Below are 115,343 nucleotides of genomic sequence, written 5' to 3' on the forward strand. Positions count from 1 at the left end.
AGCCGGCGGAATTGGCTGTAAGCACTGGAATGCGATTCTCTTTGCACTGTCCCGGAGTTATCTAAACATGAAAAAAACCCTCATCGCAGCAGGCCTCATGGGCGCGTTCGCCATCACCGCTCACGCACAAAGCAGTGTCACGTTGTACGGCACGCTGGACGCCGGTCTCGTCTACTCGAACAACCAGGGCGGCCACAGCAACTGGCAACAAGGTAGCGGTTCGGTATCGAACACCTACTTCGGCCTGCGTGGCAGCGAAGACCTTGGTGGCGGTCTGCATGCCATCTTCACGTTGGAAAACGGCTTCAATCTGAACAACGGCCAGGACTCGGAAAACGGCACGATGTTCAATCGTCAGGCGTTCGTCGGCCTGAAGAGCGATCAGTACGGCGCGCTAACGCTCGGCCGTCAATATGACTCCGTGGTCGATTACCTGGCGCCGCTGTCCGAAGCGGGCGCGGGCTACGGCAATAACCTCGCCGCTCACCCGTTCGACAACGACAATCTGGACAACTCGTTCTCGATCAAGAACGCCGTGAAGTACACGAGCGCGAACTACGCCGGCCTCAAATTCGGGGGCCTGTACGGTTTCAGCAATTCGGCCGGTCAGTTCTCGAACAACCGCGCATGGAGCGCGGGTGCCTCGTACGACAACGGCCCGTTGAGCGTTGCCGCCGCCTACCTGCAACTGAACAACTCGGGCAGCTCCAACCTGAGCGGCGCGGTTTCGCAAGGCGACGGCACCGCCGCTGTTGCGGCGAACCTGCAACGCACGTTTGGTGCGGGCATCAACTACACGTACGGTCCGGCAACGGCCGGCTTCGTGTACACGCATACGCAACTGGACGGCATTACGGGCGTGGACGTCGGCGGCGTCACGCTGCCTGGCGTGGCGGGCACGAACCTGCATCTGGACAACTACGAGTTGAACGGCAAATACGCACTGACGCCGGCCCTGAGCCTCGCGGCTTCGTACACGTTCACCGACGGCAAGATGTCGGGTTCGAACGGCTCGGGCGATCCGAAGTGGCACACCGTGTCGCTGCAAGGCGACTACTCGCTGAGCAAGCGTACCGACGTGTATGTGGAAGGCGTGTACCAGCACGCATCGGGCGAACTCGGCAATTTCGGTGCGAACGTGGCGTCGATCAACACGCTGGCGCCGTCGTCGACCGGCAACCAGGTTGCTGCGGCTGTCGGCCTGCGTCACCGCTTCTAAGTTCTTCCGATGGCAAGCGCAGAGCGGCGTATCGGTCCGCTCTGCAGCCGAACCCGCGCGTGACACGATCACACGCGGGGTTTTTTCATGGGGCTTACGTTCTTACGCTTCGCCGTAGTCATCGTGACGGCGCAAGCGCGCGATGGGTATACTGGGGCCGGCTGCCTTCCTTGCCGCAACCTCGTTGCGATTGAACGGCAGCTTCGTCGCGAAGCATGACGTTGCGTTCAATCGCGTCGCGCTTCGCCCGCGCCCCAAGTTCCCGTGTACGACCGGGGACGCCGACGATCGGACCATGAAAAGACTTCTCCTGCTTGCTCCTGCTGCTGCCGTCACCGCTTTTCTCGCTGCCTGCGGTTCTTCCAGCGGCCCCGCCCGCGATGCGTCCCAGCCGATGATCTACGTGTCTTCGGCGCGCACCCCCGCCGATATCTCCGATTGCCTCCAAAGCAAGCTGTCTCGCGTGCGGATGTCGCGCGTAGGTGCCGCGACTGAGATCGCCGTCGGCTCGGATTCGAACAACTCATATTTCGTCACACTGACGCCGTCCAACGCCGGCTCGGTCATCAAGGTGATGCATCCCGCGAATGCACCGGACGATCCACCGGAACCGGAAATGCGCTTCGATATTGCGCGCTGCGCGACCTGAGTTCCGGGTCACACGGCTGCGTTGCTGGAGGCCACGCCGATGCGCGAATTTTTATGTCGCGTGTCGGCTATTTTTTTATCCGCTCATCTGCGAACATAGCCGCCCTTTGGCTTTTTTTGCGGCGCGCTGCGTTGTGAATTTCGATGGCATCTAATAAAGCACATCACGCGACCGGGTTTGCGGCAGGTGTTATCGCGGCGGCGGTGGTCGCTCGCATCGGCGGCGGCGGTTCGTTTCATATCGGCGTGTTGTTGAGTTTTATCGCCGGGGTGGCGGGGAGTACGGCGCCGGATTGGCTGGAAGTGGCGTGGTGGTCACGCGCGCGAAGGTTGTGGATTACGCATCGCACGTTGACGCACTGGGGTGTGGGGTGGCTCGCTTTGCTCGCAGGGTCTTATCATTGGCTTGGGCATTCTGTTTATGCTGCGCCGGTGTTTGGGTTTGCTTGTGGTGGGTTGATGCATTTGCTGGCCGATTGGCCGAATCCTTTAGGGGTGCCCTGGGTTGCCGGGCGGCATTCTTTGAATCTCTGGAATAGTGGGCATTGTGATTTGATTGTTGTTGGGGCTTCGTGGGTCGCTGCTTGGTTTGTTGGTGTGCATGTGTGGTTGCACGGGGTGCATGGGGTTTCGGTTTTGCGGTTTTTGAGGATGGGATAGGGGTTGGCTTTTTTTTTGCCTGCGCGGTGATTGTTTGTCTGTGTTCTTATGGTGTTGGCCTTTCCTTGAATTCTTATTGGTTTATTGGCGTCGCCCCTGTGCGGGGCAGGCACCTACTTTTCTTTGCCTGCCGCAAAGAAAAGCAACCGTATTGGAAGTCAAGCAACAGGCTGTTCCTGGGTGCTGGATTCTCAGGGTGGTTCGCCAGTCCGTACAGGCGAGCGCAGACCACGCGAGTGATCGCGTTCAGGCACAGCATCCGGGCAAAGCTATACCGCCGGTCAATTCATCGATGCGTTCCAGTGTGTGGCGTTATGGACCATGGCGTTAAGCGTAACGATGAGCTTGCGAATGCATGCGGTCATGGCCACCTTGAACGGTTTGCCAGCTTTGCGCAGACGGTCGTAGAAGGCTCTGATCACCGGATTGAAGCGCAACGCAGGTATGCAGGCCATGTAAAGAGCGCGACGCACGATGGCGCGACCGCCCTGAATGCGACGCTTGCCGATGTGCTTGCCGCTGTCGCAATTGAACGGCGCGACACCGGTGAGTGCGGCAATTTCGCGGCGGTTCAGCGAGCCGAGCTGGGGCATGAATGCAATCAGCGTGGCCGCGGCACCGGGGCCGATCCCGGGCACGGAGCGCAGCAGATCCTCCTTCTGGCGCCAGGCGGGCGAAGAGCGCATGAACGAATCAATGTCCTTATCAGCGACGGTGAGCTGCTGTTTGAGCCATTTGATATGGTCATTCAGGCTTTCCTTAGCTGCGGCGTGGGCGCGCTCCAGGCGGGCTTTTTCCGCCACCAGCATGTCGATAAGCTGGGCACGGCGCAGCAGCAGGGCCTGCAACTGCTCGGTCTGCACATCGTTGAGCGGGCGCACGACAGGTTTGATGACGGCGCCGAAATGGGCAATGGCGAAGGCATCGATACGGTCGGTCTTGGCGCGTCGCCCCGTAGCGCGCGCGAAGTCACGCACCTGTCGGGGATTGACTGCGACAGCGGGCAGACCGGCTTCACAGAGTGCCCTGAGCACGGCGAGTTCGAGCTTGCCGGTGGCCTCCATGACGATCAGTGTGGGGCTCAGCGCAATCAGACGCTGGACCAGCTGGTCGATGGCGGCGGTTTCATTGTCGACACTGAAATGTTCGGTAGTGTCGTGGATGGCAACGTCGAGGGTGCTACCACTGACGTCGATGCCGATATAAACGGAAGAGGAAGTCTGGTTCATCACGGTACCCATACTTGCAGGAAAATACGAGCTCGAGGCTCAGTCAACTGTTCGGGTTACGAGGATAAAAAGGACAGTCGCTCAGGCTTTTCTGCGGGCTCGAGGCACTGTAGGCAGACGAGCTGACTGTCCGTGTGGCGACAACTGATCGGGTCGACGCCACAGGAGGGAATATACAAGTAGGCAAAAGAAAGCAGCTCAAACCGCTAGCTTATAAGCGGGTCTCTCGCACAGTTGCGGTAGTGGTACATCTGGAATCCGTGTTCCCGCACATTCGGCGTGAGTGACAAGGGCGTCATACTTCCCGCCTCGCACTTCGTGCTCGCCGGAACGGGTCATCGGGGATGACTGGTCTCGCGGCTTTGCTCTGACTCGTGTAAGCCATCGACTTCTGCTCGAAAGCCGTCATGCTTCCGGCGGCGCTGCGTGCGCCGAAGGGGACTTCGGTAGTACGCTGCTCGACTATGAGCGGGTCGCAAACGCGTAGTTAGCCGGTGTGATCCCCTGCAATCGCACGAACGCTCGCGTCATATGACTCTGGTCGGCAAACCCCGCTGCGGCCGCGGCGTCTGCGAGTGTCGCGCCATGCGCGATAAACTGCCTCGCAAGTGCTACCCGGCGCTGCATCCTGTATGCGTGCGGCGGTAACCCCATCTCGTGTGCGAAGCCTCGTAGCAGCTGGAAGCGGCTCATGCCGGTGTCGGCAGCAAGATCGGTCAGGGTGAGCGGTGACGAAGGATCGTCGTCGATGCGAGCCCTCGCTCGCGCAATTGGACCCAATGGCCGATCCATCCGGGAACAGGCGTGTGTGGTCGCGTGAGCTCGAACCAGATGCCCGAGCAACTCGAGCATCGCCTCCTCGCGCACCAGATCGTCCGGCACGGTTTGCGCTTCCACCGATACCGCGAACAGGCGCTCGAATAGCACCTTCAGCAACGGATCATGTACCACCGGTTGCGTCAGTTCGATCTCAGGTGTGGTCACGCCATTCAACTCGATGGCGATATCGGTCAGCATCGACGGCTCGAAATACAACATGCGCCAGGCACGTCCGCGCTCGTCGAGCGGGCTGCCGTCGTGTACTTCACCTGGATTCACCATGATCGCATCGCCCGCCCGAGCTTCAACCACGCCGCGCCCACTCGACGAGCGATGCCCGCCAGTCACGATCACGCCGACCCCGAACCGGTCATGCGAATGGCGGGGAAATGAATGCGCCGTTTCAGCCACCGTTGCTTCAACGCCGGTAATCGCGCAACGAGGCATGTGGACGCGGCCGCGCGACATGGTTCGCATCCTCAGAAGCTAAAGAGCGTTCCGCGCGGCGCAACTTGCGCGAACGTGCGCTGCAAGTTGCATTGCGGCATGCACGGCAAAACAGAAAGCGAGGTGCACGGTGAAACGCTCCACGAATTGCACAGCGAACCGCATGCGGAACGCGAGAGCGCCCCGCGCGCCAATCTACGCGGCAAAGCGCGGGAGGACGCGCGAGCGAGCCTCATCAACCTCCTCCTTCGTCCGTGCCCGCGCGCTCACCCTCGCGGATCTTGCCTTGTGACACGCTGCTGCCCGGCGGCACGCTATGCGTGAGCCACACATTGCCGCCGATCACCGAGCCGCGCCCGATGGTCACGCGGCCGAGAATCGTCGCACCGGCATAAATCACGACGTCGTCTTCAACGATTGGATGGCGCGCGTTGCCCTTGACCAGCGTGCCGTCAAGGTCCGCGGCGAAGCTCTTCGCACCAAGCGTCACAGCCTGATAGACGCGCACGCGCTCGCCAATGATCGCGGTCTCGCCAATCACGACACCCGTGCCGTGGTCGATAAAGAAGCTCGGGCCAATGGTCGCGCCCGGGTGAATGTCGATGCCGGTCGCCGAGTGCGCAATCTCGTTGATGAAGCGCGCGAGCAAAGGCACGCCGAGGCGATGCAGCGCGTGCGCAAGACGATGGTGCGTCATCGCCCACACGCCCGGATAGCACAGCAGAATTTCAGTGATGTGCTGCGCGGCCGGATCGCCTGTGAAAGCGGCCTGAATATCGCTGACCAGCAGCGCGCGAATAGCGGGCAACTGCGTGCCGAATTCGCGCGCGATGTTGAACGCGCGCTCCTTCAGATCCGCATCGGGCGTTTCGCCGAACTCGGGCAGAAAGCGCAAGGCACGGCGAATCTGTTCGGCAAGCAATCGCAACGTGCTTTCAAGCGTATGGCCGACGTAGTAGTCGACCGTTTCGTCGGTTAGATCGGGGGCGCCGTAGTGCGTGGGAAAGAGCGCCGCGCGTAAGCCAGTGACAATGTTAATTACCGCTTCGCGCGACGGCAGTTCGCGAATGCCAAGCGGATGCCGCGTGCGATGCAATTCTTCACGCGACGCGCGCAAATCCGCGACGATCTGTTCGAGACCCCAGTTATGGGAAGGCACGTTAGGCATAAAAGGACAGCGCCATGCGAAAGGCACGGTTCAGAGTGATTGTCCCAAGAGATTACCGCGTTTTGCCGCGGCTCGCGCAGTTGCCCGGTATGCCGGCCCGCGCATGGCGGATGCGCGTCAGATGGTCACGCTGCTCGCATCGATCCAGCGCACCGCCCAGTCGCGTGCGTGCGCGATGGCCGTGGCCTCGTCAGGAAAATGCAAGTCGGAGGGGAAAAAGCGGTTGGCGACCAGTTCGCCGTCGCTCGAGCGGGAGATAACCACATAAGGTTGCCAAGTACCATCGCACGCGCGCGCCGGCGCGCAATTCAGCAAGTAGCCGCGATGTGTGAATGCAGCATCGAAGTGCATGTGTCACCCGCCCTGACGGCCCCGTAAGATGTTTTGAGTAGTGCGCGTCTGTTCGTTGTCGGCCATGTAAAAACAGCCGGACGCATGGCGTCAATTTAACCGCGCTTCGCTCGTCGGAGTAAGATCATACTCTGTAGAAAATGGGCGTCCATTAAAAAAAACGAAAAAAATTCCGGACGCAATCGCCAGGTGAAATGCCTGCATACGTCACTGTGCATAACTGCGAGAGCAACTGCGACGCAAACGCAGTAAAACGCACGCGCATGAAGACGGTGTACCGGCGTTGTGCCAGGCGGAACGGGTTTTGCTGCACTTCAACCATGTCCTCTTCAACGGAGAACGCATGATGAACAGCGATATCAACAAGCCAGCAGACGCTAGCAGGCTGCCGGGCGCCACCGGCCCGATCACGACGGAATTGCACAACGACCGCACCCACGACAGCACGGTCGACACCGACGGCAAAAATCTCGAGGCCGCCCGCATCGCCGGCCACAGCCCGATCTCGCCCGACGAGATCACAACAAGCAACGCGAGCCTCGGTAACAGCGTGCCGGAGGCGCACGACGGCATGGCCGGCTTCGACAGCCGGGTTGGCGGCAATCATCTGCTGCTGGCGCTCGAACCGGGCTATACGGTCATCGACAAAGGCATGGTCGCGCCACAGGGTGTCGACTCAGCGGACGATCCGTTCGACGACCCGCGCTCGATCCGCAGCCGCCGCGAACGCGGCCGCATTCACTACGCCCTTAATCATCTGCGGCCCACTCGCGTGATCGAACTGCACCGGGCAAAATAAATACTCGCGCTACACGTATTCGTTTGAATTACGCCGCCCGCGCCGAATAATCAATCCATTTAAAAGTGCGCGCCGTTTGAATGACGGCGCGCATCTCGTCACGGATTAGAAACTCAGGGTTGCAGGACCTGCAAGCCGAACAGGCTTTTTCCGTTTGCCGAACGCCGGCACAATCGACCGCATCCAATACCAAACGGAGCAACAGATGAAAAAGATCGTCGTGATAGGCGCAACCGGAACGGTCGGCCAGGGCGTGAGCAAGGCGTTGAAAGCACGCCATGAAGTGATCGAGGTGGGCGCGACGCGCGGCCAGTATCGTGTCGACAGCACCGACCCGGCCAGCATCGAACGCCTCTTTAGCGAGATCGGCAAGGTCGACGGCATCGTTACCACCACCGGCAAGCTGCATTTCGGCCCGCTGCCGGAGATGAGCGTCGAGCAGTTCTGGGTCGGCCTGCGCGACAAGCTGATGGGTCAGATCAACGTGGTGCTGGGCGCCCAACAGTATGTGAATGATGGCGGCTCGTTCACGCTGACAAGCGGCATTGTCGGCGACGAACCGATTCGCGAAGGCGCGAATGCAACCACCGTCAATCTGGCCCTGGAAGGTTTCGTGCGCGGCGCCGCGATCGAATTGCCGCGCGGCATTCGCATCAACGTGGTGAGCCCGACGGTATTGACCGAAGCGCTCGACGCTTTTGGCCCCTACTTCCGCGGCTTCGAACCGGTGAGCGCCGAACGTACTGCACAGGCCTACCTGCGCAGCGTGGAAGGGGCGCAAACGGGCCGCGTGTATCGCGTGGGGTATTGAGGTTACGCAGCAAATAAGGTCACGCGATGCGGTCCAGCCGCATCGCGTCCCCCTCCCTTGCGTGTTGCCACTCTCAGGCAGCTTCACGACTCTCTCAACGGCCCTCAGAAAACTCTGTGAATCTCCGGCTCGCCGGTTGCATCCGTTGGCGGGCCAGCATACCCGGGGCGTCCGCGGGCCTCGCATGTTGCCTCAGTGCTTCTGCTCCTTCACGCGCGACACGATCTGCGTCGGGCTCACGAATTGCAGTGCAATCAGCACCCAGATCAGCGTGATCGCCATGTAGATCATCGCCATCGCGTCGATCGATTGCGGCGCGCGCACGCCGGTCGAAAATACAGCGTAGTACAAGGCGACCACGAGCGTTTGCGTCGCGGGCCCTGCTGTAAAGAATGTCAGTTCGAACATGCCGATGGTGCGCACCAGCACCAGCAGCCCGGCCGCCAGCATGCCGGGCACCAGCAAGGGCAGCAGCACGTAACGGAAATAGCGAAACGTGTTCGCGCCGAAAATGCGCGCTGCCGCTTCGAGATTGGGATCGATCTGCTCGATGAACGGCGTCATCACCAGGATCACGAACGGCAGCGCCGGCACGAGGTTCGCAAGAATCACGCCGCCGAGCGTGCCGGCGAGACCGACCTTGTACATCACGGTCGCCATCGGAATGCCGTACGTCACGGGCGGCACCATCAAGGGCAACAGGAAAATCAGCATCGCCATGCGCTTGCCGGGAAACTGCACGCGGGCGAGCGCATACGCCGCGGGCACGCCGAGCACGATCGACAACACCACCACCGCGCCGACCACTTCGAGGGTGACCCACAACACGCTGGCCAACTGGAAATCGCTCCACGCCTGCGCATACCAATGCAGCGTAAAGCCTTGCGGCAGCAAGGTGCCGAACCAGCGCGTCGCCACCGAATTCACCGCGACGGTCGCGATCAGCAACACCACGTTGACGAGGAAGAACACCATCGCGCCCCACACCAGCACGTGCCAGATGCGGCCCGGCACACTGGCGCGTTGCTTCACGCGCTTGCCGGGTTGCGGCGCACCGTCGTGGTTTTCGTTCGATGCTGACGCGGACCAATGCGTGACGTGGCGATCGCTAGCCATCAGCCTTTGCCTCCCGTCACCGGACCGCTGTAGAAGAAGCGGCGCGCGCCCAACATGGCGGCAACCACCAGCAGTTGCACGAAGCCCATCACCATCGCGATCGCCGAAGCAAGCGAATAATCGTAGCTTTCGAATGCAGCTTCGGCCGCTGCGATCGACATCACGCGGGTCGGGCCTGCGGGCGCGCCGAGCAGCACCGCGGATGGAAACACTGAGAATGCCTGCACGAAAGATAAACACGCGGCCATCGTCAGACCGGGCACCAGCAGCGGCAAATAGATGCGGCGAAACTGCTGCCACGGGCTCGCGCCGAGCGTGGCGGCAGCACTTGCAAGCGTCGGATCGATGCCGGTCACATAGGACAACGTCAGCAGAAACGCGAACGGAAAACCCGACACGATCAGCGAAATCAGCACGCCCCAGAAATTATGCGTCAGACGCACTTCATCGGTGTAGAGATGCAATCCTTGCAACGCCTGCGGAAACCACCCGTTCGGGCCGAAGTACGTGAGCATGCCGTCGGCAATCAGCACCGTGCCGAGCGTGACGGGAATCACCAGCAGCGTCGTGATGAGTTTCTGATAGGGCGAATTGCGGCGCAGCGCGAACGCCACTGGAACCGACACGCCCACATTGATCAGCGTTGCCGGCACGGCGAGCTTGAGGGTGACGAGAATGGTCGGCCACATCGACCTGTCGGTGAAGAACGTCAGATAGTTGGCCCACAGGCTGCCACCGTTCATCGGCTGAAACGACAGCACTAGGCCGTACGCAAACGGATAGATGAACAACGCCACAATGAAGATCAACGCCGGTGCGACCAGCCACGCTTTGGCGTCGCGCGGCGCGAATGGTACGGGTGGCGGCGACAGCGTGGGCGTGTTCATGCCGCCTCGGCGTCATAGACGAGCGTGCGTGACGGCAGCACGCGCAGACTGATGCGCTCGCCCTCTTCGAATTCACCCCCGATGCGTGCCCACAAGTCGCCGAATGCGGTCTTTACCCGCAACAATGAGTCGTGGCCGCCGTATTCGACTGTTGTCACCAAGGCGTCGAAGGCGTTTTCCGTGCCAGGTGCCGCGCGCTCCATATCCTCGGGGCGCAGCGCGACGCTCACGCGTTTGCTGTAGAAACTGGCCATCGGCACGCCGATCAGACGCACGCCGTTCGCGCTCACCGCGACGCCATCGCCCTGCGCGCCTTCGAGCGTGAATTCGGCGACGTTTCGATAGCCCATGAAGCGTGCGACATGCAAATTCTGTGGCCGCGTGTAGACCTCTTTCGGTGTGCCGACCTGCTGCACCACACCTTCTTTCATCACGACGATGCGATCGGCCATGGAAAGCGCTTCGTCCTGATCGTGCGTCACGTAGAGCGTCGCGCGTTCGAGCTGACTATGGATGCGGCGAATTTCGGCACGCATCTCGATGCGCAATTTCGTATCGAGATTCGACAGGGGTTCGTCCATCAGAATCAGCGGCGGTTCGATCACGATGGCCCGTGCTATCGCCACGCGCTGCTGCTGACCGCCGGAAAGCTGTCCGGGCAGCTTGCGCTCATGACCGACCAGTTGCACGAGCTGCAATGCCTCACGCGCCCGGCGCATCGCCTCGCTCCTACCGACGCCACGCATCTTCAAGCCAAAGCCGACGTTATCAAGCACGCTCATATGCGGAAATAGCGCGTAGTTCTGGAACACCATGCCAAAACCACGCTTTTCCGGCGGCAACACGTCGATGCGTTTATCGTCGAGCCAGATGCCGCCACCACTCAACGGCTGCAAGCCGGCGATGCAATTGAGCGCCGTCGATTTGCCGCAACCCGAAGGTCCCAGCAATGCAATGAACTCGCCGCGCCGGATATTCAAATCGAGCCCTTGCAGCGCCGCGACCGCCTGGCCTTCCGCATTCGTGAAACTGCGGCTCACCGAATCGAGCCGCAGCTGTTCAAAGTGATGCTTCATGACGGTTTCCTGATACGCGTGACGCGCAGACCGCGAAGGCCCAATCGAACGGATGCGCGTGATGCTTCATGGTAGCTTTCTGCGTGCATGACACGCGAATCCCGGCGGACCAGCCGCACGAGCGGGTGTCGGAACTCATGCAACGGCTATTTGGTCTTCTGCGCGCCGACCTCGCTGTCCCACTTTCTGAACGCCGCGACCATCGCGGTCGCATTCAGCGGCAAAGCATGCGGACGCTCGGCCAGCAGCTTCGCGTACTCCGGCCGGCCGTACTTCTTCAGCACATCCTGGCTGTGCGCGGGCGCCTGCTCGATGCTCACGCCCTTGATCGCGGGACCGGGATAGAAATAGCCGTCGTCATAGGTCATGGCCTGCTGCGCCGGTTCGAGCATAAAGTTCATCAGCTTGTAGAGCACGTCGAGTTTTTCCTTCGGCACGCCCTTCGGAATCACCATGTAGTGCGCGTCGTTCACCCACGTCATGTTGTCGAATGCCTGCACGCGGAATTCGGCCGGCACGATGCCGAGCGCGCGCGGATTGATGTCCCAGCCGGTCACAGTCACAGTCATGTCGCGCGTGCCCTCGCCAAGCTCTTTCATCACCGCCGACGTGCCGCCAGGATAGTAAGGAATGCAATCGTTCAACTGCTTGAGGAAGGCCCACGTCTTGTCCCAACCGTGAATCGGATCTTGCGGATCTTTATCGCCGAGCACGTAAGGCAAACCCATCAGAAATGTGCGGCCCGGACCGGAGTTCGCCGGCCGCGCGTAGATCAGTTTGTCTGGATGCGCCTTGCACCATTGCAAAAGTTGTTCGGGCGTTTTCGGCGGATTGCTGACTTTGGCGGGGTTGTATTCGAGCAGTGGACCCGCCGGCATATAAGCGACTTCAAGACCGAAGCCTTGTGCGAGGTCCTGCATCTTGCGCGGGCCGGGCGCATATTTGTCCAGCACACCCGGGAAAGCCGCCGCATTGTCCGGCAACAGCTTCATCCAGAGATTCTGTTCGATGCCAGCGGCCAGCGCGTCGGTGCCGGTCAGAACGAGATCGATATCGGAGCGGCCCGCGGCCTGCATCGCCTTGATCTTGCCGGGCAACTGCGGGGCGGGCGCGTTGGTAAACGTGAGATTGGCGACGAGATTGGGATACTTCGCCTTGAAGGCCTCGAAACCCTTCTGCGTGAGTTGAAGATCGCCAGCTACGTCGACGATATTGAGCGTTACCGGATCGGCCGCGTGCGCCGCGGATGCACATGCGGCGCTTGCTATGAGACATACGGACACCAGCCTGAGCGCCAACCTGCCTGAAACAGTCATTGCGTCTCCTCGCTTCTTGGTATGGAAGTCCGCCGGTCAGATGCGCTGCTGGCGGTGTCTCTCAACCAATGCAACATAGCGAAGCGGAACTGCTGATGTCAAGCAAATACTCGCCACGGCGCTTTGCCCAGGAAATGGGGGAATACAGCCGGCAATCCTTGTGGCTCAACGATTTGCGCGCTTTGTTCGAGGGCAAACCCGGAGCCGGTGAGCAGATGCAGCAACGCGTTGTCAGGCAGCCTGTACAGACGATGCAGGTTCACGCTGCGCGCACTTACCCGCCCTGGACGCCCTGCGCATTCACATACAGCGAATACAACCCGTGGCTTGCCGCCATGAACAACCGGTTGCGATGGCGCCCGCCGAAGCACACGTTCGCGCAGCGCTCCGGTAATGCGATATGGCCGATCGGCTCGCCTTGCGGCGTGAAGACACGCACGCCGTCGAGTTCGTCGGTGCCCATGCCCCAGCCGCACCAGAGATTGCCGTGCGTATCGACGCGAAAGCCATCCGGCGTGCCCGGTCCGGCGTCGATCAGTACGCGGTTGTTCGACAGCGCGGCGCCATCGTTGTTAATGTCGACGTCGAATGCACGAATCTTGCGCGGCACGCCACGCGACTCGACGATGTACAGCACCGACTCGTCCGGTGAAAACGCGAGGCCGTTCGGGCCCAGCACGTTGTCGGCGACCGTCGTCACCTCGCCGGATTGGCCATCGATGCGGTACACGCACGCGGGCAGTTCCGACTCCTGCCGCTCGCCCTCATAAAAACTGTCGATGCCGAAGGTCGGATCGCTGAACCAGATCGAACCGTCCGACTTCACAATCACATCATTCGGTGAATTGAAGCGCTTGCCGCGATAACGGTCGGCGAGCACGGTAATCGAACCGTCATACTCCGTGCGCGTGACGCGCCGCGTCAGGTGTTCGCAGCTAACGAGGCGGCCCTGGCGGTCGCGCGTATGGCCGTTTGCATTGTTCGACGACTGGCGGAACGTGCTCACCGCACCGCTGGTTTCGTCCCAGCGCAGGATGCGGTCGTTGGGAATGTCGCTCCATAGCAGATAGCGGCCGTCGCCGAACCAGACCGGCCCTTCCGACCAGCGCGCGCCCTGATACAGACACTCGACGGACGCGGACGCGAGGATCAGCGACTTGAAGCGCGGATCGAGCACGCGAATAGAGGGATCGGGATAGCGGCGGCTGGTGTCGGTCATGCGTATGCTTTGAGTGAGGGAAGTTGATGGGGAAAGCAGGCCGAAGCGCGTTGCGTCCTGCATGCCGGCGCGCGGCGTGCAAGCGGCGGCACGGTCATCACCGATGTGACGAATTCACTATCGGGAATCGGTGACACTTTGATGATGCCTCAGAAGCACGTGGACTTGGCGTTCAAGTTAGCATCGGGTTCGCAAAGTTGTCAAACAACGTGGTCGCGAGTGGCGCCATACGACCTGGCATCGAAACCGATACGAAAAAGGCGAAGTTGGCAAAGTCTTGTGGGGCGCTTTTATAGGGTAATAGAGCACGGCAGGCGAGTGATCGTGAATGGCTGAGGGGCTAAACGGAATTGCCAATCGGGTAATTAAAGTCGCTTCGCCCGGAATTTCGACACGCCCGGTCATTCAGAGTGGCTTGACAATAATGTTGTCAATCAGAAGCATCAAAAACACTACCCCGAGAAAATTACCCACTTTATCGACCTGTGAATGTTAATCAAGTCGAAGAAATCCGATATAAAGAGCAATTCGTTCGCTTCTTTGCAGAACGAGCGCTGGGTCGTTTCTTTAGAAATCGCCCTCGACTTGCGAAATAATTTTTAGTGATAGATTGTGAAGATAAAAAAAGCCGGGCGGATCTCCGTACCGCAATTAACCGCAACGGGATGTTTGCGAGTCTACGAGAGCTAAATTGTCGCTACATTTTATCGAGGAGATGGCGCCGCTACTGAACGCCGCAGATGAAGCGGAATGGTTCGGTGCGATCGCGGGCCTGGCCGACACGTGGGGCTTCGACAGGCTTTTGATCGCCATGCTGCCACGCCCGACCATTCGCCTTGAAGACGCCTATGTACGGAGCACCTACGCGCCGGCATGGCGGCGCACCTACGACGAGCAGGGGCTCGTGCACATCGACCCGACTGTCTCGCATTGCGCGACGCGCGCTACGCCCCTGATCTGGTCGCCCGACATTTTTACGACCGCACCGCAGCAATCCATGTACGAGGAAGCCCGCGCGCATGGCCTGCGCGCCGGTGTGACGTTGCCGATTCATGGACCAAACCAGGAAGCCGGCATGATGTGCTTCGTCAACGACAACAACCCGACCGAAGCATTCTGGCGTCATGTCAATGTTGCACTGCCAAATCTGGTGTTATTGCGCGATCTGGTAATCGATACCAGTCAGCGCCATTTGAATACGCACACACAGACTTTATTGCCCAAGCTCACGCCGCGCGAACGCGAGTGTCTGAAATGGACCGCGCGCGGCAAATCCACCTGGGAAATTTCCCATATCCTGAGCTGTTCGGAAGCCGTGGTGAACTTCCACATGAAGAACATCAGGACGAAATTCGGTGTGAATTCGCGACGCGCGGCGGCCGTGATCGCCGCGCAGTTAGGGCTTATTGACCCGGGTTGAGCAAGGCGGCGGCGTCGCGGCTGTACAGCACCCGCTCGGCCCGGCCCAGATCGGCGTCGGAAACGGTTTTGGTGAAATAGAGACCCAGCAGGATCGACACCGGCGCCGGAATCTCGGCACCCGATTCAAACCGGCTGCCACGCGACTGCGTCACGCCAAAGCGTGCCCAGAAGCGGCGCTGGCTCTCCTTCTTCTTCTTGCGGTAGCCAATGATCAGAACACGATCCACCGCCGATGACGGCTCTGCCGGGCGGATTTGGACCGAGGGTTGCGCTTGCCAGTGGTTTTCGAGAAGTTCCATTTTTGTGTCCCGTCGGTTGAGGGCTGAAGCTTGTCTCGAATTCTGCGTTATCCGATAAGCATGCACACCTATCCAGGTAGGTAGGTGGCAGAAAGATTCAAAATGCATAAGTTTTCTTGCGTATTGGGTACCCCAACACGTTCAGGAGAACGTCATGCAAACAGCGATCCGGATTGGAATGCGGCAGGAATTTGACAATGCAGACATCAACGAGATGTACCGCCTGCGGGCGCGGGTGTTTCACGGGCGGCTCGGATGGGACATCCCGACCATCGCGGGCATGGAGATCGACGGCTATGACGCCCTCGGGCCGCACTACATGCTGATCCAGAGCGACGACCGGCACGTCCGGGGCTGCTGGCGTCTGATGCCCACGGAGGGGCCGAACATGCTGAAGGACACTTTCCCGCAATTGCTGCATGGCGCGGATGCGCCGGTCGGGCGGCATATCTGGGAGCTAAGCCGGTTCGCGATCGAAACAGGCGGCGAGGAGCAGTCGTTCGGCTTTGCCGACCTGACGATGCAGGCGATTCACGAACTCGTGACGTTCGCCGACCGGATGGGCATCACGCGTTACGTCACGGTGACCACCACGCCGATCGAGCGGCTGCTGCGCAAGACCGGGATCGACATTAGCCGGCTCGGGTCGCCTCTGCAGATCGGCGTGGAACGTGCAGTGGCGCTGGATATCGCAGTCAGCCCGAAGACCCGCACCGCCCTGTTCGGGCCGATGGCTGCTGCCGCCTGACGTCCGGAAGCGAGATTGGGGCCGGGCCGTGGTTGCGGTTGCCCGGTTGCCAATTTCCCGGTCGCGGCGGGCCCGCTGCTGCGGACGGGCCACAGTCGCCCGATCGCGGCGAACGGGCCGCGGCGACCTGATGATTGCAACCCTCTGGAGCACGCGCGGAATATCAGGAACCGAACATCCGCTCGAGCGCGTTCTCAAGATGCACGCGCATCGCCCTCCTTGCAGCGGGGCCGTCCTTGCAACAGATCGCCTCGAGCACGGCCAGATGTTCGGCCTGCACGAGCCGTTGCCGCTCGACCGTCTTCACGAGCGACAGATTACGCGACAGGTTCATGCTGAACAGAATCTGTTCTTCGATGAACGACATGACCGTGATGAAAAACGGGTTCTTCGAGGCGCGCGCCACCGCCAGGTGAAACATGAAATCGTCCTGCGCGCCAATGCCTCGGGTTTCGATGATGCATTCCAACTGATCCCACGCGTGCTGGATCGCGGTGATGTCGTCGGCGTCGGCCTTGAGCGCCGCCTGCTCCGCCGCGCCGGCTTCAGTGACGATGCGAAATTCGTAGCAGCGACGGATGTCGGACAACGTTTCGAGCGGCGCGAAACGGCGCACATCGGGGTCCGGCCGCCGCGCGACTGTGGTACCCGAACCGTGCCGCGTCATGATGATGCCGTCCGCGCGCAGACGCGCCAGGGCTTCGCGCACGGTCGGCCGCGACGTCGCAAAACGTTCGGCGAGCGCATGCTCGGTAGGCAGACGCTCGCCTTCCTTGTACTCGCCTTCAAGAATGCGATTGAGGATGTCGCCGTAAATCTTGTCGGGCAAACCCGTTGTTTTGCGCTCGTTCATCAGCGGTGCTGAAGCAGCTTGTCTGAGTAGATTTTGATTGTAAGGCAAACCTGACCCTATCTTGATTTGATATATGCCCTTTGGCTTGACAGGAATGCCGCAAACGCTTGCTGTACGGCGCCTGCCGGGTAAAGCACCGTCATCACAAAATTTGACAAGTGTTTGATTTACATCCTGCCTGGATGCACTGTTTTCAGCGATCATTTAAGCTCGCATCGGTAATAAATCGTCAATGAGCCCGGCCGGGTGCGACGGCCGCGGTATCCGAATCCTTCAGACGCGGAGTCGATATGTACACACGCATCCTTGTAGCGGTCGATGGCAGCAACACCTCGCGCCGTGCATTCGAAGCAGCGCTCGCGCTCGCGAAATCCACCGGCGCTGTCATGCAGCCGCTCTACGTCGTCGAAAACACGCCGATGTATTTCGAAGCACCCGGCTACGACCCATCCATTCTGCGCACCCGCCTGATCGAAGAGGGCAAGGAGCTCGGCGCGGAATTCGCCCTGGCCATGGCGGCGCAAGGCGTCAAAGGGGAGCTCGCCGTGGGCGAAGCCTCCTCGCTCGACGACGTTTCGGTGGTGGTGCTAAAAGCTGCCGCCGACTTCAACGCCGATCTGCTGGTGATGGGTACGCATGGCCGGCGTGGTTTTCAGCGCCTGATTCTCGGCAGTGTCGCAGAGCGCTGTGTGCGTCAGGCGAGCTTGCCCGTACTGCTGATCCCGTCCGCGGCGGGCAAGGCAAGCGAAGACGCCTGAACGCTGGGTGACGCGTGTTGCAACTGCGTGTGCCTGCCGCATTGAGGCGGCACGCGCAGAGCCCTATCTCCAAAATGTGAGCCACGCACGTTCCATACGATGCATCACAGTCCATAACCACAAGCAGAAACGGCAGGGTGACATTGCTCAAGATGCCTGACTGCGCGAACGCGTCATTTTGTCGCTAAACAGGGAACATGGGCGGTGGGACAATCAGTTGTTACCCTGACAAATGGCTGCAGAACATGCTTACTCCTACCGCAGTGACTCACTCCGCCGGCGCCGCCGATTCCACTCCGAATTCGTCACTGGCGCGTGGCGGCCGTCGTGCCGCGCCGGTGAGAGCAACCGCGCGCACTGCGGCTCGCTGTTCGAGCTGTTCGATGCGGGCGCTCTGCATGCCACAAGGTCTGTCGCCTGACGAACTAACCAAACTCGAAGCGCTCATTTGCAGCGCGCGCTCGGTGCAGCGCGGCGAAGCGCTGTATCGCAGCGGCGACCGCTTCGACAATATTTACGCTGTGCGTTCCGGCTCCCTGAAAACCGTCATGGCGCACCGTGACGGACGCGAGCAGGTCACCGGGCTGCGCCTCGCCGGTGAAGCACTCGGACTCGACGGCATCAGTGAAGACGTGCATGCATGCAGCGCTGTCGCCCTTGAAGACAGTACCGTTTGTATCGTCCCCTACCCCGCTCTCAAGTCCCTGTGCCGCGAAATCAGTTCGATGCAGGACCGTCTGCACAAACTGCTGGGCGAGCAGATCGTCCGCGAAGCTGAGCAAATGATGGTGCTCGGCTCACTTTCAGCGGACGAACGCGTGGCGGCATTTCTGCTCGACGTGTCGGAGCGCAACGCGCAACGCGGCTATTCATCGGCGGAATTCAACCTGCGCATGACACGCGAGGATATGGGCAGTTACCTCGGCATGACGCTCGAAACCGTGAGCCGCACCCTGTCAAGATTTCAAAAGCGCGGCCTGATCGACACACAGGGCAAACATATCCGGATCGTCGATCTGGAAGGCTTGCAGAAGGTCTAAGCCACACGCGCCGGACCTGGCCCGCGCAGCCACGTCCCCGTCCAGCTGTTTTTTAGCGCGCATCCGCCTTGGCATGGCTCCTGCGAGCGGGTACAGTCTTTAGTCCGTCCCCCGCAAGGAGACCCGGCGAAATGAATCGCGACCCCGCCCCGCATCACCCGCTCGTCCAGCGTCTGATCGACGCGCGTCAAGTAACCGACGCCCTGTTTTCCATTGTCAAACCCGAGTTTCTGTATGAACGGCCGATCCGTGAGCGCCACCGGATCGTGTTTTACGTCGGCCATCTGGAAGCTTTCGATCGTAATCTTTTCGATCAACGCCTGTGCGATCTGCCGGCATTCGATCCACACCTCGACGAGCTCTTTGCTTTCGGTATCGATCCCGTCGACGGCGGTTTTCCGACCGATCAACCCTATGACTGGCCGTCGCTCGACGCCGTGCGCGGCTACGCGCGGCGCGCCCGCGAGCAAATCGACCGCGAGCTCGACGCGCTGAGCGACGCGGCGCGTGTCGGCCGCGAGGGTGCCCAGGCTGACGCGTCCGAGCAGTTGCTGAACGTCGCGATCGAGCATCGGCTAATGCATGCGGAAACGCTCGCGTACATGCTGCATCAGTTGCCGCTTGCGCAGAAAGTCAGCGAGTTGCGGGAGCCGGTGCTCACCCGTCCTGAACGAGCCGCGTCGTTGTCAACGATGGTCAGCGTGCCGGCGGGTGCAACGGTGCTCGGCATGTCGCGCGAAGGTGGCCGGTTCGGTTGGGACAACGAGTTCGGCGAAATGCGCGTCGACGTACCGGCGTTCGAGATCGACCGCCACATGGTGACGAACGGCGAATTTCGCACGTTCGTCGAGGCAGCCGGCTATCGCGAACCGAAGTGGTGGACGGCCAGGGATTGGGCCTGGAAGGAAGCCGAACATATCGCGCACCCCGCCTGCTGGTCGCAGCAGAACGGAAGCGATCAGGTCAGCGCATGGACGCTGCGCACGATGTTCGACGAAGTGCCACTACCGCTCGACTGGCCGGCGTATGTGAGTCACGCCGAAGCCAGCGCCTACGCGCGCTGGGCCGGCAAAACGCTCCCCAGCGAAGCACAATGGCAGCGCGCGGCGCACGGCGCACCGCACGCAATGTCAGGCAATTTCGATTTTCGCAACTGGGATCCGCAACCGGTCGACGTGCATCCGGACAACGTCAGCGTGTTCGGCGTGGAAGGTCAATTCGGCAATGGCTGGGAGTGGACCTCCACGGTGTTCGACGCGCTGCCGGGGTTTGAAGCGTTTCCGTTTTATCCCGGCTACTCCGCCAACTTTTTCGACGGGCAGCATTATGTGATCAAAGGTGGCTCGGCGCGCACCGCGCAATGCATGCTGCGGCCGGCTTTCCGGAACTGGTTTCAGCCGCATTATCAGTATGTGTATGCGGGGTTCCGGTGTGTGCGGGCGTGACTAATAAAGCATAAGTTGACGCGGAAAGTCGCCTTAAGGTTTATCGAAAATAATTTCAACATATGCTTTCTGAGCTTGCCCCCGAAAAACGAATCCCTTGCAGAGCAGGTAAACTCAAGCAAGGAGAAGAACAATGACAGGCAAGGCGAAGCGGGCGCAGTACACGCTCGAATTCAAGCTGGAAGCAGTGCGACTGGTCAAGGCCGGGCAAAGCATGGCGGCCGTGGCGGCGACACTGGGCGTGGTTGAACAGACGCTGTACAACTGGGTAAAGGCTGCATGAGCAACGATGCCCTGCTCGCGCACATCAAGGTGATTCACGCACAGGTCAAAGGCGAATATGGCTGGCCGCGCATGTGGAAGGAACTGCTCGCGCGTGGCGTGCGCGTGGGCAAGGAGCGGGTTCGCAAGCTGATGGCGCAGCATGGCATTCGTGCACGGCACAAGCGCAAGTACATCGCGACGACGAACTCGAATCACAACCTGCCGGTTGCACCGAATCTACTGGAGCGCGACTTCACGGCGTCGGCCCCGAACCAGGTCTGGACGAGCGATATTACCTATCTGGCGACAGCCGAAGGCTGGGTGTACCTCGCGGTCATCATCGACCTGTTCAGGCAGGTGGTGGGCTGGTCGATGCAGCCGCACATGAAAGCGGAACTGGTCACAGACGCGCTACGCATGGCGTGGTTCCGGCGTCGCCCCGAGGCTGGTGTAATCGTGCATAGCGACCGGGGCAGCCAGTATTGCGGAGGCCTGTTCCGGGACACGCTGAAGGCCTACGGCATGCGCTCGTCGATGAGCCGACGCGGCGATTGCTGGGACACTCAGTCTAAGATCGCTTCTGAATGTCGGACCGATCTGACCCGTGCTGGGATTGGCCAAGCTGCCTTTGCGTTGACCTGTCGATCGGATTCCGGCGTTCCCCGAGCGTTGCCGGGCTCACCGTCTGTGACCTGATAGGAGCTTTGTTCTGCACCGTGAGTGTCCTGTCCTGCGAGTGGGGTTGGCGATGCGCCCACTACAACGGATATACGCATGGAACAAAACGAAGTGATTCTGGGTGTTGACACGCATCTGGATAAGCATGTCGGGGCTGTGATCAGCGATACAGGCAGGCTTCTCGGAACGCTATCGGTATCGACCGACACAGCAGGCTATTTCGAGCTGCTGACCTGGGCAAATTCGTTCGGCCAACTACGGCGCGCCGGCGTTGAAGGGACTGGAACCTACGGAGCGGGATTGACCCGCGTGCTTCGCGATCATGAGATTGAGGTGTTTGAAGTCAATCGTCCCGATCGCGCGATGCGCCGATCTAAAGGGAAGTCCGATCCAACCGATGCCGAGAACGCGGCGCGCGCAGTCCTCGCCGGAAAGGCTACGGCTATCCCGAAGGAGCAATCCGGCGCCGCGGAGGCAATGCGCGCCGTCTCCGTTGCGAGACGCAGTGCAGTCAAGGCAAAGACGCAGGCTATCAATCAGTTACGGGCCTTGCTCGTGAGCGCTCCCCAGGAAATCCGTGAGCGTCTTCTGAAAGCGAAGACTGCAGAGTGCGTTGAAGGTTGCGCCCGTCTTCGCTCGTTGGGCAAAACGCCAATGTTGCAAACGCTCACGACCACACTGCGTTTGCTGGCGAAGCGTTGGCTGACGCTGGCAGAGGAGATCAAAGCACTCGACACCATGCTTGACAGCCTGACCAGCCAGCATGCCAGGCGACTTCGCGAACGATTCGGCGTCGGCCCGCAGACCGCTGCAGTATTGGGTTGCTGTGGCGGGCGACAATCCCGAACGCTTGAAAAGTGAAGCGGCGCTGGCGGCACTCTGTGGCACAAGTCCATTGCAGGCGTCGTCCGGCAAGACGGTCCGGCATCGTTTGAACAGGGGCGGTGACCGGTCTGCGAACAACGCCCTATGGACCATTGCGATGGTTCGGATGCGCAGTGATCCACGTACCCGGACCTACGTCGATCGTCGGACAAAGGAAGGCATGTCGCACAAGGAAATCCACCGCTGCCTGAAACGCTATATCGTCCGGGAGCTGTACCCGCTCATTCTGGCTGATCTGGCCGATTCGACGCCTGTTGCTTGACATAGGAGCGTCAATGCGCCGACGGAAAGCCTGTGGGGTTCGCTGAAGGTAGCACGTATGCATGGACGACACTTCACCACGCGGCGTGCTGCAATGGATGAGGTGATTGACTGGCTGGGCTTTTACAATGCACGCCGGTTGCACTCGACACTCGACTACGTCAGTCCCATGACGTTCGAGAAAAACTGGTTCGCGGCTCAGCAGGGACGAGCCGCATAATTCCCTCGGTTATGGGATTCGCGGAACGGGGGCAAGGTCAGCTTACGAGAACCACTCGCAACGTGACCCTTACGGATGCCGGTCAGGCCTATGTCGAGCAGGTTCGTCAAGTGCTTTCGGACCTTAACAACGCGGACAATGACGTCATTGACCGAGGGACCGAGTTGACCGGCCATCTGCGGGTCTGCGTTTCCGCAACGTATGGCCGCCTTCATTTGGCACCTCATATCCCCACTTTTCTTCGAGATTACCCGAAGGTCACCATGGACCTCGTGGTATCCGACACACATCTCGATCTCGTCAGCGAACGGCTTGACGTCGCGGTGCGCGTCGGCGTGCCGGATGTGGATGAAAAACTCGTCGTGAAACCGCTGTCGAAAAGCGAGCGGCTTCTTGTGGCCAGTCCAGATTATCTGCAACGCAGCGGGGAACCCACGCCCCCTGCAGACCTTGCGAAGCATCAATGCGTACAATTCGCGTATAGACCGGGACGCCGGCAAAGGTGGAAGTTTAGAACCGGCGACGCTACGGAATCAGTCATCGTGACGGGCCAGCTCATCACGAATAATCTGGACATGATCGCTAGCGCTGCAATAGGAGGTCAGGGCGTCGCGCTTCTGCCCAGGTGGCTTGTCGCTCAACCTGTTCGCGATGGCCGGCTCGTTCGCCTGTTCGAAGACGCAGAGATTACCGCCGACGCAGGCGAAGCATTCATCTATGCGACTTATCTGCCCAATCGAAGGCACTCGCGCAAAGTGCGCGCGTTCGTCTCATTCGTTGAAGCGCTTTCGTAAGACCACACATCACAACTGGTACTTCAGATGGCGGCTACAAACAGCACCTTGGCAGTCAACTGCCCCAAACCTCGCGCGCATAGCGGATAAAGTTCTGACCGAATATCTTCTCGATCCGGCCCGCGAGATCCCTGAACCGACCCGGTCCGGTCCGGTCCGGTCGACAGCAAACGGCAAAAATCCGCACTTTCCCCTCGCGCGGAAACCCCCTTCTGGCGTTGCTCCTCAACTCGTTTCCATATGCCCGCCTTGAACGCGCCCAAATTGTCGATCGTCGTCGACACTCGTCCGTACCGATGCCCACGCCATCCCATGTCAGAGTTCTGAAATCCGTAGATCAATCCGTTCTTGTTCGCCTTCTTCGCACAAAGAATGTCGCCGCTGGAGAATACCTTGACGATATCCGCATCATTCGCCTTGACGATAGCGTCCCATTGCTCCACCTCCCTGAGCGTCATCACGTAAGGACCGAGGTCGCCGAAAACGTAGCCCAAGGTCGTGTGGACAGCAGTCAGACCGGAGGCGCGAGCGTGGTCGATGGCCCGCTTCGGAACCGACGGAAATGTTCTTCCGTCGCCTGAATTGACGCCTGCCCCATTGGAGTCGGCAAGGAAACCGAGGGTATCGAAGACAAACATGTCCCGGAGCGGGTCGTGCGCTGCATCCTCTGAAGCGGAAAACCGAAAGAAGGCTATTGATTGGCACCTTGACCCAGGCCGGCCTTTTTCTCAGCATTCTGCAAATCGGTCGGATAGTTGGGGTCGTTGCTAGCCGGTTTATAACCGGCATCTTCAAGTTTCTTCAGTTCCACATTCTTCTTTGCACGGGCCTTTTTCCGAGCTGCTTTGCGCTCAGCCTTTGATGGTTTTGCGCTCGACGCAGCATCGGGTTTAACCACAGCGGTCGCATTGACTGCCGCAGTTCCGCCTGCGTCTTGAGCCATGGCAGGCACGAGCGACCCGGCAGTCATGGCGGTGATCGCAAGCCCGACGATGCTCTTTCGTACAGCAAATAGCTTCATTTCTGAAATTTCCTCTGAATAGTTGGCGACGTCCTTGCCGCCTGCAATGAAATATTCACGGACGCACCGCGGTTCTGCGCCGACTACCGTATCGCGACAACGGATGATGAAGAAAGATTTCGCGCCACCAAATACCGGTCTGTATGCTGGCCCGATGCAATCAGCGCGACAGATTCAATCAACCACCGCTAGCGGCTAGCCACGGGATGCATCAATTGCAGGCCCACACTAAACAATGTTCAGCCCCATCCGTAGCGCGTCAAAAAATCTCGCAGAGCGGGATTGACCGCGTCAGGATGCGTCAGGTTCGGTGTGTGTCCCGCACCGTCGACACAGATGAAATCCCGACACGCCGGAAGCCCTTGGGCAAGCGCCTTGCCGAAAGCCGGGTCGATCGCGATATCCGCTCCGCCATGGAACACGATCGCGTCGAGCGTGATCTCCGGCAGCCGGGACGTGATGTCGTCGCGATGGACTAGCGCATCCACCGGGTGCTCGAAATGCGGGATACCGATCCTGTGCCACTTGGCCACCCAGTCCGCCGCGTCATAGCCTTCGCCCAGCAACAGACGGGATAACGGCCAAGCAACGTTCGCCGCGCCGCCCGATGCCCATTCCTCTTTGAGTCTTTCGAACGACGCCTTAACCTGCTCGTCATCGGGCGCGCTACGCGTCGAGATAAGCGCAATCGCCCGAAATCGCTCGGGCGCGAGCAGGGCTGCGCGCATCGAGATGAAGCCGCCCTGCGACATACCGACGAGCGACGCCGACGTCACCTCCAGATGATTCAGCAACGCAATCAGATCCCGCGCGGAATCCCAGTAGCTGAACGCGTTAGCAACCGCGCCGGTTTCGCCGAAACCTCGCTGATCCCACGTAATGCACCGGAATGTGTCGCGCAGCGCCGCCACGTTCGGAGAAAACATCTCGTGATCCATCAGGAAACCATGACTGAACACTACCGCGGGCCCATCAGGGACGCCCTCTTCGTGATAAGCGATACGGATGCCATCATGCGTGAAGCTTTTCATGCGTCTCTCCCCGTTTCTTGTACTCCGCACCCGCTCTGCATCTTCAGGCATCGGCCATCACCGGATGTCCCGCCCACATCCCAGCCGATATCCCTGTCAACGCGGGGCCAGCGCCTGGGAAGACTGCCTGCGGGCAAACGTACGTCCTGCTAACCCCAGTGCGCCCAGCGTCACGATGGCAGCCGCCGCCGGCAAGGTAGCCGTCAGCACAATGTCCCGCGCCGGCCAGCCCATCGAGAGCAGCGCACCGCTGATCGACGGGCCGACAAAGGACCCGATCCGCCCGATGGCATGCCCCCAGCCCACGCCGGTGGCACGCATGTCGGTGGGATAGAACGCGACGGCCAGCGCGGTCAGGCCCATGATGCAATTGATCAGGCCTGCACCGATCACGCCGATCATCAGCAACACGGCCGGCCCGCTCAACTGCACCCGACCGAGCACGAAAACGCCGACCATGACCAGGACGATACCGATCGTCAGCGCCGACTTTAAGCGTACCCGGCCGGCCAACACCATCGCGGTGACGGCAACGGTCATGATCACATTGCCGCTCAGGCCACCTAGGCTGAAGGCAGCAATACCCGAGGATGCCTTGGCGGCCGAAAAGCCAAAGGACGGCAGCAGCGTTGGGATCCAGAACAGCAGCCCGTAGATATCCATGAAGACCAGGAAGGCAAACAGCCATAGCAGCAGCGTGTACCCCGCACGCGCCTCGCAAAACAGCGACCGCAGCTTGCCGCCGGCGCGACTCGCCTGATCCCGCCCGCCCGCCAGCTCCGCGCACAAAGCCGGTGACAACACCCGGAAGAACGGCACCGTCAGCACGAACGGCAACAGGCCGCCCACGATGAAGATAGATTGCCAACCCAGATGCTGCATGAGCGGTCCGCCTGTGATCCCGCCCGTAACCGAACCGACCGACATGCCGGTCGTCACCAGCAGCGAGGCGGCAATCTTGTGCTTTGGACCCATGATGCTGGTCGAAGCCGTAATGGCGATCGGCAGCACGGAACCGAGCCCGATTGATGCGATCAGGCGCAGCACCGAGAGCATCGCAATATTGGTCGAAAACACGCCAAGGAACGTGAAACCGCCAAACAGAACGACACTCGCGACGCCGGCCGCGCGATATCCGATCCGCTGGGCAAGCGGGCCGATCACGACATAGCCGATCAATGCCCCTACATTGGTCGCCACGAAAACCGGCGTAAAGCGCGCCGGAAGCAGCCCCCACTCATGCGCGAGACGAGGTACGACGAACGACACCGACGTCGTGTTGAACCCATCCAGCAGAATGACAAGAAAGCATGTCAACAGCGCAAGCGTACGCTGCACGTTGCCGGTCAGATAGACCGTCTCATCAGTCTCCCCGTCCATATTCATCAGTTTCGCCATCATCCGATCTCCTCCTTCCTGTGCATCCAACGGGCGCAAGCGCCGTCATCCAGCGCTTCCGCCCTATGCTCACGAGAGCGTCGCAGGCCTAGTCCTGGTTCTTCCCGGCATGCCCGGCAGGCGCGACGGCCTGCTCCTGCTGTACAGGTTCCCCCTGGCGGGCAAACCACTCCTCAGCGCTGTCGATGTTCATCGTGAAAAGATCCGGCCGCCGCGCGTAGGTCATGCCGCCCATACGCGCGACCGGGCGATAGGCCTGTGCGTTGACGTACATCCGCTCCGGGTCAACCAGACCTTCCCGCGCATGAAACCGCACGATTTCCCCGATGACGAGCTCGCCCTTCGAACCCAGGACGAGCGACGCGATGCGCCGGCACTCAAGCGAAAACGGAGCTTCTGCGATACGCGGCACCGGCACATCCACCCCATCGATCAGTGTCAACCCCGCCGCATCGATTTCGCAGTAATCGGGCGGAAAGTCGATCGCCGCGACATTGGCGGCCGTAACCAGATCCTCGTCGACGAGATTGACGACGAAGACCCCGTTGGCGGCGATATTCCGGGCCGTGTCCTTGACCGTTCCGTCGAACCGCTTCTGAACGCCGAGCACAACCACGGGTGGATCGGGCGAGAACACGTTGAAGAAACTGAACGGCGCGGCATTGACCACACCGTCCTCGCTCACGCTCGTCACGAACGCAATCGGGCGAGGCACCACACTCGCGCTCAGGAGCTTGTACCTGTCGCGCGGGTGCAGCGATGCCATGGCGGCCTCGAAGCTCATCGAACGCTCTCCGGAAGCGCCAGCTTCGCGACGAACCAGTCCGCGATCCTGCTCAGCGCCGGCTCGGGGCGGTCCAGCTGGACGTGCGCTGCACCACCTTCCTCACGCGTATAGACACGCAGTTCCTTCGACTTCGATCCGATCGCCGCGTACAGCTTTTCCGCCTCGGGCAGCGGCGTCTGCTTGTCGTCTTCGCCCTGAACGAGCAGGATGTCGCAGCTGATCTGCTCCGCCACGCCTTCCAGCGTGAACTTCTCGAGTTTGGTGAGCGCTTCGTCATAGCTCGACACGCCGAGAATGCGCAGCAGATGGGTGCCCGTTGTGCCGAGCGCGGCGTCGGCGTTGACGCTGATCGGCTCACCCGGACGCACGTTCAGACGGCGGGCCCAGATGCCGTGATAGTCGTAGATCGCGCCCCAGGCCACGCAGGCCTTGAGCCGCTTCTCGAACGCGGCCGCGCGCGGCGCGTAATAGCCGCCCATGCTCGCGGCGCAGATGCCGACGCGCTCGGCGTCCACGTTGAAATGGCTGACCAGGTAATCGTAGGCCACGCCCGCGGCCACCTCGGAATCGTAGCGCGCAGTCAGCTTCCCCAGGCGCAGCGTCGCCCCTTGCCCCGGGTGGTCGATCGCGAGGCAACTGATGCCCCGGGCAGCAAACGCACGGGCCACGTAGAACATCTCTTCCTTGGTCCCATCGAGACCGTCCGAGAGAATGACTGCAGGCGCCAGCCCTTCCACGCCCTGGGCGGGCACGAAGTACGCGGAAATGAAGCTGCCATCGAACGGGATATCGAACGTGTCGACACGCGGATGCATCAACGCGGCGGCACGCGCGAAGGTGTCCATGTGGCTGGCGAACGTGGCCGGCGCCCGATCGTCGTCCGGCGGCAAAAACGCCTCCGCCCACTGGTAGTACTGGGCAGCCCGGTAGTACGCCTCGCTGGCCGTCACCGTTGTTCCGCCTTCGATCGCTTCGTCCCCGACAGCCTCTACCTGCTCGGCCAGCTTCTTCCAGGCATGATGCCAGGCCAGCCCATCCCCCCACGGGCCGGACTTCGATGCGTCCAGGAGATCCTTGCAGACCCAATGGATTTCGCCAAAGATCCCGCCGCTTGCCAAACAACGGTTCACGGCCAGCGACCACATGTAGTTACCAGGGAAATATTCAAACATCTCAATGCTCCTCATTTTTTATGGCGCGGCCTGCTCCACCGCACCCCTATCGAAATCTGTCTCACCACCTTGATGGGCCACCGGTGACCGGCCGCCGGCCTAGTCCGTCGCGCTCCGGCGGTAACCTGTTTCGCCGCCGAAAAGCGTTGCGCGCTGCGACCAGTCGTGCGTCTTCTCCCAGAGTTCCAGCACGCTCATGGCTTCCGTCCTGAACTGCGCGTCCTGCGCGGCTGTCGACGTGTGCGCGGTGAGTTCGAGACGGTGTCCGGACGGATCGAAGAAGTAAATCGAATACAGGAAGTCGTCGTGGTTAGTGGGTCCCACTACTGGGATGCCGGCCGCCTGGAGTCTCGCCTTCGCCTCGTCCACGGTCGCCTTGTCGGCGACCCGGAACGCGAAGTGCTGCACCCAGTCGGGCGTCTCCGGATCGCGTCCCGATGCCTGCCCCCGATCGCGCGGCAGTTCGAAGAACGCGATACAGCTGCCGTCGTCCATCTCGAAGAAGATATGGATATGCGGGCTGTACGCGCCCGTCGACGGCACATGGTCCTCGCCCATCGCATGGATAAACTTCAGTCCGAGGACGCCCGTGTAGAAGTCCGCCGTCTCGCGCGCATCCCGGCAGCGAAACGCCGCGTGATGCAGTCCCTTGCAAAGCATGATGTCGCTCCTCGAAAATCTCGCCGACGCGCGCGGGTCAATGCCCGCTCGACACGAATCGCTGATCGATGGCGCCGAAGACGCTATGCCCCGTGCGATCGAAGTGCTCGATCCGGACCCGTTCGCCGAATTTCAGGAACGACGTCGCGGGACTTCCGTTCCGCAGTGTCTGCAGGGCCCGAATTTCGCCGATGCAGCCGCAACCGGCCGATTCATTCTCATTCGACACCGTGCCGAGGCCGATCACGGTACCCGGCTCGAAATTTCGGGTCTGCGCAGCATGCGCAATCAGATGGCCATAATGAAACGGCGTATCGATTCCCGTCTCGATGTTGCCGACCTGTTCGCCCCGCACCCAGCAACGCATCTCGCCGCTCACCAGTCGGCCGTCCCACAACTCGCCGAGCTCGTCCGGCGTCACCGCGATCGGCCCCATGCTCGACGCAGGCTTGCCGGTCAGGAACCCGAACGTCCGCTTCAACTCGGCGGGAATCAGCGCCCGCAGCGAGACGTCGTTGAGCAGCACGAACAGATGAATGTGTTTGCAGGCGTCATCGGCCGACACCCCCATCGGAACGTCGCCGGTGAGCGCCGCGATCTCCGCCTCGAAGTCGATGCCGAGGTCCTCGGACGGCAACCGCACATCCTCGTTCCAGCCCAGAAAACCGTGAGAGACGCCCTGATAAACGAGCGGCCGATCGTACAGATCATCAGGCAGCGGCTCGCCCCGAGCCGCGCGATTGCGGCGGATGTGACTCAGATAGGCCGCACCATCCAGATACTGGAACGCGCGCGGCAACGGTGCCGCGAGCGCCTCCGGAACCAGATCGAAAGCCCCGGTGGCGATGCCCTCATTGAGCGCGCCGTACAGCCTCCGCAGCCCCGGCGCCCGCTCCGCCCAGTTGTCCAGCGCCTCCTGCAAGGTCGCCGCAACGGAACTTGCACTCACTGCCCGGCTCAGGTCGCGACTTACGACAATCAGTTTGCCGTCGCGCCCGGATTTCAACGATGCCAGTTTCATTCAACCCACTCCTCTCGATTAGCCTGCGCTTTCAATCAATTGCACCTGTCATGTGCCATCGATGGTAGGCTGAAAATTCAGGAAGATGCCCCTATTTCCATTCCGTGGACACAGATGCGTGATGTGTCATTTTCCGTATTTGCCTCGAAATACTGGGATACTCCGCATCGCTAGCACCTCGTTCCGTCGTTGCCGGATTGATCCGATTTCCAATTGATGGAATCAGCAGGCGACAGACGCTGCGGGACCCATGAAGGTCGCGTCAGAACGTGTGACGCACGCCAATGTCGACCGCGATCGTGCTGCCTGGCACCTCGTGAGGCAGGGACGGCCCTGCGATGAAGCCCGTGTTCATCCTGCCGTGGTTGTCCACGAAGCCGAACTGGGTATACAGGGTCGTCTCCCTGGAAACGAAATAGGCCACGCCGGTCGCTACGAGGATAGAGTGATCTCTCGAGTTGTTGCCGTTACGCGTGTACCAGGTTCCCGCGTTGAGATTCCAGGACGGCGTCATCTGGTAATTAAAGCCGGTGCCATACACCTGGCTCGAGAAGCCACCCTTGACCTTGTACAACGCATAGTCCGCGCCGAAATCCAGTTGGCCGAAGTGGAACTTGACGCCCGCCGTTCTGCCCGCAAAAGAGGCCGTGCTGGGTGCAGGCGTGCTGGCTGCCGTCCCGCCACTGTCCCCGTTGTACATGGCGGCGTCTACGTGCACGAACGGCGTGTCGTAGGCCAATCGGAAAGCATATTGGCGACCCGCGGCAAAATCCCCCGGTTCCCCGCCGAGCGCGATCATCGCGCTGCCCTGCAACCCGGCGATCTTCGGACTGTCATAAGTGATCGCATTGGCGTTGAACATTCCGGTCACGAAGACATTGTCAACGTACAGCGTCTCGGCGGAGCCGAAGAAGAACGAGGCGCCTCTCGGGTCGGTCGCGACGACCGAGCGAAAGAACGGGGAAAACTGCACCCCGGCCGTGAGTTTGCCGTAATCGTCGTTGTCCATTGACAGATAGGTCTGGCGACCGAATGCATTCTTGTTCGAATTGCTGAAGGCACCCGTCCCCAAACTGACACCGCTCTCAATCCGGAATTCCATCCGGGTGCCGCCGCCGAGATCCTCCACGCCGCGCAACCCGAATGAACTGGCCCATGTCCCACTGTCGTTGAACGCATAGATATGACCGGCATTGCTTCCGTTTGCCGCAGGATAGTGCGAAGCATAGAGAAGGCCAGCGTCCAGCACACCATAGAGCGTGACACTGGATTGCGCATGAGCGACCCCGCCACAAAGTAATGCGCCCCCCGCCAGCGCGCAAAGATACGGCATCTTCCGGATAGAAAAAGAGCACGGCACGATATTTGTCTCCATTGGTATTTATTTTCGATTGCGAAAAACCGTATCGAAAACCGTATCGATTAGCATATCTAACCTCTTACGTGCCAATGATAGGTCTTTCGATCGACTGGACAGGGCATCTTCCAGCCAGTGGACACGAACACTGTCGGGTGCCGCTCCGGGAGAGCCCGTCAGTATTGCCGGGGAAAACTGTGCAGCGCGCTCTGGATAGCGGATGCGGTCGACTGCAGTCTGCGCGATAGCGATTCGATCCGTGCTTCAGTCATTCGGCTATCGACGGCCGCAACACTAACCGCGGCGATCGGGTTGTCCAGCGTGTCGCGGATCGCCACCCCGACGGCCGTCGTCCCGAGCGTCACCTGGCTGCGGATCAGCGAATAGCCGTGCTTGCGACAGGCATCGATGGCCGAGCAAAGCGCCCGGGAGCGCAGCGATTTGTTTTCGCCGTGGCGCTGCACGAGATGCTCGATCGTGACGCGGCGCTCCTCCTCCGGAATCGCGGCGAGAATTGCGAGCCCGCCCGCGCCGAGCCCCAGCGGGCGTCGGCTGCCCACTTCCAGCGTGACGACCCGAATCGTCGACGGCCCCTCATAGCGGTCCGCGCAGACTGATTCATTGCCGCTGCGGACGGTGAGATAGACGGTATCGCCGATGTCCTCTGCCAGCCGACCAAGAATCAGACGACAGGGTTCGCGGATGTCATAGATCTGCGATGCCGCCAGACCCAGTTCCATGCTCAGCGGACCCAGTACGTAGCGTTTGTCCGATTCCCGCTGCACGGCCATGCGTTCGGCAATCAGCCGATGCAGCAAGCGGTGTACGGTCGAATGCGGCAGCCCGGTCGTGCCGGACAGTTGCGTGAGCGCCAATCCATAGCGGCCCGCGGTGGCCAGCAGACGCAGCAATTCCAGCGCACGTTCGATCGTGCCCAGGTCGGTACACCCCATACTGCGGGACTTGACTCGCGCATTCATCGGAAAAGGGCTTGTGTCAGCAAATGATGTCCAAGCCTAAACAGAAATGAAGGCGTGTGTAACTGGTGTTTCTATCAAGATTTCCACCAGATGAACATGCCTGCTACTAACGCCATACGTCGACCGGCCTGCTGCACTCAACAGCGTGCTTCCGCTCGAACCGCAGATCATCGCGTGGTCGCAAGTGTTTCCGTCATCATATTCGCCTCCGCGTGTCGCGCTTCTTTGTCGACGCCTTGAATGCCCGGATTGTCAATCCATCCAAACGTGCCTGTCGAATGTCCATTGATGGCTGATTGTGATTTGAAAAAGTCGCTACGTTTTTTCAGTTCCCTCGCGAGAAAATCGGCCTCTCAGATCACCCTATAAACGTTTCGCGTACACCGGTCAAGGTGCAGGAATACCCATGAAAACTTCGTCAGATAGTCCGTCACCGACTTTTTCAAATGTGAGAGACTTCCCCGTCCCGGTGTGACGCTGAAGTCGCAGGCATCAAGTGCCATGATTGAGGTGCCATCCATCAATCGGAACAGGAGGGGGAAGTCATGGACCAGCTTACTACCGTCGGCATCGACCTGGCAAAGGACATCTTCGCAGTCTGCGTGCTCGATGCTACCGGTGTCGTGTTGCAGCGACGCTGCTGCGACGTGAAGCACTCATGCGGTGGGTTGAGCAACTGCCTCGCTGCCGCGTCGCAATGGAGGCCTGCGGCTCCTCTCACCACTGGGGACGCTGGTTTTCCGCCCGCGGTCATATCGCACGCCTCATTCCACCCGAATTCGTCAAACCGTTCCGCCCCGACGGCAAGAACGACGCAGCCGATTCTGAAGCAATCGCTGTTGCCGCACGGCAGCCGACCATGCGCTTTGTAGCAATCAAGTCTGTCGACCAGCAGGCCATTCTCGCCTGGCACAGCGTACGTCAGGGCCGGCAGGAGGAACGTACCTCACTGCTTAATCGCACGCGCGGATTGCTGGCTGAATTTGGCGTGGTGATTGCACGTTCAGCCGACCGCTTTCTTGGCGCGTCGCCCACGCTGATCGAAGACGCCAGACTGCCTGACCCGGTGCGTGCCATGTTGCTTGAGGTGCGCGAACAACTGGTCGCGCTGAACCTGAGGCTTGCTCGCTGCGACCAGCAGATCGCCACTCACGCCAGAAACAGCGATGTCGCCAAACGCGCCGGCGAACTACTCGGCGTCGGTCCGGTAACATCGAGTGCACTGGCCGCCACAGTGCCCGATGCGGGGGTCTTCAGAAACGGGCGCCTGGCTCGGCCTGACACCACGGCAGCACAGTTCAGGCGGCAAGACCAGGCTGGGACATATCAGCCTGCGCGGCAACGTCTATCTGCGCACGCTGCTTGTTCAGGGCGCCCGAAGTACGTTGCAGTCGGCGTTGCGTGCGGACCCCGCGCACGCAAGCCGGCCACAACGGTGGATCAGACAACTCCACGAACGCAAGGGCTCCCACAAGACGCTGATTGCGATTGCCAACAAGCATGCCCGGATGTTGTAGGCGATGCTCGCAAAAAACGAACGTTACGATGCCGACGCGTGGCAACGTCATCCGGTACATCCGCCGTTACCACCCGCTACAGCATGACCCGGTTAGCCTGAGACTCAACTACTGCTCGACGCGATAGCAAGACGAGGTCGGACCGAACGGGAGAAGAACCCGACGATTCTGTTGGCGAGTCATCATCGCACGCGGCGTATCACAACGCGCCTGTTCGCCGGTTTTCAAATAGGGTTCTCCTGTGCGGCCCATATCGTGGCCCGCCCGATACGTCTCGGGCAACAAGGCCGTTTGCAAAGACGCAGTCTGTTCGTGGTATTGCTTCGACACGACTTTTATCAGCTGGCGGATAGCCTTTCCGGCAATTAAACAGCAGTCTTGATGTTCGACGACAAGCGTGTGCATACCCACCGCCCTCGTTCTCGAAAACATTGAAGAAATTCGTGACGAAATCAACCTACGAGTCGCCAACGTAGGCGCACAAACTGCAAGCAGGATTGGGAACAAAGCATCGAGTTGATGTTCGATTTCTCAAACGTAGATGACCAGACGGCTCTGGAGGCGGCAATCATGAAATCGCTCATCAAAGCTATTGCTATTGCACTTTGAAGAGCCGCCCGCATTTACCGCGAGTTCTTACGCTTACCTGCACTACAAACTTAGCCTGTGTGTCCTTGCCGAGATGATGGCTGAGCGGGGTGGGTCACTCCCGCACACGACGATTCTGCCTTGCGCGCAGCGTTATACGCCCGAGTTCGCCAAACGCTGGAACCGGTTTGGCACACCCCGGACAGTCGTGGCGTATCGACGAAACGTACCTCAAGATCCGCGGTAAGTGTGTGTATCTCAATCGCGCGCAGGATCGGACCGGCCACACGGTAGACTTCACGCTACGCGACCTCGCACCGGGCCGTGCGCGAGATGAAGGCTGACGGCCTGCTTCCGGCCAGGACCGCGGTCAGATCTTCGAAATATCTGCCTTGTGTTTCCGTTGTCTTCATCATACGGCTCGCTCTTTTTGTCGGCAGGTGATCCTATCCTGCGGCTCTATCGCGATAAAACTGAGAGCGGCACATCTTCCTATCCTCAGTGGCTATCGGCGCGATTCTCGAAACGCCAAATATCGACTGTCTTCCAGATTCCCGCCGTGTTGAACGGATCGTCGAGAACGAAGCGCCGGACCGTTTCAATATCGTCCGACTCATAGTGAAAAAAACTCCCGCTAACCGTACCGTCGAGCTCGATCAGTGGCCCCGCGATCAGGGCACGCAGCGTCGAGGCCTGCAATCGTGCCTTATGTTCCTCAAAGTGGGCACGACGACGCTCCGCCATCTGGCTATGATCAAGGCAGTAAACGATGAATTGCATTTGGGATCCTCAGTGAACAGAAAAGACCGGTGGCTGAGCCGCCCGGACCGACCTGATGCAAGACGGCGGACAACCGCCGCTGCCGCGCCATCAAGCTATAAAAAACTCCGATATCCAATCAACCTTGCGTCGAGCGACAGATAGCGCGCCAGCCCTTCATGGACCAGCGCGTTGCCACGCATGCCTACTTTCTCTTAGACGGCACTGTAAGGCTTGCACTGCTCGAATCACTGACCGGAAAATACCCCCTGCTTATCAGATCGTCCGCATTTTGCGATTCGACTTCCTTACTTGAGCGAGGCGACATACGCCTAGACCTATGCGATCTCATCGTCGCGGAGTAAAGGCACGACCTAGCTCATCAGCTTGCCGTTGCCGCCGCCCTGCCCTCTCCTCCATGCGTGCAACTACTCGCTCACATAGGTCTCGCGCTACCCGGTGATTACCTTAGATACTGCCCCGCAAGCCATGGATGAATTGCGGCTGCAATATTGGCGTCAACGCCATGAACAGTGCAGCGAGTCGCGCCAATTGCGCTCACGTATGCCGCGATCTCCTCAGAGTTCCGTTCGCCCCAGCCATACGGCAAACGCCGCGCCGAAGAATGCCCGAGCGACTTTGACGCACCACAACGCGCTTCTCCTCATTGACGTGCGTCCTGCACTTTGGCTAAGTACAGCTTACGACAACGGAAGCATGCAGTCCTTGACGACTGGTCGCGTCGCTTACCAATTAGTCCAGTTTTGCTGAATCAAGGGTCCCGCACAGCGGCCGACCTCCAGAGGAAGTTCGCAGCGTGAAAACACGCGCATTCGCAATATCAGTTCCTGATCAAGCTAGGCGACGGCCAACGCGGTTGCACATTGAGCGCCGACATGCGCTCTGCCTGAACCCGTGGGTCGAGCACGCCAAGGCCAGCACCAACGACCGTCGTCAGTGCGTGCGAGACATCCAGTGACCCCATCCAGCCGCTGGGGAAGTAACGAAAAAATCGGCACTCCGTCTCCCTCGAAGCTGAAGCGACGTTCATCACCGACGACGGCAAATTCGCCCTTCGTCAGAACGAATCGCGCAATGTCGCATCGGACGGACCTTGCACATCGCGCATTGTGCGCACGCTCCAGGGTGCTGCTGGTCGCGACACCCTTTCTCCGTGACGCACAGCCATCGGAACAGAACGCCGGATAAATCGCGCCGTTGTAGGCATGCGTGGCATGGTTCAGACGGAACACGTTCCGGACCACCAAGAAAAACGAGCCTCTTCCTGTCCGTTGCGTAATCTCGCCCCGACTTTCAAACGCCCGAGCGGGCGGTCAGGAATAATCGGACTATCCGGTAAGCGTCCAGGCGACTCCATTAAGAACGCTATGTCTCGAGTCTATACAGAAAGCCAACAGGAAACTCTGCGGCTTGACGCGCCCGCCACTTTTTGCGCAGGCGCCGGATGCACCCAGCGCTACGGTGTTCGGCAAGTTCGGTGTATCTGGCGCGTCCACGCCGAAGCAGATTCGTAAGACACAACGCAAAACCACCCGGGCAAAGAAGAATGCCGAGATCAAAGCACTCGAGAAAGATGGTTATCAGCCAAGCGGCGACCTGGCGACACAGTGCTGCGCTCAACGGAGCCTGAACACCCCAACGCTTATAGTCCACCCGCGGTCAATCATCGAGTGCGCCGACCGCCTACGTAGACGATGTCGCTGCTCTACAACAGGCATTCTCTGCACAAACACTTTGGATCGGTTAGCCTTGCTCGAGTTTGCCTCAATTTCAATGACTCCATTCCCCTTGGCCCAGTGATGGCGTGGATCGCAAACACGATCTACCGTCGTGGGAGCCTCGCAATCAAACATGAACTCTGACCAATTTTTTCGGCTGCGCTATCTGGTGCTGCTTTGGATCTTCGGCTGTGCTGCCTTGGGCCTGGTCACCTGGATAAGCTTTCGGCTTGGCTTCAGCTTGGCCAGCGCCGGCTTTGCCTTTCTGATTGTCATCGTGCTGCTGTCCCTCCTCGAAAGCTTTGTTTCCTCCGTCATCTTTTCCGTCTTCTCCGCCGCCTGCCTCAACTATTACTTTACCGAGCCGATTTTCAGTTTTAGCGTAGCGTCCCCTCAGGATCTGATGGGACTGGCTACGTTCGCGATCACCTCGCTCATCATTACGGCACTGGTCAGGCACACGCGCCACTTGGGCGACGCGCGCCGCGAGCAAGCCAGGCTCCTCGATCTCACGCATGACCCCGTTTTTGTTCGCGACATGAACGACGTGATCAGCTACTGGAATCGCGGCGCCGAAGAACTCTACGGATGGAAAAAGACAGAGGCGATTGGCAAGATCAGCCCCCAACTCCTGCAAACGCGCTTTCCGGTCCCGCTCAATGAGATCACAGATACCTTGTTGAGAACCGGACGCTGGGAGGGAGAACTGGTCCGCACCAGGCGGGACGGTCAGCAAGTCGTGGTGGCAAGCCGTCTCTCGCTGCAGAAGAGCGAAAATGGACGGTCACTTGCGAAGCTCGAAACCAACAACGATATTACCGAGCGCAGGCGGGCCGAAGATGCACTACGCCGCAGTCAGGCGGAGTACCTCGCGGAGGCGCAGAGACTAAGCCTCACAGGCAGCTTTGGCTGGAATGTGATCAGCGGAGAAGTCTTCTGGTCCGACCAAAGCTTCAGGATCTTCGAATACGATCCGGCCATTCCACCCACGATCAAGGGAGTGCTCAAGCGTACGCATCCGGACGATGTCGCGCTCGTTCAGAGGGTGGTCAAGCAGTCAATTGACGCCAGGCAGGACTTCGATTTCAAGAATCGACTGCTGATGCCTGACGGTTCGATCAAGCATCTCCATGTGGTCGCACATGCCGTGAAAGAAGACGCCAGCAAACTGCAGTATTACGGTGCGATCAAGGACATCACCGCGACCCGGCTTGCCGAGGAGCAGTTGCATGAGAGCCAGGTGGAGCTCGCACATGTGGCTCGCGTTACCGCCCTCGGAGAACTGAGCGCGTCCATTGCCCACGAAGTCAGCCAGCCGCTTGCGGCAATCGTCACCAACGGCGATGCCTGTTTGAGATGGCTCGACCACGCTACGCCGCGACCGGAGGAGGTGCAGGCCTGCGTGCAGCGCATGATCGCCGATGGTAGGCGCGCCAGCGAAATCGTCCGACGCATCCGCGCGCTCACCAAAAGGGATACTCCAGAGAAGACTTGCCTCGATCTCAACGACGTAGTCAACGACGTGGCGTTGCTCGTCCAGCACGAGATTTTCACTCGTCGGGTCTCGATGCGCCTTGAACTCGCCCCCGCGTTGCCGCCACTGCTCGCCGGCCGGGTCGAACTTCAACAGGTGATTCTCAACCTGGTGCTCAACGGCATACAGGCGATGGACGGAATCAGCGACGGACCACGCGAACTGTTAATCAGGACACGACAGGACGAAGTAGGTGATTTGGTCCTGGCGGTGCAGGACTCCGGTACCGGCATCAAGCCGGAGAGATTCGGTCAGCTATTCGATCCCTTCTTCACCACCAAACCCGATGGCATGGGCATGGGTCTATCGATCTGTCGCTCGATTATCGAGGCCCACGGCGGTCGGGTATGTGCGTTTAATCACATTCGACGCGGCGCGGTCGTTCAATTCAGCGTGCCCCCATCTGCGTGAGCGAAGAGTCACGAGTGGGCGACGGATAGGCTTTTGCGTGCTTTATGAACTCCGCTTCTCTCACGCATTGCAGCTCTGAGCACCGACCTCTCCGAACGCCCCCATCGCCGTCCTTGGCATCATCAAGCAGGCTGCCGCACCGAGGAATCGGGAAACCCACATCACTGGGGAAAGTTTGTTCAATAGCGGTGTGAATGCCATGATCTTCCTGACGATCCTCGACGTTGCTGTTGGGCGGATTGATCAAATCGTTGGTGGCGTATCGCCGTATATTGTCCGGGAAACGCGTGGAGGCATCCCAGTCGCACCTCATCAGCACTGTTAGAAAAATCGCCACGAATGTTGAAGTTGCGCCGATGTAAATGAGACCATCGCTCAACCTAGTATTCTGTCCCAGAAATAACTTTGCATAACCGAGCCACTTTCCGGAGAATGGAATCGGCTGTCGCGGTCCAGACGAAAGCCCGCTTGTGCTCGTTGTATTGCTCGATGTAACGCTCGATGTCGGCAATGAGTTGGCGCACGTTCCTGAACGACCCTCGACGGATCGCCTGCTGCGTAATCAGGCCAAACCAGCGTTCAACCTGATTGAGCCAGCTCGAGTAGGTCGGCGTGAAATGCATGTGGTAGCGCGTGTGCCTGGCCAGCCATGCCTTGACCTTCGGATGCTTGTGTGTCGCATAGTTATCGACAATCAGATGCACATCGAGATTGGCCGGCACCGCCAGGTCAATATGCCTGAGAAACGCCAGAAATTCCTGATGCCGGTGGCGCGGCTTGCATTGCGCAATGACTTCCCCTGTTGCAGTGTTGAGCGCAGCGAACAGGGTCGTGGTGCCATGCCGGACGTAATCATGCGTCACCCCTTCGAGATAGCCTAACCCCATCGGCAACATCGGCTGCGTACGCTCCAGCGCCTGGCACTGGCTCTTCTCGTCCACGCACAGCACCAGGGCATTGATCGGTGGGCTCAGGTACAGCCCGACAATATCGCGCACCTTCTCGACGAAGTACGGATCGGTAGACAGTTTGAAGCTCTTTGAACGATGGGGCTGCACACCGAACAGCGATAGATATCGGGCCACCGAACTCTTTGAAATCCCTGTCTGCGCAGCAGCGGAACGCACGCTCCAGTGCGTCGCCCCGTTCGGCTTCTCATGCAGTACCCTGGCGAGCAGTTCCGCTACCACCTCATCGTCATGTGTGCGCGGGCGGCCCGGGCGGGCTTCATCATGCAGGCCGGCAAGCCCGTGCGCGACAAACCGCTTCTTCCAGTGTGTGATCGCCGGTGGCGTCACTTCGCACTGCATCGCAATTTCCTGGCTCGTATGGCCATCAGCCGCCATCAAAACAATCTTTGCACGACGGACCAGAGAATGAGGCAGCGAACGTGAGCGGCTCATTGACAGCAATTGCTCTCGTTCCAGTTCCGACACCACAACCTCGATTCCCTTGCGTCCCATGGTCGCCTCCTGTTCTCCCGGATTTGATCATAGAACAATCGAAATTTACGACAAGTTATTTCTGGGACAGAATACCAGGGGAAATTTTTAAGATAATTTAAGATACCTTGAAGAAATTTAACTCCATTCGACTATAGACTGCAATCTTCCCTGATACAGAACGGCGTTCTGCGTCGAGAAAAGACGGATGCTGGTGTAGGACGATCAGTTGCATCTACTGCGCTTTCTGAGTCATTCGGATGTTGCTGCGCTGATCGCAGTTGGCCAGCCTACAGATCGGTAATCGGTGGCGTGAACTCTTTCTTCGTCAACCATCCTCACGGCACGGTAGCGGGTACAGAACCTCAGTGCGTCAGTGAATATTTCATTGCAGGCGGCAAGGTCGTCGCCAATTATTCAGAGGTAAATTCAGAAATGAATCTATTTACCGCAAGAAAGATCATCGTCGCGTTTGCGGTCACCGCCATGGGTGCTGGGTCGTACGCACCAGCCATGGCTCAAAATGCAGGGGGAAGTGCAACGGTCAACGCGACCGCCGACGTTAAACCCGACGCCGCATCGAGCGTAAAGCCATCAAAGGCTGAGCGCAAAGCGACACGGAAAACGGCCCGTGCGAAGAAGAATGCGGAACTAAAAAAGCTTGAGAATGCCGGTTACAAACCCGGTGCGGACGACCCTAACTATCCGACCGATTTGCAGAACGCCGAGAAAAAGGCCGGCCTTGGCCAAGGCGCCAGTCAATAGCCCCTCCTTCGGCCTTTCGCTTCAGCGAACACGCGGACTAATCACACGGCGACCGCAGGTGAGCTTCTGACGGGGCGCGAAAGATCACAGCATTGCGCCCTGATTGCCGTGCTGTGCTTATTCACATTAGATTATCTTCGATTGGTTGCACACGACTCTGGCGCCACAGCACTAGAAATAGAGAAAGCAGCCTAGCTACCGAGACACAACGTACAGAACAGCGTTTTCTTTTGTATGAGTGAGTGCAAGAAAATTCAATGCATTCTTCGGATGACTCGGAGAACGACGCGTGGAGTTTAGGAGGCGATTTCAAGACTCCTTCGTACGCTGAGCTAGTTCAGCTTCTTGCCCTGCGGCCGGCAGGCCGTGTGCCGCTCAAAGCATGTCGCAGTGCGCATTAATTGCGCTCACAAGATTTAGTTGCCCATAGTGGATGCGAGTGCCGATACTTCAACTCATCGACTCGGCCAGATACCGGTGAACAAACGTGACCGCCATGGCCCCTTCGCCAACCGCCGAGGCGACTCGCTTGACTGACCCGTAGCGGACATCGCCAGCCGCGAAGGAGCCGGGGACACTCGTTTCCAGAAAATAAGGGCGCCGCTCGAGCGGCCAGCAAGTTTCGAACTGGGGAAAGTCGCTCAGGTCGGCGCCTGTTACAAGGTACCCATTCCTGTCCCGGACGATCGTGGTGTCTTTTGCCCACTCGGTGTTCGGTGCGCCACCAATACACACGAATAGGCGATCTGCCGAAACAACCTGGGTTCCGCCCGCCTTGTTCGTGATCTGCAGCGCTTCAAGCTGGGCATCGCCGTAAATTGCTGAGACAGACGACTCAAAGACAACCCGCACGTTGCTCGTGTGGGCAATACGATCCAATAGGTAATGCGAAAGCGTTGCGGCAAGGGACTCGCCGCGAACGATCAATGTGACACTCTTCGCGGTTCGCGCGAAATTCATCGCGGCCTGCCCTGCGGAGTTTCCGCCGCCTACGATGAAAATCTTTTTTCCGGTGCACATTGGCGCTTCGCTCGCGCCCGCGCCGTAGTACAACCCTGCGTTCAACAGCCTTTGCTCATCGGGAATGCCCAGGCTACGGTACTCGATACCCGTCGCGCAAATATTGGCGCGTGCCCTCAGCAGCGTGCCGTCCGCCAGATTAACTTCAATTTTTCCATCCACAAACGTGGCGTGCACACCCTCGCGCATCATAAGCAGTTCGACGCCAAACTTCACTGCCTGCTGACGGGCGCGCTCAGCCAATTCCGCACCGGCAATGCCCTGCGGGAAACCCATATAGTTTTCAATGAGCGAACTCGTTCCCGCTTGCCCGCCCACCGCAGCCCGTTCAATGACGACAGCCCGCAGGCCCTCCGATGCCGCGTAGACCGCGGCGGATAATCCTGCGGGTCCCGCGCCGTATATCGACAGGTCATACTCCTGATAACGTGGACGCGAGACCCACCCAAGCTTGGCTGCGATCTCCGCTAAACTCGGCGCGTCTAACCTGGAGCCATCTGGAAAGACGACAACAGGCCACTTGATATCGCCAAAACCGGAAACGCCTAGTTCCCGGACGCACGCTTCGTCTGATGCGATTTCGCACCACTCATATTCGACCACGCCTCGGGCGAGGAAGTCCCGGATCTCGTATGCTTCCTTGCTGTGTGCCGCCCCAAGAACCCTGACCACTCTTGCCCCGTCCATCGCACCTCCACGACAAACCTGCCACACCCGTCGAGCTTGCCTCTTATGGGCGCCACCGCTGCAGTTTCTTAACTGCGCATGCTGACCCAATGCAATCTCACGGTCGAGTTAACGTTTCTGAATGTGTAGCACGAGTAGGGCTGCCGCCCAGCCTTCGAGGCGAGCAGCCCTAGCCACTGCGGCCCGGCTTACGCCGCGGTGGCATGGGGTTTCAGGGCACCCTCCAGCGTTGCCCGAAACAGAGCGACAGACTGTGCGCCGCCGATAATTTCATCGCCAATCCTCACCGACGGTACCGAGCTGACGCCATGCCCGATCGCCCGAGCTTCAAGCGCACGCACTTCGTCTACTCCACTGTCTAACGCGAATAGCGCTTCGACGTGGTCTTTCTCAAAGCCCGTAGCTACCGCGATCTCCGTCAACACGGAGACGTCTCCAATATCGCGGCCAGCGGAAAAATACGCATGGAAAATCGCTTCCACGAGCGCCGTTACGTCATGCCGTTGTTGCAAGAACCATACAAGCCGATGTGCAGCCAGCGTATTCGGCGTGCGCTTCGCCAGCGCATAGTTGAATTCCAGACCTACCTGACGTCCGGCCGCCGTGACTTGAGCATCCATTGCCTGCGAGCGCGCCCAACTCCCGAACTTCGCCGACCGGTATTCTTTACGGTCGAGACCTTCGACGGGCATACCCGGATTCAATTCATAAGGAACGAACACGAGTTTCGTTTGCTCGACAGCGTTCGCTTCGCTAATCGCTTTCTTCAGTTTTTCCTCGCCAATCCAGCACCAGGGACAAATGAAATCGTATGTGACCTCGATTTGCAGCTTGTTCATCGAACATCTCCAAAAGGGATTGTTTGCATGACAAACAATAGCGTGGCTATCAGTCGATCGGAACGGCAATGCGAAGCAATGTACCTTTGCGTGGCCCGCAATAAGACGCGGCGAACGGCGAAGTCTGCCTGGAATCTCTCGCCTCATGCACGAAGCCGCTCTTTCCCACGCAGCGCACCACGCTATTTCTGAAAGTCTATTTCTGCCGATCACGCAAAGGTGGATTGCGTCGCGTCTGGATTCTCTGCCGCTTCCGCAACGGCTAATCTTCCGCTATTGGGCAATAGCAGGAGAACGCGGTGAACGCCATAGCACAGCAGAAAGATCAGACGCAGAATCATCAGGAACGCCTCATCGAGAATGTCAATCGACCCTCTGCAATCGTTATCGGCGGTTCGCTCAGCGGCCTTTTCTCGGCGACCGCGCTACGCGCAGTCGGATGGGACGTCAAGCTCTTCGAGCAGTCGCCCAATGAACTCGACAGCCGGGGTGGAGGGATCGTTCTACAGCCCGACGTTCTGGAAGCTTTCCGTTTCGGCGGCGTGAAACTGCCGGCATATCCAGGCGTGGACTCCGGCGATCGCATCTATCTCGACCAGAACGACCGCATCATCGACCAGCTCTACATGCCTCAGACGCAAACTTCATGGAGCCTGATTTACAGCGCCATGAGACGTGCGTTGCCGGTTGAAGTCATTCATCCCGGCGAACGTTTCACTCATCTCGAGCAAACCGGGGAAACGGTCAAGGCTCATTTTGAAAGTGGCCGCGTCGAAGAAGCGGATCTTCTGATCGGCGCCGATGGTGCGCGCTCTACGGTCCGGGCTCAGCTGCTGCCTGATTCGCAGCCCAGCTATGCGGGCTATATTGCGTGGCGCGGTCTCGTCGAAGAAAATGATCTGCCGGTCGATGCTGCCAATGTTCTACGTGATCGCTTTACTTTCCAGCAAGGTGAAGCACATCTGATTCTGGTCTATCTCGTACCCGGGGAAGACGGTGCAACCGAGGTCGGCAAGCGGCGCTGGAACTGGGTCTGGTACCGCCCGATGTCCGGCGACAGCCTCAGGGCATTGATGCTGGACAGAAACGGGACGCAACGCAGCACGTCGCTGCCCCCGGGAACGACAAAAGACAACGATATTGCGGAACTGCGTTCCGCTGCAGGCCGCTTGCTCGCGCCTACGCTGCAGATCCTCGTTCAGGCTACGGCCGAGCCGTTCGTTCAGGCGATCCAGGACCTCCGGGTTGAAAAAATGGTTTTCGGCCGGACGATTCTGCTTGGCGATTCTGCGTACGTACCACGTCCGCATACGGCAGGCAGCACCGCAAAGGCCGCCGCGAACGCCGTCGCGCTAGCTCACGCGCTCTCGAAGGGCGGCGAGCACCTGCAGTCTGCGCTGTCCGGCTGGGAGTTACAGCAAAGGCGGCTCGGCATCAGCATGTCGGAACTTGGGATTTCTCTGGGTGACCGCATTATGAAGCTTCGCCGCTAATGCCTGTCCGGAACGGTGAAGGTCCCCGGTAATGAATCCAGCGGCAGCGCTGCTGGAGGTCGGGGCCTAGAAACGGTGGGCCAATCCTATCGTATCCACAACCTGCTGGTTTCTCGATGACGGTGTCATCCCCGCGATCGACGCAACCGCGCTTTGCCCTAGCGAGTTCGTTCCAGAGGCACGCTGATAGGCGGCGACCATATACACGTCTGTGCGTTTGGAGAAAAAGTAATGGACGCCGGCAGTCACCTGCTGATAACGAGCGCTTTGCTCATTGGGACCATCGTCTTTGGTGAACGAATACGCTAGTCCTACTGATACGGGTACTATGACCTGATATTGCAGGTTCGCTTCAACCGTATTGAAGGTCGAACTACCTGAGTACGACAGCGGATTCGGTCCCGAAGACGAACCCAAGCCGGCAAACCGCGTGTTGGTGTAAACGAGGCCCAGCGTCGCCGGACCAGCGATGTATGAGCCGCCCACGCCGAAGATCTGCTCCCGGTGCGCCGACGCATAACCTGCGATGATTGGGTTTCGTTGTGCGCTTGTCGCCGAACCGAACGATCCAAAATTGTTCGTGGCGGCACTGCCCGCTGTTGGCGTCGATCCATATATCGAGGTATTGGGATCAAACGCGTCCACAAACGCGATGCCCAGACGCACAGGACCTCTGGTATATCCCATCCCCACGGACCAGATCTGATTCTCCGAGAAACTACCGGCGACGCCACCGGCAGAATACAGCGCGTTGGCAGTAATGCCGTTCCACGTGGGTGAGGTGTATTTGAGCGAGTTGTTCTGCCGATTCGTACCGCCGATGTTGTCGAGATCGTCTGGATGGGATCCGAGATAGCCGGCCCACTGGGTGATGACCGCGAGGGGGGACACGAAATCCCACAGCGACGAATACTGGCGGCCGAGTGTGACGCGCCCAGCGGCCGCCGACAAGCCGACAAACGCCTGCCTGCCAAACAACAGCCCCCCTTGACCCAACGTGCCATTCGCCGTATTGAATCCGTTTTCGAGCGTAAACAACGCGGTCATACCCCCGCCCAGATCCTCCACCCCCTTCAGGCCGAAGCGGCTGCCAAAGTACGCGGAAGTCGTTGCGTCCATCATGGAGTATTGCTGCTTCCCCGTTAATTGCCCGCCCGAACGACCCGTCTGTGCATTGTTCACGAAAACAATATCCGGATCGACAACCCCGTACAACGTGATGCTGCTTTGCGCATGGGCTGCGGAAACAGACATCATCAACAACGCAAATGAAGCCCCTATCTTTTTCACTGAAAGATCCCCTCTTGATGTAGCCGAATTGGATTGAACAAAACCTGATACCCCGCTGTTTACATTCATCAACAGGTGAGGCAATTTCTATGCTTTCGAATAGGACTCCAACATAAAAATAATCCAACCTGAACGCGTGGAAGTCGTCCGCGAGCGTTGCTTGCTGGTCGGCAAGAGAATGGCGCCGTGATCAATGAGTCAGAATATAAATGTTCAAGTGATAATTTACAATGCGCAGAGTATCGGGGTTTGCCCGAGGTGCTCCCGAGGTCTTCTCGCGGCGTCGATTGGACTTTAATTATTCAATAGATAATTAAAAAGATGACCAGTCACGGCCAATGCGACACGCGCGACGCAAATGCAGCCGCGTAACAATCAGGGCAGAATAGCGACCGTACTGTGCGATGTGAACCGAATCCGCGGTCAGATATTGGAGCAGCCGGCACTAAGCCTTAGAGGTTAATAGGGCCGCCGCAAACCCGCAAACTGTATGGGCCAAAATTATGGACAAGCTATTGTCGCTTCGAGCGTTCGTGGAAGTCGCTGAGGCAGGCGGTTTTTCGAGTGCGGCACGGCGCCTCGATCTGGCCACATCCTCGGTCATGCGCTCGGTCGATTCGCTTGAGAAAGAACTGGGCGCGGTACTCCTGCATCGGACCACCCGCCAGGTGACCTTATCCGAAGCGGGGACCTCCTACTACGCCAAAGCGAAAAAGCTGCTCGAAGATCTGGCCGATGCCGATGCATCGGTTTCGGACAGAAGCGGCGAACCGTCGGGCCCACTACGCGTGTCCGTGCCCGTCGCATTCGGATCCCGACGGATCGCACCTGCCCTCGCGGTGTTCCTGAAAAAATATCCCAAGCTGGAGTTGGACGTCAAACTTAGCGATGCCTTTGTCGATCTGGTCAGCGAGCGAATAGACGTCGCTATTCGCCTTGGCGAGGTCGCGGCCATGGCCGACGTCGTCAGCAAGCGCGTCGGCATCTTCGCTCGTTATCTGGTCGCGAGTAGCGAATATCTCGATCGGGCGGGCTATCCCGCGTCCCCTGACGAATTGATCGACCATGAATGCCTTCGATTCACCTATACGACAGAACCTCAAGTCTGGACGTTTTCGCGTGACAAGGAAGAAAACCGCGTGCCGGTGACGGGCCGACTCAAGGCGAACAGTTCCGAAGTATTGCGCGAAGCAGCATTGGACGGCATGGGCATCGCGCTGCTTCCCGACTGGCTGGTGGCGTCGGACGTACAGTCAGGCGCCCTCACCCGGCTGTTCGCCGAGTTTGAGGCGGGACCGAACGACGCACGGGCTGTCGTGAGCGCGCTGTATCTGCCGAATCAGCGAGGATCGCGACGAGTCAATGCGTTTATCGATTTCGTCGCCAAACTGGCAGGTGGCTCTCAGTGACCGCTTTTGCGGCGTGCTGATCGCCGAACCCGTTCTCACGTCAATCATTGCCAACGGGTGTTCGATCAATGCCGACAAACGCCGGCAACACCCGCAGCGCCCTCTTCGATCTTTGCACACCACGCAATGGTGTGTAGCGCTCCGTTGGGATTCCGCCTAGGCCCCGCTGCGCCTAACCTTACACACATCAACCAACCGCACAGACATGCAGCACGGCTGCATGTCCGCCAACGACGAACGCAACACCTGACAGGCGCGTTGCGGAAGGATCAGGTAAGGCGTGCTGCACCAGGTCATGCCTTGAAATGCACACGGCAGCGCTGCAAGGCGCGCCTCACATCCTTGACGGAGATACATCATGACGAAGCACCTCTTTAACCCTATCAAACTGGGCCACCTCTCCCTCGATCACCGCGTTGCGATGGCCCCTCTTACGCGCTCGCGCGCAGGCCAGCCGGGAAACGTGCCGACAGACCTGAACGTCGAATACTATCGGCAGCGCGCCGGCGCGGCATTGATCGTGAGCGAAGCGACACAGATCTCACAGCAAGGCCAGGGTTATGCATGGACGCCGGGCATCCACACGGAACAGCAGATTGAAGGCTGGCGTGCTGTTAGCAAGGCTGTCCATGAAGAAGGCGGCCACATGTTCCTCCAGTTGTGGCACGTCGGCCGCGTCTCGCATCCCGTGTTCCAGCCGAATGGCAGCCTGCCTGTTGCCCCCACCGCCATGCCGGTGCCCGGAAAGACGTTCATTCTCAACGAGGCGGGCAACGGCGTGTGGGGTGACGTACCGGTACCGCAGGAACTGACCGTCGAAGGCATTCGAGAAATCGTCGCCGACTACCGGCGTGCCGCAGGCAATGCGATCGCGGCCGGCATGGACGGCGTTGAAATTCATGCCGGGAACGGCTATCTGCTGGACCAGTTCATCAACAGCAACAGCAACCACCGCCTCGATAGCTACGGCGGGAGCATCGAAAATCGCGCGCGGTTGCTGCTTGAAGTCGTCGCCGCTGTCAGCGACGAAGTGGGTCCGCAAAACGTCGGTGTTCGCCTCACCCCGATGGGACGTTTCATGGGAATGGGCGATGAAACGCCTGAGGCGACGTTCGGCTATATCGTGAAAAAACTCAACGACTACGGTCTTGCCTATTTGCATCTCGTCGAACCGGCGATGGTGGGTACGGTGAAGGACGAGAACTTCGACCCGCGGTGGGACGCCATCATCAAACTGCTGCGAGACGAATTCAAAGGCGTACTGATGATCGCCGGCGGCTATGACCGTGATACGGCCGAAAAGGCGATCGCCAACGGCCGGGCCGACATCATTGCATTTGGACGGCCCTTCATCGCGAATCCGGACCTGCCGGCCCGTCTGCGCGACGGACACCCGTTGAATGCCGCCGACAGCGCCAGTTTCTTCGGCGGGGATGTGGCGGGCTATACCGACTACCCGACCATGAACTAAGCGTCGGCTTTCCCGCTAGCCAGCTTTAAAAGGTTGTATGCGGGGCGGACGATTCCGCCCTGCTGATTTCGCGCAGCGTTGCACCGCTCAACCCACTGCGTGATTTAAGGACAATTAATTTACGCTCAGGACATCCCGTGCACAATGGAGGGCTGAGCCTCCATACGTCCATGACCTTACCCCGGGAACCTGCAGATCGTGAAATTCGAAAGCAACATCGTCCCGCCGGTCTCGCCGCACGATCAGACATGATGATCGACCGGCTCGCCCGGCCGCGCTATCTCATGGTGCTTTGGCTCTCAGGCTGCATTGCCCTGAGCGGCGCGACCTGGCTGTGCTTCCGGCTTGGGCTCGACTTGAGCGCAACAGGGTTTGTCTTCCTGATTGTGATCGTGTTGCTGTCTCTCATGGACAGCTTGATTTCCTCTATCGTCTTCTCTATTTTCGCCTTAAGTTGTCTTAACTATTTCTTTGCAGAACCACTCTTTAGTTTTCAAATTACCTACGCACGGGATCTTCTTGCGCTGGCGGCTTTTCTGATCACGTCGCTAGCGATCACTACACTGGTCAGGCATATACGCCGGCTCGGGAATGCGCAGCGCGAGCAAGCCCGGCTTCTCGACCTTGCTCACGACACAGTTTTTGTTCGCGATATGAGCGACGTGATCACCTACTGGAATCGAGGCGCCGAGGAACTCTATGGGTGGAAAAAGCGCGAGGCGCTTGGCAAAACTTCTCACGATCTCCTGCAAACCCGTTTCCCCACTCCCCTTGATGAGATTAACGAGACGTTATTGCGAACCGGGTCGTGGGAGGGCGAACTCGTCCACACGAAGCGGGACGGCGTGAACGTCATTGTGGGAAGCCGCTGGTCGTTGCAGCAGAGCGAAAGCGGGCGGCCACTCGCGATACTCGAAACCAATATCGACATGACGGAGCACAAACGTGCCGAAGAGGCGCTACGCCGGAACCAGGCACAGTACCTAGCGGAAGCACAGACACTGAGCCTCACCGGCAGTTTTGGCTGGAACGTCTCTCGTGGAGAAATCTTCTGGTCCGATCAAAGCTTCAGGATCTTCGAGTACGACGGCGAAACCACGCCTACGATCGAAATGGCACTCGCGCGCACGCATCCAGACGACGTTGCGTTCGTCAGGCAGATGATCGATCAGGCAGCACAGACCGGGCAAGATTTCGACTACGAACATCGATTGTTGATGCCTGGCGGCTCGATCAAGCACCTTCACGTCGTGGCACATGCGGTACGGGATGATCCCGCCATACGGCGGTTTGTCGGCGCGATCATGGACGTTACCGCGGCCAGGCTCGCGGAGCGGCAATTGCGTGAAGTGCAGGCGGAACTCGCTCATGTGACGCGTTTAACTGCCCTTGGGGAACTCAGCGCATCGATTGCCCACGAAGTCACCCAGCCGCTCGCGGCTATCGTGACGAACGGAGAGGCCTGTCTGCGATGGCTTGGCCACCCGATCCCGTCTCCGGAGGAAGTACAAGCCTGCGTGGAACGTATGATCGTCGACGGCAAGCGCGCGGCCGAAATCGTCCGGCGCGTCCGCCAGCTCACCCGAAAGGGTGTCTCACAGAAGGTGCATCTGGATCTCAACGACGTGATCAGCGACGCTGTGTCCCTGGTCCAGCACGATCTCCTGAGCCACAGGGTTTCGCTGCGCCTCAAACTCTGCCCCGAGTTGCCGCCCCTATTCGCCGATCGGATCGAACTTCAGCAAGTGATTCTCAATCTGGTGATAAACGGCATTCAGGCAATGGACGCCCTGAGTGGCAGGCCACGTGAATTACTGATCGAAACGCTGCGGCACGAGCAAGGTTACGCCGTGGTCGCGGTGCATGACGCCGGCAGCGGGATCAAGCCCGAAACCGCCAATCGGCTATTCGAACCGTTTTTCACCACGAAGCCAAACGGCATGGGAATGGGACTGTCGATCTGCCGGTCAATCATTGAAGCCCACGGGGGGCGAGTTTGGGCATCCAACCATGCGAGCCAGGGTGCGGTCTTCCAATTCAGCCTTCCGCCGACCAACGCGAGCGAGTCGTGCTGAGTGGGCCGCTGTGGCCTTCGCTGAGACATCCACGGCGCAATCATGACTCAATCATGCTCAGGGCGATCCCAACGCCAAATTGAGCCAATGCGCCATGGCGGCAGCGTCCACGGGTTTGGGGAGAAACGCCATCACACCGTCCTTCTGGATTTTCGCGTGAAGCACGACCGGAGGGAATGCCGAGATAAACAGGGTTGGCGGCGCGTACCCGAGCTTCAGCAGTTGTTCGTGCATCTCGATCCCCGAGATGCCGGGCATTCGCACGTCAGAGATCAGACACGACGTTTTACCGAGGTCACCGGATTGCAGAAACGCTTCCGCCGAGGCGAATATGCGCGTTTGCCATCCGAACGACCGAACCAGGCTCGCCGTGGCCATCCGGACGGACTCGTCGTCGTCGACGATACAAACAATCTGAGTGGCGTCCACGCAGCAACCCCGGTTTTCAAAAAATGATCTACAAACACGCGGATTTCTAATCGGGCGCATTGAATCATACAAGGATAGTTCACAAGACTCTGACAGGAAACCATACGAATGTATAACAGTCTGGCTAGCCTTGCGCGCGGCGGATCCTCAGCCCCGGCTAAGCACCGAGGTCACGCGATTTGCACCAATTCGGATCAGTCGCGAGGCAAGCAGCGCACAAAGCGCCATGGCGCCCGTGTCGGTATCAAAGCGGCAGCAATAGTGCGCGAGCGACCAGAACCAGAACGTGAGCGATGAAATAGAACTCAGTTTCATGACGATGGACTCCCCAGTCACGCTGCCATCAGCGAGTCTCGTGCATCCGCCCCGCTGTGCCTGAACTGAGCGAATGACGAAAGACTGTGCGCCGCCAACGATTCCACTTGGGGTATGGCGCTCTCGCTAAAGCCGCTAACGAGGCGATCAACCAGTTTGCGTACACGCAACGGCTGATTACGTCGCACTCGATACAGCAACTGCGTATCGAACGAGGGTGCTCGCCAGTCACTCAGGATGCGCACGAGTTCGCCTCGCGATTCAGGGATGCTTCCAATATGCTCGGGCAAAATCGCCACGCCCGCACCATCAACCGCGGCGGAAACCAGTGCGCTGGGGCAATTGGTGCGAAATGGGCTCTGAGCACTGATTGCCGACTGTTCGCCTGTGGCGCAATGGATAAGCTGCCAGGATGCGTCACGCGGCCCCACCACAACCGCCATGCAATGCGTCGAGTGCACCTCGGACGGATGTTTCGGCATGCCGACACTGCTAATAAAATCGGGGCTCGCGTAGATGCCAAATCGCGTCGCCCCGAGCGGCCGCGCGACCCACGAGGAAGGCACCGACCTGCCGACGACAATGGAAAGATCGGCGAGATCCCCCAAAGTTTCACCGGAGTTGTCGACAAAGCGTGTGTCGACCCGCACCTTGGGATATTCACGCATGAAGTTCGCCAGAATGGGCGCGAGACGACCCATGCCGAACAGGACCGGTACCTCAAAACGAATATCGCCTGACACTTCGAGTGCAATATCCTGGCTGACTCGCGCGAGGCCGTCGTAGCAATCCAGCACTCCCGCTGCGTGTTCAAGCACCGTATGTCCGACCGGGGTCAGCGTGACCTTGCGGGTGGTACGGTGAAACAGTTGAACCCCAAGCAGCGCTTCGAGGTCCTGCACCGCCCGGCTAACGGCGGGAACGCCCACGTTGGTCACGTCGGCCGCCTTCGTGAAGCTTCCGTGATCCGCGACGGCCTTGAATATCTCCAGCGCTTTCAGACGTTCCATGATCTTCTCCGCGTCAAAGGACAGAATGCATGGACTGAATGTTGGGCTGACGGCGCGTGCAAAGCCAGTTACGTGGTGTTAAGAGTTGCTATGCGCAGGACCGGGGGGAGTGTGTCCTGATTCGTTTTCAGATCGTTTAAGTTGGCGCCAGAACGAGGCCGGGCGACCATACGATATTTTTCCCTATATCGAGCGCCATGGAAGCTTTACGATCCACCGCGCCTGCCGTGAGTGACGATACAAGTAAAGGTGGTTTGATGGTCACCCCGTACTCCATGAGTTTTGGCCCGTTCACCTTGCATTTCCCGCAGCGCAATCTGACAAAAGACGGTGAAGCCGTCCGGCTCGGCAGCCGGGCCCTGGATATTCTCGTCGTGCTGATCGAGAACGCCGGCATGCTGGTATCCACCAGGGAGCTCTGCGACCGCGTATGGGCGGACAACGTCGTCGACGAAGGCGCCCTCCGGGTACATCTGTCAGCGGTTCGCAAAGCACTGGGCGACGGTAATGAGGGCATCCGCTACATCGTCAACGAGACAGGCCGGGGATACCGGTTTGCGGTACCGGTTAGCAGGTCCGTTGCCCACTCCCCGGCGCCGCCGCTCCACAACAGCGGCGCGCGCGCATTGCCGGTCACATTGGCGCGCGTCATCGGTCGCGAAGACGTCATAGCGGGGCTCACTGACCAGTTGCCCGAGCGCCGCTTTCTGACCATCACCGGGCCCGGCGGCATGGGCAAGACTACGGTCGCATTAGCCATTGCCCATCGATTTTCCGGGCAGACCGGCACACGCGCCCTCTTCGTCAATTTCGCCCCGGTATCGGAGACGTCAAGCGCGGCAAGTACGGTGGCTTCCGCCGTCGGCGTCGCGGTTTCCACCGGCGACCCCATTCCTGATTTGATCAGGATGCTTGGCGACACACCGGTCCTTCTGGTGCTGGATAACTGTGAACACCTGATCGAGACGGTCGCCGAACTTGCTGAAAAGCTGCTACAGGCGGCACCCGGTGTCCACCTGCTTGTGACAAGCAGAGAGCCGCTTCGAGCAGACGGCGAGTCGGTGCACCGGCTCGCCGCGCTACCGTCTCCGGCATCGGGCACGACCCCCGGAACGAACCAGGCGCGTGAATATGCGGCTGTCGCGCTTTTCGTCGACCGGGCCAAAGCCGCGAACGATTCATTTGCTTTGACCGAATCCAACGTCACTGCGGTTTGCGATATCTGCCGCAGACTGGACGGCATTCCACTGGCAATCGAATTCGCCGCCGCGCGAGTCGGCTTGATGGACGTGCATGCTATTTCCGCGCGTCTGGACGACCGCTTTGCGTTGCTGACGCAGGGCCGCCGCACCGCCCTGCCGCGACAGCAAACGCTACGCGCAACACTGGACTGGAGCTACGAGCTGCTCCAGCCGAAGGAACAGCAAGTCCTGCGGCGCCTTTCCGTGATGCGTGGCTCCTTTGACATGAGCGACGCCGCCGCGGTCGCAAGCTGTAGGGAGCTCGACGAACTTGCCGTATTCGACGCTACAACAGGTCTGATCTCCAAATCGCTCATTTCATGCGACGTCGGCGGTTCGCCGTTACCCTACCGGCTGCTGGACACGACCCGCCACTATGCACATTTACGCCTCGCGGAGGCGAACGAGATCAACGACGTGTGGCGGCGTCATGCAGTGCATTGCTGCGAGATCTTTGCAGATCCGGCGGCGGCTTGGGAAGGTAAAGCCCCGCGCGAATGGCTCGCCATCCATAGCCAGCGAATCGACGATATCCGGGCCGCGTTGGACTGGGCATCCCGCGAGGAAGGCGACCCGACCATCGCCATCACGCTGGTGATCGTCACGGCACCGCTATGGTTTCACCTATCGTTGCCCCATGAGTTCCTCGGGCTCGCCGAGCACGCGATCGCCACGGTGGAGAAGCTCGGATTTCGCCGGCACCCCCCAGCACATCGAACTGCTTGCGGCATACGGCCATGCGCTGTGGCACACCCGCGGGCCGACACCGGACATGGCGCGGGCTTTCGAACAGGCCTACGACGTGGCCACGCGTATCAACAACGAAGGCATGGCGTTGCGAACGCTGTGGGGAATCTGGGCGCAGCGCATCCTCGCGGGAAGCTATTTGGAAAGCTTGCAGTTGGCCGGGAACTTCAGCGACCTTGCATCTCGAACCGCGGATTTGTCTGCCATACAGACTGCCGATCACATGAAGGCGCTGTCGCAGCATTTTCTGGGAAATCAGGCTGAAGCAAGGTCTCTGATCGAGGACGTCATCGCTCGCGATGAAGATCCGATTCGCGCGAATCACGCGAACCATGCGCAGGTCGACGGTCAGATCGCCTCGATGTCGCTCCTCATGCGCATACTCTGGCTTCAGGGATCGACCGATCGCGCCATGGCGCTCGCCCACGAGTGCGCCGGGCAGGCATTGGCAATCGACCACGATCTATCGATTTGTTATGGCCTCGCCATCGGATCGATCCCAGTTGCAATATGGGAAAACGATTGGGCCACAGTGCGCGAGCTTACCGGCAAATTGCGCGAGCGGACCCGCCAGCGCGGGCTGTCGTACTGGGATAAATGGGCAGAGGGCTTCGAGGCCCTGATCGAAGGACGGCCAGTCACGCCCCGGGGCGCCACCATCATGCAACTGGAGCTTTTCGCCAGCGCCGGGGCCCAGGCTTGCATCGATGCGCTGATTGCGCACGGCCGTCTCGACGAGCCGGCGTGGTGCCGTGACCGCCTGATTGAACATCGGGCAAGCGTTGCTGGCGCGGACGCTAACGGTTCTTAGCAAAGCTTAACTGACGCGCCGAGGCCCGTCTCGACGAGAATCAGTGCTGACGGATGTTCGCATTTCAGGATCGGCCGCCCTGCTCGCGCAGGGCATGGCGCCGATCGCGAGCCATCCATAACGGCCTCTCTCATCGGAACCTGCTCTCATGAATCAACCCACCTCCACTGGCGAATCCCGGCGCTCCCAGTTGAGTCTGGTGACGCCGTCATCGGCACACCCGGTCCTGGACATCGAGACACAACAGTTTCTCGACGTGGTCGCAGAAGCGGGCATGCATCCCGACGATCTTCTATTGCATTGTCAGTCTGCTTCAGGCAGGTCCGCTCAGGAGACCACGCGGCCTGATCGCCTGCCTGTCCAGACAGAAGATCTGACGCTGCCCACGGGGCCAACCGGCTCGATCGAGATTCGAATTGTGCGCCCGTGCGCCGCTCGGACTCCGCCGCCCGTTGTCATGTATTTTCATGGCGGCGGATGGAGCATGGGCGATCGCAACACTCACGACCGGTTGATATGCAGGCTAGCGGCAGAAGCTGGCGCTGCAGTCGTCTTCGTCGATTACACGCGGGCACCCGAGGCGCGCTACCCGATGCAAAACGAAGAGGCATACGCTGCATTGACGTACGTCGTCGAGCACGCCCATATTCTTGGGATCGACGGCCGCTCAATCGCGGTTGCCGGTGACGGCGCGGGTGGCAACATGGCGGCCGCGATGACACTCCTGGCCAAATCACGGCACGGCCCGCGGATTGCCCTTCAGGTGCTGTTTTATCCGATTCTGTCGGCCAACCGGACTTCTCCGTCCTACTTCCGTTACGCCGATGGCCCCGGATTGACCGCGCACGCGGTGGAATCGTTCATTCACACGCAGTTTCCAGACGAGTGCCTGACCGAAACCACGGCGATGCCGCTCAACGCTTCCACAGCCGATCTTGAAGGCCTCCCTCCCGCGCTGCTAATCACTGCAGAGAACGATGTAGTACGGGACGACGGTGAGGCCTATGCACGCAAGCTCATGCAAGCAGGGGTTGAGGTCAGTGCAACCCGCTATCTCGGCACGATCCATGATTTTGTCGCGCTCGAGGGTCTTGCCGACACACTGCCCACCAGCACAGCGCTCATGCAAGCGTGCAGCGCGGTAAAGGCTGCGTTCCTCAAAGCCGACAGCTTACGTTCAGCGTAGCGATAAGTCCCGGTCTATTGTCGGCAAAGTCGAGCGAGCCGCGATGGAGTGTCGCCACCGCCTTCACGAGCGCGAGCCCAAGGCCTACACCCGGCGTTCCGCGACTCGAGTCGCCACGATAGAAGCGCTCAGTCACTTTGGACTTTTCCGCGTCCGGAATACCTGGGCCGTCGTCCGCAACCGAGATCGCAATCATGTCATCGCGACGTGTCGCGATGACACTGATTTCACCCCCGTCGCGCGCGAACTTCAATGCGTTGTCGATCAGATTGCCGATCGCCTGGGCGAGCAGAAGCGGATCGGAATTTGCCATGAGGTCACCCGAAACCCACAGCGATAGCGTCACGCAGCGCAACTCCGCCACGGGCTGATAAAACTCGACCGCATCCGACACGATCGTCTCCAGATCGTTTGGTATGAACCCCGAGCGGCGCATGCCTGCATCAATTTCGGCGAGACGCAACAGCGCGTTGAAGATGCTGATTACGCGATCGACATCCGTCAACGCGACCTCCAGCTCCGGCAGGAATTCGTCATTGCCTTGCTGTCTCAACGTGAGCGTCAGCACCTCAAGCCGGGAGCGCAATTCGGTGAGCGGCGTGCGCAAATCGTGAGCGATCGCATTCGACACATTGCGCACACCATTGATGACTTCAATCAGTGCCTCCTCGGCCTGTTTGCGCGTCTTCACTTCCTTTTGCAACTGGATGTTCTGCTCTTCCTGCAGTTTTTGCAGCGCGCGTAGTTTCAGGTGCGTATTGACGCGAGCGGCGACTTCCTCCATCTGCAACGGCTTGGTGATGTAATCCACCGCACCGGCGCGAAAACCCATGATCTTGTCTTCTGTTCGCGTCAACGAAGTCATGAAGATGACCGGAATATCCCGCGTCTTCTCCATCGCCTTCAATTTCCGGCACGTTTCGAAACCGTCGAGTCCGGGCATCATGACATCGAGCAGAATCAGGTCTGGTTGCACAAGCTCCGCGCGGCGCAACGCCTCCGCCCCGTCACGCGCAACGGCCACCCGCAAATGATTGCCTTCGAGGCATTCGACCACCAGCCCAAGATTGGCTGGCGTGTCGTCGACAACCAGAACAATGGGCGCACCCGTGTCGAAAGGCTCCATTGTGCTCACGAGTCTCGACCCAAATGTTGTTCGATCATAGACAGCAAGGCCTGCGACTCAAAAGCCGCCGCGAGACGGCGCAATTGCGTTGCGAAGGGCTCGTAACGGACGTCGAGGCCGATAAGATAGTCGGCGTGATGGACGATGGCGCGCATCGAGCCAAGCAGCGCAAATCGATGCAGTGTGGCCATTTCATTGCGCGGTGGGACGATGGGCTCGTCAATCACAAGCACGTGACGCGCTTCGCCTTCATCACCCGCGAGCTGAAGGGTTCGGCCAAAATCCGCCACCTCCGCATAGGACACAGGAGCATCGAGCTCGAACCAGAACGTGCTCCCATGACCGACGCTGCTCGTCACATGGATTTCGCCCCCCATCATGCGCACCAACTGACGGCTGATCGCGAGTCCGAGGCCAACGCCGCCTGTGCGCCGTGTGAGATCGCCGGCCTGCTCGAAGGGCTGAAAGATAGTTTCGAGCCTGTCTGGACTCACGCCGACGCCTGTGTCGCGCACTTCGAAGCGCAGCCTTCCATCCGAAATCATTCGAACGACAAGCGTGACTTCACCCTGATCCGTGAACTTGACAGCGTTGGCAAGAAGATTTAGCAGCACCTGCCGAAGGCGTTTTTCATCAACACGAATGACCGTCGACAAATTCGCCGGCGCCTCGTGGTTCAGGACAAGCTTCTTCTGATCGGCGCGCACGCTCACTATCTCGGCGATGATACGTAAGAACGGGCCAAGTGGTACGTCTGTCACGCTCAGTTCGAGCTTGCCCGCTTCGATTCGAGCAAAGTCGAGAATGTCGTTGATCAGCATGAGCAGATGCTCGCCGCTCTGTTCGATCACCCCCAGACTCGACAGTTGCCGCGCGGTCATGGCCGCGTCGCGCCGCAAAATCTGGGCATAGCCCAGGATGCCATTCAGCGGCGTGCGCAGCTCGTGGCTGATGTTGGCGAGAAACTGGTCTTTGGCGCGATTCGCCGATTCGGCGGCGTCCTTTGCGACACGCACAGTGTCCTCGAGCGCTTTGCCCGCTGAAATATCCTGGAAGATGGCAATGGTGTGAATCGCCCGGCCGTTCGTATCACACTGAAGCGCCACCGACACACTCACCCAGACACGGGATCCGTCGAGTTTGACCAGAGGCGCCTCCTCTGAATAGTGCGAGAGCTTACCCTCGGTCAGCAGGCGATACTTTTCCTCGCTCGCGGCCAGAAAGTCCGGAGCAATGATGTCCTGAAAGCGCATGAGCAACAGACTCTCACGCTGATAGCCCACGATATCGCACGAGCGTTGATTCAAGCGTAGAAAGTGCCCATCGAGATCGCAGTGCGCGATGCCGACCGCGGCATTTTCAAAGGTGCCCCGAAAGCGTGCCTCACTCGACCGAAGCGCCTGCTCCGTGAGTTTCAGCTCCGTGATATCCACAAGACTGCCGACGAAGCGAATCGGTTTACCGCCTGGATCCCACCGTGCCATACCGCGCACGAGAACCCAGCGGACGCTGCCGTCGCGATGGCACAGGCGGTTCTCCACTTCGAACCCATCGACGTCCCGTTTGAGGTACCTGACTATCGCCGCCTCGGTCCGCGCGCGGTCGTCGGGATGCAACACCGTCATATAGGCATCGTAGTCGAGCAAGGTCGGCGGGCGCGCATAGCCAAGCCATTCCCAGATGTTCGAGAAACGCGCGTAGCCGTGACGGTAGTCGCCGTCCGGCATATCGATTTCCCACACACCGACGTTGGATCCGTGCATCGCCATTTCAAGGCGGGCATTCGTCTCGCGCAGTATTTCGGCCTCTTCGGCGCGACGCCTTTGCGTGACGTCGCGAAACACCAGCACCACGCCGAGGATTTCACCACGCTCGTCGACGATCGGCGACCCGCTGTCGTCGATCGCGATCTCCCGCCCGTCGCGAGCGAGCAGTATTGTGTGGTTCGCCAGTCCGACAAGCGTGCCGGCGCTCAGCACGGCCGTCACAGGATCTTCCGCGGGCTCGCGAGTCGTTTCGTTGATCACGCGAAACACATCCGCCAGCGGGCGCCCCATCGCCTCGTCGCGTGCCCAGCCCGTCAGCATTTCCGCGACCGGGTTGATAAAGTTGATGCGCGAGTCGCGGCCGGTCGCAATCACTGCATCGCCAATACTCGACAGCGTCACCGAATACCGTTGTTCGCTTTCGCGCAGACGGCGTTCCGCGCCGTGCTTATAGAGCGCCATTTCGACGACCGTGCGCAACTGCATATCGTCAAACGGCTTGAGAACATAGCCGAACGGTTCGGTGACAGTTGCGCGCCGGACGGTTTCCTCGTCGGCATAGGCGGTCAGGAAAACGACCGGCAGGTTGAAATTCTCACGCAGCAGCCGTGCGGTATCGATGCCGTCGAGTTCGCCTTCCAGCCGCACGTCCATCAGGATCAGATCCGGCGCCGTGTCGGCCGCGAGCGGCAGCGCGTCTTCGCCGCGAGCGGTGATGCCGACCACCGTGTGGCCCGCGCGGCTCATCTGTTGCGCGATATCTCTGGCGACCACCCGATCGTCTTCGACTACAAGAATGCGTGCGGGCGTCATCATTTTCGCTTATCCACGTCCGTTTGCGTTGAAAAGAATGCTGCATGTCGTGCCACCCATGCGGTTCAGTTCCAGCGTTCCGTGCAGTTGATGCGTGAGATCGTGGACCAACTGCAACCCAAGCGAGTCGGCTTCGTCCAGCGAGAATTCCGGCGCGATGCCAACGCCGTCATCAGCAACAACCAGTCTGCACCGCCCTTCGCCGACCAGTCCGAGTTCCACGCGCACGCAGCCGCTACGTCCATCCGGAAACGCGTGTTTCAAGGCATTGGAAACCAGTTCGTTGATAATCAGGCCGCAGGATACCGCCCGGTTCATGTCCAGTTGCACATCATCAACCTCGATCTGCAATTCCACTGCCATCTGACGCATATCGTAGGCGCGCGCAAGATGACCGCACAGGTTCTTCACGTGCGTCGCCATCACAATGCGCGCGAAGTTGCCCGCGCGATACAGGTTCTCGTGCACAAGCGCCATCGACCGCACGCGGTTGCGGCTATCGGCGAAGAGTTCGGCGACCGACCTGTCGGTTACGCGCGACGCCTGCAGATTGAGCAGACTGCTGATCAGTTGAAGATTGTTCTTCACCCGATGGTGAACTTCCTGCAGCAGCGCCTCCTTCTCTTCGAGCAGCGCTTCTTTCTCTTCCAGCGACGCGTTTTCGAGAGAAATCGCGGCCTGCGACGCCAGAAGGTCGAGCACGGCGATGCGTGGCGGCGTGAACACGCCCGGTGCGAGGTCGTTTTCCAGATACAGCACACCGATCAGTTTCGCCTGCTTCATGAGCGGAAGACACAGAACGGCGCGAGAACGGCTTGAGCGCAGGTATTCGTCGGCCGAAAACGGATTGGGCAGCGATGCGTCGTCGAGCAGCACACGTTCCTGGGTGCGAATGCTGTGATGCAGAATCGATGCCGGCAAATGGCGCGGTGTCACGACTTCACTTTGAAGACGTACCTCCACGCCTTCGCGACCCGCCAGCGCTTCCGCTTCGATCCACAATGTCTCCGCACGCGGCAAAACGAGCAGCGCCCGTCCCGCGCCGGCGTGCTCCAGCACGATGGTCATCAGCGTATGAATCAGCTTTTCGAACGCAATTTCACCCGAAATGGCCTGCGACGCCTTGACGACCGTCTCGATATCAAGCTGTTGCGCGACAAAGCTCCGCGCTGGTGCGTCGTTCGCCAGTTCACGGACCAGATTCGGATAACGCCAGTCAAGCGACTGAACCTTGGCCAGCGCCCCCCACCGAAGGTAGGCAAGCCGCGCATTGCCGAGATAGACGAACCCGATAGTCGTGAATCCACGCGCCATATAGAACGTTCCGGCAATTTCGTGCGCAAGCGCTTCGATCAGCGAGGACTCGTGCTCACGCGCGAGACGGATTGCGCTTTCGAATTCACGCATCGCCTCGAATTCGTTCCCCTTGATACGCGCAATCTCGCCGGCGACCAATGCTGCACGGCTGGCAAAATTACTCGGACAGTGTTCGGCCCAGGTCGCGAGTCTGGCGTGATGCTCGACGACTTCGCGGAATTGCTCCGCCTGCTCCTCGGGCGTCGCATCGTCGTGCCGGCGCGCTCGTGCGAGTGCGGCGTAGAAATGGTACTCGGCGAGCTCGAAGTGCCCGGATGAAGTCCACAACAAGGGTGCCGTCTTCGCAGCGGCTGCCAGCGCCTGCGCTATATCCCCGGCGAAATAGCGCCCTTGCAGTTTGCGAATCCAGTACCAGCATGTGGCAATCGCCAGGCACGGATCGGCTTCGAGATGCTGCTCAAATGCCGCTTCGTCGAACGCTTCGTCATTGAAGGACCCAAACGTGGCGGTCAGGCCGCGCAAGGTTCGAATGAGTTGCAACTGCGCGCCGATGATATCGACAATCAGCCCAAATTTCGCGGCTTGCACCACACCCAGGCGCTGCCGGGCTTCGCGTTCGACGTCGGGGAGCGGATCGCCCGCAGCCAGTAGACTGGTCACCAGGCAGCAACTGCTGAAGCCGGTGTACGTGAGGTCGCCGCTCTCACTCGCGGCATCGAACGCACGCCGCAATAGCGGAAGTCCCGCGCGAATATGCCTGGTCCACGGCATCACGTGATAGGCAAAGCACATATACACACGGGGCTTGAAGCGTTGCAGACCGCGTTCGTCGACAAGGCCCAAGCCAAGCTGGCCAAAGCGAAACCCTGCCTCGTAATCACCGAACACCGGGCCCGCCACCATGCCGAGGTAGGCATAGCCGATCGACGACGCGTCGCAGTTGCCATGCTCGAGACTCAGATTCGCCATACGGGACAACACGAGACAGACCAGGTTTTCATCGCTGAAGAACGCCGGCGGCAAGACCGCTGTGAGCACGTCCAGGGTCGCGCGCCGGTCAGTATCGGTGAGCAGCGGCAGATCGATCAGCGATTCGATCGGCGACTCGCCGATTTGCAGCAGAAGCCGGTCGTATTCGCTGCGCGCCTGCCCGCGGGTGGGGTGCGGGTCCCAGTCAATCCCGACATCGCGCAGATAATCCAGGCAGATTTCCACTGCCCGATCGCTTTGATCGAGCGCGGTGAACAGGGTCACTCGCAACCACGTCACGGCAGCGCGGTCAGCCAGCGTAACAGCACGCCTCGACAGGTTCGATAGCCGTTCTTTGGCCGAGTCCGTGTCGCCGGTCAGAAACTCGCACTCCGCAAGGCTGCTTTCCAGTGCGAACTTGAGTGAATAGCGGGTAACCCAAGCCTCGGCGCCGAGCATCGCGCTACCCGCCGACAGGTAAGCCGCCGCTGACGCGTAGGCAGACGATGTCTTCGCACGCCGCCCGGCAATCAGATTGAATTCCACGACGCGTTCGCACTCCGCCGGGTCGTCGATGAGTTCGGTCGCGCGGTTGTACTGGTTGACGATCTCGAAGATATTCTGTTCGAGATCTCCCGTCGTCGCGTTAGTCGCGAACATGCGGCCGATGCGTAGATGGGCGACCGCGCGCTCACCGGCGGGAATCAGCGCGTAGGCCGCTTCCTGTACGCGGTCGTGAAGAAACGCGTAGCCGTGTTCATGCCGAAACACGAGGCCGGCTTCCACCGCCTCGGCGAGCGCGCGATGCACGGCTGTGTCGGACGTACCCCCGACACGCGTGAGCATCGCGGTCGTCGCACTGTTGCCGAAACACGCAAATTGTTTGAGTGCGGCCTGCGTGATATCCGGCACACGTCCGATCTTGCCGACCATCAGGTCGACGACACTATCCGAGAAGCGCGCCTCGCGAAGGCGCGCGACGTCCCATCCCCATCTGCGCCGCACCGGATCGAACACCAGGTGATGCTCGTCGGCAAGCGTCTTGAGAAACTGCACCGTGAAAAAGGGGTTGCCGCCAGTCTTCTCCAACACGAATTGCGCGAGACCAACCACTTCAGCCGTCCCGGCGTGCAGTGCTTCGCCGATCAGGCGCACCACATCGCCTACCTGCAGCGGCGTCAGCACGATATCGTGAACCGGCACGCCCAACTTGCGAATCTCAGCCAGTGCGCGGCTGAGCGCGTGCGCGGGGCCCACTTCATTGTCGCGATAGGCGCCGACGAGCAGGAGATTCTGCAGCTTCGGCGTGGCAAGAAGACTCTCGAGCAGGCAGATCGTGCCGGCGTCGAGCCATTGGAGATCGTCCAGGAAGAGCACGAGCGGATGATCGGCGTGCGTCAAGGCGCCGATGAAACGTCCGAATACCCCGTGAAATCGAATCTGTGCATCCTGCGCGGGAATTTCCGGCACTGCCGGCTGCGGACCGATGATTTTTTCCACTTCCGGAATCAGGTTGACGATCAATTGTCCGTTCGAACCGACTGCTTCGCTTAGCCGCTCGCGCCAATACGCGACTTCTGCCTGACCTCGGTCGAGTATTTTCCGTGCCAGACTCTGAAACGCCTGCCCGAGCGTCATATAGGGAATGTCGCGCTTGTACTGCTCGAATTTGCCGGCGGCGAAATGTCCATGAGACGGCCCGAGCTTTTTTTGCAGTTCATTCACTAGCGACGATTTGCCGATACCGGAATAGCCCGAGACCAGCACGAGCTCGGCCTTGCCTTGCTGCACCACGCGGTCGAACGCGGCATTCAATGCGGATGTCTGCGCCTCGCGTCCATACAACCGCTCCGGAATGAGTAAGCGCTCAGGGGCATCCTGGGCGCCGAGCGGAAATGAGTCGATACGTCCCGTTTGCTCCCACGCATCGAGACAGCGGCGCAGATCGCTTTCAAGGCCTTCCGCGGTTTGATACCGGTCCTCGGCAGTTTTCGCAAGCAGGCGCATGACAATCGCGGCGAGCGGAGGCGGCACATCGTTCGCGCGTTCGTTCAATGGAATCGGTGGTCTGGCGATGTGGCAGTGAATCCATTCGCTGGGCGAGTCCGCGCGATAGGGAGACTCGCCAGTCAGCATTTCGTAGAACGTGATACCCAGCGAATAGAGGTCGGCGCGCGAATCGACCGGACGATTCATGCGACCGGTCTGCTCAGGCGCGAGGTAGGCGAGCGCCCCCACTGCGACGTCAGACAGCGCGCTCGCCGGCGCCTCGCCAAAAGCGCGTGAGGCGACGCCGAAGCCGGTCAGCGCCACGCTCCCCGTTTCCGCGTTGACGAGAATGTTTGCGGGCCTGATGTCCTTGTGGACAAGACCGCGAGCATGCAGCGCGCCTAGCGCCGCTGCGAGATTTCCGGCTATCAAAAGGAAGCGGCCGAGCGCTAGCGAACCCATCGGTATCGCGGAAAGCGAGACACCCCCTGGGTCTTCGAGTACCAGCGCGGCACTCTCACGGTACTCAATCAGTGCATGAGGCCGGGTGACGAAACGGCCATCGAGCTGGCTGCGCAACTCATAAGCCTGTTCAAGACGTGCCTGACTGTTGGCCGCGGGCTGCAGGGCCGCCAATGTGACAGTCAGCCACGTCTGGGCGCCGTCGCGCCTGTAGATCCGGGATAGCACGAACTCACCATCGTCACAGAGCGTCTCGAACCTGAAATCTGACAACTCAATCATGCCGCCCCCACCCGCCACTGTCCGACTAATCGTTCGCCGTCAACACATAGCCCGCGTTGCGAACTGTCCTCAGCAAGGACCGCTCGAACCCCGCATCGATCTTGTGACGCAACTTGCTCACATGCACATCGATCACGTTCGTTTGCGGATCAAAGTGATAGTCCCAGATATTTTCGAGCAGCATGGTACGCGTGACGACCTGGTCCGCGTGCCGCATCAGGTATTCCAGCAACTTGAATTCGCGCGGCTTCAGCGCGATCGGCTGGCCGGCACGCGCCGCTTTGCGCGAGAGCAGATCGATCGAAAGATCGCCCACCTTCAACGTGGTTTCCGCGTAGCTCTCGTCCGAGCGGCGCGCCAGCGCTTCGAGCCTCGCCAGCACCTCGCCAAACGCAAACGGCTTGACAACGTAGTCGTCGCCGCCCGCTTTCAACCCGCGAATCCGCTCGTCAACCTCGTCTAGCGCGCTCACGATCAGAATGGGTACGCGATTTCCCGCTGCGCGCAAGCTTGCGATGATTCCCAGACCGTCGATACCGCCGGGAAGCATGCGATCCATGATGATGGCGTCATAGGTCTCGCTTTCAGCGAGGAGCATGCCGTCACGGCCGTTGTCCGCGTAATCGGCCACATGCCCCGCGTCCATCAGGCCTTTTTTCAGAAACCCGGCGACCTGTTCGTTATCTTCGACGAGCAAGATTTTCATTTTAATTCGAGAACTCCAAAACCCTCCCCAATCGCCCCGGCGTCCAGGCTCACCCGGGTTCAGTGCGCCCCGCTCCTGCGCCCAATAGCAAGCTCGATCGAATCGAGCAATACCTCTTCCTCAAAGGGTTTGCGCAGGAAACTGACCGCGCCATGTTCTATCGCACGCTGCACCGACTCGTCGTCGCCATGCGCGGACATGAATACGACAGGTATACGCCGTTGTTCCGCGTTCAGTTGCCGTTGCACTTCGAGACCCTGCATGCCTTGCATTCTAAGGTCGAGTAAAACACACAGCGCATCGTCGACCATCGGGGAGGCGAGGAATTCCTCTCCCGATGAAAAAGTCATACTCGTATAACCCACTGCCTTAAGCAGGTTTCCGACGCCACTTCGTACCGAGGCGTCATCGTCGACGATGCAAACAAAGCTCATAGCTGCCAATACTCCAATTGCGCCGACGTAGTAACAGAGACAAATATCCGGCGCGATATTTACTGCATCAGGATGCTCATCGCGTCCGACGTATCAATTCCCACATTTTTGCCAGCTCAATGACGGTCTTTGCCCGCATCTTGGTCATCAGGCGCCGTTTGTGCACCTTCACCGTGACTTCCTGCGTGCCCAGTTCATGCGCGATCTGCTTGATCATCCTGCCGTCCACCGCAAGTTCGAAGACATCCATTTCACGCGGCGTCAGCGACGCGGCACGCTGCAGCACCTCCGCGTTGAATGCGCGCTCCGCGAGGTTGGCCTCGTCCTGTGCAAGCGCCCGCCTGACCGCGTCAAGCAGTTCTTCGTCGTCGATCGGTTTGGTGAGGAATTCATGCGCGCCCGCCTTGATCGCACGCACCGACATCGGAATGGACCCGTACCCTGTCAGAAAAATAATCGGCACCTGCACGCCCTTCTGCGCGAGCTGGCTCTGGACATCGAAGCCAGTCGTGGACTGCAGGTTCATATCCAGCAGGATGCACATCGGCACACTGGGCAAATCTTTTGACAGTATCTCTGCGGGCGACGCAAAACCCTGCGCGTTGAAACCCGCTGAGCGCAGCAGGCGCCATAGCGCGTCGCGCACCATTTCTTCGTCGTCGATCACATACACCATCGACTCGCGCTGCGAAGCACCCGGCATTTCAGATTCCAGAAAGATTGGTATTTGAGTGCCGTCATAGTACATGAGACCAGGCTCCGAAAGACCCTCTCCAGGCCTCATTGCCGCCCACTTCACCGCGCTGCGGCGGATTTCGCCGCAAGGCTGCTGCTAAGCGTCGCCGGCCTGAAACCGCGCTCATAAGGCTGCTCATAAAACCGCGCCAGATAGGCCGCGTTTCTCGTCAGCACGTCATCCGCCTCGTCCGATTCGTACAGTTTGCCAAGCGCATATTCGCGCGTCGATTCGAGCAGGAAATATTCTTTTGCCCTGCTGTCGAAGGTTGTCATGACGACGCACTTGGAAGCAAGGCCGACGATCGCCTCCGTCACTTCGGCGGCCGACAAGCGCTGACAGGCAGCAACGGCACAGGCCGCATCGAGGGAAAACCTTGCCGGCAAAATACCGAGCCGGTGCAGCACAATCCGCTCCGTCGTGCTGAGAAGCTGATAGCTCCAGTCGAGCGTAGCCTCCAGCGTCTGCTGCCGCGGCGGCGCAGTACGGCGGCCGCCCGTCAGAAACTGGAACCGGTCGTCGAGCTCGGAAACCGTCTTGCGAATGCCGAACACTGCCGCACGGGCCGCTGCCAGTTCGAGAGCAAGTGGCAAGCCGTCGAGCCGGCGGCAGATCGTCGCGACCATGTCGAGGCTGCCAGGGTCGGTGTCGACGCCGGCATTGAGTGCGCGCATCTGCGCCAGAAACATCCGTACCGAACTGCAGTCTAAAATTGCCTCCGCGCCCGCCTCGGCGCCCGGCGTGTCAAGCGGCGCGACCCAATAGAATTTCTCGTCCCGAGTTCGCAACGGCTCGCGGCTCGTCGCCAGAATGCGCAGGTCCGCGCTTGCCTGGACGAGCAACTCACACACGGTTGCCGCCGATTCGATCACATGCTCGCAATTGTCCAGCACGACCAGCAATTTGCGCCCTTGGACCGCGGCGACGAGCGACTGCAGCGGAACGTCGCCATCGGCACCTCCGACGCCCAGCGCTTCGGCGATCATGCTGACAACGCGCTGGGCGCTCTCCACCGCAGCCAGCGTGATGAAGCACACTTCCTGGTCCGACGCAGCCGCGATCGACCTCGCCACCGCGATGCCGAGTTGCGTCTTGCCGATGCCCCCCGGTCCAAGCAAGGTGACAATCGGCGTCCCATTCAAGGCCCTCGTGATTTCAGCCATTGCGCCGTCGCGCCCGATCAATGGCGCATGGCAAACCGGTGGACCGCTCACGCGCGTCGCGCCTGCCTGTCCGCCCTGAACGGCTCCGGCGAGAGCAGCCGGCTCATTGCCTTCGCCTGGAATGGCGAGCCGGTAGCCCCGCCCCGAGATCGTGCGAATCGCCTGTTTGTCAGCGCCCAGGATCCTTCTGAGCGCCGACAGTTGGACATGGATATTATTTTCTTCCACCACCGAATTCGGCCATACGCGCCGAAGAATCTCGTCTTTCGTGACAGTCTTGCCCCTCGCCTGGATCAACAACTCGAGGATATCGAATGCCCTTGACCCGATCTGGACCAGCCGATCATCCAGGTACACCTCGCGCATGTCCAGCGACACTGTTACTCGACCGATCTTTATCATGCTGCACTCACGCCTGGTTGATTAGCGGGACGGGCACGTTCGAAGTCCGCACCCTTGGCACTTACGCGGCCAGTGCGAGGCTTGCGTCGTTAGAACCATACTAATTGGGAAAATCGTCCGAATCTATTACCCATAGGGATACAGTCCCCGCGGTTGCGGCGGGCCACGGTCCAAACCCGCCAGCAGCGGTCCGCGGCACATTAACCACACCAGGCCGCATCCTGCCATCACACCTTGGCATGACTTCCTCATGCGTTCGCAGGATCACGCCTCCTCGGGATAGATGCCTGCGGACACAAGGCAAACGAATGCTGTTGCCTTTAATACGCACTCCACCGAAGACAGCAGGAATCCCAGCGGAAACACCCGGTATTCGGCAGGCAGGCCGAATGCAACGGCCATCAATCCAATCGTGCAAATAAACGCATAGGCGATGCGCGCTGAACGGCTTCCGGCCAGAACGAAGGACACGAGCGCCAGCCATAGCGCCTTTGCGGCAACGCAGCAGACTGCCTCCTGTGTGGTGCGACTGAACCAGACCTCAAATGGAAGCTCGCAGACCGACCAGACGGCCGTCGCGATAACCACCCGCCGTGTCCATCGCCCGAGAACCGGCGCATCAGGCGCCGGCAGATCGGACGCGGGCCAAGCCTTCTTATCGGTCAGATCGGCATCCGGCAGAAACGCCAGATCGCTTCGATTCATGTCGTGCTGTGTATTGTCCAGGTAGCGCATGATGGTTCTCCAGGTTTCTTCTCGGAATCTGACGCGAAGAACGCGGGGACGCTGCCGCCAACGGTCATGCAGCCTCTGCGCGTTGAGAACATTATTCGGCCGCCTGCTCCGCCGATCTTTCCAGATCGCCTTTGCGGTTTCGAAAATGCACGGCACACAAGGAGCCGCAATCGGCGTGCGCGCCGCGCGTACCGATCGGCGTGCGAATATGAAACGGGCGGGCGTTTGAACAAGCGCAGTGCTCGACAGCAAGCCATGATTTGCACTTCATGTTCCTCAACGAACGTCAAGTCACGCTTCGCACCGCGGGAGTTCATCATGCATCTCACTGGCGTACTCGATCTGTCGCGCGCCCAGTTCGCAATGACAGCCATTTTTCACATCATGTGGCCGATCCTGACCATCAGTCTTTCGGCCTTCCTCGTACTGATCGAGGTATTGTGGCTGCGCACCGATAACATCCATTACTATCGGCAAGCGCGTTTCTGGAGCAAGCTGCTGGTGCTGAACTTTGCGGTGGGCGTGGTCAGCGGCATCCCGATGGAATTCCAGTTCGGCACCAACTGGGCAGGTTTTTCCCGTTACAGCGGACAGTTCTTCGGCAACATCCTTGGCTTCGAAGGCGCGATGGCCTTCATGCTCGAGGCAGGTTTCATCGGCGTAATGCTGCGCGGCTGGGGTCGCGTGCCGCGCGGCGTGCATCTCTTCGCCACCTCGATGGTCGCGCTGGGCTCCAGCATCTCCGCGTTCTGGATCATGGTCGCCAATTCGTGGATGCAGACGCCGGCGGGCATTGCGGTCGAGAACGGCAAGATCGTCGTGACCGACTACGCCGCCGCGATCGTCAATCCGGATATGGTCTGGGGTGTCACGCACATGTGGGTCGCGGCGATCGAAACCGGCATGTTCGTGATCGCCGGCATTTCCGCGTGGAACCTGTTCAAACGCCGCAATCCGGATTTCTTCGCACGCTCATTCAAGATCGCGTTGCTGGTGCTCGTATTCGCCGCGCCGATCCAGATCTGGCTCGGCGATTCGAGCGGCGGCAGCGTATTCAAAACGCAGCCGGCAAAGGGTGCGGCGATTGAAGGCAACTGGATTACGAACAAGCCCGGCACCGGTGCGTCATGGTCGTTGCTCGCGTGGCCGAACCAGAAGGCTCAGCGCAACGACTGGTCGATTGAAGTGCCGGGCATGCTGAGCATTCTCAGCACCCATACGCTGCACGGCCAGGTCAAAGGCCTCACCGATTTCCCGCCGGCCGACCAGCCGCCGATGATTCCGCTGCTGTATTACGCGTTCCGTGTCATGGCCGGCATCGGCTTCGCTTTCATGGCGCTGGCGTTCTGGACTGTATACGTGCTGCGCAAGACGCGCGGCGACCTCGAGCGCCTGCTCGCTCAACGCAAGCTGCTGCTCGCATGGGTGCTGTGCATTCCCCTGCCCTATGCGGCGGTCGAGGCCGGCTGGATCGTGCGCGAGGTGGGCCGCCAACCTTGGGTCGTGTATGGGCTGTTACGCACGAAAGACGCTGTGTCGAGCGTGGCGCCGACGTCGGTGACCCTGAGCATGGTGATGTTCTTCGCCTTCTATGTGGTGCTGCTGCTCACCTTCTTCGTGCTCGCGCGCAACTGGCTGCGCACCGGTCCCGATCTCACGTTGATTCCGCCTGCGCCAGTCAAAGCCGAAGCAGCGGCGAGTGTCACCGGGTACTAACCCATTCCCGTTACGAGGACATCTCATGGACAACTCGATTCACACGACGCTCGCATTCACCTGGTTCGGCCTGATCGGCCTGATGCTGGCGTTCTACGTGGTCACCGACGGCTTCGACCTCGGCATCGGCATACTCAGCCTGCTACGCGAGCGCCGCGAAGATCACGACGTGATGGTGCAGACGATCGGCCACGTCTGGGACGCCAACGAAACGTGGCTCGTCGTGCTCGGCGGTGCGCTTTTCGGGGCATTCCCCGAGGCGTATGCGCGGCTTTTGCAGGATCTGTATCTGCCGGTCATGGCGCTCATCGCAGGTCTGATCATGCGCGGCTCCGCGATCGAATTCCGCCATAGCGCGACGCACGGTCCACTGTGGGACAAGGTGTTCGGCATCGGCAGTCTCATCGCCGCGATCGCCCAGGGCGTGGTGCTCGGCAAGGTCATCACGGGACTCCTGCCGGGCGAACTGAGCGGCGTGTTCGTCGCCGTTTCAGCGGTCGGCGTGGTGGCCGGTTATTCATTGCTCGGCTCGACCTACCTCGTCAACAAAACCGTGGGGGAGCTCGAACAATGGGCGCGCCGTCTCGCGCTGCTGAGCGCCTTCATCACGGTCGCCGCGGCCGCGCTGCTGACCGCAGCGACCTGGCTCATCAGCGCGGTCGGCCATGACCGCTGGACCCAGCGCGGCGTGTTTCATCTGCTGATCGGGCTCGGCGCGGCCGCGGCCTTCGCATTCGCCTACGTTGTGGGCTCACTCTCTATGGGAAGATCACGCGCGCCATTCCGCGCGTCGGTCGCCCTGTTCGGCGTGTCGTTCATTGGCCTCGCAGTCAGCCTCTTTCCCGACTTCATTCCGGGCAAGCTCGGTATTGTCGAAGCGGCATCCGACTCTTCGACACTCGTGTTCATGCTGATCGGGATCGGACTCATCTTCCCGGTGATGATCGGCTACAACCTCTACCAGTACTACATCTTCCGCGGCAAGGTAATGGCCGGTTCACACGCGGCTGAGCGGCCCTCGCATTAAGCGCCTGAAGTCCAGCCCGGGCCCGATGTACGGCCGGCTGGACGACCGCATGGCAATGCTTGCGGGCGGGTAGCAAAGTGCGTTGCCGCAGCCGCAAGCGCCCGCCTGGCGGGGCTGCTAACGGTTCCTAGCAAAGGATAACTGACGCGCTAAAGGGCACGCCCATGGGAATAAGTGCTGATGGATCAGGACGCCATTAACTTTCCTTCATTGGGGTACTAAATCATGAAACTGGGACGTTTCGACATTGATCTGGGAATGCCGTCGCTTGCAACTGGATGGCCAACTCGTCTGCCTTGGTTCCAGCGCCTTTGACATTCTGGCGGTGATCGTCTGCGCAGGTGGGCGTCCGGTGACGCGAGACGAGTTGATGAATGCAGTATGGCCAGGCGTCATCGTCGAAGAAGGCAATATCGATGTGCACATGTCTGCGCTTCGCAAAGTACTCGGCGCGAATCGGGATCTCATCGTCACGGTGCCCGGTCGCGGATACCAGCTTGCACGGCCTCATATCAGTCGGCGCCGGAGCAACCCCGGTCGTCGGCAACGGTGAAACCTTCCTTGCCGGCCCGTCGAGCGGCGCTTGTAGGACGGGATGCTGCGACCCGTCAATTACGCGAAGCATTGGATCGAGCGCCGGTCGTGACGCTGACCGGCACGGGTGGGGACGGCAAGATAAGTCTCGCGATTGAAGTGGCACGCCAGGTGGCCTTCCAGTTCGACGAAAACGTCTCGTTCGTCGAGTTGGCTCCTGAACACAAAGGAGGCGGCGCTGCGCGCGATCATGGAAAGCTGTGGGCTACCGGTGGAAAGCGGCTGCGTTACCGTCCCGTCTCTCGCGGCGGCGTTTTCTGAAACGCCACGACTGCTGTTGCTCGACGGCGCGGAGCATATTGTCGGCAGCGTGGCGGAAATCGTCGAGCCGTTGCTCTCGCAAAACGATGCGCTTCGGGTGCTGGTCACGAGTCGGGAACCATTGCGCATCCGCTCGGAGATGCTCTTCAAAGTCGACCCGCTGGGGACGTGCCGAAAGCCGATTCCAGCGATGCAGACATTCTGCGAAGTCCCGCCGTCGACCTGTTCATTCAGCGTGCGAATTCGCTGCAGGCAAACGTCTGCGCCGATAAAAGCGAAGTTCGGCTGATCGGCGAGATTTGCCGCAGACTGGACGGCATCCCGATTGCGATCGAGCTGGCCGCGGGCCGTGCGGAGGCGCTGGGCGTCGAAGGTGTGCGTCGGCGCCTGGATGACCGTTTGGCGATTCTGACCGGCGGCTATCGCACCGCCATGCCACACCACCGAACGTTGCGCGCAACGTTTGATGCAAGCTTTGCGCTACTGAGCAAAACCGCTCAATGCCTGTTCCAGCGCCTGTCCCTATTCAACAGTCCGCTCACCTTCGACTCGATGCGCGCCGTCGTGTGCGATATGGAACTGCCCGAAGAGGACGTGATCGATGGAGTCGGCGAACTGGTGGCGAAATCGCTTGTGAACGTCATTCTCGACGAATCGGAAGCGAAGTATCGGCTGTTCGAATCCACGCGCGCGTATGCCGCCGACAAGCTGCGGGATAAGGCCGACATGCGGCTGGTTGCGTCGCGCTATGCGCAATTTGTTTCGATGAACTTCGCGGTGGGCTCCAACCGTCATCACGCGGCTGCTGACGCTCCGGCGGATTCGCTGGTCATCGCATAGAGATACGTGCAGCTGCAAGGATGACCAGCGAGTCGTCAATCATCAAGGAAGCAACATTCGACCGCTAAATCGACTAAAGCGTCGCGCTCAGAGTGCGACGGCGTTGTCGAGTACGGTGCGCAGAATCATCGCGCCGGAGTTGAGCGGCACGGGGCGGCAGGGACGGGGCTTGTAGATCGCGTCGCCCGGCTGGATCCCGCGTCCGCTCATGGCGCAAACGCCGGTCACGCGCGCGCGGCTTGCGTGCCAAACCTGATCGCCATAGGAACAGCGGGTCGGGTCGCGCCATATGACCGTCGCGGTCGACTTCGACGGCCGGTCGATCACATGCACCTGGACTTCAAAGCGTTTTCCCATGACCGGTAGGTCGCAATTCTTGCGGCCGTTCCGGGAGACCGCCGCGGCCAATTCGTTGACGCCGGCGTCGGTGTCGCCGGACAGGACAGACAGCAAACCGAGAGTTTGCATCCAGGGATCGGTGAAATTCGCATTCGCCAGCATGATTGCACTCCTGTTTCGGATAATCCAGTTGATCATCGAGGCGGCTCCAGAGAGGTTGCCCATCCAGCAGCTCTGGCACGTCCGGTTGCGCTGCTCAAGCACCATCCTCCAGGCGTGCCGGGATGGCGCCGTGGCCGTTTCCGCCACCGCCGCCGTTACCGCCACTGGCTGAGGTCTTGCTGTTGAGCAGTACGCAGGCCAACAAGGTCCGGGCATCGCGAGCACGTCCCACGCTTTCCAGCGATGACATTCCGTCATTGAATAGCCCGTTTCCGGACTGCCGCAGGAATATTTCGCTGACTTCCAGAAACGCGTGAATCTGTTTAGCGATCGGCATTCGCCTTCCTCCTCCAGCAAAATGGGGTCTCCCCTACCAGGCGTTTGAACACCGTCGTAAAGTGAGCCTGCGATCGGAAGCCGCAGCTCAACGCAACGTCGAGCACGTTGTGTCTCGACTGGGCTAGAAGATGTTGTGCGTGTTCGATCCGGCGTCGCAACAGGTATTCGTGCGGACGCATGCCAGTCGCGCGACGGAACTGCGAAGCGAAATGCATGCGGGTCAGCCCCGTGCTGCTGGCAATGTCCGCCAGCCCGATCGATTCGGACAGGTGCGCGTCGACGTATTCAATCGCACGGCTGAGCCGCCATGAAGGCAAGGCACTCGCTTCGCGGGTCTGCCGTTCGGCAACCGTGAAGTGGCGTGCGATCACGCGCGATACGATGGCGAGACTGACGCTGTCGGTGAAGACCTTGCCGAGCGCGGCGTCGTCGGACTGCGACACAGCAAGCGCCTGACCGAGACGTTCGAGCGCCGGGTCGCGCACGAGCTTCGGATCGTCGATACGGATCTCGCCCGCATGCGGGTGGCCGAACACGTCTTCAAAGCATTCGCCGAGCACCTGCTGGGAGACGAATAGATGCAGTACGTCGCCCGGCGACTCGAACACGGCGCGGCACGGCACCTCCGGTGCGGTGATCTGCACCGCGCCCGCCGTCACCCGCCCGCGCACAAGCACCCTGCCGGCGTGCACGAACGTCAGCGACGTGCACTTCAGGTTCATGGCAACGCAATGAAGCGCCGCGCTACCCGGATTGACAACCTCCAGCGGCTGGGCATCGTTCCGGGTCCAGCGCGACACGAGAATATTGCTTCGCTGCCGCGCGCTGGCATCAGCGTCGCCGGGAGTGCGCCATTGATCCTCCACGGCGATCGGGCTACCCCGACTCCTCTGGACGACGTGCGCAGCGGGCGAAGTCAACGAGCTGATCATGATCTGGTCATCCGATTGGTGGTGAGACAGTGCCCAATTGATCGGGCCCTGTGATGGCTCCAAGGTATCGCACCGCAAATACTCCAACTAGCCCTACATACGGTTGCCCGCAATGACCAATGGTAGGGTCGACTCATATCCAGGTTTAGTCATGCCCCGAAGGATGCGGACAGCACGCCCCCCGTCTGGCTGCCGCGGGCGCCAGAACATGGGGATTAAGACGGGATAGAGGCGGTTTTCTTGCCAGAAACGGTGAGCTGCCTATACACAGGTATGAGATCGATGCCGGTGATAAGCGCGTGCACCATGCGCCAACAACGGACCGTCCCGCACGATGCGCTCAGGTACGCGAGTTGCGCGCCGCCGTCATGCCTTGCGGCGCCTTGATGCCGAGCGCCTCCGCCTTCAGTACGAAGTCGGCGAGCGAACGCGCGCCCATCTTGCGCATCGCCTGGCCGCGATGAATCTTGACGGTGATTTCGCTCAGATTCAATTCGCCCGCGATCTGCTTGTTCATCAGCCCGGCCGCGACAAAGGCCATGACTTCGCGCTCGCGCGCGGTCAACGACTCGTAGCAAGTCCGCAGATCCGCGACGGACCGGCTGGCCGCGCGTCGCGCCTCGTCGCTCGCCAGTGCATTCGCGACAGCGTCCAGCATGTCCTGGTCACGGAACGGCTTGGCAAGAAAATCCTGCGCGCCGGCCTTCATGGCTTTGACTGTCATCGCGATATCGCCGTGCGCGGTCATGAAGACGATCGGCAAACCGAATTGACTGGCCGCGATCTGCTCCTGCACCGCGAGTCCGCTTTGACCTTTGAGACGAACGTCGAGGATCAGACAGCTCGGCACATCCGGCATGTCGTAGGCGAGGAATTCCTGCGCGGAGCCGAAGGTTTCGACGCCGAGCCCGACCGAACGCAGCAGCGTGCTGACAGCCTCGCGCATCGACTCGTCGTCGTCCACGACATAGACCATGGTGCGGCCCGCGTTGCCGCCGGCATTGCTATGCACATCACTGCTCATGACATCTCCCTTCATCAACGGGCAGGATGAACTGCAGCACCGCGCCGCCCGCGGCCGGTGATTCTGTCCAGATGCGGCCGCCGTGTGCCTCGACGATCGAACGGCAGATCGACAACCCCATACCCATGCCCTCGGCCTTGGTTGTAAAAAACGTATTGAACAAACAGCCGCTGTTTTCCTCACTGATCCCCGTGCCTGAATCCTGCACGATCACCTGTGCATGCGCGTCGTCGAACCGGCGCGTGGCGATCAGGAGCTTGCGCGGCCCGCTCACGTCGGCCATGGCCTGGACGCTGTTCATGATCAGATTGATCAGTACCTGCTGCAGTTGCACACGATCGCAGCATGCGGTGGGCGGGGGCGCCGCGAGGTCGATGGTAAACTCGACACGGTGGCGCTCGAGTTCGAGCCGCATCAGTTCGATCGATTCGCCGACGATCCCGTTCAGATCCACTGCAACCGGTAGACGGTCGCGCTTTTTGGCCATCGAACGGATCCGCTGGATGACCTCATCCGCGCGCTTCGCGTCGCGGATCATCTGCGCGACAGATTGCGCCGCCTCGTCGATCTCCGGTGTGGGACGGTTCAGCCAGCGCAATGCGGCACCGCCGCACGTCACGATCGCCGCGATCGGCTGCGTCACCTCGTGCGCAACCGAAGCGGCCAGCTCGCCGAGCGTGGTGATGCGCGTGACGTGAGCGAGTTCCGCGGTGGAGCGCGCGAGCGCTTCCTGAGCGAGCTTGAGCAGTTCGACCTGCTCGTGCAACAGCGTCGTCGCGGCCAGGTTTCTCAACGCCAGGATCGACGTCGTGGCGATCGCCAGCAGGCTCACCGAGCACCGCGCAATCGCGCCGCCAGAATAAGCGCCATCGTGCGACATCAGGAAGCCGAGCAGCGTCAGCGCCACACAGCCCCACGCTGCGGCGATCGTGGCCGGGCGGTTGCCGGCCGAAGCGACCAGCAGCACCACCACCACGTAGAACACGCCTACCGCGATATCAAGGGGAGTCAGCGCATCGATCCCGAACACGGCGAGCGCGATCACGGCGGCGAGCGTCGACACGACGCGGACGTCGGGACGCGCCGTGGGGGAAGCGCGTCGGCAATTTCTCATGGCGGGCGGATCAACAGGCCGCCAGCCGGCAATTGGCCGGAACGGAACAGACAGGCGTAAACATAGGCGTTCGAAGCGGCGTTCGTTGACGAATACCGGAAGCCTGTCCATCTGGATGACAGCCAGTATGGCTATCAGTGCGCATGACACTCAGACCTACCGGTGACCGATAGCTTTTAAGCTGAATGTGATCATGCGCGAGCCCGTGTCAAACGCGATACTTATTTTTCCTTAATCGTTCCAAATTCGCCGCTGCGTGGCGCCCCCCGGCGCCGCGCATGCGCGCCCGTCAGTGCTGACCGTATTCCTGGCGTGCCACCGGAATGGCGCGGACCTTCGCATACTGAAAGGCCGGAATCGACTTGACCGCGTCGCGCGTGGCGCCCGCCCACACGAGCTTGCCGTTCACAAAGTCCAGTTGTGACATCGGAATCGCCACGTCGTGCTGCGACACCCCGAGAAACTGATGAGCCGCCACGACCGCGAACGATGCAGCGTTATCCGGCGCGATGATGATGTCGTGGAGGACCCCGACTTTCTCGCCACTGTCGTTATAGATGCTCTTGCCCAGCAGACTCTTGGTGGTACTCCAGCCTTCGACGATGAGCTGGGACTCCTCCACGCTGACGCCAATGGTCTGCGTGCCTGCGACTTGTGCGCTTGCCGACTGGCACACCGCGCCAAACACCGACGCGACCAGAAATACAAGTGCCCACTTTGCCTTCATGATTATTTTCTCCAGGAAATACGTTGGTTTCAAAACGATAAATAGCAACAGGATGGCGGCGCCTGGGGGGTGGCGTGCCGGTGTCGCGCTGCCCCTTACTTTGAACCGGTTACGCTCGCGGTGTTTTCGAATTCGCACGGTGTCTGCGTTCACGTACTCAAATTGCGGCGCCTTGCGCGCCGCCGTCAGATCAATGGCTGCGCTGAGGCCGCAGCGTCACCGTGCAGGTCATGCCCATCGCGAGCTTGACCCCGGCGGGAATCTGATCCAGATGAATTCGCACCGGCACACGTTGCGCGAGCCGCACCCACGTGAAGATCGGGTTGACGTCCGCCAGCAGATCCCCGTTGCTGGTTGGGTTATCGCGATCGGCAATACCGCTCGCCACGCTGTCGACATGCCCCTGGATGTCCTTGCCGCCGGACATCAGCCGCACGACTGCCTGATCGCCGACCTGCACGTGCGGCAGCTTCGTCTCTTCGAAATAGCCATAGACCCAAAACGAATGAGAGTCAATCAGCGCCATACGCGCGACGCCGGCGGTCGCGAAATCGCCGGGATACAGGTTCAGGTTGGTGATGTAGCCATCCGACGGCGCGTGCACCTCGCTGCGCGTCAGGTTGAGCAACGCGGTCTGCCGCTCAACCACGGCTGCCTTGTACATGGCTTCCGCCGCGCTATAGGCAGCGACATCGGCGGAATAAGACGAAGCGGACTGCTTCGCGAGCGACGCCGAATCTTGCCGGCTCTCGTCCGAGATCACATCGCCCGCGAGATTGGCCCGACGCGCCGCCTGCGCGCGCTTCATCGCGACGCTGGTTTCGCTGGCGGTCATCTGGGCTTTGGCCTGGGCCATCTGTGCCCGGGCCCGCTGAAGATCCGCGTCGGCTTGCGCGACGGCATAGTGGAAGCGAGCCGGATCGAGCACGAACAATACGTCGCCCTGGCGTACTAACTGGTTGTCCTTCACGCGCACTTCGCTGACCAGCCCCGACACATCGGTTGCGACCTGCACGACCTTGGCGCGAACCCGGCCATCGCGGGTCCATGGCGAAAACATATAGTCCAGCCACAGCATGCGAACCAGCACGATCGCCACTACCAGAAGGGTTAGCGTGAAACCTGCGCGCAGGATGGATTGCGTTTTCATCTTCGTTACCGGGCGGGAGCTGTCAGCGAATTCACGGGACCTGTGGTGTTCAATGTTCATTGCAACAGCAGCAGCGAAGCGCCGCTGAATAGCGCGGCGAACAGCGCGACCCGGAACAGGCCGGGATGCCACGTATAGTCATAGAAACCAAGCCTGGCCAGCACCAGGTCGAGGACGATAAACAGCAGCACACACCCCGCGAGAACCGGCAGCAGACCAGGTACGAGCAAGGAAAACAGATCAATTTCGCCCGGCATCGTCCGCTCCTTGCAACACCTGGCCGGGCGGCGCCGACGCAAAACCGCCACCCAGCTCCTTCATCAGGAGCGCCCACGAATCGAGGCGTTTGGCCTGGATCTGCGCGAGGCTCTCCTCCTGCTGCAATTGTTCGTTCTGCGCCGCCAGCACATTCAGGAATTCGGTAATGCCGCTGCGGTAGCCCGTATCGGCGAGCCGGAAGGAAGCGTGCGCAGAATCGAGCGTGTTTTCAACCGACGCCTGCTGCTGCCCGAGCGAGCGCAGCGACACGACTTGCGTCGCAACCGCCTGCATCGCATTCACCACACTCTGGTTGTACGCATCGACGGCAGCGTCGCGAGACGAGACGGCCACACCGTAATTGCCGCGACGGCGTCCACCGTCGAAGATCGGCAGCGAAATCGCAGCGCCCACACCATGACCCACGCCGTCGCTGTTCACGAAGTTGAAGAAGCCGCCGAACGTCGCCGCGGAGCCCAGCGACGCGGTCGCTAGCAGGTTGATGTCCGGATAAAAATCCGCGTGCGCGGCGTCGATGCCCTTATCCGCCGCGAGCACGCGCCAGCGCTCGGCCGCCACATCCGGCCGATGCCCGATCAGTTCAGCCGGCAGCGAGGCCGGCAACACCAACGGCACGTTCAGCGCGAGGCTCGGACGGCGCAGCGAGTCGCCGTAGCCAGGCCCCTTGCCGATCAGACCGGCGATGCTTATTCGCGTCAACGCAAGTTGCTGCTCCGCCTGCTGCACCCTCGTTGTGCTCATCGCGAACTGGGTCGACGCCTGACTGACTTCGAGTCGGCTGCCGACACCCGCGCGCCAGCGGCGCGTTGCGATGTCCAGTGAGCGCTGCTGTTCGTTCTGCACGGCATGGTAGACATCGAGCAAGGCGTACTGCAGCTCCAGTTGTACGTAACTACGCACCACTGCGGTCTGCAGTTCGATTTCCGCGAAGCGCGCGTCCGCGGCGACGGCGTGCACATTGTCGAGCGCGCCTTCGCGGATCGCGCGCGACTTGCCCCACAGGTCCAGGTCATAGGACAGGTCGGCCTCGATGCTGTTGCTCCACACCGTCGTGCCGCCGGGCGGTGCCGGCGTCGTGTAGCGGGCATAACGTCTGCGCTCGAACGAGCCACCCGCATTGAGTTGCGGCAACTCGTTGGCGCCGGCGATCTGCGCCTGGAATCTCGCCTCGTCGATGCGCGTTTCCACGGCGCGCAAGCCGGGGTTGCCGGCGGTGGCGTCCTGAACCAGCGTGTCCAGTTGCGGGTCGCCCCACTGCCGCCACCAGCTATCGGCCGGCCATTTCGCATCTTGCTGGGTAGCGCGCAATGCAGCGCCGGGGTCGAGCGTTGCCGGGTCGATCATCGACGCTTGCGTGTGAATGCCGCCGCTGTTGATACATCCGCCCAACAGCCACGCACATGCGAGAGCGGCGGCCGCCGATCGACTCGTTGTGGACACGCCCAGGCAACGCACTTTCATGCCCGCTGCCCCGCTGGTTGCCATAGGGACAAGGTATCGTCCAGCAGCGCGAGCTCGGTGAAATGCAGCAGCGCCCGCATCCGGCAGTGCGTGAGCATCGTCGCATCGACCGCACTATTCTGCCCAAACGGCAGCGTATCCAGCGCCCTTCGCGTCGCAACCAGCGCGGCGTCGGCGGCCTGCGGCGTGACAGCGGTGAACACGTCGGCGAGCGCCGCCAGCCAGGTGGTCTGCGCGTCGAGCCATCCAGCCGGCAGCCTCTCTCCGAGCTGTTCGGTGTCCAGCCGCATCTGGATCATCGCGCGGCCGATCTCCAGCGCCGCGAACGCCCAGCCAATCAGGTGATTGCGGTCCACTCGCGCATCGGCCGGTGCCGACGCGATCTGGATAATGAAATCACGCAGACTCAATTCGAACGTGTAGAGCAGATCGTCGAGCTCGTCGTCCCGCGCACTATCCGACACCAGTGTGCGAATCTGTTTGAGGTATTGAGCCGAGATCCAGTCGCCCGCGCGCGGCACGATGATCGAAAATGCGGCGGCCGCCGTCGCGATACCGACCAGCAAGGCAAAGCCGGTGTCGAGGTAAGCGCTTGGGTTGTAGACGGTCGGATTCGATATGCCGACGATGAAGCAGAAATAGATGTTGAAACCAAGCCCGAGGATCGACGTTCTCGCAAACGTATTCACATAGCTGCCGATCATCACGAAAATCGCAATCGATGCGGCGAGCAACTCGAAACCATCGACGCGCGGCAGCAGAAAAAAGTTGAACGCGAAGCCGGCGAGCCAGCCCGCGAGGCAACCACAGAATATCTGCCAGCTCGCAACAGCAGGGTTGGGCACGAGCGCAAACAGCGCGCTCGTAATCGCCACCGCGACGATCGCGCTCGATCCGCCCACCCATCCCGACGCGAGCCATGCCGAGCCGACCAGCATCACCGCCACGGCCGCACGCGTGCCGGCGATGAGCGCAGCCGTACGGTTGGCCGTGGCACGGGTTCTACCGATGCGGCCGATGGCATGGATCACCGACTGCGACCACGGCAGCCGATCGACCGCGCGTGCATCGACATAGTTTCTGCAATACAGGCGAAGATCGGCAATCGAGAAGAACAGCGCGGAGCCGGTGGTCGCAACGAACTGTCGTTGATGCGGCGACAGATCCGCGAGTGAATGGATCAGCCGGCCCAGTTGCGCGGGCAGTGCCTGCTCGAAAGCATCGAGACGGCTCAACAGTGTCTCGACCTGGTCGAGCGTGATCAGTTCGAGTTGCGCCTCGGCCGGCACGATCGCGAGCAGCGCGTCGATCAGTTCATCGACAGCCGCGATCGCACGCGGATCGGCCTCCACGGCGACGCGCGCCTTCAATTGATGCAAGGCATGAATCCACGCGACCGTGTCGAGGAAACTCCTGTCGAGATCGAGAAAGACATGGTTGAAGAGGCGTATCGACGGGTCCTCGAATACCGCCCCGCTACGCAAACTTTCTATCCCGGCGCGCTCGCGGATCAGGTCGAGAAACGTGTCGAAACCGACAACGGTCGTCGCGCGCCCAAGCATCGCATGCACTGCGTTCAACAGGTTCGTGAAGTTTCTGCGACTCGACGCGTAGAGCGCCGGCGTGACAGGCTGCGGAAACACCACCGCGCTAACAAGACTTGCACACACCACGCCGATCACCACTTCGCTCACGGTAAACACGACGTTATCGAAAACACCATAGGGATTGGACCAGGCCGGCATCGCCGTGATGGCCGTACCGTAACCCGTCAGGACGAAACCGTAGGATTGAAAATTGCGGTAATACGATGCGCCGAATACGCACGCGCCGATCCACGCAGCCAGCGCGATAAAGAACAGTATCGGCTGCTGCGGAAACAACGCGATGATCAACAGGCCGGCCATACTGCCGCACACCATGCCGAGGCCGCGATAGAAACCGCGCGCGATCACCATGCCGCTTTGCTGGTGCATCATGACGATCACGACCGAAACCATGGCCGTGGCCGGCGTGCGGAGTTCCAGCCGCATGCACAGTCCCATCGCGAGGCTCACCGCGGCAGCCACCTTCACGATATGCACGAACCGCGGGCCGTCGTCCTTCCAGTACGTCTTCAACTCGTCCCGCCATCGCGGCGAGGCTGGGCTGTCCGTCAGCAAAGTCATAAGCTACTCGTCAGTTCTGCGTGCTGCTGCCGCAAGTGGGTCCGAGCCAGTTCGACGATCTCATAGCCGCTTCCGTGACGATCGCCCGCATCCAATCCGCTCAAGCTATTGGATTGCTGCGAGAATGTCCTGAAATGGATCTGAAAACATCTGAAGGACACGCATTGACGGGCACGGGGAGAGCCGCGCCGCGGGGATCAAACGAGCACGGGTGAATGCCGCCTAGCCGCGCTCTCTGAATTTTGCGCTCGGCGGCGCATCGAAAGCGCCTCCCACTGCAGGCGCGGCGACCGGACCGTTGGTGCCAGCAGCGGCCTGCTCGCTGGCCGCTGCCGCGATCCGCAGCAAATCGACAGCGGCTGTGAAATCGTCCCAGTCGAGGCCCTCGGTAATGATCGAGCAGGCCGACTTCAGGAGCTGGGCGGCCTCCGCGCTTCGGCCTTGCGCGTGCCAAAGCCGGCCGAGGCTGGTCGCGGTCCGCAATTGCAGCGTGCGGCAGCCTTGGATCAGCGATTCCTCCAGCGCCGCGACCAGGCACGCTTCCGCATCCCTTGCCACCACGTTGGACGGGGACGCGCCCGTCTGCTCCATCAGCAGCAGTTCGCCGTGGATGCGCCTGAGTTCGCTGGCATACCAATGATCCCCCGTTTCGTCGCACTGAAGCAGCGCGTGCACGACGGCGGCAATGCCCTCGTCCCGCTGACCGGAGCGTCCGAGCGCGTAGCTGTACTGTCCGGTGAGCATGGCGCGCGGCGCACCGAACTCGAGCGACTCCAGATCGTCCAGCGCCGTGCGGAAAGCCTGCAAACGCTCGGGTGACACGTCGTCCATCGAGCGCAGGTACTCATCGAAACAACGGCAGCACGCTTGCGCCACGCTCAAACCCGCGCGCGCCGACACCTCCTTCAGCAACGCGATCGCGTAGGCTGCCCGGTCCCGCTTGTTCGACAAAAGCGCCAGCGGGACGAGCGCCTCGAGCAGCACATAACTCGTGACCATCGCCTGCTGCTGATCGCAAGCAGCGACCACGCTATCCTCTGCAAGTCGCAGCGCCTGATCGCGGAAACCTTGCAGCCACAGCACGCGCGCGAGCGTCGCGCAGCCGACAATCCGCTGATCGACGGACTGGCCCAGCGGCAGGCGCTGATACGGGCCGTCGCTTTGCCGCAGGAATTGTTCGAGCGACGCCCGGGCCTGCCGTTGATCGCCTGCGTAATGCGACGCGATCCCGAGCAACCTGCTGCCGAGCACCGCGCAGCCCGTGTCGCCCACCTCGGAAGCGAGCAACGCGAAGCGCCCGGCGAACGCCAGTGCATTGCGCGCCGCACCGGACGATTGACTCGCGTTCCACATGCCCCACAACGCGCGGGCTTCAAACGCAGGGTCCCCAAGCGCAATCGCCGAGGCAAGAACCTCGGACCAGATGCCGAAGGTTTCCTGGTTCGGTCCGTTGACGTTGACGAGGGCAGCCCCAAGCGCGGCCTTCAGTTGCATGCGCACACGGAGGTGGCGGGTCGAGCGCGAGCCATGGTGCGTCGCAGCGACACTATCGAGGGCTCGCCGCGCCCATGCGCAGCACTCGTCGACCAGCGAAAGTTCATAGAGCATGAACACGACTTTCACGGCCAGCGCTTCACCCAGCGCTTCGTCGCCCTTCGGCGACAGGGTCCAGCCCAGCGCCATGCGCAAGTCGTCGAGCAACGCGCGCATCTGATGATGCCAGCCGTCGGCGAAGGCGCGCGCGGAGTCCGCGCGGCTCAGCGCTTCGCGCTCCAGCAGAGCAACGAAGTAACGCGCGTGATGGAGCGCGACGACGCGTTGCTCGCCGTTATCCTCGAGCTTTTGCATCGCGTACGCACGCGTGGTTTCCAGCAGGCGATAACTCGCCCCGCCGCATGCCATGCACCTCACCACCAACGATTTTTCAACCAGCCCCGACACCGCCTCGATCACGTCGAGTTCCCGCAATGCGCCATCGCTCACGACGGCGATCGCCGCGTCCATCGTGAAGCTGCTCGCGAAGATGCCCAGCCGGCGCAACGTCGTGCGCTCGGCATCGTCGAGCAGTGCGTGGCTCCAGTCGAGCGTCGCCTTCAAGGTCTGGTGGCGCGGCAACGCGGTACGATTGCCGCCGGTCAGCATGTTGAAACGGTCGTCAAGATGGCTTGCCAATGTCGCGATACCGAGTATCGCCGCGCGCGCCGCTGCCAGTTCGATGGCCAACGGTATGCCGTCGAGCCGGCGGCACACCATGCCGGTCAGCTGAATGCTTCTTTCGTCCGATGAGAAGCGCGCATCAATCGCGCGGGCGCGTGACAGGAATAACTCGACCGCGCTGCATTGCAGGATATGCTGATTTTGCTCGTCCTGAGCGGGCACCTGCAATGCAGCGACCCAATACAGGTGTTCGTCCACGACGCGCAGCGCCTCCCGGCTGGTTGCGAGCACGCGCACCGCGGGACCGGCGCTCAGCAGCGTCTCGGCAAGCTCGGCGGCGTGGCCGAGCACATGCTCACAGTTGTCGAGCACGAACAGCACGCGGCGCTCGCGGAACTCCTTGCCGATGCGCGCGAGCGTGAGCGGCCCGCTCGCCGGATTCACGCCGATGCTGGTCGCGAACGCCGCGAGAACGCCGCCCGCATCAGAAGCCGAGGCGAGCGCGACCAGATAGACGCCGTCTGGAAAGCGCCCCAGCGAACCGCGTGCGACTTCCACGGCGAGGCGAGTCTTGCCGATGCCGCCCGAGCCGACGAGCGTCACGTGGCGAGCCGACGCGAGCGCCAGCGAAACATCGTCCAGCGCCTGGTCCCGTCCGATCAGCGCCGACAAATTGACAGGCAGGTTGTGGGGGACGCGCTCGCCCTGCACGACGTCGTCGAGCGGGTCGTCATCTTCAGCGTTGCCGGAGGCAGCCGTCGACGAAACCCTCGGAACCAGCCGGTAGCCTCGTCCGGATACGGTCTGTATCAGTCCGCGGCTTTCGCCCAGCATCTTGCGCAGCGCGGACATATGAACCTGAAGATTGTTCTCTTCAACGATCGCGTTCGGCCAGACCTCTTTGAGCATCTGGTTCTTCGACACCAGGCCGCCGTTCGCGGCGATCAGCACGGCCAGCATGTCGAATGCGCGGCTGCCGAGGCGCACAGGCTGCCCGTCGAGAAACACTTCCCGACGCTCAAGGTCTACCTGAAGCGGGCCAATGTGAATCATTACCTGAGCATCCCAAACACAGCGGATAACGGAACAACCGGGGGAAGACCGAGGGGAGAACTGAGGAGAGAACACTCAGCGGCGGATCCCCCGGAGTCTAGAGCAGCGACGAATTCGCATGCGCGGAAAAATCTGAACGTACAGTTCAAAAAATTTGTACTAAGCGCATCCGGCCTGAGCGCGAGCGACATCGCAATCGGCCGTTGCGCGCGCGCCCGACCCGCCCGCAGCACGCTCAGCAGGCGCCGTCGCCTAGCCAGACCAGGGTAATCTTTGTATGATCCGTCCGAACATCCTGGGTACCGAACACACCATGCCGAGAAAAGCACCAACGGTCCACACAGCGTCGAAGAGCGAGGCGCATGAGAACGAGAAGGGCATCACGCGCCGCCTTGCCCCCGAAGTGAGGGAGCGCCAGATCGTGCTGAAGGCCGTCGACCACTTCGCCACACACGGATTCTCCGGCAGCACCCGCGAGCTCGCGCGCCAACTCGGCGTGACACAACCGCTTCTCTACCGCTATTTCCCAAGCAAGGAAGCATTGATCGACCGCGTGTACGAAGAGGTCTATCAATGGGACACGAGTTGGGAATGCCTGATCAAAGACCGCTCCGTGCCGATCCAGGAACGGATGGTCAGGTTCTACTCGGCGTACGCCGGCGTGATCCTGCGGCGCGAATGGATCCGGATTTTCATCTTCGCCGGATTGACGCGCGAAGGCATCAACTCCAAATATCTGTCGCGGCTGCGCGAGCGCGTGTTCCTGCCCGTCATGGCGGAAATCCGCTCGGCTTATGAGCTGCCGGCATCGACCAGCACGAGGCAACGCGACATCGACCTGGAGCTGATCTGGAGCCTGCACGCCAGCATCTTCTATCTCGGCGTGCGGAAATGGATCTACGGGCTGCCGGTCAGCGACAACGTTGAAGACCACATCGCGCGCCAGGTCGACGCCTTTCTCAATGGCGTGCCTGAAGCGCTCAAGCACGCGCCGAAAGCTTCCAGTAAAACCAAAGCCTGACGCTGGCCGGCACCACAGCCGGCCACTTGCTTCATCGCCCATTGCGCAACGCTCTTTTGCGTTTTCCAGCGAGTTTTCCAGGGTAAACACCGTCGTCACGCCACTTTCTCCAGGCGATGAATTCGCCTACTATTTATCTATCGATCACTAATCGAACGATAAATAGCATAGTAGGAGTTCCTTATGCCTGTGTCAAAACTTGCGCACTACTCGATCCGCACGATGGATCTCGAGCAATCCTGTCGTTTCTACGAGCGGATTCTCGGCTTCAAGCGGGGCTACCGCCCGCCCTTCGATTTTCCGGGCGCGTGGCTTTACAAGAGCGGTGATGAGGCCGACTTCGGCACCGTCCACATCATTGGCGTCGATCCGGACAATCCCGTCGGGCTCACCGCTTATCTCGGCGACAAGGCACTGCCCACCAGCGGGACCGGCACGGTCGACCACATCGCGTTTCTCGCGACGGGTGTCGAAGACATGTGGAACACCTTGCAAGCGGAAGGCGTCGCCTGGCGCGATCGCACGGTGCCGAGCCTTGGCCTGCATCAGGTGTTTATCGAGGACCCGTCCGGCGTGACCATCGAACTGAATTTCCCCGCCGAAGAACTCGCCGGTCTGGCCGAAACCCATCCGGCCATCGATCGTGCACCCATCATCGTAGGAGAGTAAGCATGGCCAATCCTTCCGCACGTTTAAAGGCGATCATCGTCGGTGGCTCGCTGGGCGGCCTGTTTGTGGCCAATTTGCTGGTACGCAACGGCTGGAATGTCGACATCTTCGAGCGCGTTCCTGAAGAACTGGCCGGCCGCGGCGCCGGCATCGTCACCCATCCCGAGTTATTCGAGGCCATGACTGCCGCGGGAATCGCAATCGACGACTCGATCGGCGTCAAAGTGCTGTCGCGCGTGACCTTCGCGCAGAGCGGCGCGGTGCTGTCCGAGCGCGAACTGCCGCAGACCCTGACCGCGTGGGGCAAGATGTATCACGTGCTGCGCGCCGCGCTCCCCGATGTCCACTACCATGCCGGCGGCACGGTTGTATCCGTGGAAGACGGAGCCGATCAGGCGAGCGTGTCGCTCAGTGACGGCACGGTATTGCGCGCGGACCTTGTCATTGCGGCGGACGGTTTCAAGTCGGCGATTCGCGAGCGGTTCCTGCCCGATGTGAAGCTTCAGTATGCCGGCTATGTCGCATGGCGTGGCCTGGTCGACGAAACGTCGCTGTCGCGAGCAACGCGCGAGGCGTTGTTCGACAAGTTTGCCTTCTGCCTGCCACCGCGCGAACAGATTCTCGGCTATCCGGTTGCCGGCCAGGGCAACAGCACGACCCCCGGTGAACGCCGCTACAACTTCGTCTGGTATCGCGCGACGAGCGAAGACGTCCAGTTGCCCAACCTGCTGACCGATGAATCCGGCAAACGCTGGGTGGGCGGCATTCCGCCAACGCTGATTCGCCGCGAGGTGCTCGCCGACATGGAAGAAGCGGCGCTCACGCTGCTCGCGCCGCAATTCGGCGAGGTGGTGACCAAATCGACCCAACCACTCTTCCAACCCATCTTCGACCTCGAAGTGCCGCACATGGCGTTCGGCCGGGTGGCCTTGCTGGGTGACGCGGCGTTCGTCGCGCGGCCGCACTGCGGCATGGGCGTCACCAAGGCAGCGAGCGACGCGATGGCGCTCGTCAGCGCGTTGAAGCGCCATGCAGACGTTCAGGAAGCACTAGCGGAGTACAGCCGCGTACGCACGCAAGTCGGCGCGGCCATCGTCCAGCACGCACGCCACCTCGGCGCTTATATGCAGGCTCAATTGAAAAACGAGGTCGACCGTGAAATGGCCGAGCGCTATCGCACGCCCGACGCGGTGATGCGCGAGACCGCTGTACCCGCACGTTTTTAGATGTTCGTTGTGCCTGCAGTGGGTTCGATCAACTGTCGCAGCACCGATAAGAAGCCGTTTCGAAAGGAGACAAAGTGGAACATGGCGCCCCAACCTATCCGATGAGCGCGCAGCCCGTCGTCAGCGACCCGCCGCCCCCCGCAAATCCGCTGCTCGACGATCCGCGTTTTCGCGCACTCGTGCGAGCGCGACGCACCTTCTCGTGGACGCTCACGATCCTGATGCTGGCTGTGTACTTTGCCTTCATTCTCACGCTTGCGTTCGCACCGGCGTTGCTCGGCCGGCCAATCGTCGACGGCTATCCGGCAACGTGGGGGATTCCGGCCGGCTTCGGCATGTTCGTCTTTACGTTCGTACTGGTCGCGGTGTATGTCGCGCGCGCCAATACCACCCAGGACCGCGCCGTGAATGAAATCCGGCAAGGAGCACGAAAATGAAACGCAATCCTCTATGGCATGGCCGGTTGTTGAGCGCGGCACTGATCGGTGCCCTCACCGCCCTGCCCGCCGTCGCCGCCGAAACCTCAGCGCCGGCGCGCTCGCACAATCCGATCGCGATCGGCATGTTCCTGCTGTTCGTCGCCTCGACGCTCTTCATCACCCGCTGGGCGGCAAAAAAGAACCATAGCGTGTCCGACCACTATGCGGCCGGCGGCAAGATCACGGCCCTCCAGAACGGCTGGGCGATCGCCGGCGACTATATGTCCGCCGCTTCGCTGCTCGGCATTTCCGCGCTGGTTTTCACGAGCGGCTATGACGGTCTGATCTATTCGATCGGCTTTCTCGCCAGCTGGCCCATCATTCTCTTTCTGATTGCCGAGCCGCTGCGCAATCTTGGGCGCTATACGCTGGCCGACGTGGTGTCCTATCGACTGCAACAGCGGCCGATCCGCGCCTTCGCCGCCTCGAGCTCGATCGTCATCGTTCTGCTCTATCTCGTCTCCCAGATGGTCGGCGCCGGCAAGCTCGTCGAATTGCTGTTCGGCTTCAACTATACGATCGCGGTTGTCATGGTCGGCGTACTGATGGTCGTGTACGTGTTTTTCGGCGGCATGCTCGCCACGACATGGATTCAGATCATCAAGGCGGCCTTGCTGCTGGCGGGCGCCGCCTTCATGGCGCTCATGGTGCTTAGCCACTTCGGCTTCAGTCTGAATGCCCTCTTCGCGCAGGCGATCCTCGCCCATCCGAAGCATGCCGCGATCATGCGGCCGGGCGGGCTCGTGTCGGACCCGGTTTCCGCCGTCTCGCTCGGCCTGGCGTTGATCTTCGGCACGGCCGGATTGCCGCACATCCTGATGCGCTTTTTCACTGTCGGCGACGCGAAGGCCGCCAGAAAAAGCATTCTGTACGCGACGGGCATTGTCGGCATCGGCTACGCCCTGATCATCATCATCGGCTTCGGCACGATTGCGCTGGTCGCGACCGATCCGCAATATCACACGGCCTCCGGCGCGGTGATCGGCGGCGTGAATATGGTGGCCATCCATCTCGCCCATGCAGTAGGCGGCAACGTGTTTCTCGGCTTCATCTGCGCGGTCGCCTTCTCGACGATTCTCGCCGTCGTCGCGGGTCTGACGCTCGCCGGTTCCTCGGCGGTCTCGCATGATCTGTACGCGAATGTGATTCGCCGCGGCGCAGCCACGGACCGCGAAGAACTGCACGTGTCGCGGATCACCACGCTTGTGCTCGGTGTGCTCGCGATTCTGCTGGGCATTGCCTTCGAGAAGCAGAACATCGCGTTCATCGTCAGTCTGACTTTCTCGATTGCGGCCAGCTCGAACTTTCCGGTCCTGCTTCTTTCGATTTACTGGCGCGGCCTGACCACGCGCGGCGCGGTACTCGGCGGCTCGCTCGGGCTGATCACGGCGGTAACCTTGACGATTCTCAGCCCGACCGTCTGGGTGCAGGTGCTTGGACACGCACATGCGATCTACCCGTACGAATACCCGGCGCTCTTCTCGATGATCGTTGCCTTCACCGGTGTGTTCTTTTTCTCGATCACCGACCGCTCGCCACGTGGCGCGCGCGAGCGTGCGCTGTACGGCAACCAGCTCGTCGACTGCGAGCTCGGCATGGTGAAACAAGGGTAATGCTAAAAGCAGACAAAGGAGACCGATTCATGGATTGTATGTGTTGTGTTTCGCCGAAACGCCGCAAGCTGCTCGGGACGATGGCCGCGCTTGCCGGAAGCCTCGCATCGGCACTACCGGCGTCGGCCACGGCCACCGGCAGCGTGGGCATCGCGGGCGCCGTCAGATCGATCGACATCCACGCGCACTACTACCCGGAGAGCTACTGCGACCTGGTAGGCGGCGAGGGACTGAAATTCGGCGGCAAGTTCACCCGCGACGCCAGCAGCTTCAGCTTCCAGACGCCGGCCGGCGGACTGGGACCGCTACCGCTCAAGTTCATCAAGATCGACGAGCGGCTCGCGGACATGGATTCATCCGGGGTCGACATGCAGGCGCTGTCTTTGAGCGTGCCGATGGCCTACTGGGCCGACCGCGCCCTCAATACCAAGCTTGCGGCAACGTGGAACAAGGCGGCATCCGGCGTCCATCTGCAGCATCCGACTCGCTTCGTGGTGTTGGCGACCCTGCCGATGCTCAACCCGCACGACGCGATCGACGAACTCGAACGCGCGGCGGAGTTGCCGGGTGTCCGCGGTGTCTACATGGGGACCAACATCAACAACCGGGATCTTGACGATCCCTTGTTCGAACCGGTCTTCGCACGCATCGAGCAACTGGATCTGCCGGTGTTTCTGCATCCGCAGCAGACAGTCGGCGGCTCGCGGCTGGGCGACTTCTATCTGAGCAACCTGCTGGGCAATCCGTTCGACACCGCCATCGCCGGTTCGCACCTGATACTCGGCGGTGTGATGGACCGTCATCCGAAGTTGCGCATTACCTTGCCGCACGCCGGTGGCGCGTTGCCGATCCTGATGGGGCGCATCGACGCGGGTTGGACGGTACGTCCGGAAACACGACGGCTGGCGCAAAAGCCGAGCAGCTATCTGCGCCGTTTCAGCTATGACACGGTCTCGCATTCCGGACCGGTGCTGGACTTTCTGATTCAGAACATCGGCATCGACAGACTGGTACTCGGCAGCGACTATTGCTTCGATATGGGTTATGAGCAGCCGGTCAGGTTCCTGGATCGTCTTGAATTGCCGCCGGAGCAAAAGAATCTGATTCTTGGTGGCAATGCGGCACAATTGCTGAAGATCTGACGCGCATCGCCTTCCACTGCCGTGGAGGGCGCTCGCCGGACCCGGCGGTCCGGCGATCCGGCGCATCTGTAGAAATCCTCCCAACCCCTGCTCCACCCTATACATGCGGATGAACGGCGTGAATGCATTGATGAGTGCAGCACCCATATGTAGGGATGGCGCGATCTCGTTGCTGATCGTATTGTCTTCACATCAGGCAAGACGTGTTGCCCAGTTCAACCGGATCCAGGCGTCAAGGAGTCAGTGGCTATGGACAGGATTTTCAGCATGCGCGTATTTTCGCGGGTCGCGGAGACCGGCAACTTCAGCGTGGTTGCCAAACATATGGAATGCAGTGCCGGCAATATTTCTCGCGCGGTGGGGTCGCTCGAGGAGCATCTTCATACACGGTTGCTGCAACGAACGACTCGCCACGTCTCGCTTACCGAATGCGGCGAGCGGTACTACCAGCGCTGCAAGAAGATCCTGGCCGATCTCGACGACGCGGAAGCCGAGGCCGGCGATGCTCACACGCTGCCGCGCGGCAGATTGAGAGTTCACGCCGTGCCCGACATTGGTCTGACGCAGTTGACGTCCACCATCGTCGAATACCGGCAGGCCTTCCCGGCTGTCTCCGTCGATCTGAAACTGCTGCCACGCATGGCGAATCTGGTCGAGGACGAGTTCGATGTGTCGATCGTGTCGGTGTCGGCCTCGGCCCTGCCGGACTCTCGCAATGTGAGCAAGCTCATAGGACGCTGCGAGCGCGCGCTGGTCGCGGCTCCGGACTATCTCGCACGGCATCCCATTGCCACGGTGAACGACTTGCCTCAGCACACGCTCATGCACACGAGCTCGAGCTTCGATCCGCCCTCCGGATGGCTCACTGAGATCGCCGGGCATGCCACCGCCGGCGCGGAGCTAGCCGGTCAATTCGTGGTCAACAACATGCAGGCGCTCAGAGTCGCGCTGCTCGCGGGCGCCGGGGTCGGCGCGGTACCCACTTATTCGGTCGTGGACGATATTAAAGAGGGGAAACTCGTTCAGCTATTTCCTGAGTATCCGCTTCAAACAACCAACGTTTTTGTCATGTATCCGTCCCGTCGATTCGTCGACGCGAAGATAAAGACATTCGTTGAATTCCTGACCGTGTCGTTAAAGAAAAAACTCGATCTGCGGATTGAGAATCTGGCGGCCGTCGATGCATCTGATCACTCATCCGAGCAACCCCAAGCAGAGCTGCAAGCCTGATCCTCGCCGCCATCGAAAGCAAGTTGAAGGAAATGAATCATCTGATCGCCGACCCGCCGAACCTGAACGAAAATTAATAAATGACGCCGACATTTCCGAGATAATCGCGCTGCAATGCTGATTATCACCCTCTCCAGCTTTTGGCAAAGCGAACTGGCGCGACTGTAGCGCGACGAACGGAGGTGACGGATCATGTTTAACGGTGCGGAAACGGCCACCGCCACGGTAGCGCGGCAGAAGGACTCGCTCGGTTGTCTTTCGAATCAGTTGCACAAGGACCTGGAACTCAACACGGGTGAATTCACGTTTTATCGCAAATGCAGACGCCAGGAGAAAACCAGTGAAGTGGCAACCCCGGCTTCGGATCGCGGTTTCCTGATCGGCGTTTCGCTGGCGGCGGGCCATCGCAGGCGGATTTTTTCAGGGAACCGGTCTACATCGCACAACTTCGAAAAAGATTCGGTCTACATACGTAATTTTGAAGAAGACTACCGGGCCGACTTGCATGGCGTTTTCGATTTCGTGCTGGTGGAGCTGTCGCGCGCTTTTATCGCCAACACCTGCCATGAGCGAAACGGCGCGGCCATCGAGGGCTTCTCGTCACCCGCGGGCCGCAAAGACCCGATCTTCGGCCACCTCGCGCAAGTATTGGCGCTGACACTGGATAGCCAGATTGAGGCAAGCCCACTCTTTGTCGAGCAACTGGGCGTGACGATCGGAACACATCTGCTCGACCAGTATGGCAATGCGCCGGCCCCGTCAAACAGGAAAAGCCCGCGGCTCTCGAACCTGCACGAAGCGCGCGCCAAAGACATGCTGCTCGCGAAGACGCAGGGCAACGTTTCGCTGGGTGAGATCGCGAGCGCTTGCAACCTGTCTCGGAGCTACTTCATCCGGGCGTTTCGTGAAACCACGCATCGCACACCGCATCAATGGCTGCTGGAGCGGCGCGTCGATCGCGCGCGCGAGTTGCTCAGGCATTCCGACTCGTCCCTGTCGGAGATCGCCATCGCATGCGGTTTCTCCGATCAAAGCCACTTCACGCGAACCTTCTCGCAACTGGTCGGCACACCGCCGGGCACGTGGCGTAGACAGACCGGAATCTGAACCAGCCACCGGCTCTTCGCGGCTTGATCAGAAGGTAGCTCGACCGGGCGAGCGTCACCCCAACTGTGCTCATAGACTTTCCTACAAAGCATCGCACTAACATGCAAGACACATAAGTCATGGCGCGGTACTTTCGAGCGTGGCAAGCTCCGGCGCCCGCGATTGCCTCCCCCGCGCCGCCGGCACGCAAGATCTTTTCCGTGACTCGCTCACTGCTCCTGAACCTGAAAAAGTCATGATCGAATTAGGCCGCTTTCAGATCGATCTCGAGATGCGCACGCTGCAGCGGAACGGCGAAACCGTTCAGCTCGGGTCCCGCGCTTTCGACATCCTTGCCGCCGTGGCTTCCGCCGATGGTCGTCTCGTCACGAAAGACGAGTTGATGAATATCGTCTGGCCGGACACCATCGTCGAAGAAAACAACATTCAGGTCCATCTGTCCGCACTGCGCAAAGTACTCGGTCAGGACCGGGATCTGATTCTCACCGTGCCCGGGCGCGGGTATCAGCTTCGCCAGCGCCGGAAAAACGTCCTGTCCGACGAAGCCGGCATACGGGCATCCGGCTCGCGGGCGTTGCGTGCTCGCCGTCTGCCGCCGCCTAAATCCGGCCTGCTGGGGCGCGACCTGGCGGTCAGGCAAATCCGCGCGCTGCTGGAACAGACACATGTGCTGACGTTGGTGGGCGCCGGCGGCATTGGCAAAACGAGCGTCGCTGTCGAGGCAGCACACCATAGCTCGGCGGACTTTGAGGAGCCCGTCTGTTTTGTCGAACTGGCCCAGTTGACCACCGAGGAGGCCGTACTCCGCGCCATCGTCGAGCGCTGCGGGCTGTCCGTGCCCGATCCGCAAGTCGATGTCGAGCAGGTGGTGGCGGCCCTGGCCCGGCAGTGCAGACTGCTTGTACTCGATAACGCGGAGCATGTGATCGGCATCATGGCGCACATCGTCGAAGCACTGGTTGCCGGCAATGATGCGCTCCGGGTGCTCGTCACGAGCAGAGAACCGCTGCGCATCATGCCCGAGACGGTGTTTCGGGTTGAACCGCTGGATGTGCCGCCGCCTCACTCCACCGATGCGGACATCCTGCGGTGTTCGGCGGTGAATCTGTTTCTGCAGCACGCTAATTCATTGCAAGGAAAAGTGGGCAGCGACAGCACGGAACTCCAGCTCGTCGGCGAGATTTGCCGTCGGCTCGACGGCATTCCGCTGGCGATCGAGCTCGCGGCGGCGCGCGTCGTCGCGCTCGGCGTGGAAGGCGTGCATCGCCGGCTGGACGATCGCATGGCGATTCTGGCGGGAGGTTACCGGACCGCGCTGCCGCGCCATCAGACCTTGCGCGCGACGTTCGACTGGAGCTTCGCGATACTCGACCAGAACGCCCGGTCGATGTTCCGGCGTCTCGCGGTATTCGGCGACGCCTTTACGTTCGAGGCGATGTGCGCGGTCGTGTGCGACGAGGCGTACACGGTGGCGAACGCGATCGGAAGCATTGACGAGCTGGTTGCAAAATCGCTTGTTGGCGTTGAATTCGAGGGTCCAGTGGCGAAGTATCGCCTGTCCGAATCGACCCGTGCGTATGCGATGGCGAAGCTCCAGGCGGAAGGCGAGCAGGACGACATCACCGCGCGACATGCGCGTTATTTTCCTGCTAGGCGGCAGTCGGCAGCGTGAAAACAAAGATCGTCCCGCGGGGGTAGCCGGGACCGGCGGTCAGCGTCCCGCCGTGCGCTTCAATGATGGATTTGCAGATGGCAAGTCCCATACCCATGCCGGTTTTCTTTGTCGTAAAGAAGGCGTCGAAAATACGCGACCCACTCTCCTCGGTGATCCCGCTGCCATTGTCCTGCACGGACACGACCACCAATCCCCGATCGTCGATGCGGGATGTGACGCTTAGCAAGCGCTGCTTCGCGTCGAGATGACTCATTGCATCCGCGGCGTTCATGACGAGGTTGAACAGAACCTGCTGCAATTGCACCCGGTCGGCCATCACGGAGCGGCCAGCCGCCAGATCGAGTCGCACGGCAAGACTCCGCTGCTCGACTTCAGCGGCCGCGAGATCGAACACTTCACGAACCACACCGTCGACCAAGGTAGGAACGAAGCTCGGCTTCGCTTCCTTCGCCAGAGACTGCAGCGCCCTGATGATGTCGCCGGCCCGTTTGCCGTCTTTCACGATATCGCGCAAGCCTCCTAGCGCTTCCGGAATGTCCGGCACGGGGCGGTTGAGCCAGCGTACCCCCGCGCTCGCATTCGACACGATCGACGCCAACGGCTGATTGATTTCGTGCGCGATGGAAGCAGCCAGCTCGCCCATCGTGGTCGCCCGCGACGCTTTCGCCAGTTCGATCTTGGCGTTCTGCAACGCCAGTTCGGTCGTGTGCCGATCCGTGAAATCCGTGACGACGCCAACAAAGTTGCTGACACCCGACGGCTCGCCAAGCACCTCGAGATATTTGACCGCGCCGTCCGGCGTCACGATCCGATACTTCTGCCGGAACGGCGTGCGGTTGTGCGCGGCCCGTGTGACGGCCTCCTGGTAGAGGCCGACGTCTTCCGGATAAATCCGTTCGAGGACCGCCTGGGTGCTCGGGCTCCCCGCCTCGATCGGCAGGCCGAACACGTTATAAAGCTCTTTTGACCAGTAGCGCTCGCCCGTCAACGTGTTCCAGATATAGCTTCCCGAACGACTGATCCGTTGCCCAAGAGCGAGCGCCTCCTCACTCATGCGCAACGCCATTTCCGTTTCCTGGCGCCGCTTGTTTTCCTCCACGAGTTCGGCGTACAGACGCGCTGTTTCAAGTGAAATAGCGGCTTGCGAGGCCAGCATTTCCAGCACCGATGTGCGGCTCGCCGTGAACACGCCCGCGGTCAGATTGTTCTCCAGATAGAGCACGCCAACGACGTTACCCTGTTTGACCAGCGGCAAACAGCACACGGAGCGAACGGAGCGGTTCGAAAAAGAAACGTCGAATGAGAACCGCGGATCGCCTTGCGCGTCTTCCACCACGACCGGCTTGCGGGTGCGCAATGCCGTGTGCAACACCGAAGCCGGCACATCCTCACGCGTCACCTTGCCTTCACCCAGCGTCACCTGAACGCCACCTGGCTCGTCTCGCCCTATCGCCTCGACGACCGGCACATTACCCTTCAACAGGATCAGCATCCCGCTTTGCGCACCCGCGTGAACGATGGCGAGCGTGATGAGTGTGTGGATCAGCTTGTCGAGCACGATCTCTTCGGACAGCGCCTGCGACGACTTCAATGCGGACACGAGGTCGAACTGTTGCTGCGCATCGGGGATTTCGACCGAAGGCCGCGACGTCACAAGCCGTTCGAGCGAAAGTTGGGCAGGACGCTGGGCGCGTTCGAGCTGCCTGACTTTGGCCAGCGCGCCCCAACGCGTGTAACTGTCGATCGCGCGACGGCTGTGATGGCGTGCCGCACTGAACAGACCGTTCGCCTCACAGCATCCCGACGCGAGTTCGTGAGCCAGCGCGTTGCCGTGGTTGAAGCCGTTTTCCGAGGCCGCCTCGGCAGCCTGCTCATATAACGACAGCGCCACGAGCGGCGAGCCGCCGAGCCGCGCCACTTCAGCCTCGACTAACAGGAGCTTGTCCCTGAACGTGGCCGGATTGAGCTGCGCCCAATTGCGCAGCTTCGCCAGATGCGGCTCGATCGCAGCCGCCGCGGCGCCCGCATCCTCGCCACCGGACAGCTTCGCCAGAGTCAGCGCCGTGTAGAAGTGATAGTCCAGCAGATGAATATGCGCGGGGGTCGCCCACTTCAGCTCGCCGGCTTCGGCGAGGCAATACCGTGCGTTCTGATAGTCGCCGTGAAAATAACAGGAGACGCCCTTCAGCAGCCAGATCCAGAAGCGCAGCGTCGCCATCTGGGTATCGAGCACGCCGGCGTCGAAGCTCATTCTGCCGTCCGCCACGACGCCGAAATTGCCCGGCAGCCCGGGACCACCCGTCAAACTATGGACGAAGCGCTTCTGCAGTTCGAGGATCCCTTCTACGTCCTTGAAACGCACACGTCTTGCGAATGACAGCCCAAGGTCGATTTCCTTGTCGACCTGCTCAAGCGGCACCCCAAGAATCAGCAGGTCCGACACGACGTGATTGCACGCGTAGCAGCTCATCGTCAGATCGCCGCTCGGGCCAGCCGACTCGAATGCGGCGCGTGCGCATTCCAGCACATACGAAAGGGGTTGGGTCCAGACCGCAACCTGATCGAGCGCAACCAGCGTGCTGGTGGCCACCGCGTGATAGCCGCGCTCCTCAACCAGCGTTCTTGCCAGGCGGGAGAAGTCGAACCCTTGCGCGTACTCGCCGAAAAATTCCGCGACGTACACGCCGAACCACGCGAGGCAATGCGCCGAGGCCGCTGTGATACCGTGGTCAATGGTCAGCTGCACCATATGGCACAGGTTGAGAAAACCAAGCCTTTCGTTCACGAACGATGCGGGCGCGTAGATACTCACCAGCAAATTCAATTCTGATTCGATTGCCGCGTTGCGCAAAGGCGGCAGATCGGCGATCGAGGCGAGGGTTCGCCCTCCAAGCGATTGATTGAGCCGGCGGTAAGCCGCCTCGACATCCGCGGCTTCCGGATAACGCGGCAGATACGTACCGAACAGCTTGATCCCTTCGAGGGCGGTATCGACAGCCGCTTCATAGTCCGACAGATGCTGCTGCATGTCGGCTTTCAGCTTGTACACCGACGCGCGCGCAATGACCGACAGGTTCTGGTCCAGCAGTTTTTCGATCTCGGTGCCGGCGGCCTCGAAGTTCGCATCCAGAATGTGGCATTGCACCCGCAGAATACCGATGTCGTAGCCGAGCGATTGCGAATAGTCTTCTCCACTCGCGTCGAGAAGCTTCCGCCCGACGTCCAGATAGTTCAGCGCGGACTGGATAGCAATCGCTTCTTTGGCGTGACGGGCAGCCTGCAGACAGATTCTGCTGAAGACCGTCGTCACGTGCGCGTTCAGTTCGCACAATGCCCCGGCTGCCTGAGCGCGTTCGATATGGTGAGCAATGTCGAATGCCGGCCTCTGCAAGTCGCCGATGTCGAAATCTTCCAGCAGGATGCGCGCGATCCGGGCATGTTCGGCACCGCGCTCCTCCTCGGCAATCAGTGCGTACGCTGCCTCCTGGACCCGGTCGTGCGCAAAGGCGAAGCCCGTGCGGTCCGACACCGTCAGACCCGCCTCCACCGCGGGAAGCAGACGGCGCTCCAATTCCACGCCGCCGTCAGGATCGATCCGCGCCAGGGTCGCCCTGTCGAGGCGCCGCCCCATTAACGCCAGCAGCCTGAGGATGGCCTGCGCCTCCCCGGGCAGCCTCGTCAAACGCGCAACCATCAGGTCAACGACATTATCGGAGGACTCGTATTCGCTAATCCGATCGATATCCCATGTCCAGCGGCCGGCCATGCCGTCGTAGCAGATCAACTGGTTGTCGGCCAGCGCGAGCAGCAGTTGTTTGACGAAAAAAGGATTGCCGCCCGTCTTCTCGTGAACGACTGCCGCCAACGGATAGACATGCGCGGAGCCGCAATGCAGCGCGTCGGCCAGCAAGGCCGTGACATTCGCGGTATCGAGTGGCGTCACGTCGATCGTGGAGATGCGTGCGCTTGCACTCGGCAACGAATTCAGGAAAGCCTTGAACCTGGGCGACCGCTCGACTTCATTGACGCGATATGCACAGATCAGCAGCACATGCCAGTCCTCGACCGTCGTCAGGAAACAGGCGATGAAATTCAAGGTTGCATCGTCGAACCAGTGAACGTCGTCGAAAAAAAGGATCAGCGGGTGCGCCTCGGTCGCGAAGACGGACAGCAGCCGAGTGATCAGCGCCTGGAAACGGAGCTGCGCTTCCACGGGCGGCAAGTCCGGCACCTCCGGCTGCACGCCGAGCACCAGTTCCAGTTCGGGGATGTAACTGACGAGGAGTTTGCCTTGCGTGCCAACGGCTTCGCGCAGCACGTCCCGCCAGTTGTCCAGTTCGCCATCGCTCTCGCCCAGAATACGCTGGAACAGCGAGCGTATCGCCTGCATCAGCGGCGCGTACGGCGCGTTCTGGCCGTACTGCTCGAACTTTCCCGAGGCGAACAGCGTGGCTGTCTGCGCGGTCGCGCGGTGCACGCTGCGCACGAGTTCGGATTTGCCCGCACCGGAGTATCCGGACACGAAAATCAGTTCCGCCATAGCCTGCCGCGCGTTGCGCCCGAACGCGTCGAGCAGCAGGCTGTATTCATGCGCGCGGCCAAACAGACGATGCGTGACGGCGAGGTTTCTGACGTTGTCCTCCGCGGCCGGCTCGAATGGAACGATATGCTGCATCTCGTTCCAGTCAGCCAGACAACGGCGCAAATCAGCCTCGAGACTCGAGGCGCTTTGATAACGTTCCGCGGGGTTTTTGGCCAGTAGTTTCAGGATGATCGAGCCCAGCACAGCGGGAAAGGATCGACGGTGTTGCCGCGGGTTGGCGGGCTGACGCGCCACGTGGTTATAAACCCATTCGACCGCATCCGCCGCCTCGAAGGGCAATTGCCCGGTGAGCAGCTCATATAACGTCACGCCGAGCGAGTACAGATCGCTTCGCTCATCGGCATGCCCTTCCGCCCGCCGGGCCTGCTCCGGCGACATATAGGCCAGTGTGCCGTACAAGGTGTCTGGTGATTCGGTCAGCGGATCGCCGACAAGGCTGAAAGCATCGCGAAAACCCAATAACCGGATCGTGCCATCACTGCATTCCAGCAGATTGGACGGCTTGAGGTCGCGATGCAGGACACCGCGTGCGTGCGCGAGACGCAGCGCGTGCGCGGCGCCGACCGCAATGCGCAGGAAACGGCCGACCGCAATCATCCCGTTGGCGGGTGGCAGAACCAGCGTGCCGCCGTTGTCTTCGTACACGAGCACCGGCCCCCGCGACAGCCGCACGAGTGCGACCGGCCGCACGGCCCATGTCGACTCGAGCCTGTCGGCCGGTGCGAATTCCTGCTGCAAGCGGCGCAACACCGCGTCCGAGGGCAGATCGGTCGGCACCGCGATCAGCCACGACCGCGCGCCTTCCTGCCACCTCGCGCGATAACGCACGATGTTTCCGTCAACCAGTAGTGCCTCGAGCGCAAGCCGGTCAAACCACGCCTGGTCAAAATGCACGCTTACACCAGAGTCCGGCGACGATCCGCGAACGCCCTCGATGATTGCCGCTGTACTCAATTCTTCTCTCCCGTCCATCCGATCGCCAGCAGTATCTCATCGAGCAGCGCCTTCCGGCGAGAAGGACGTGCCTAAGCGGTTGCCGCCGTCAACTGGCTCAGGTACGCATGGATTTGACCGACCACGGCCGCGCCGTCGCCCACGGCCGCGGCCACCCGTTTCGCGGACTCCGAACGCACGTCGCCGACCGCAAACATGCCCGGTATGCTGGTTTCGAGTGGATATCGCTCGCCTGCTTCAGACAGCCCATCCTCACTGCGGGCAAAACCCGTGACGACAAACCCTCTATTGTCGAGCTCCACGCCGCTCGATTCGAGCCAATCGGTTTTCGGGTCCGCACCGACAAAGAGAAACAGATGACGCGTCTCGATCACTTCGTCTACGTCCTCGTCTTCACGCCGGATATGAAGGTGAGTGAGTCCGGCTTCGTCGCCATCGAGCGAACGCAGCGTGCAGCGCGTGCACAGCGTGACGTTAGGCAAGGAGCCAATCCGGTCGATCAGGTATTTCGACATGCTGGCCTCGAGGTCCTTGCCACGAATCAGCACGCGGATGCTGCGCGCGAAATTGGCGAGAAACACCACCGCCTGGCCGGCGGAGTTGCCCCCGCCTATCAACACGATGTCCTGCCCTTTCACCAGCTTGGCTTCGATCGTCGACGCCCAGTAGTACGTGCCACGTCCGTCGAAGCGATCGAAGCCGTCCACCGTCGGCTTCCGATAAGCGGCGCCGCTCGCGACCACGACCGTGCGGGCGCAGATGCGCTGCCCGTCGAGCAAGGTCAGCAGAAAGAGACCTTCATGACGGCACACATCCGTGACCTTTCCGGGAATCGCCAGATGTGCGCCGAACTTCAGCGCCTGCTGGAACGCCCGCGCCGCGAGTGCCTGGCCCGAAATACCGGTGGGAAAGCCCAGATAGTTTTCGATCCGCGAGCTGGCGCCGGCCTGGCCGCCCGGCGCACGTTGATCGAATACGGCAACCGACAAACCTTCCGTGGCGGCATACACGGACGCCGCCAGCCCGGCAGGCCCGGCGCCGACGATCGCAACGTCATAGACGTGCGATTGCTCGAAGGTCGGCACGAGTCCAAGACATGACGCAAGCTGGACCTCGTCCGGCGCGCGCAGCACGTTGCCGTTCGGGCAGAAGACGAGCGGAAAGTCGTCGGGGCCGGTGGTCATGCCGCCAAGCAGCGTGATCGCCTCGGGATCGCTACGCGCGTCGATCACCGTTGCGGGGTAGGCATTGCGGCGCAGAAAACTTTGCAGCCCCATCAGCTTCGAGCAGTCGCCATCACCCACGATGATCGGCCCGAGCCCCTGCTCGATCAGTCCAAGCCGTCTCAGGATCAGGGCGCGCATGATGTGTTCGCCAAGCTGCGCATCGGCCACGATCAACGCGCGCAGCCTTTCCGGCTCGATCACTAGCGTCTCGACGTCGGTCAGTGCAACACCGTCGATCAATGCCGGTTTGCCGGAGAGTTGCGCCATCTCGGCCATGAAGTGTCCGTCTTCGTGTTCAGTCACGAGCGTCGAGCGGCCGAAACTGTCGCGCGAATAGATCCTCACACGCCCACGCAGCAACACGAACAGGCCGAGTGCAACGTGCCCCGTTTCGAAGATCAGTTCGCCGGCCTTGAACGACATCGGCCGGGCAAAACGCCGCAAACTCTGAATCTCAGCCGTCGACAGACGGGGAAACATCTGGTGCTGACGGTACTCCAGCGAGGAATACGGTGTGGCGAGTTCCGACGGTGTCGTCGCCTCGGTGGATAATTCTGGAGTGCTCATAACATGACCTCATCTGGTATGGTTTGCGGATAGCGCTTCTACCAGCCAAATTTGAGTTCCGCGCCTATGTAGTCGGCATTGCGGGCGCCCAGCTCGCGCAGCGACGGTCCGATCTGGAAATGCACGGCCTCGAGCGCTGCGGCGAGGTTCGCGGTGACTGCCCAGTCGGCGCGAAGTTGTGTATAGAACCCCGTCCAGAGGTTGCCGTGTCCCGCCGTGCCCGGCACGACCGCCGAGCCTTGCTGGTACACCGCATCCGCGGTGGTCTCGCGCCATTGCAGACCCACACCGGCCAGCAGCGTCAGCTTGCTGTTCGGTTTGAGGGTGAGCGACGGCTTCACGTGAATCAGGTTGGCGTAGCCGGTATAGCCGGCCAGCGCGAAGTAATAGCCGTTCGGGAACAACGGGTTGAACGTACCGACACGGCCGTCGCCCGGATGGCTGTCACCCGATGCGGCGTCCACCTGAATGCCGATCCGCGGCGTCCACGGCGCGGTCTTCAGCGTGTAGCCGGCGAGCGACCCCACCGCCCACGCGCCGATCGTATCGCTGCCGACATGTCCCGACTGATACATCGCCTCAACGTCCCAGTCGATAGCGTTGACGTTGCCGGAATAACGCGCGTCGAACACATCGCGATGCTCGTCGCCGACCGCGTCGAGAAAGTGCGCGTTGCTGCGGTTGTAGCGCGAGTAGTACGCCGACAGGTCGCCCGGCCCGACGTTTTTGCGCTCCACACGCAAGCCGCTGAACGTCAGATCGCGATTGGAGACGTCGTCAAAATCCGAATTGTCGCGATACTGCACCGGCTGCGTCGCATAGGCGATCCAGCGCCACGGACCGGTTTCATAGTCTGTCCATAGCCCGTCGAATGCCTGACGAACGTTCGGGCCGTCGCGAACCGAGACGAAGCGCTGCAAGTCGAACGCCATTTCCTGCCGGCCCACGCGGAACTTGAAGGTGCCGGGCCCAAGCGGCTCGGTAATCGCAATGAACGCCTGGCGCAGATCCAGCGGATTCTTGTCGACCGGCGTGACGTTGTCCTTGCCGTAGGGGCGCGCGTCTTCGAATTGCGTGAAGATCTGCACATGGGGTCCGAGGTGGATATCCGCATGCACGTCCAGACGTTGCAGCAGATACGTGTCGTCATGCCCCGATCCGACACCGAACAGCGGCGCGTCGTTCACCTCCAGGCGCTCGCGAAGCACCACACCGAGCGAGATGTACGCATCGGGATTGCCGAACAGCGGAATGTATTTCAGCGAATCGAACGGCCGTTTCGGCACGCAGGGATTGGCCAATACCCCCCAGTTTTCCTGCCAGCGATTGAACATGATTGCAGGCCGTGCACAAGACGCACTCGCGGAAGCCGAAGTCACCGCGGGGTTTGCCGCGGAGGTATCGTCAGCCCCACCGAGCGCGGTGTCCGCCGCCGAGGCCGGCAGCGCGGCCGCGAGACCCGTGCTGAACAGCAGGGCACGGGCAGCACGCCGCGCGGAAAAGCGGGGCGCGCGCCTGCGGAACTTCAGTGACCACGACCGCTTCATGAAGTTTGCATCACTTGCCATCGTGCACTTCAGCAATGTACCGGCCCGGGAATTCGAGCATGGCGGTCGTACCCGTTGCGCTGTGGTACGGCGGGTAGAGCACCTTCGCGCCGGCCGCTTGAGCGCGCTCGATCGTCTGGGCGACATCGTCCACGGCATAGCCGGTCGTTTCGGTTCCGAACGGGACCGGCAGCTTGCCGTCCGTGACGAACACGACCATGTGGCCGAAGCCCGAGTTGATGCGAATCACACGGATCGTCTCACCCGGCCGGCCGATCACGCCGGCGTCCGCACTTTGGTTGTCCGACACCACCCTGCCATGCGAGAAGCGCAGCCACCGGCGAACGAAGTTGTCCGCTTCGTAGCGCGACACATACACACGGTTGTCCGGCACGCTCTGCAACGGCGCATAGTTCGGCGCCTTGGTGTGCCAATAGAGCTGCATCGTGACGCCGCCCGGCCATTGAATGATCGCGTCCTTGCCGATTGGATCGTCGAACGTATCGACGACGACGTCGGCACCGGCCGCACGCGCGGCTTTCACCGCCTTATCGATATCGGTGACCAGATACCCGGTTCGCTCATTGCCGAACGGATACGGAATCGCCGTTTCGAAGCCGAACACGGAGAGCATGCCGACCGGCGTTTGCACATACTGCGATGCGGTCTTGCTCGGCGTGGGCGTTACCGTGAAAACCGCACGCGGAGATGCCTTGCCGCCGAATGTCGCGATAAAGCTGTTGACGAACGCGTCGAGATCGGCCGAAGCCACATACACGTGAGTCGTGTCGTACTGCGCGCCAACCGATACGTCGGGCTGTTTCGCGGCGACTGCGGTTTTTCCGTTCGACACCTCCGGCGGTCCGGCATCGGCGAATGCAGATGCCGATCCAACCGAAGTCAAACCAATCAGTATCGCCGCGCCGAGAGACGCGAGTGAACTGGGTCGATGAAGCGACTTGAACATGGTGTTACCCAAAAGTATTAGCGAAGTTTGAATGATCTGCCTCTGATCGAGGCGGTGTGCGTTGTCTGTCGAGCATTTGCGCAGCGCGCAATCAGCCCAAGAACGGAGTCGTCGTGTCGATTCACGAACGACTCTCAACCGGGCGAAAGACCAGCGCCTGTCAGGTCAGCCGCCCTGCTTCGTCGCGTCCGGCGTCACCGTCTTTTGCGCTTCAGCGCCCTTCACCGGCCCAGCGACCTGAACCGTCGTCGTCTGCGCAAAAAACTGCGCTTTGACAACAGGGATGGCGTGCTCGCCCAACACCATGCCGAGCAGCCCGGCCAGCGCAATCAGCGGCGGTGCCGGAGACTGCACCTTGAGTAGCCAATAGAGCAGCCCGATGCCGAAGCCGACTCCCAGAGAAATGATGTAGCCCATGCTATTCGTCCTTTCCAGAAACACCCCTCAATTCAACCAGTCCGATCCCAGCACCAGCCCGCAGAAATTCAAGCGGCGATAGTTCGGATCCCATCGGTCCAGTACGTCGGCATTCACCGTTCCGAACGTCGTTTCCGGACGATGTTCCATGCCACGCGCATAGGCTTCGATGATCTTCTTCTTGAAACCTGATTCGCGCGGATAAGCCTGCACGATTTCATCGCGATGTTGTACGGTGAACTCGTCGTGGCCGGCGCCCCGAACATCCATTTGCACGCCGGCGCTGACCAGCGCAACCAGTGGCGACATATGTTCCGGAATGCCCGGTGTCGTGTGCAATGCGATCGCCGCCCATACTTCGTCGATCAGACGGTCGACGACGACGTGCTGCCGCAGAAAATCGCGCGCAGCATTCGCGCCGTCCACCTCGAACCGGTAGGGCGAGCGCTGGTACTTCACGTTCAGACCGACGTTGTGAAACATCGCGGCGACATAAAGCAGTTCGGCGTCGAACGTCAGGTTCTCGCGATATCCGGTCAGCGCACCGAACAGAAATGCTCTTAGCGAATGATGAAACATCAACTCTGACTCCGTACCCCGGATCTGATCGGTCGCCGCCTGAGCCACTACACCATCGGGAATCTCAATGCCGGCAATGGTCTTCTTCATCTCAACTCCTCCGTGTCGCCCCTGCCCCTGGTGCGCCTCTAGACGCATGCCAGACCGATACCACGGCCAGGCGACGTTTAGGACCGTTCGACGTTCGAGGAGCGCCAGTACATTGCAGCGTATCGAATTAAATTCATAAAGACTTTGGCAAATCCTTAAAAACACTTAATCGGCGCAGTACGCCTGCGAATCCACTCAAAGCGACAGTTCATGAATGCGCCGTACGCCGTCGCGAATCCATTGTAGAAAGCCGCCCGGGCTCTGCTCCACATTACCCGCCGATGAAAGGACCATTTCCTCGGTTGCATGGTGTTCCGACAGCAACCGGCACATTTCATCCATCACCTCCGGGCGCTGCGCGAGAACAGGCGTCAACGCGCTCTTGTCCAGCCGGAACACGGTGGCGCGGGTCAGCGCACGCACGACAACAGCGGTCCGGACGCCTGCGAGAACGCCGGACTGGCCAATCGAATCGCCCGGCGCGAGCCTTCGCAGTTCGACCTCAACACCGTTCTTCAGCACGATCACTCTCGCGACGCCCTGCGCCAGAATATGAAGCTCGTGACCGCTCTCATCCGCCGCGTTATAAATAATGTCGTCGGCATCGAACTCGTGCTTCGTCAGTTGCGCTGCCAGGTCCGATAGCTCGTCACCTTCCAGCGTCTGGAAGATCAGCACGTTGCGCAGCAAGCGATGTTTCTCGTCCGCTGGGTCAACAGCGGGCTCGGGCACCGACAGCGGCCGCAATACGACGCCGCGCGAGAGCAGATGGCGGTGCGCGAGATCGAAGAGCTCGTTACGCACACCGATTTTTTTGCTCAGGGTGTCGACGTAGCAGACGATCTCGTACTCGATCGCGTCGTTCGTGGCGCGGCGCACGCTGACAAGCGGTTTGGGATCGCTCAGTACGTCCCCGGAACTGGCAGCGGCGTTGGCAAGCGCCTCAAGTACGAGCGCGGGCCGGGTCGACGGCTTGACCGGCAGCATGATGCTGATGCCGTGCGTATGCGACGGCTCATTGGCGTTGACGATATTGGCGCGCGCCGCCACGCTGTTCGGAATCACAACGATATTGCCCTGACCGTTCAGCAGGCTCGTCGCACGCCAGTTGCTTTCAACCACTTTGCCTTCCACGTCGCCGATCGTCACCCAGTCTCCTATTTGAAAAGGCTGGGTTGCGTTCAGGACGACGCCTGAAAACACATCGTTGAGTGTGCTCTGTATCGCAAGGCCGAGTACGACCGCGAGCGCGCCGGACGTGGCGAGCAGCCCTTTCACCGGCAGTTGCAGCACGAACGCGATCGCCCCCACCGCGGCGGCCATAAACACTAGCGCACCGAGCACGTCCTGAAACAGGCGCTCCTTGTGCCACGTCTCGGGCAACACCGCGCGATCGAGCAGGATGATCACAAGGCGCGCACCTTGCAGCCACCACACCACCTCCAGCACCTGTGCAAGCAAATGGCGCAGCGGCTCGTCCGGCCAGGGCGCCGCGCGTAGCGGATTCATCCCCGAACGGAAGAGCACGTAGGTCGACAGACCGAACATGAGCGCACGTAAGACGAGGCGCACCTGGTCGCTCTTCCGGTCCATGAAGCGCCAGGCAAGGAAATCGAGGACCAGAATGCCCAGGCCAAACAGCACACCGTCGGTCAGGGTCGGCATCTTGATCCTCGCTCGCGTGGTGGCACGAACCCGTGATTATCAGAATGCGAAACAGCTACATCCCAATGCGCCCCAGAAACCGTTCGAGTCGCTGACCGGCACGTTTTTACGCCACGCCCAACCGTGGGCATGTGCATGCACGCCGCACAGATTCACGCAGCCATCCACGCACGCCACCGCAGTCGGCTTGTAACGGCTGTAGCCGCCGAATTCCGCCACCGGCGACCACGACGGGCTGACCGGAAGATCGGGCGGTCCGAGCGGCGCGAATTCGTCATCGGCGTACACGACCTTGCCGCCCACCACCGTCATCGCCGAAGTCAGGAACTTGATGCGGCTTTCGTCGACAGTGAAGTAGTCTTCGCTGAGTACCGCGAAGTCCGCGAACTGGCCGGGCACCAACGCGCCTTTGCGGTCGTCCTCGTTCGAGAACCATGCACTGCCTACCGTGTAGCGGCGCAACGCTTCCATCCGGTCCAGACGGTTCTCGCTGGAATACATGGCCGTGCCGCCGACCGTTTTACCCGACACCATCCAGTAAAGCGATACGAACGGGTTGAAGCTCGCGACGCGCGTGGCGTCCGTACCCGCGCCAACGGGCAATCCGGCATCGAGCATGTGGCGAATGGGCGGGGTGCGCTTGACGGCCTCTTCACCATATCGCTGGATGAAGTACTCGCCCTGAAAGGCCATCCGATGCTGAATCGCGATGCCGCCGCCGAGCGCGCGCACCCGCTCGATGTTCTTCTGCGTGATGGTCTCGCAATGGTCGAAGAACCAGCGCAGCCCGTTGAACGGGATCTGGGCGTTGACACGCTCGAATACGTTCAGGAAACGCTCGATCGATTCGTTGTACGTGGCGTGAAGCCGGAACGGCCAGCGGTTCGCCACCAGCAGTTTGACGACCGCCTCCAGTTCGTCTTCCAACGTATCCGGCAGGTCCGGGCGCGGCTCGAGAAAATCCTCGAAGTCCGCTGCCGAGAACACCAGCATTTCACCGGCGCCATTGACGCGCAGGAAATCGTCGCCGTCGCCGGGTTTGGTTATCTTCACCCACTTCGCGAAATCTTCGATTTCCTTTTTCGCGTTTTGCGTGAACAGGTTGTACGCGATACGCACGCTCAGTTCGTTGCGCTTCGCAAGATCCATGATGACCGCGTAGTCATCCGGATAGGCCTGGTAGCCGCCGCCCGCGTCGATCGCGCTCGTCACGCCGAGGCGATTCAGTTCTCGCATGAAATGCAGCGTGGAATTGCGCTGATCTTCCAGAGCGAGCTTCGGCCCTTTGGCGAGCGTCGCGTACAGGAGGCCGGCGTTCGGCCGCGCAATCAGCATGCCGGTCGGGTTGCCGCGCTTATCGCGCTGGATCTCGCCGCCGGGGGGATTAGGTGTGTCTTTGGTGTAACCGACCGCGCGCAGCGCCGCTGCGTTCAGGAGCGCGCTGTCGTACAGATGCAAAATGAACACCGGCGTGTCCGGCGCAATCGCGTTGACTTCTTCGAGCGTCGGCCCACGGCGCTCGGCGAACTGGAATTCATTCCAGCCACCCACCACACGCACCCATTGCGGCGCCGGCGTGCGCGCCACCTGCTTCTTCAGCATGTCGAGCGCATCCGCGAGCGACGGCACGCCGTCCCAACGCAACTCCATGTTGAAGTTCAGCCCGCCTCGGATGATGTGCAGGTGGGAATCGTTCAGACCGGGGATGACCGTGCGGCCCTTGAGGTCGATCTGCCGCGTCGTGTCGTTCACGTGACGCATCACGACCTCGCGAGATCCCGACGCGATGACGCGGCCGTTCGCGACGGCAAGCGCATCGGCGAATGAACGCTTGTCGTCTTGCGTAGCGATCTTGCCGTTGAAGAACACGACCTCGGCCGGTGTTGGCTGGGGGGTATTGGAATTCATGGTGATCCTCATAGGGAGCGCTCCGCCCTCAAGATGCGGAGCCTTTCCGGGGAAGCGGGCGCTCGACGCGATTGCTTCCATGAAGCATTCGGAAACGGGCTGCAACCGGCATGCGGAACAGGATACCGATGCACTGCCCTCGAATCCCGCCGCATCCACCGGCACATTCGTGCCGGTGGATGCTCAATAGATCCGGGCCGGGCGCGACCCGCACAGTGTTCGAGTCGCGCCGCCGGAAGACGTAATGCGACTGCTTACTTCTTTGCGGGCAAGGGTGCCAGAACCTCGTGCGTCCCCGTCGTGCGTTGGGGAGCCTTGTGCACCATCGTGTAGGCATAGTCCACGCCCATCCCGTACGCACCCGAATGCTCTTTGGCAATCGCCATGACTTCGTTGTAAGTCTCTTTGTGCGCCCAATCGCGTTGCCATTCGAGCAGCACCTGTTGCCAGGTCATCGGGACCACGCCGGCCTGAATCATGCGCTGCATCGCATAATCATGCGCATCCTTCGACGTGCCGCCCGACGCGTCGGCGACCATATAGATTTCATAGTCACCTTCGGCCATAGCGCACAGCGCAAACGTGTTGTTGCAAACCTCGGTCCACAGACCCGCCACCACCACCTTTTTCCGGCCATTGGCAGCCAGCGAGTCACGAACCTTCTGGTCGTCCCACGAATTCATGGACGAGCGTTCGAGCACTTTGTGGTCCGGAAACACGTCCAGCAACTCGGGGTACGTGTATCCCGAGAAACTTTCGGATTCGACTGTCGTAATCGTAGTAGGAATGTTAAACGTCCGCGCTGCCTTCGCGAGTCCTACTACGTTGTTCTTAAGTACCTGACGGTCGATGGACTGAACCCCAAAAGCCATTTGCGGCTGTTGGTCGATGAAGATGATCTGCGAATTTGCAGGCGTCAGGACTTCGAGTTTCGGATTTGCCATGGCTTTGTACGTCCTAAAGAATTTGTGAACACGGGAAGACATGTCGCACTCGCTTCAAGTGCGAGAAAAACTGAAATCCATTCTATCGACGGCTTTCTAAAGAATCCTTCCCGGGAACCTTAATAGTTCTTAAAAAAGATTTTCGATCGGGAAAGCCCGGTCGATCCCGACTTGACCCTGGCCGCCGCCCGCTCAGAACATTTCACATTTTCTGCAGGACTTTATGTGCACGGCATTCCTACACTTCACTCACCCGTAGTCATGAACGCACGTTGTACCTATCGACACAGTCAAAGGGATTCGCCATGAAAGAAGCACTTACCGCGGCAGCGCGTCGCGCGGCGCCGTTGAAGACACCGACCCGTCTGACTGAGGAGGCGACCCGCGACATTGCTGGCGCGTTGACAACGTTGCTCGCGGACGTGTTCGCCCTGTACCTGAAAACGAAGAATTTCCACTGGCATATGTCGGGGCCGTACTTCCGCGATTACCACCTGCTGCTCGACGACCAGTCCGACCAGATCTTCGCGACGGTCGATCCGATCGCGGAACGCGCGCGCAAGATCGGCGGCAAGGCCCTGCACTCAACCGGCCAGATCACCAAACTGCAGCGGATTCTCGACAACGACGCGGATTTCGTGACACCGGACGACATGCTCGCCGAGTTACGTGAGGACAATCTGGCGCTCGCAGGCTACATGCGTGAAACACATTCGCTCTGCGACGAGTACGGCGATGTCGCTACGACGAGCCTGCTGGAAAACTGGATCGACGAAGCGGAGCAGCGCGTGTGGTTCCTGTTCGAATCCGGGCGCCACGCGTAAGGCCGATTGAACGGGATCGCGCCCCTTCAGACGGAGCATGCCTGTCTGGCGCGGGCGCGTCACCGGTCAGCCTTCGCGTGGAGTGTGAAGCCGGGCTTCCAGAAACTGAAGGAGCGAGCGCACTTTGCTCGAGTGACGGCGATTCGGCAGATACGCGGCATAGACGAGTGCATCGCCTTGATGAGGACTCGCATCGAAGCTCTCGAGGAGGCGCGTCAGGCGCCCCGCGCGAATCTCGGCGCTGACCAGCCATTCGGGCAGCAACGCGACGCCGCGCCCCGCCATCACCGCCTCAAGCAGGAGGTCGAGACTGTTCGACAACAGATGGCCGCGCACCTCGACGCGCTGCTCGCCGCTGTCCCCGCGGAAGGCCCAGACCTGGCGGGTGCGGTAGCCGCCGCCGTACGCGACACGAAGGCACTCGTGAGCTTCGAGCGCTTGCGGTGTCTGAGGCGTGCCGCTGCGCTCCAGGTAGTCGTGGCTTGCCACGACGTAGCGCAGATTGTTCGCCAGCTTTTTGACGATCAGGTTAGCGTCACGATCGGGCATCCCGATCCGGATCGCGATGTCGATCCGGTCGAGCGCGAGATCGACAAAGTGATCGGCCACGACGACGTCGAGGAACACGCGCGGATTCTCGGAAAGGAATGCCGCCAGATGCGGCGCGAGCCGCAAGCGGCTGTAGGTGGACGGTACCGAAATTCTGAGCGAACCGACCGGCGACGCGCCACTGTCAAAGACGCTCTCGTCCGCTTCGGCCAAATCGTCGAGCACCTTGCCAACCTGCTCGACATACGCAATGCCGGCGTCCGTGAGGCTGACCTTTCTGGGTGTGCGGGTCAGCAGCGCGGCACCCAGGGAGACCTCCAGCGAGTCCATCAGACGCGTAACCGACGACGTGGCCACCCCCAGACGTTGTGCGGCCTTTGAAAAACCGCCTGCGTCGGCCACTTCCAGCAACGTATTCAGGGCGAGGAGTTTGTCCATGGTTGGCCTTATCGACGATTTGA

At 60.6% G+C, this 115,343-nt stretch carries 94 protein-coding genes and 6 pseudogenes; 40 read left to right on the forward strand and 60 right to left on the reverse strand.

Going from position 1 to position 115,343, the window contains the following annotated elements; all coding sequences use genetic code 11:
• Nucleotides 1-67 precede the first annotated feature (67 nt).
• From ACUN0E_RS19520 to ACUN0E_RS19530, 3 genes are all read left to right on the forward strand, one after another.
• The gene (locus tag ACUN0E_RS19520; RefSeq protein WP_445567652.1) at nucleotides 68-1,219 is read left to right on the forward strand and encodes a porin; all 1,152 of its coding nucleotides are present in this window, start codon (nucleotides 68-70) and stop codon (nucleotides 1,217-1,219) included.
• A 142-nt stretch (nucleotides 1,220-1,361) separates the two neighbouring features.
• The gene (locus ACUN0E_RS19525; RefSeq protein ID WP_445567653.1) at nucleotides 1,362-1,868 is read left to right on the forward strand and encodes a hypothetical protein; all 507 of its coding nucleotides are present in this window, start codon (nucleotides 1,362-1,364) and stop codon (nucleotides 1,866-1,868) included.
• A 143-nt stretch (nucleotides 1,869-2,011) separates the two neighbouring features.
• On the forward strand, nucleotides 2,012-2,527 hold the full coding sequence (locus ACUN0E_RS19530) for a metal-dependent hydrolase (RefSeq protein WP_445567654.1): 516 nt from the start codon (nucleotides 2,012-2,014) through the stop codon (nucleotides 2,525-2,527).
• Nucleotides 2,528-2,808: 281 nt separating this feature from the next.
• Here the strand turns inward: ACUN0E_RS19530 and ACUN0E_RS19535 are convergent, their stop codons facing one another.
• From ACUN0E_RS19535 to ACUN0E_RS19550, 4 genes are all read right to left on the reverse strand, one after another.
• Nucleotides 2,809-3,756 carry an IS110 family transposase gene (locus ACUN0E_RS19535; protein ID WP_408242453.1) on the reverse strand — a complete coding sequence of 316 codons (948 nt, stop codon included), beginning with the start codon at nucleotides 3,754-3,756 and terminating at the stop codon, nucleotides 2,809-2,811.
• A 462-nt stretch (nucleotides 3,757-4,218) separates the two neighbouring features.
• Nucleotides 4,219-5,043, reverse strand: coding sequence for an AraC family transcriptional regulator (locus ACUN0E_RS19540; RefSeq protein ID WP_408390264.1), 825 nt, complete (start codon nucleotides 5,041-5,043; stop codon nucleotides 4,219-4,221).
• A 214-nt stretch (nucleotides 5,044-5,257) separates the two neighbouring features.
• Nucleotides 5,258-6,190, reverse strand: a complete 933-nt coding sequence (gene epsC / locus ACUN0E_RS19545; RefSeq protein WP_408228509.1) for a serine O-acetyltransferase EpsC — start codon at nucleotides 6,188-6,190, stop codon at nucleotides 5,258-5,260.
• Nucleotides 6,191-6,307: 117 nt separating this feature from the next.
• On the reverse strand, nucleotides 6,308-6,541 hold the full coding sequence (locus ACUN0E_RS19550) for a hypothetical protein (protein WP_408228512.1): 234 nt from the start codon (nucleotides 6,539-6,541) through the stop codon (nucleotides 6,308-6,310).
• A 346-nt stretch (nucleotides 6,542-6,887) separates the two neighbouring features.
• Between ACUN0E_RS19550 and ACUN0E_RS19555 the strand changes: the two genes are divergently transcribed.
• Together ACUN0E_RS19555 and ACUN0E_RS19560 are read left to right on the forward strand one after the other, a co-directional pair.
• A complete protein-coding gene (locus ACUN0E_RS19555) occupies nucleotides 6,888-7,340 on the forward strand; it encodes a DUF3005 domain-containing protein (RefSeq protein WP_445570478.1) in 453 nt (150 codons plus the stop codon).
• Between the two features lie 205 nt (nucleotides 7,341-7,545).
• The gene (locus ACUN0E_RS19560) at nucleotides 7,546-8,151 is read left to right on the forward strand and encodes a short chain dehydrogenase (RefSeq protein ID WP_408228515.1); all 606 of its coding nucleotides are present in this window, start codon (nucleotides 7,546-7,548) and stop codon (nucleotides 8,149-8,151) included.
• A 192-nt stretch (nucleotides 8,152-8,343) separates the two neighbouring features.
• Here the strand turns inward: ACUN0E_RS19560 and ACUN0E_RS19565 are convergent, their stop codons facing one another.
• From ACUN0E_RS19565 to ACUN0E_RS19585, 5 genes are all read right to left on the reverse strand, one after another.
• Nucleotides 8,344-9,267: an ABC transporter permease gene (locus ACUN0E_RS19565; protein ID WP_445567655.1), complete on the reverse strand. Its 924-nt coding sequence runs from the start codon at nucleotides 9,265-9,267 to the stop codon at nucleotides 8,344-8,346.
• Nucleotides 9,267-10,154, reverse strand: a complete 888-nt coding sequence (locus ACUN0E_RS19570; protein WP_408228521.1) for an ABC transporter permease — start codon at nucleotides 10,152-10,154, stop codon at nucleotides 9,267-9,269. The genes ACUN0E_RS19565 and ACUN0E_RS19570 overlap by 1 nt, the downstream gene beginning before the upstream one ends.
• Nucleotides 10,151-11,230, reverse strand: coding sequence for an ABC transporter ATP-binding protein (locus ACUN0E_RS19575; protein ID WP_445567656.1), 1,080 nt, complete (start codon nucleotides 11,228-11,230; stop codon nucleotides 10,151-10,153). The genes ACUN0E_RS19570 and ACUN0E_RS19575 overlap by 4 nt, the downstream gene beginning before the upstream one ends.
• Nucleotides 11,231-11,376: 146 nt before the next feature.
• The gene (locus ACUN0E_RS19580; protein ID WP_445567657.1) at nucleotides 11,377-12,546 is read right to left on the reverse strand and encodes an extracellular solute-binding protein; all 1,170 of its coding nucleotides are present in this window, start codon (nucleotides 12,544-12,546) and stop codon (nucleotides 11,377-11,379) included.
• A 274-nt stretch (nucleotides 12,547-12,820) separates the two neighbouring features.
• Nucleotides 12,821-13,765 (reverse strand): SMP-30/gluconolactonase/LRE family protein, encoded by a 945-nt coding sequence (locus ACUN0E_RS19585; protein ID WP_445567658.1) that lies wholly within the window; start codon nucleotides 13,763-13,765, stop codon nucleotides 12,821-12,823.
• Between the two features lie 715 nt (nucleotides 13,766-14,480).
• Here ACUN0E_RS19585 and ACUN0E_RS19590 point away from each other — a divergent pair.
• Nucleotides 14,481-15,185, forward strand: coding sequence for a helix-turn-helix transcriptional regulator (locus ACUN0E_RS19590; protein WP_408220543.1), 705 nt, complete (start codon nucleotides 14,481-14,483; stop codon nucleotides 15,183-15,185).
• Here ACUN0E_RS19590 and ACUN0E_RS19595 read toward each other — a convergent pair.
• On the reverse strand, nucleotides 15,169-15,486 hold the full coding sequence (locus tag ACUN0E_RS19595) for an XRE family transcriptional regulator (RefSeq protein ID WP_408228533.1): 318 nt from the start codon (nucleotides 15,484-15,486) through the stop codon (nucleotides 15,169-15,171). The genes ACUN0E_RS19590 and ACUN0E_RS19595 overlap by 17 nt on opposite strands.
• Nucleotides 15,487-15,640: 154 nt before the next feature.
• On the opposite strand from ACUN0E_RS19595, the gene ACUN0E_RS19600 reads away from it, so the two are divergent.
• Complete coding sequence (locus ACUN0E_RS19600; RefSeq protein WP_445567659.1) at nucleotides 15,641-16,234, forward strand: acyl-homoserine-lactone synthase; 594 nt, start codon at nucleotides 15,641-15,643, stop codon at nucleotides 16,232-16,234.
• A 163-nt stretch (nucleotides 16,235-16,397) separates the two neighbouring features.
• Here the strand turns inward: ACUN0E_RS19600 and ACUN0E_RS19605 are convergent, their stop codons facing one another.
• Nucleotides 16,398-17,087 (reverse strand): FadR/GntR family transcriptional regulator, encoded by a 690-nt coding sequence (locus ACUN0E_RS19605; RefSeq protein WP_445567660.1) that lies wholly within the window; start codon nucleotides 17,085-17,087, stop codon nucleotides 16,398-16,400.
• A 290-nt stretch (nucleotides 17,088-17,377) separates the two neighbouring features.
• Between ACUN0E_RS19605 and ACUN0E_RS19610 the strand changes: the two genes are divergently transcribed.
• The 7 genes and pseudogenes from ACUN0E_RS19610 (at nucleotide 17,378) to ACUN0E_RS19640 (ending at nucleotide 23,432) form a co-directional block, all read left to right on the forward strand.
• The gene (locus tag ACUN0E_RS19610) at nucleotides 17,378-17,845 is read left to right on the forward strand and encodes a universal stress protein (protein WP_445567661.1); all 468 of its coding nucleotides are present in this window, start codon (nucleotides 17,378-17,380) and stop codon (nucleotides 17,843-17,845) included.
• A gap of 383 nt (nucleotides 17,846-18,228) precedes the next feature.
• Nucleotides 18,229-18,885, forward strand: a complete 657-nt coding sequence (locus ACUN0E_RS19615) for a helix-turn-helix domain-containing protein (RefSeq protein WP_445567662.1) — start codon at nucleotides 18,229-18,231, stop codon at nucleotides 18,883-18,885.
• Nucleotides 18,886-19,016: 131 nt separating this feature from the next.
• Nucleotides 19,017-20,330, forward strand: a complete 1,314-nt coding sequence (locus tag ACUN0E_RS19620; protein ID WP_445567663.1) for an SUMF1/EgtB/PvdO family nonheme iron enzyme — start codon at nucleotides 19,017-19,019, stop codon at nucleotides 20,328-20,330.
• Between the two features lie 133 nt (nucleotides 20,331-20,463).
• Nucleotides 20,464-21,155, forward strand: a pseudogene (locus tag ACUN0E_RS19625) (IS3 family transposase); the annotation flags it as partial.
• A 213-nt stretch (nucleotides 21,156-21,368) separates the two neighbouring features.
• A pseudogene (locus ACUN0E_RS19630) lies at nucleotides 21,369-22,419 on the forward strand (IS110 family transposase).
• 12 nt (nucleotides 22,420-22,431) lie between these two features.
• A pseudogene (locus ACUN0E_RS19635) lies at nucleotides 22,432-22,638 on the forward strand (IS3 family transposase); the annotation flags it as partial.
• A gap of 62 nt (nucleotides 22,639-22,700) precedes the next feature.
• Nucleotides 22,701-23,432, forward strand: a complete 732-nt coding sequence (locus ACUN0E_RS19640) for a LysR substrate-binding domain-containing protein (protein ID WP_445567664.1) — start codon at nucleotides 22,701-22,703, stop codon at nucleotides 23,430-23,432.
• 23 nt (nucleotides 23,433-23,455) lie between these two features.
• Here the strand turns inward: ACUN0E_RS19640 and ACUN0E_RS19645 are convergent, their stop codons facing one another.
• The 10 genes from ACUN0E_RS19645 to ACUN0E_RS19690 all read right to left on the reverse strand — a co-directional run bounded on the left by ACUN0E_RS19645 (nucleotide 23,456) and on the right by ACUN0E_RS19690 (nucleotide 32,859).
• Nucleotides 23,456-24,070: a hypothetical protein gene (locus tag ACUN0E_RS19645; RefSeq protein WP_445567665.1), complete on the reverse strand. Its 615-nt coding sequence runs from the start codon at nucleotides 24,068-24,070 to the stop codon at nucleotides 23,456-23,458.
• Between the two features lie 53 nt (nucleotides 24,071-24,123).
• Nucleotides 24,124-24,453 carry a hypothetical protein gene (locus ACUN0E_RS19650; protein ID WP_445567666.1) on the reverse strand — a complete coding sequence of 110 codons (330 nt, stop codon included), beginning with the start codon at nucleotides 24,451-24,453 and terminating at the stop codon, nucleotides 24,124-24,126.
• Nucleotides 24,454-24,692: 239 nt separating this feature from the next.
• Nucleotides 24,693-25,484, reverse strand: coding sequence for an alpha/beta fold hydrolase (locus ACUN0E_RS19655; protein WP_445567667.1), 792 nt, complete (start codon nucleotides 25,482-25,484; stop codon nucleotides 24,693-24,695).
• Between the two features lie 96 nt (nucleotides 25,485-25,580).
• Nucleotides 25,581-26,885, reverse strand: coding sequence for an MFS transporter (locus ACUN0E_RS19660; RefSeq protein WP_445567668.1), 1,305 nt, complete (start codon nucleotides 26,883-26,885; stop codon nucleotides 25,581-25,583).
• A gap of 85 nt (nucleotides 26,886-26,970) precedes the next feature.
• The gene (locus ACUN0E_RS19665; protein WP_445567669.1) at nucleotides 26,971-27,666 is read right to left on the reverse strand and encodes a flavin reductase family protein; all 696 of its coding nucleotides are present in this window, start codon (nucleotides 27,664-27,666) and stop codon (nucleotides 26,971-26,973) included.
• Entirely contained in the window at nucleotides 27,663-28,841 is a 1,179-nt protein-coding gene (locus ACUN0E_RS19670) for an alpha/beta hydrolase family protein (protein ID WP_445567670.1), read from the reverse strand. Before ACUN0E_RS19670 ends, ACUN0E_RS19665 begins: the two co-directional genes overlap by 4 nt.
• A gap of 99 nt (nucleotides 28,842-28,940) precedes the next feature.
• On the reverse strand, nucleotides 28,941-29,501 hold the full coding sequence (locus tag ACUN0E_RS19675; RefSeq protein ID WP_408233434.1) for a VOC family protein: 561 nt from the start codon (nucleotides 29,499-29,501) through the stop codon (nucleotides 28,941-28,943).
• A 37-nt stretch (nucleotides 29,502-29,538) separates the two neighbouring features.
• On the reverse strand, nucleotides 29,539-30,522 hold the full coding sequence (locus ACUN0E_RS19680; protein ID WP_408233437.1) for a fumarylacetoacetate hydrolase family protein: 984 nt from the start codon (nucleotides 30,520-30,522) through the stop codon (nucleotides 29,539-29,541).
• 262 nt (nucleotides 30,523-30,784) lie between these two features.
• Complete coding sequence (locus ACUN0E_RS19685; protein ID WP_445567671.1) at nucleotides 30,785-31,897, reverse strand: porin; 1,113 nt, start codon at nucleotides 31,895-31,897, stop codon at nucleotides 30,785-30,787.
• A 158-nt stretch (nucleotides 31,898-32,055) separates the two neighbouring features.
• Nucleotides 32,056-32,859 (reverse strand): IclR family transcriptional regulator, encoded by an 804-nt coding sequence (locus ACUN0E_RS19690; protein ID WP_445567672.1) that lies wholly within the window; start codon nucleotides 32,857-32,859, stop codon nucleotides 32,056-32,058.
• Nucleotides 32,860-33,404: 545 nt separating this feature from the next.
• Here ACUN0E_RS19690 and ACUN0E_RS19695 point away from each other — a divergent pair.
• Nucleotides 33,405-34,373, forward strand: a pseudogene (locus tag ACUN0E_RS19695) (IS110 family transposase); the annotation flags it as partial.
• 111 nt (nucleotides 34,374-34,484) lie between these two features.
• Here ACUN0E_RS19695 and ACUN0E_RS19700 read toward each other — a convergent pair.
• A complete protein-coding gene (locus ACUN0E_RS19700) occupies nucleotides 34,485-34,781 on the reverse strand; it encodes a hypothetical protein (protein WP_445567673.1) in 297 nt (98 codons plus the stop codon).
• A 238-nt stretch (nucleotides 34,782-35,019) separates the two neighbouring features.
• Here ACUN0E_RS19700 and ACUN0E_RS19705 point away from each other — a divergent pair.
• A pseudogene (locus ACUN0E_RS19705) lies at nucleotides 35,020-35,354 on the forward strand (DDE-type integrase/transposase/recombinase); the annotation flags it as partial.
• Between the two features lie 108 nt (nucleotides 35,355-35,462).
• Here ACUN0E_RS19705 and ACUN0E_RS19710 read toward each other — a convergent pair.
• Nucleotides 35,463-35,744: a YciI family protein gene (locus ACUN0E_RS19710; RefSeq protein WP_408233450.1), complete on the reverse strand. Its 282-nt coding sequence runs from the start codon at nucleotides 35,742-35,744 to the stop codon at nucleotides 35,463-35,465.
• Nucleotides 35,745-37,595: 1,851 nt separating this feature from the next.
• On the opposite strand from ACUN0E_RS19710, the gene ACUN0E_RS19715 reads away from it, so the two are divergent.
• A complete protein-coding gene (locus tag ACUN0E_RS19715) occupies nucleotides 37,596-39,407 on the forward strand; it encodes an ATP-binding protein (RefSeq protein WP_445567674.1) in 1,812 nt (603 codons plus the stop codon).
• Here the strand turns inward: ACUN0E_RS19715 and ACUN0E_RS19720 are convergent.
• Nucleotides 39,385-39,786 (reverse strand): hypothetical protein, encoded by a 402-nt coding sequence (locus tag ACUN0E_RS19720; RefSeq protein ID WP_445567675.1) that lies wholly within the window; start codon nucleotides 39,784-39,786, stop codon nucleotides 39,385-39,387. The two genes, ACUN0E_RS19715 and ACUN0E_RS19720, sit on opposite strands and share 23 nt — an antisense overlap.
• Before the next feature lies 1 nt (nucleotide 39,787).
• Nucleotides 39,788-40,870, reverse strand: a complete 1,083-nt coding sequence (locus ACUN0E_RS19725) for an IS630 family transposase (RefSeq protein WP_445565654.1) — start codon at nucleotides 40,868-40,870, stop codon at nucleotides 39,788-39,790.
• A 414-nt stretch (nucleotides 40,871-41,284) separates the two neighbouring features.
• On the opposite strand from ACUN0E_RS19725, the gene ACUN0E_RS19730 reads away from it, so the two are divergent.
• Nucleotides 41,285-41,614 (forward strand): hypothetical protein, encoded by a 330-nt coding sequence (locus ACUN0E_RS19730; protein ID WP_445570479.1) that lies wholly within the window; start codon nucleotides 41,285-41,287, stop codon nucleotides 41,612-41,614.
• A 450-nt stretch (nucleotides 41,615-42,064) separates the two neighbouring features.
• On the opposite strand, the gene ACUN0E_RS19735 is transcribed toward ACUN0E_RS19730, so the two are convergent.
• Nucleotides 42,065-43,321: an FAD-dependent oxidoreductase gene (locus ACUN0E_RS19735; protein ID WP_445567676.1), complete on the reverse strand. Its 1,257-nt coding sequence runs from the start codon at nucleotides 43,319-43,321 to the stop codon at nucleotides 42,065-42,067.
• A 188-nt stretch (nucleotides 43,322-43,509) separates the two neighbouring features.
• Nucleotides 43,510-44,160 carry a DsbA family oxidoreductase gene (locus tag ACUN0E_RS19740; protein ID WP_445567677.1) on the reverse strand — a complete coding sequence of 217 codons (651 nt, stop codon included), beginning with the start codon at nucleotides 44,158-44,160 and terminating at the stop codon, nucleotides 43,510-43,512.
• 353 nt (nucleotides 44,161-44,513) lie between these two features.
• Between ACUN0E_RS19740 and ACUN0E_RS19745 the strand changes: the two genes are divergently transcribed.
• Nucleotides 44,514-45,653, forward strand: a complete 1,140-nt coding sequence (locus tag ACUN0E_RS19745) for an FAD binding domain-containing protein (RefSeq protein WP_445570480.1) — start codon at nucleotides 44,514-44,516, stop codon at nucleotides 45,651-45,653.
• A gap of 66 nt (nucleotides 45,654-45,719) precedes the next feature.
• Here the strand turns inward: ACUN0E_RS19745 and ACUN0E_RS19750 are convergent, their stop codons facing one another.
• A complete protein-coding gene (locus ACUN0E_RS19750; protein ID WP_445567678.1) occupies nucleotides 45,720-47,027 on the reverse strand; it encodes a porin in 1,308 nt (435 codons plus the stop codon).
• 419 nt (nucleotides 47,028-47,446) lie between these two features.
• Between ACUN0E_RS19750 and ACUN0E_RS19755 the strand changes: the two genes are divergently transcribed.
• The 3 genes from ACUN0E_RS19755 (at nucleotide 47,447) to ACUN0E_RS19765 (ending at nucleotide 51,898) form a co-directional block, all read left to right on the forward strand.
• Nucleotides 47,447-48,352 carry a LysR substrate-binding domain-containing protein gene (locus ACUN0E_RS19755; RefSeq protein ID WP_445567679.1) on the forward strand — a complete coding sequence of 302 codons (906 nt, stop codon included), beginning with the start codon at nucleotides 47,447-47,449 and terminating at the stop codon, nucleotides 48,350-48,352.
• Between the two features lie 358 nt (nucleotides 48,353-48,710).
• Complete coding sequence (locus tag ACUN0E_RS19760) at nucleotides 48,711-49,823, forward strand: alkene reductase (RefSeq protein WP_445567680.1); 1,113 nt, start codon at nucleotides 48,711-48,713, stop codon at nucleotides 49,821-49,823.
• Between the two features lie 248 nt (nucleotides 49,824-50,071).
• A complete protein-coding gene (locus tag ACUN0E_RS19765; protein WP_445567681.1) occupies nucleotides 50,072-51,898 on the forward strand; it encodes an ATP-binding protein in 1,827 nt (608 codons plus the stop codon).
• A gap of 57 nt (nucleotides 51,899-51,955) precedes the next feature.
• Here the strand turns inward: ACUN0E_RS19765 and ACUN0E_RS19770 are convergent, their stop codons facing one another.
• From ACUN0E_RS19770 to ACUN0E_RS19780, 3 genes are all read right to left on the reverse strand, one after another.
• A complete protein-coding gene (locus tag ACUN0E_RS19770) occupies nucleotides 51,956-52,327 on the reverse strand; it encodes a response regulator transcription factor (RefSeq protein WP_445567682.1) in 372 nt (123 codons plus the stop codon).
• A gap of 147 nt (nucleotides 52,328-52,474) precedes the next feature.
• A complete protein-coding gene (locus ACUN0E_RS19775) occupies nucleotides 52,475-52,642 on the reverse strand; it encodes a hypothetical protein (protein WP_445567683.1) in 168 nt (55 codons plus the stop codon).
• A 17-nt stretch (nucleotides 52,643-52,659) separates the two neighbouring features.
• Nucleotides 52,660-53,652 carry a LysR family transcriptional regulator gene (locus ACUN0E_RS19780; protein WP_445567684.1) on the reverse strand — a complete coding sequence of 331 codons (993 nt, stop codon included), beginning with the start codon at nucleotides 53,650-53,652 and terminating at the stop codon, nucleotides 52,660-52,662.
• Nucleotides 53,653-53,879: 227 nt separating this feature from the next.
• Between ACUN0E_RS19780 and ACUN0E_RS19785 the strand changes: the two genes are divergently transcribed.
• From ACUN0E_RS19785 to ACUN0E_RS19795, 3 genes are all read left to right on the forward strand, one after another.
• Nucleotides 53,880-55,904, forward strand: a complete 2,025-nt coding sequence (locus ACUN0E_RS19785) for an ATP-binding protein (RefSeq protein WP_445567685.1) — start codon at nucleotides 53,880-53,882, stop codon at nucleotides 55,902-55,904.
• The gene (locus ACUN0E_RS19790) at nucleotides 55,864-56,451 is read left to right on the forward strand and encodes a hypothetical protein (protein ID WP_445567686.1); all 588 of its coding nucleotides are present in this window, start codon (nucleotides 55,864-55,866) and stop codon (nucleotides 56,449-56,451) included. Before ACUN0E_RS19785 ends, ACUN0E_RS19790 begins: the two co-directional genes overlap by 41 nt.
• Nucleotides 56,452-56,599: 148 nt before the next feature.
• On the forward strand, nucleotides 56,600-57,637 hold the full coding sequence (locus ACUN0E_RS19795; RefSeq protein ID WP_445567687.1) for an alpha/beta hydrolase: 1,038 nt from the start codon (nucleotides 56,600-56,602) through the stop codon (nucleotides 57,635-57,637).
• Here the strand turns inward: ACUN0E_RS19795 and ACUN0E_RS19800 are convergent.
• From ACUN0E_RS19800 to ACUN0E_RS19835, 8 genes are all read right to left on the reverse strand, one after another.
• Entirely contained in the window at nucleotides 57,609-58,763 is a 1,155-nt protein-coding gene (locus ACUN0E_RS19800; protein WP_445570481.1) for a hybrid sensor histidine kinase/response regulator, read from the reverse strand. The genes ACUN0E_RS19795 and ACUN0E_RS19800 overlap by 29 nt on opposite strands.
• A gap of 5 nt (nucleotides 58,764-58,768) precedes the next feature.
• Nucleotides 58,769-61,345, reverse strand: a complete 2,577-nt coding sequence (locus ACUN0E_RS19805; protein ID WP_445567688.1) for a PAS domain S-box protein — start codon at nucleotides 61,343-61,345, stop codon at nucleotides 58,769-58,771.
• 6 nt (nucleotides 61,346-61,351) lie between these two features.
• On the reverse strand, nucleotides 61,352-66,361 hold the full coding sequence (locus tag ACUN0E_RS19810) for an AAA family ATPase (protein WP_445567689.1): 5,010 nt from the start codon (nucleotides 66,359-66,361) through the stop codon (nucleotides 61,352-61,354).
• Between the two features lie 25 nt (nucleotides 66,362-66,386).
• The gene (locus ACUN0E_RS19815; protein ID WP_445567690.1) at nucleotides 66,387-67,067 is read right to left on the reverse strand and encodes a winged helix-turn-helix domain-containing protein; all 681 of its coding nucleotides are present in this window, start codon (nucleotides 67,065-67,067) and stop codon (nucleotides 66,387-66,389) included.
• Nucleotides 67,068-67,126: 59 nt separating this feature from the next.
• On the reverse strand, nucleotides 67,127-67,501 hold the full coding sequence (locus ACUN0E_RS19820) for a response regulator transcription factor (RefSeq protein WP_445567691.1): 375 nt from the start codon (nucleotides 67,499-67,501) through the stop codon (nucleotides 67,127-67,129).
• Nucleotides 67,502-67,577: 76 nt separating this feature from the next.
• The gene (locus tag ACUN0E_RS19825) at nucleotides 67,578-68,204 is read right to left on the reverse strand and encodes a response regulator transcription factor (protein WP_445567692.1); all 627 of its coding nucleotides are present in this window, start codon (nucleotides 68,202-68,204) and stop codon (nucleotides 67,578-67,580) included.
• 92 nt (nucleotides 68,205-68,296) lie between these two features.
• Entirely contained in the window at nucleotides 68,297-69,802 is a 1,506-nt protein-coding gene (locus tag ACUN0E_RS19830; RefSeq protein WP_445567693.1) for an ATP-binding protein, read from the reverse strand.
• A 264-nt stretch (nucleotides 69,803-70,066) separates the two neighbouring features.
• Nucleotides 70,067-70,537 carry a hypothetical protein gene (locus tag ACUN0E_RS19835; protein ID WP_445567694.1) on the reverse strand — a complete coding sequence of 157 codons (471 nt, stop codon included), beginning with the start codon at nucleotides 70,535-70,537 and terminating at the stop codon, nucleotides 70,067-70,069.
• A 318-nt stretch (nucleotides 70,538-70,855) separates the two neighbouring features.
• Here ACUN0E_RS19835 and ACUN0E_RS19840 point away from each other — a divergent pair, with 318 nt between their 5' ends.
• The 5 genes from ACUN0E_RS19840 to ACUN0E_RS19860 all read left to right on the forward strand — a co-directional run bounded on the left by ACUN0E_RS19840 (nucleotide 70,856) and on the right by ACUN0E_RS19860 (nucleotide 74,975).
• Nucleotides 70,856-72,253 (forward strand): cytochrome ubiquinol oxidase subunit I, encoded by a 1,398-nt coding sequence (locus tag ACUN0E_RS19840; RefSeq protein ID WP_445567695.1) that lies wholly within the window; start codon nucleotides 70,856-70,858, stop codon nucleotides 72,251-72,253.
• A gap of 25 nt (nucleotides 72,254-72,278) precedes the next feature.
• The gene (locus ACUN0E_RS19845) at nucleotides 72,279-73,280 is read left to right on the forward strand and encodes a cytochrome d ubiquinol oxidase subunit II (protein ID WP_445567696.1); all 1,002 of its coding nucleotides are present in this window, start codon (nucleotides 72,279-72,281) and stop codon (nucleotides 73,278-73,280) included.
• A 268-nt stretch (nucleotides 73,281-73,548) separates the two neighbouring features.
• Nucleotides 73,549-73,833, forward strand: coding sequence for a winged helix-turn-helix domain-containing protein (locus tag ACUN0E_RS19850; RefSeq protein ID WP_445567697.1), 285 nt, complete (start codon nucleotides 73,549-73,551; stop codon nucleotides 73,831-73,833).
• An 89-nt stretch (nucleotides 73,834-73,922) separates the two neighbouring features.
• A complete protein-coding gene (locus ACUN0E_RS19855; protein WP_445567698.1) occupies nucleotides 73,923-74,135 on the forward strand; it encodes a hypothetical protein in 213 nt (70 codons plus the stop codon).
• A 168-nt stretch (nucleotides 74,136-74,303) separates the two neighbouring features.
• Nucleotides 74,304-74,975, forward strand: coding sequence for an ATP-binding protein (locus tag ACUN0E_RS19860; protein WP_445567699.1), 672 nt, complete (start codon nucleotides 74,304-74,306; stop codon nucleotides 74,973-74,975).
• Nucleotides 74,976-75,062: 87 nt separating this feature from the next.
• On the opposite strand, the gene ACUN0E_RS19865 is transcribed toward ACUN0E_RS19860, so the two are convergent.
• The 11 genes and pseudogenes from ACUN0E_RS19865 to ACUN0E_RS19915 form a co-directional block, all read right to left on the reverse strand.
• Entirely contained in the window at nucleotides 75,063-75,476 is a 414-nt protein-coding gene (locus ACUN0E_RS19865; RefSeq protein ID WP_445570482.1) for a DUF3331 domain-containing protein, read from the reverse strand.
• Nucleotides 75,477-75,570: 94 nt separating this feature from the next.
• Nucleotides 75,571-75,813: a hypothetical protein gene (locus ACUN0E_RS19870; RefSeq protein ID WP_445567700.1), complete on the reverse strand. Its 243-nt coding sequence runs from the start codon at nucleotides 75,811-75,813 to the stop codon at nucleotides 75,571-75,573.
• Nucleotides 75,800-76,747: a helix-turn-helix domain-containing protein gene (locus tag ACUN0E_RS19875; protein WP_445567701.1), complete on the reverse strand. Its 948-nt coding sequence runs from the start codon at nucleotides 76,745-76,747 to the stop codon at nucleotides 75,800-75,802. Before ACUN0E_RS19875 ends, ACUN0E_RS19870 begins: the two co-directional genes overlap by 14 nt.
• Before the next feature lie 340 nt (nucleotides 76,748-77,087).
• A complete protein-coding gene (locus tag ACUN0E_RS19880; protein WP_445567702.1) occupies nucleotides 77,088-77,771 on the reverse strand; it encodes a response regulator transcription factor in 684 nt (227 codons plus the stop codon).
• A pseudogene (locus ACUN0E_RS19885) lies at nucleotides 77,761-78,513 on the reverse strand (sensor histidine kinase); the annotation flags it as partial. The pseudogene ACUN0E_RS19885 and the gene ACUN0E_RS19880, both read right to left, overlap by 11 nt.
• Before the next feature lie 661 nt (nucleotides 78,514-79,174).
• Entirely contained in the window at nucleotides 79,175-79,612 is a 438-nt protein-coding gene (locus ACUN0E_RS19890) for a PRC-barrel domain-containing protein (RefSeq protein WP_445567703.1), read from the reverse strand.
• 190 nt (nucleotides 79,613-79,802) lie between these two features.
• Nucleotides 79,803-80,762, reverse strand: a complete 960-nt coding sequence (locus tag ACUN0E_RS19895; RefSeq protein WP_445567704.1) for an HlyD family efflux transporter periplasmic adaptor subunit — start codon at nucleotides 80,760-80,762, stop codon at nucleotides 79,803-79,805.
• Nucleotides 80,763-80,818: 56 nt separating this feature from the next.
• Entirely contained in the window at nucleotides 80,819-81,019 is a 201-nt protein-coding gene (locus ACUN0E_RS19900; RefSeq protein WP_408329387.1) for a DUF1656 domain-containing protein, read from the reverse strand.
• Nucleotides 81,003-82,526 (reverse strand): efflux transporter outer membrane subunit, encoded by a 1,524-nt coding sequence (locus ACUN0E_RS19905; protein ID WP_445567705.1) that lies wholly within the window; start codon nucleotides 82,524-82,526, stop codon nucleotides 81,003-81,005. The genes ACUN0E_RS19900 and ACUN0E_RS19905 overlap by 17 nt, the downstream gene beginning before the upstream one ends.
• Nucleotides 82,499-84,670 (reverse strand): FUSC family protein, encoded by a 2,172-nt coding sequence (locus tag ACUN0E_RS19910; RefSeq protein WP_445567706.1) that lies wholly within the window; start codon nucleotides 84,668-84,670, stop codon nucleotides 82,499-82,501. The genes ACUN0E_RS19905 and ACUN0E_RS19910 overlap by 28 nt, the downstream gene beginning before the upstream one ends.
• Nucleotides 84,671-84,892: 222 nt before the next feature.
• A complete protein-coding gene (locus ACUN0E_RS19915) occupies nucleotides 84,893-87,880 on the reverse strand; it encodes a winged helix-turn-helix domain-containing protein (protein ID WP_445567707.1) in 2,988 nt (995 codons plus the stop codon).
• Nucleotides 87,881-88,193: 313 nt separating this feature from the next.
• Between ACUN0E_RS19915 and ACUN0E_RS19920 the strand changes: the two genes are divergently transcribed.
• The 9 genes from ACUN0E_RS19920 (at nucleotide 88,194) to ACUN0E_RS19960 (ending at nucleotide 98,039) form a co-directional block, all read left to right on the forward strand.
• A complete protein-coding gene (locus ACUN0E_RS19920) occupies nucleotides 88,194-88,901 on the forward strand; it encodes a TetR/AcrR family transcriptional regulator (protein ID WP_445570483.1) in 708 nt (235 codons plus the stop codon).
• A 183-nt stretch (nucleotides 88,902-89,084) separates the two neighbouring features.
• Complete coding sequence (locus tag ACUN0E_RS19925) at nucleotides 89,085-89,570, forward strand: VOC family protein (RefSeq protein ID WP_445567708.1); 486 nt, start codon at nucleotides 89,085-89,087, stop codon at nucleotides 89,568-89,570.
• A gap of 2 nt (nucleotides 89,571-89,572) precedes the next feature.
• Nucleotides 89,573-90,796, forward strand: coding sequence for an FAD binding domain-containing protein (locus ACUN0E_RS19930; protein ID WP_445567709.1), 1,224 nt, complete (start codon nucleotides 89,573-89,575; stop codon nucleotides 90,794-90,796).
• A 74-nt stretch (nucleotides 90,797-90,870) separates the two neighbouring features.
• Nucleotides 90,871-91,233 (forward strand): DUF485 domain-containing protein, encoded by a 363-nt coding sequence (locus tag ACUN0E_RS19935; RefSeq protein WP_445567710.1) that lies wholly within the window; start codon nucleotides 90,871-90,873, stop codon nucleotides 91,231-91,233.
• Nucleotides 91,230-92,888 carry a cation/acetate symporter ActP gene (actP, locus tag ACUN0E_RS19940; RefSeq protein ID WP_445567711.1) on the forward strand — a complete coding sequence of 553 codons (1,659 nt, stop codon included), beginning with the start codon at nucleotides 91,230-91,232 and terminating at the stop codon, nucleotides 92,886-92,888. The genes ACUN0E_RS19935 and actP overlap by 4 nt, the downstream gene beginning before the upstream one ends.
• Nucleotides 92,889-92,917: 29 nt before the next feature.
• Entirely contained in the window at nucleotides 92,918-94,030 is a 1,113-nt protein-coding gene (locus tag ACUN0E_RS19945) for an amidohydrolase family protein (protein ID WP_445567712.1), read from the forward strand.
• Nucleotides 94,031-94,297: 267 nt separating this feature from the next.
• Complete coding sequence (locus ACUN0E_RS19950; protein ID WP_445567713.1) at nucleotides 94,298-95,260, forward strand: LysR substrate-binding domain-containing protein; 963 nt, start codon at nucleotides 94,298-94,300, stop codon at nucleotides 95,258-95,260.
• A 192-nt stretch (nucleotides 95,261-95,452) separates the two neighbouring features.
• Nucleotides 95,453-96,367: a helix-turn-helix transcriptional regulator gene (locus ACUN0E_RS19955; RefSeq protein ID WP_445567714.1), complete on the forward strand. Its 915-nt coding sequence runs from the start codon at nucleotides 95,453-95,455 to the stop codon at nucleotides 96,365-96,367.
• Nucleotides 96,368-96,602: 235 nt separating this feature from the next.
• Nucleotides 96,603-98,039, forward strand: coding sequence for an ATP-binding protein (locus ACUN0E_RS19960; RefSeq protein ID WP_445567715.1), 1,437 nt, complete (start codon nucleotides 96,603-96,605; stop codon nucleotides 98,037-98,039).
• Here ACUN0E_RS19960 and ACUN0E_RS19965 read toward each other — a convergent pair.
• The 9 genes from ACUN0E_RS19965 to ACUN0E_RS20005 form a co-directional block, all read right to left on the reverse strand.
• A complete protein-coding gene (locus ACUN0E_RS19965; protein WP_445567716.1) occupies nucleotides 98,017-103,599 on the reverse strand; it encodes an AAA family ATPase in 5,583 nt (1,860 codons plus the stop codon). The genes ACUN0E_RS19960 and ACUN0E_RS19965 overlap by 23 nt on opposite strands.
• Nucleotides 103,600-103,670: 71 nt before the next feature.
• The gene (locus tag ACUN0E_RS19970) at nucleotides 103,671-105,392 is read right to left on the reverse strand and encodes an FAD-dependent oxidoreductase (RefSeq protein WP_445567717.1); all 1,722 of its coding nucleotides are present in this window, start codon (nucleotides 105,390-105,392) and stop codon (nucleotides 103,671-103,673) included.
• A gap of 38 nt (nucleotides 105,393-105,430) precedes the next feature.
• Nucleotides 105,431-106,960, reverse strand: coding sequence for an alginate export family protein (locus ACUN0E_RS19975; protein ID WP_445567718.1), 1,530 nt, complete (start codon nucleotides 106,958-106,960; stop codon nucleotides 105,431-105,433).
• The gene (locus tag ACUN0E_RS19980; protein ID WP_445567719.1) at nucleotides 106,950-107,906 is read right to left on the reverse strand and encodes a VOC family protein; all 957 of its coding nucleotides are present in this window, start codon (nucleotides 107,904-107,906) and stop codon (nucleotides 106,950-106,952) included. Before ACUN0E_RS19980 ends, ACUN0E_RS19975 begins: the two co-directional genes overlap by 11 nt.
• A 165-nt stretch (nucleotides 107,907-108,071) precedes the next feature.
• The gene (locus tag ACUN0E_RS19985) at nucleotides 108,072-108,323 is read right to left on the reverse strand and encodes a DUF1427 family protein (protein ID WP_445567720.1); all 252 of its coding nucleotides are present in this window, start codon (nucleotides 108,321-108,323) and stop codon (nucleotides 108,072-108,074) included.
• A 27-nt stretch (nucleotides 108,324-108,350) separates the two neighbouring features.
• Nucleotides 108,351-108,992 (reverse strand): HD domain-containing protein, encoded by a 642-nt coding sequence (locus ACUN0E_RS19990; RefSeq protein ID WP_445567721.1) that lies wholly within the window; start codon nucleotides 108,990-108,992, stop codon nucleotides 108,351-108,353.
• 195 nt (nucleotides 108,993-109,187) lie between these two features.
• Nucleotides 109,188-110,657 carry a mechanosensitive ion channel domain-containing protein gene (locus ACUN0E_RS19995; protein ID WP_445567722.1) on the reverse strand — a complete coding sequence of 490 codons (1,470 nt, stop codon included), beginning with the start codon at nucleotides 110,655-110,657 and terminating at the stop codon, nucleotides 109,188-109,190.
• A 39-nt stretch (nucleotides 110,658-110,696) separates the two neighbouring features.
• The gene (locus ACUN0E_RS20000) at nucleotides 110,697-112,565 is read right to left on the reverse strand and encodes an amidohydrolase (RefSeq protein WP_445567723.1); all 1,869 of its coding nucleotides are present in this window, start codon (nucleotides 112,563-112,565) and stop codon (nucleotides 110,697-110,699) included.
• Nucleotides 112,566-112,819: 254 nt separating this feature from the next.
• Complete coding sequence (locus ACUN0E_RS20005) at nucleotides 112,820-113,509, reverse strand: hydrolase (RefSeq protein WP_445567724.1); 690 nt, start codon at nucleotides 113,507-113,509, stop codon at nucleotides 112,820-112,822.
• Nucleotides 113,510-113,814: 305 nt separating this feature from the next.
• Between ACUN0E_RS20005 and ACUN0E_RS20010 the strand changes: the two genes are divergently transcribed.
• On the forward strand, nucleotides 113,815-114,333 hold the full coding sequence (locus ACUN0E_RS20010; protein ID WP_445567725.1) for a Dps family protein: 519 nt from the start codon (nucleotides 113,815-113,817) through the stop codon (nucleotides 114,331-114,333).
• A 66-nt stretch (nucleotides 114,334-114,399) separates the two neighbouring features.
• Here the strand turns inward: ACUN0E_RS20010 and ACUN0E_RS20015 are convergent, their stop codons facing one another.
• On the reverse strand, nucleotides 114,400-115,320 hold the full coding sequence (locus ACUN0E_RS20015; protein WP_445567726.1) for a LysR substrate-binding domain-containing protein: 921 nt from the start codon (nucleotides 115,318-115,320) through the stop codon (nucleotides 114,400-114,402).
• Nucleotides 115,321-115,343 lie beyond the last annotated feature (23 nt).

It is taken from the genome of Paraburkholderia sp. D1E, assembly GCF_052682275.1.

Bases quoted from the DNA above. Each gene is read 5' to 3' on its own strand.
- ACUN0E_RS19520 (WP_445567652.1), top strand. From the start codon at position 68: ATGAAAAAAACCCTCATCGCAGCAGGCCTCATGGGCGCGTTCGCCATC.
- ACUN0E_RS19525 (WP_445567653.1), top strand. From the start codon at position 1,362: ATGGGTATACTGGGGCCGGCTGCCTTCCTTGCCGCAACCTCGTTGCGA.
- ACUN0E_RS19530 (WP_445567654.1), top strand. From the start codon at position 2,012: ATGGCATCTAATAAAGCACATCACGCGACCGGGTTTGCGGCAGGTGTT.
- ACUN0E_RS19535 (WP_408242453.1), bottom strand. From the start codon at position 3,756: ATGAACCAGACTTCCTCTTCCGTTTATATCGGCATCGACGTCAGTGGT.
- ACUN0E_RS19540 (WP_408390264.1), bottom strand. From the start codon at position 5,043: ATGTCGCGCGGCCGCGTCCACATGCCTCGTTGCGCGATTACCGGCGTT.
- epsC (WP_408228509.1), bottom strand. From the start codon at position 6,190: ATGCCTAACGTGCCTTCCCATAACTGGGGTCTCGAACAGATCGTCGCG.
- ACUN0E_RS19550 (WP_408228512.1), bottom strand. From the start codon at position 6,541: ATGCACTTCGATGCTGCATTCACACATCGCGGCTACTTGCTGAATTGC.
- ACUN0E_RS19555 (WP_445570478.1), top strand. From the start codon at position 6,888: ATGAACAGCGATATCAACAAGCCAGCAGACGCTAGCAGGCTGCCGGGC.
- ACUN0E_RS19560 (WP_408228515.1), top strand. From the start codon at position 7,546: ATGAAAAAGATCGTCGTGATAGGCGCAACCGGAACGGTCGGCCAGGGC.
- ACUN0E_RS19565 (WP_445567655.1), bottom strand. From the start codon at position 9,267: ATGGCTAGCGATCGCCACGTCACGCATTGGTCCGCGTCAGCATCGAAC.
- ACUN0E_RS19570 (WP_408228521.1), bottom strand. From the start codon at position 10,154: ATGAACACGCCCACGCTGTCGCCGCCACCCGTACCATTCGCGCCGCGC.
- ACUN0E_RS19575 (WP_445567656.1), bottom strand. From the start codon at position 11,230: ATGAAGCATCACTTTGAACAGCTGCGGCTCGATTCGGTGAGCCGCAGT.
- ACUN0E_RS19580 (WP_445567657.1), bottom strand. From the start codon at position 12,546: ATGACTGTTTCAGGCAGGTTGGCGCTCAGGCTGGTGTCCGTATGTCTC.
- ACUN0E_RS19585 (WP_445567658.1), bottom strand. From the start codon at position 13,765: ATGACCGACACCAGCCGCCGCTATCCCGATCCCTCTATTCGCGTGCTC.
- ACUN0E_RS19590 (WP_408220543.1), top strand. From the start codon at position 14,481: ATGGCGCCGCTACTGAACGCCGCAGATGAAGCGGAATGGTTCGGTGCG.
- ACUN0E_RS19595 (WP_408228533.1), bottom strand. From the start codon at position 15,486: ATGGAACTTCTCGAAAACCACTGGCAAGCGCAACCCTCGGTCCAAATC.
- ACUN0E_RS19600 (WP_445567659.1), top strand. From the start codon at position 15,641: ATGCAAACAGCGATCCGGATTGGAATGCGGCAGGAATTTGACAATGCA.
- ACUN0E_RS19605 (WP_445567660.1), bottom strand. From the start codon at position 17,087: ATGAACGAGCGCAAAACAACGGGTTTGCCCGACAAGATTTACGGCGAC.
- ACUN0E_RS19610 (WP_445567661.1), top strand. From the start codon at position 17,378: ATGTACACACGCATCCTTGTAGCGGTCGATGGCAGCAACACCTCGCGC.
- ACUN0E_RS19615 (WP_445567662.1), top strand. From the start codon at position 18,229: ATGCGGGCGCTCTGCATGCCACAAGGTCTGTCGCCTGACGAACTAACC.
- ACUN0E_RS19620 (WP_445567663.1), top strand. From the start codon at position 19,017: ATGAATCGCGACCCCGCCCCGCATCACCCGCTCGTCCAGCGTCTGATC.
- ACUN0E_RS19645 (WP_445567665.1), bottom strand. From the start codon at position 24,070: ATGTTTGTCTTCGATACCCTCGGTTTCCTTGCCGACTCCAATGGGGCA.
- ACUN0E_RS19650 (WP_445567666.1), bottom strand. From the start codon at position 24,453: ATGAAGCTATTTGCTGTACGAAAGAGCATCGTCGGGCTTGCGATCACC.
- ACUN0E_RS19655 (WP_445567667.1), bottom strand. From the start codon at position 25,484: ATGAAAAGCTTCACGCATGATGGCATCCGTATCGCTTATCACGAAGAG.
- ACUN0E_RS19660 (WP_445567668.1), bottom strand. From the start codon at position 26,885: ATGATGGCGAAACTGATGAATATGGACGGGGAGACTGATGAGACGGTC.
- ACUN0E_RS19665 (WP_445567669.1), bottom strand. From the start codon at position 27,666: ATGAGCTTCGAGGCCGCCATGGCATCGCTGCACCCGCGCGACAGGTAC.
- ACUN0E_RS19670 (WP_445567670.1), bottom strand. From the start codon at position 28,841: ATGTTTGAATATTTCCCTGGTAACTACATGTGGTCGCTGGCCGTGAAC.
- ACUN0E_RS19675 (WP_408233434.1), bottom strand. From the start codon at position 29,501: ATGCTTTGCAAGGGACTGCATCACGCGGCGTTTCGCTGCCGGGATGCG.
- ACUN0E_RS19680 (WP_408233437.1), bottom strand. From the start codon at position 30,522: ATGAAACTGGCATCGTTGAAATCCGGGCGCGACGGCAAACTGATTGTC.
- ACUN0E_RS19685 (WP_445567671.1), bottom strand. From the start codon at position 31,897: ATGGAGACAAATATCGTGCCGTGCTCTTTTTCTATCCGGAAGATGCCG.
- ACUN0E_RS19690 (WP_445567672.1), bottom strand. From the start codon at position 32,859: ATGAATGCGCGAGTCAAGTCCCGCAGTATGGGGTGTACCGACCTGGGC.
- ACUN0E_RS19700 (WP_445567673.1), bottom strand. From the start codon at position 34,781: ATGCACACGCTTGTCGTCGAACATCAAGACTGCTGTTTAATTGCCGGA.
- ACUN0E_RS19710 (WP_408233450.1), bottom strand. From the start codon at position 35,744: ATGCAATTCATCGTTTACTGCCTTGATCATAGCCAGATGGCGGAGCGT.
- ACUN0E_RS19715 (WP_445567674.1), top strand. From the start codon at position 37,596: ATGAACTCTGACCAATTTTTTCGGCTGCGCTATCTGGTGCTGCTTTGG.
- ACUN0E_RS19725 (WP_445565654.1), bottom strand. From the start codon at position 40,870: ATGGGACGCAAGGGAATCGAGGTTGTGGTGTCGGAACTGGAACGAGAG.
- ACUN0E_RS19730 (WP_445570479.1), top strand. From the start codon at position 41,285: ATGAATCTATTTACCGCAAGAAAGATCATCGTCGCGTTTGCGGTCACC.
- ACUN0E_RS19735 (WP_445567676.1), bottom strand. From the start codon at position 43,321: ATGGACGGGGCAAGAGTGGTCAGGGTTCTTGGGGCGGCACACAGCAAG.
- ACUN0E_RS19740 (WP_445567677.1), bottom strand. From the start codon at position 44,160: ATGAACAAGCTGCAAATCGAGGTCACATACGATTTCATTTGTCCCTGG.
- ACUN0E_RS19755 (WP_445567679.1), top strand. From the start codon at position 47,447: ATGGACAAGCTATTGTCGCTTCGAGCGTTCGTGGAAGTCGCTGAGGCA.
- ACUN0E_RS19760 (WP_445567680.1), top strand. From the start codon at position 48,711: ATGACGAAGCACCTCTTTAACCCTATCAAACTGGGCCACCTCTCCCTC.
- ACUN0E_RS19765 (WP_445567681.1), top strand. From the start codon at position 50,072: ATGATGATCGACCGGCTCGCCCGGCCGCGCTATCTCATGGTGCTTTGG.
- ACUN0E_RS19775 (WP_445567683.1), bottom strand. From the start codon at position 52,642: ATGAAACTGAGTTCTATTTCATCGCTCACGTTCTGGTTCTGGTCGCTC.
- ACUN0E_RS19780 (WP_445567684.1), bottom strand. From the start codon at position 53,652: ATGGAACGTCTGAAAGCGCTGGAGATATTCAAGGCCGTCGCGGATCAC.
- ACUN0E_RS19790 (WP_445567686.1), top strand. From the start codon at position 55,864: ATGAAGGCGCTGTCGCAGCATTTTCTGGGAAATCAGGCTGAAGCAAGG.
- ACUN0E_RS19795 (WP_445567687.1), top strand. From the start codon at position 56,600: ATGAATCAACCCACCTCCACTGGCGAATCCCGGCGCTCCCAGTTGAGT.
- ACUN0E_RS19800 (WP_445570481.1), bottom strand. From the start codon at position 58,763: ATGGAGCCTTTCGACACGGGTGCGCCCATTGTTCTGGTTGTCGACGAC.
- ACUN0E_RS19805 (WP_445567688.1), bottom strand. From the start codon at position 61,345: ATGATGACGCCCGCACGCATTCTTGTAGTCGAAGACGATCGGGTGGTC.
- ACUN0E_RS19810 (WP_445567689.1), bottom strand. From the start codon at position 66,361: ATGATTGAGTTGTCAGATTTCAGGTTCGAGACGCTCTGTGACGATGGT.
- ACUN0E_RS19815 (WP_445567690.1), bottom strand. From the start codon at position 67,067: ATGAAAATCTTGCTCGTCGAAGATAACGAACAGGTCGCCGGGTTTCTG.
- ACUN0E_RS19820 (WP_445567691.1), bottom strand. From the start codon at position 67,501: ATGAGCTTTGTTTGCATCGTCGACGATGACGCCTCGGTACGAAGTGGC.
- ACUN0E_RS19825 (WP_445567692.1), bottom strand. From the start codon at position 68,204: ATGCCGGGTGCTTCGCAGCGCGAGTCGATGGTGTATGTGATCGACGAC.
- ACUN0E_RS19830 (WP_445567693.1), bottom strand. From the start codon at position 69,802: ATGATAAAGATCGGTCGAGTAACAGTGTCGCTGGACATGCGCGAGGTG.
- ACUN0E_RS19835 (WP_445567694.1), bottom strand. From the start codon at position 70,537: ATGCGCTACCTGGACAATACACAGCACGACATGAATCGAAGCGATCTG.
- ACUN0E_RS19840 (WP_445567695.1), top strand. From the start codon at position 70,856: ATGCATCTCACTGGCGTACTCGATCTGTCGCGCGCCCAGTTCGCAATG.
- ACUN0E_RS19845 (WP_445567696.1), top strand. From the start codon at position 72,279: ATGGACAACTCGATTCACACGACGCTCGCATTCACCTGGTTCGGCCTG.
- ACUN0E_RS19865 (WP_445570482.1), bottom strand. From the start codon at position 75,476: ATGCTGGCGAATGCGAATTTCACCGATCCCTGGATGCAAACTCTCGGT.
- ACUN0E_RS19870 (WP_445567700.1), bottom strand. From the start codon at position 75,813: ATGCCGATCGCTAAACAGATTCACGCGTTTCTGGAAGTCAGCGAAATA.
- ACUN0E_RS19875 (WP_445567701.1), bottom strand. From the start codon at position 76,747: ATGATCAGCTCGTTGACTTCGCCCGCTGCGCACGTCGTCCAGAGGAGT.
- ACUN0E_RS19880 (WP_445567702.1), bottom strand. From the start codon at position 77,771: ATGAGCAGTGATGTGCATAGCAATGCCGGCGGCAACGCGGGCCGCACC.
- ACUN0E_RS19890 (WP_445567703.1), bottom strand. From the start codon at position 79,612: ATGAAGGCAAAGTGGGCACTTGTATTTCTGGTCGCGTCGGTGTTTGGC.
- ACUN0E_RS19895 (WP_445567704.1), bottom strand. From the start codon at position 80,762: ATGAAAACGCAATCCATCCTGCGCGCAGGTTTCACGCTAACCCTTCTG.
- ACUN0E_RS19900 (WP_408329387.1), bottom strand. From the start codon at position 81,019: ATGCCGGGCGAAATTGATCTGTTTTCCTTGCTCGTACCTGGTCTGCTG.
- ACUN0E_RS19905 (WP_445567705.1), bottom strand. From the start codon at position 82,526: ATGGCAACCAGCGGGGCAGCGGGCATGAAAGTGCGTTGCCTGGGCGTG.
- ACUN0E_RS19910 (WP_445567706.1), bottom strand. From the start codon at position 84,670: ATGACTTTGCTGACGGACAGCCCAGCCTCGCCGCGATGGCGGGACGAG.
- ACUN0E_RS19915 (WP_445567707.1), bottom strand. From the start codon at position 87,880: ATGATTCACATTGGCCCGCTTCAGGTAGACCTTGAGCGTCGGGAAGTG.
- ACUN0E_RS19920 (WP_445570483.1), top strand. From the start codon at position 88,194: ATGCCGAGAAAAGCACCAACGGTCCACACAGCGTCGAAGAGCGAGGCG.
- ACUN0E_RS19925 (WP_445567708.1), top strand. From the start codon at position 89,085: ATGCCTGTGTCAAAACTTGCGCACTACTCGATCCGCACGATGGATCTC.
- ACUN0E_RS19930 (WP_445567709.1), top strand. From the start codon at position 89,573: ATGGCCAATCCTTCCGCACGTTTAAAGGCGATCATCGTCGGTGGCTCG.
- actP (WP_445567711.1), top strand. From the start codon at position 91,230: ATGAAACGCAATCCTCTATGGCATGGCCGGTTGTTGAGCGCGGCACTG.
- ACUN0E_RS19945 (WP_445567712.1), top strand. From the start codon at position 92,918: ATGGATTGTATGTGTTGTGTTTCGCCGAAACGCCGCAAGCTGCTCGGG.
- ACUN0E_RS19950 (WP_445567713.1), top strand. From the start codon at position 94,298: ATGCGCGTATTTTCGCGGGTCGCGGAGACCGGCAACTTCAGCGTGGTT.
- ACUN0E_RS19955 (WP_445567714.1), top strand. From the start codon at position 95,453: ATGTTTAACGGTGCGGAAACGGCCACCGCCACGGTAGCGCGGCAGAAG.
- ACUN0E_RS19960 (WP_445567715.1), top strand. From the start codon at position 96,603: ATGATCGAATTAGGCCGCTTTCAGATCGATCTCGAGATGCGCACGCTG.
- ACUN0E_RS19970 (WP_445567717.1), bottom strand. From the start codon at position 105,392: ATGAGCACTCCAGAATTATCCACCGAGGCGACGACACCGTCGGAACTC.
- ACUN0E_RS19975 (WP_445567718.1), bottom strand. From the start codon at position 106,960: ATGGCAAGTGATGCAAACTTCATGAAGCGGTCGTGGTCACTGAAGTTC.
- ACUN0E_RS19980 (WP_445567719.1), bottom strand. From the start codon at position 107,906: ATGTTCAAGTCGCTTCATCGACCCAGTTCACTCGCGTCTCTCGGCGCG.
- ACUN0E_RS19985 (WP_445567720.1), bottom strand. From the start codon at position 108,323: ATGGGCTACATCATTTCTCTGGGAGTCGGCTTCGGCATCGGGCTGCTC.
- ACUN0E_RS19990 (WP_445567721.1), bottom strand. From the start codon at position 108,992: ATGAAGAAGACCATTGCCGGCATTGAGATTCCCGATGGTGTAGTGGCT.
- ACUN0E_RS19995 (WP_445567722.1), bottom strand. From the start codon at position 110,657: ATGCCGACCCTGACCGACGGTGTGCTGTTTGGCCTGGGCATTCTGGTC.
- ACUN0E_RS20000 (WP_445567723.1), bottom strand. From the start codon at position 112,565: ATGAATTCCAATACCCCCCAGCCAACACCGGCCGAGGTCGTGTTCTTC.
- ACUN0E_RS20005 (WP_445567724.1), bottom strand. From the start codon at position 113,509: ATGGCAAATCCGAAACTCGAAGTCCTGACGCCTGCAAATTCGCAGATC.
- ACUN0E_RS20010 (WP_445567725.1), top strand. From the start codon at position 113,815: ATGAAAGAAGCACTTACCGCGGCAGCGCGTCGCGCGGCGCCGTTGAAG.
- ACUN0E_RS20015 (WP_445567726.1), bottom strand. From the start codon at position 115,320: ATGGACAAACTCCTCGCCCTGAATACGTTGCTGGAAGTGGCCGACGCA.